The 115343-nt window shown below is 71.9% G+C and carries 99 protein-coding genes, 4 pseudogenes and 1 riboswitch (1 of these 104 running past the window's edge); of the genes and pseudogenes, 62 read left to right on the top strand and 41 right to left on the bottom strand.

All coding sequences use genetic code 11. The features are described 5' to 3' along the window. From OOK41_RS19990 to OOK41_RS19980, 3 genes are all read left to right on the top strand, one after another. Window positions 1-937 carry the 3' portion of a bifunctional 3-(3-hydroxy-phenyl)propionate/3-hydroxycinnamic acid hydroxylase gene (locus OOK41_RS19990; RefSeq protein WP_266266279.1) on the top strand. 602 nt of this gene lie to the left of the window's left edge, so only the last 937 of its 1539 coding nucleotides appear in the window; its start codon lies beyond the left edge, outside the window; its stop codon occupies window positions 935-937. 234 nt (window positions 938-1171) lie between these two features. Then, on the top strand, window positions 1172-2722 hold the full coding sequence (locus OOK41_RS19985) for a ricin-type beta-trefoil lectin domain protein (RefSeq protein WP_266266278.1): 1551 nt from the start codon (window positions 1172-1174) through the stop codon (window positions 2720-2722). A gap of 56 nt (window positions 2723-2778) precedes the next feature. Continuing rightward, window positions 2779-4035 carry a family 16 glycosylhydrolase gene (locus tag OOK41_RS19980; protein WP_266266277.1) on the top strand — a complete coding sequence of 419 codons (1257 nt, stop codon included), beginning with the start codon at window positions 2779-2781 and terminating at the stop codon, window positions 4033-4035. A gap of 738 nt (window positions 4036-4773) precedes the next feature. On the opposite strand, the gene OOK41_RS32095 is transcribed toward OOK41_RS19980, so the two are convergent. Further along, a complete protein-coding gene (locus OOK41_RS32095) occupies window positions 4774-5118 on the bottom strand; it encodes a lactate utilisation protein LutB domain-containing protein (RefSeq protein ID WP_353962207.1) in 345 nt (114 codons plus the stop codon). 290 nt (window positions 5119-5408) lie between these two features. Between OOK41_RS32095 and OOK41_RS19975 the strand changes: the two genes are divergently transcribed. From OOK41_RS19975 to OOK41_RS19945, 7 genes are all read left to right on the top strand, one after another. After that, entirely contained in the window at window positions 5409-6320 is a 912-nt protein-coding gene (locus OOK41_RS19975) for a ribokinase (RefSeq protein ID WP_117667181.1), read from the top strand. A 5-nt stretch (window positions 6321-6325) separates the two neighbouring features. Then, window positions 6326-7360 carry an ABC transporter permease gene (locus OOK41_RS19970; protein WP_207892653.1) on the top strand — a complete coding sequence of 345 codons (1035 nt, stop codon included), beginning with the start codon at window positions 6326-6328 and terminating at the stop codon, window positions 7358-7360. 59 nt (window positions 7361-7419) lie between these two features. Beyond that, the gene (locus tag OOK41_RS19965) at window positions 7420-8439 is read left to right on the top strand and encodes a substrate-binding domain-containing protein (RefSeq protein ID WP_266266275.1); all 1020 of its coding nucleotides are present in this window, start codon (window positions 7420-7422) and stop codon (window positions 8437-8439) included. 4 nt (window positions 8440-8443) lie between these two features. Next, entirely contained in the window at window positions 8444-9988 is a 1545-nt protein-coding gene (locus tag OOK41_RS19960) for a sugar ABC transporter ATP-binding protein (RefSeq protein ID WP_266266274.1), read from the top strand. Beyond that, window positions 9985-10440, top strand: coding sequence for a D-ribose pyranase (gene rbsD / locus OOK41_RS19955; RefSeq protein WP_117667175.1), 456 nt, complete (start codon window positions 9985-9987; stop codon window positions 10438-10440). Before OOK41_RS19960 ends, rbsD begins: the two co-directional genes overlap by 4 nt. A gap of 40 nt (window positions 10441-10480) precedes the next feature. Further along, window positions 10481-11185, top strand: coding sequence for a deoxyribose-phosphate aldolase (gene deoC, locus OOK41_RS19950; protein WP_243639309.1), 705 nt, complete (start codon window positions 10481-10483; stop codon window positions 11183-11185). Window positions 11186-11268: 83 nt separating this feature from the next. After that, window positions 11269-12036 carry a GntR family transcriptional regulator gene (locus OOK41_RS19945; RefSeq protein WP_117667173.1) on the top strand — a complete coding sequence of 256 codons (768 nt, stop codon included), beginning with the start codon at window positions 11269-11271 and terminating at the stop codon, window positions 12034-12036. On the opposite strand, the gene OOK41_RS19940 is transcribed toward OOK41_RS19945, so the two are convergent. Continuing rightward, window positions 12023-13225 (bottom strand): NB-ARC domain-containing protein, encoded by a 1203-nt coding sequence (locus tag OOK41_RS19940; protein ID WP_266266272.1) that lies wholly within the window; start codon window positions 13223-13225, stop codon window positions 12023-12025. The genes OOK41_RS19945 and OOK41_RS19940 overlap by 14 nt on opposite strands. 235 nt (window positions 13226-13460) lie before the next feature. On the opposite strand from OOK41_RS19940, the gene OOK41_RS19935 reads away from it, so the two are divergent. Together OOK41_RS19935 and OOK41_RS19930 are read left to right on the top strand one after the other, a co-directional pair. Beyond that, window positions 13461-14507 (top strand): serine protease, encoded by a 1047-nt coding sequence (locus OOK41_RS19935; protein WP_266266271.1) that lies wholly within the window; start codon window positions 13461-13463, stop codon window positions 14505-14507. 147 nt (window positions 14508-14654) lie between these two features. Next, entirely contained in the window at window positions 14655-14888 is a 234-nt protein-coding gene (locus OOK41_RS19930; RefSeq protein WP_266266270.1) for a hypothetical protein, read from the top strand. A gap of 28 nt (window positions 14889-14916) precedes the next feature. Here OOK41_RS19930 and OOK41_RS31940 read toward each other — a convergent pair whose 3' ends face one another. Together OOK41_RS31940 and OOK41_RS19915 are read right to left on the bottom strand one after the other, a co-directional pair. Next, complete coding sequence (locus OOK41_RS31940) at window positions 14917-16122, bottom strand: chitosanase (protein WP_323136189.1); 1206 nt, start codon at window positions 16120-16122, stop codon at window positions 14917-14919. Between the two features lie 287 nt (window positions 16123-16409). Continuing rightward, window positions 16410-17639 (bottom strand): CdaR family transcriptional regulator, encoded by a 1230-nt coding sequence (locus OOK41_RS19915; RefSeq protein WP_266266269.1) that lies wholly within the window; start codon window positions 17637-17639, stop codon window positions 16410-16412. Window positions 17640-17896: 257 nt separating this feature from the next. On the opposite strand from OOK41_RS19915, the gene OOK41_RS19910 reads away from it, so the two are divergent. The 8 genes from OOK41_RS19910 (at window position 17897) to OOK41_RS19875 (ending at window position 29196) form a co-directional block, all read left to right on the top strand. Then, window positions 17897-18814, top strand: a complete 918-nt coding sequence (locus OOK41_RS19910; protein WP_117667161.1) for a dihydrodipicolinate synthase family protein — start codon at window positions 17897-17899, stop codon at window positions 18812-18814. Between the two features lie 177 nt (window positions 18815-18991). Continuing rightward, the gene (locus tag OOK41_RS19905) at window positions 18992-21037 is read left to right on the top strand and encodes a M6 family metalloprotease domain-containing protein (RefSeq protein ID WP_266266268.1); all 2046 of its coding nucleotides are present in this window, start codon (window positions 18992-18994) and stop codon (window positions 21035-21037) included. A gap of 88 nt (window positions 21038-21125) precedes the next feature. Further along, a complete protein-coding gene (locus OOK41_RS19900; protein WP_266266267.1) occupies window positions 21126-21560 on the top strand; it encodes a hypothetical protein in 435 nt (144 codons plus the stop codon). Continuing rightward, complete coding sequence (locus OOK41_RS19895; RefSeq protein WP_266266266.1) at window positions 21557-22135, top strand: TlpA disulfide reductase family protein; 579 nt, start codon at window positions 21557-21559, stop codon at window positions 22133-22135. Before OOK41_RS19900 ends, OOK41_RS19895 begins: the two co-directional genes overlap by 4 nt. A 397-nt stretch (window positions 22136-22532) precedes the next feature. Further along, window positions 22533-23648, top strand: coding sequence for a sugar phosphate isomerase/epimerase (locus OOK41_RS19890; RefSeq protein WP_117667155.1), 1116 nt, complete (start codon window positions 22533-22535; stop codon window positions 23646-23648). 422 nt (window positions 23649-24070) lie between these two features. Continuing rightward, the gene (locus tag OOK41_RS19885; RefSeq protein ID WP_266266265.1) at window positions 24071-27289 is read left to right on the top strand and encodes a ThuA domain-containing protein; all 3219 of its coding nucleotides are present in this window, start codon (window positions 24071-24073) and stop codon (window positions 27287-27289) included. A 186-nt stretch (window positions 27290-27475) separates the two neighbouring features. Continuing rightward, window positions 27476-28723, top strand: coding sequence for a glycosyltransferase family 4 protein (locus OOK41_RS19880; RefSeq protein WP_128763538.1), 1248 nt, complete (start codon window positions 27476-27478; stop codon window positions 28721-28723). A gap of 38 nt (window positions 28724-28761) precedes the next feature. Continuing rightward, window positions 28762-29196 (top strand): VOC family protein, encoded by a 435-nt coding sequence (locus OOK41_RS19875; RefSeq protein ID WP_117667149.1) that lies wholly within the window; start codon window positions 28762-28764, stop codon window positions 29194-29196. Window positions 29197-29366: 170 nt separating this feature from the next. On the opposite strand, the gene OOK41_RS19870 is transcribed toward OOK41_RS19875, so the two are convergent. After that, the gene (locus OOK41_RS19870) at window positions 29367-29897 is read right to left on the bottom strand and encodes an SRPBCC family protein (RefSeq protein WP_266266264.1); all 531 of its coding nucleotides are present in this window, start codon (window positions 29895-29897) and stop codon (window positions 29367-29369) included. 445 nt (window positions 29898-30342) lie between these two features. Here OOK41_RS19870 and OOK41_RS19865 point away from each other — a divergent pair, with 445 nt between their 5' ends. From OOK41_RS19865 to OOK41_RS19850, 4 genes are read left to right on the top strand one after another with little or no spacing between them, the layout of a single operon-like run. After that, window positions 30343-31845: an O-antigen ligase gene (locus OOK41_RS19865; protein WP_128763537.1), complete on the top strand. Its 1503-nt coding sequence runs from the start codon at window positions 30343-30345 to the stop codon at window positions 31843-31845. Between the two features lie 26 nt (window positions 31846-31871). Next, a complete protein-coding gene (locus tag OOK41_RS19860; RefSeq protein WP_165878052.1) occupies window positions 31872-33002 on the top strand; it encodes a Wzz/FepE/Etk N-terminal domain-containing protein in 1131 nt (376 codons plus the stop codon). Between the two features lie 9 nt (window positions 33003-33011). After that, complete coding sequence (locus OOK41_RS19855; protein ID WP_117667141.1) at window positions 33012-34712, top strand: oligosaccharide flippase family protein; 1701 nt, start codon at window positions 33012-33014, stop codon at window positions 34710-34712. Next, window positions 34709-35554, top strand: coding sequence for a sulfotransferase (locus tag OOK41_RS19850; RefSeq protein ID WP_266266263.1), 846 nt, complete (start codon window positions 34709-34711; stop codon window positions 35552-35554). The genes OOK41_RS19855 and OOK41_RS19850 overlap by 4 nt, the downstream gene beginning before the upstream one ends. 54 nt (window positions 35555-35608) lie before the next feature. Here the strand turns inward: OOK41_RS19850 and OOK41_RS19845 are convergent, their stop codons facing one another. The 3 genes from OOK41_RS19845 to OOK41_RS19835 are packed head-to-tail and all read right to left on the bottom strand — an operon-like array spanning window position 35609 to window position 38902. Further along, window positions 35609-37093 (bottom strand): hypothetical protein, encoded by a 1485-nt coding sequence (locus tag OOK41_RS19845; RefSeq protein ID WP_266266262.1) that lies wholly within the window; start codon window positions 37091-37093, stop codon window positions 35609-35611. Then, the gene (locus OOK41_RS19840) at window positions 37090-37974 is read right to left on the bottom strand and encodes a sulfotransferase (RefSeq protein ID WP_266266261.1); all 885 of its coding nucleotides are present in this window, start codon (window positions 37972-37974) and stop codon (window positions 37090-37092) included. Before OOK41_RS19840 ends, OOK41_RS19845 begins: the two co-directional genes overlap by 4 nt. After that, window positions 37967-38902 carry a hypothetical protein gene (locus OOK41_RS19835; protein WP_266266260.1) on the bottom strand — a complete coding sequence of 312 codons (936 nt, stop codon included), beginning with the start codon at window positions 38900-38902 and terminating at the stop codon, window positions 37967-37969. Before OOK41_RS19835 ends, OOK41_RS19840 begins: the two co-directional genes overlap by 8 nt. 239 nt (window positions 38903-39141) lie before the next feature. Here OOK41_RS19835 and OOK41_RS19830 point away from each other — a divergent pair, with 239 nt between their 5' ends. The 6 genes from OOK41_RS19830 (at window position 39142) to OOK41_RS19805 (ending at window position 46105) form a co-directional block, all read left to right on the top strand. Continuing rightward, complete coding sequence (locus tag OOK41_RS19830; RefSeq protein ID WP_117667131.1) at window positions 39142-40386, top strand: glycosyltransferase; 1245 nt, start codon at window positions 39142-39144, stop codon at window positions 40384-40386. Beyond that, entirely contained in the window at window positions 40383-41357 is a 975-nt protein-coding gene (locus OOK41_RS19825) for a sulfotransferase (RefSeq protein WP_266266259.1), read from the top strand. Before OOK41_RS19830 ends, OOK41_RS19825 begins: the two co-directional genes overlap by 4 nt. Before the next feature lie 4 nt (window positions 41358-41361). Continuing rightward, on the top strand, window positions 41362-42273 hold the full coding sequence (locus tag OOK41_RS19820; protein ID WP_117667127.1) for a sulfotransferase: 912 nt from the start codon (window positions 41362-41364) through the stop codon (window positions 42271-42273). 123 nt (window positions 42274-42396) lie between these two features. Next, entirely contained in the window at window positions 42397-44292 is a 1896-nt protein-coding gene (locus OOK41_RS19815; RefSeq protein ID WP_117667125.1) for a CocE/NonD family hydrolase, read from the top strand. Window positions 44293-44615: 323 nt separating this feature from the next. After that, a complete protein-coding gene (locus OOK41_RS19810; RefSeq protein ID WP_266266258.1) occupies window positions 44616-45224 on the top strand; it encodes an ElyC/SanA/YdcF family protein in 609 nt (202 codons plus the stop codon). 161 nt (window positions 45225-45385) lie between these two features. Next, window positions 45386-46105 (top strand): glycosyltransferase family 2 protein, encoded by a 720-nt coding sequence (locus OOK41_RS19805; RefSeq protein ID WP_266266257.1) that lies wholly within the window; start codon window positions 45386-45388, stop codon window positions 46103-46105. 79 nt (window positions 46106-46184) lie between these two features. Here OOK41_RS19805 and OOK41_RS19800 read toward each other — a convergent pair whose 3' ends face one another. Then, a complete protein-coding gene (locus OOK41_RS19800) occupies window positions 46185-46793 on the bottom strand; it encodes a hypothetical protein (protein WP_266266256.1) in 609 nt (202 codons plus the stop codon). A gap of 477 nt (window positions 46794-47270) precedes the next feature. On the opposite strand from OOK41_RS19800, the gene OOK41_RS19795 reads away from it, so the two are divergent. Continuing rightward, on the top strand, window positions 47271-47405 hold the full coding sequence (locus tag OOK41_RS19795; RefSeq protein WP_266266255.1) for a hypothetical protein: 135 nt from the start codon (window positions 47271-47273) through the stop codon (window positions 47403-47405). Between the two features lie 165 nt (window positions 47406-47570). Here OOK41_RS19795 and OOK41_RS19790 read toward each other — a convergent pair whose 3' ends face one another. The 9 genes from OOK41_RS19790 to OOK41_RS19750 form a co-directional block, all read right to left on the bottom strand. Further along, a complete protein-coding gene (locus tag OOK41_RS19790; protein WP_266267905.1) occupies window positions 47571-50060 on the bottom strand; it encodes an excinuclease ABC subunit UvrA in 2490 nt (829 codons plus the stop codon). 197 nt (window positions 50061-50257) lie between these two features. Continuing rightward, a complete protein-coding gene (locus tag OOK41_RS19785) occupies window positions 50258-50788 on the bottom strand; it encodes a pyridoxamine 5'-phosphate oxidase family protein (RefSeq protein ID WP_266266254.1) in 531 nt (176 codons plus the stop codon). 266 nt (window positions 50789-51054) lie between these two features. After that, on the bottom strand, window positions 51055-52005 hold the full coding sequence (locus OOK41_RS19780) for a ribokinase (protein WP_266266253.1): 951 nt from the start codon (window positions 52003-52005) through the stop codon (window positions 51055-51057). Further along, window positions 51999-52940, bottom strand: a complete 942-nt coding sequence (locus OOK41_RS19775; protein ID WP_266266252.1) for a nucleoside hydrolase — start codon at window positions 52938-52940, stop codon at window positions 51999-52001. The genes OOK41_RS19780 and OOK41_RS19775 overlap by 7 nt, the downstream gene beginning before the upstream one ends. Beyond that, window positions 52933-53655: an ABC transporter permease gene (locus OOK41_RS19770; protein WP_128763535.1), complete on the bottom strand. Its 723-nt coding sequence runs from the start codon at window positions 53653-53655 to the stop codon at window positions 52933-52935. The genes OOK41_RS19775 and OOK41_RS19770 overlap by 8 nt, the downstream gene beginning before the upstream one ends. A gap of 53 nt (window positions 53656-53708) precedes the next feature. Next, window positions 53709-54740 (bottom strand): ABC transporter substrate-binding protein, encoded by a 1032-nt coding sequence (locus tag OOK41_RS19765; protein ID WP_266266251.1) that lies wholly within the window; start codon window positions 54738-54740, stop codon window positions 53709-53711. A 62-nt stretch (window positions 54741-54802) separates the two neighbouring features. Next, window positions 54803-55654 carry an ABC transporter permease gene (locus tag OOK41_RS19760; RefSeq protein WP_266266250.1) on the bottom strand — a complete coding sequence of 284 codons (852 nt, stop codon included), beginning with the start codon at window positions 55652-55654 and terminating at the stop codon, window positions 54803-54805. Further along, window positions 55651-56457: an ABC transporter ATP-binding protein gene (locus OOK41_RS19755; RefSeq protein WP_266266249.1), complete on the bottom strand. Its 807-nt coding sequence runs from the start codon at window positions 56455-56457 to the stop codon at window positions 55651-55653. Before OOK41_RS19755 ends, OOK41_RS19760 begins: the two co-directional genes overlap by 4 nt. Continuing rightward, on the bottom strand, window positions 56454-57461 hold the full coding sequence (locus tag OOK41_RS19750; protein WP_266266248.1) for a LacI family DNA-binding transcriptional regulator: 1008 nt from the start codon (window positions 57459-57461) through the stop codon (window positions 56454-56456). The genes OOK41_RS19755 and OOK41_RS19750 overlap by 4 nt, the downstream gene beginning before the upstream one ends. A gap of 442 nt (window positions 57462-57903) precedes the next feature. On the opposite strand from OOK41_RS19750, the gene OOK41_RS19745 reads away from it, so the two are divergent. The 9 genes from OOK41_RS19745 (at window position 57904) to OOK41_RS19705 (ending at window position 65505) form a co-directional block, all read left to right on the top strand. Then, window positions 57904-58905, top strand: coding sequence for a dihydroorotate dehydrogenase (locus OOK41_RS19745; RefSeq protein WP_266266247.1), 1002 nt, complete (start codon window positions 57904-57906; stop codon window positions 58903-58905). Window positions 58906-58939: 34 nt separating this feature from the next. Then, the gene (locus OOK41_RS19740; protein ID WP_266266246.1) at window positions 58940-59785 is read left to right on the top strand and encodes an IclR family transcriptional regulator; all 846 of its coding nucleotides are present in this window, start codon (window positions 58940-58942) and stop codon (window positions 59783-59785) included. After that, window positions 59772-60392 (top strand): orotate phosphoribosyltransferase, encoded by a 621-nt coding sequence (locus OOK41_RS19735; RefSeq protein WP_117667097.1) that lies wholly within the window; start codon window positions 59772-59774, stop codon window positions 60390-60392. The genes OOK41_RS19740 and OOK41_RS19735 overlap by 14 nt, the downstream gene beginning before the upstream one ends. 67 nt (window positions 60393-60459) lie before the next feature. After that, entirely contained in the window at window positions 60460-60933 is a 474-nt protein-coding gene (locus tag OOK41_RS19730; protein WP_266266245.1) for a hypothetical protein, read from the top strand. Further along, window positions 60930-62225: a Zn-dependent hydrolase gene (locus tag OOK41_RS19725; protein WP_266266244.1), complete on the top strand. Its 1296-nt coding sequence runs from the start codon at window positions 60930-60932 to the stop codon at window positions 62223-62225. Before OOK41_RS19730 ends, OOK41_RS19725 begins: the two co-directional genes overlap by 4 nt. A 167-nt stretch (window positions 62226-62392) precedes the next feature. Beyond that, window positions 62393-63067, top strand: a complete 675-nt coding sequence (locus OOK41_RS19720; RefSeq protein ID WP_266266243.1) for a hypothetical protein — start codon at window positions 62393-62395, stop codon at window positions 63065-63067. Window positions 63068-63125: 58 nt separating this feature from the next. After that, on the top strand, window positions 63126-64430 hold the full coding sequence (locus OOK41_RS19715; protein ID WP_266266242.1) for a dihydroorotase: 1305 nt from the start codon (window positions 63126-63128) through the stop codon (window positions 64428-64430). A 185-nt stretch (window positions 64431-64615) separates the two neighbouring features. Then, entirely contained in the window at window positions 64616-65230 is a 615-nt protein-coding gene (locus OOK41_RS19710) for a superoxide dismutase (RefSeq protein ID WP_266266241.1), read from the top strand. Window positions 65231-65235: 5 nt separating this feature from the next. Further along, window positions 65236-65505 (top strand): superoxide dismutase, encoded by a 270-nt coding sequence (locus tag OOK41_RS19705; protein WP_266266240.1) that lies wholly within the window; start codon window positions 65236-65238, stop codon window positions 65503-65505. Window positions 65506-65653: 148 nt separating this feature from the next. On the opposite strand, the gene OOK41_RS19700 is transcribed toward OOK41_RS19705, so the two are convergent. Then, window positions 65654-66151 carry an acyl-CoA thioesterase gene (locus tag OOK41_RS19700; RefSeq protein WP_266267904.1) on the bottom strand — a complete coding sequence of 166 codons (498 nt, stop codon included), beginning with the start codon at window positions 66149-66151 and terminating at the stop codon, window positions 65654-65656. 139 nt (window positions 66152-66290) lie between these two features. Then, a riboswitch (cobalamin riboswitch) is annotated at window positions 66291-66505 on the bottom strand. A gap of 374 nt (window positions 66506-66879) precedes the next feature. On the opposite strand from OOK41_RS19700, the gene OOK41_RS19695 reads away from it, so the two are divergent. Then, on the top strand, window positions 66880-67935 hold the full coding sequence (locus OOK41_RS19695) for a hypothetical protein (RefSeq protein WP_266266239.1): 1056 nt from the start codon (window positions 66880-66882) through the stop codon (window positions 67933-67935). Window positions 67936-68083: 148 nt separating this feature from the next. Here OOK41_RS19695 and OOK41_RS19690 read toward each other — a convergent pair whose 3' ends face one another. The 7 genes from OOK41_RS19690 to OOK41_RS19660 form a co-directional block, all read right to left on the bottom strand. Continuing rightward, window positions 68084-68824, bottom strand: a complete 741-nt coding sequence (locus OOK41_RS19690; RefSeq protein ID WP_266266238.1) for a hypothetical protein — start codon at window positions 68822-68824, stop codon at window positions 68084-68086. A gap of 90 nt (window positions 68825-68914) precedes the next feature. Then, complete coding sequence (locus OOK41_RS19685; RefSeq protein ID WP_266266237.1) at window positions 68915-70141, bottom strand: cytochrome P450; 1227 nt, start codon at window positions 70139-70141, stop codon at window positions 68915-68917. Next, window positions 70138-71148, bottom strand: coding sequence for an aspartyl/asparaginyl beta-hydroxylase domain-containing protein (locus tag OOK41_RS19680; protein WP_266266236.1), 1011 nt, complete (start codon window positions 71146-71148; stop codon window positions 70138-70140). Before OOK41_RS19680 ends, OOK41_RS19685 begins: the two co-directional genes overlap by 4 nt. Continuing rightward, window positions 71145-71897, bottom strand: a complete 753-nt coding sequence (locus tag OOK41_RS19675) for a class I SAM-dependent methyltransferase (RefSeq protein WP_165878049.1) — start codon at window positions 71895-71897, stop codon at window positions 71145-71147. The genes OOK41_RS19680 and OOK41_RS19675 overlap by 4 nt, the downstream gene beginning before the upstream one ends. Window positions 71898-72072: 175 nt before the next feature. Continuing rightward, a complete protein-coding gene (locus OOK41_RS19670) occupies window positions 72073-73245 on the bottom strand; it encodes a cytochrome P450 (protein WP_266266235.1) in 1173 nt (390 codons plus the stop codon). A 287-nt stretch (window positions 73246-73532) separates the two neighbouring features. Beyond that, window positions 73533-74114 carry a TetR/AcrR family transcriptional regulator gene (locus OOK41_RS19665; RefSeq protein WP_266266234.1) on the bottom strand — a complete coding sequence of 194 codons (582 nt, stop codon included), beginning with the start codon at window positions 74112-74114 and terminating at the stop codon, window positions 73533-73535. A 46-nt stretch (window positions 74115-74160) separates the two neighbouring features. Then, complete coding sequence (locus tag OOK41_RS19660; protein WP_243639301.1) at window positions 74161-75672, bottom strand: MFS transporter; 1512 nt, start codon at window positions 75670-75672, stop codon at window positions 74161-74163. A 248-nt stretch (window positions 75673-75920) separates the two neighbouring features. On the opposite strand from OOK41_RS19660, the gene OOK41_RS19655 reads away from it, so the two are divergent. The 4 genes from OOK41_RS19655 (at window position 75921) to OOK41_RS19640 (ending at window position 80541) form a co-directional block, all read left to right on the top strand. Next, window positions 75921-76493, top strand: a complete 573-nt coding sequence (locus OOK41_RS19655) for a copper chaperone PCu(A)C (protein WP_117667070.1) — start codon at window positions 75921-75923, stop codon at window positions 76491-76493. Further along, window positions 76490-77710 (top strand): Dyp-type peroxidase, encoded by a 1221-nt coding sequence (locus tag OOK41_RS19650; RefSeq protein WP_266266233.1) that lies wholly within the window; start codon window positions 76490-76492, stop codon window positions 77708-77710. The genes OOK41_RS19655 and OOK41_RS19650 overlap by 4 nt, the downstream gene beginning before the upstream one ends. Window positions 77711-77792: 82 nt before the next feature. Continuing rightward, entirely contained in the window at window positions 77793-78344 is a 552-nt protein-coding gene (locus OOK41_RS19645; RefSeq protein WP_266266232.1) for a copper resistance CopC family protein, read from the top strand. 223 nt (window positions 78345-78567) lie between these two features. Continuing rightward, window positions 78568-80541, top strand: a complete 1974-nt coding sequence (locus tag OOK41_RS19640) for a cytochrome c oxidase assembly protein (RefSeq protein ID WP_266266231.1) — start codon at window positions 78568-78570, stop codon at window positions 80539-80541. 161 nt (window positions 80542-80702) lie between these two features. Here the strand turns inward: OOK41_RS19640 and OOK41_RS19635 are convergent, their stop codons facing one another. After that, the gene (locus OOK41_RS19635) at window positions 80703-81311 is read right to left on the bottom strand and encodes a bifunctional 2-polyprenyl-6-hydroxyphenol methylase/3-demethylubiquinol 3-O-methyltransferase UbiG (RefSeq protein ID WP_266266230.1); all 609 of its coding nucleotides are present in this window, start codon (window positions 81309-81311) and stop codon (window positions 80703-80705) included. Between the two features lie 363 nt (window positions 81312-81674). Here OOK41_RS19635 and OOK41_RS19630 point away from each other — a divergent pair, with 363 nt between their 5' ends. The 4 genes from OOK41_RS19630 to OOK41_RS19615 all read left to right on the top strand — a co-directional run bounded on the left by OOK41_RS19630 (window position 81675) and on the right by OOK41_RS19615 (window position 89620). Next, on the top strand, window positions 81675-84665 hold the full coding sequence (locus OOK41_RS19630; protein WP_266266229.1) for a family 16 glycoside hydrolase: 2991 nt from the start codon (window positions 81675-81677) through the stop codon (window positions 84663-84665). Window positions 84666-85224: 559 nt separating this feature from the next. Then, window positions 85225-87822: a rifamycin-inactivating phosphotransferase gene (rph, locus tag OOK41_RS19625; protein WP_266266228.1), complete on the top strand. Its 2598-nt coding sequence runs from the start codon at window positions 85225-85227 to the stop codon at window positions 87820-87822. Between the two features lie 389 nt (window positions 87823-88211). Then, window positions 88212-88562, top strand: coding sequence for a PadR family transcriptional regulator (locus OOK41_RS19620; protein WP_243639298.1), 351 nt, complete (start codon window positions 88212-88214; stop codon window positions 88560-88562). Continuing rightward, window positions 88559-89620: a hypothetical protein gene (locus OOK41_RS19615; protein WP_266266227.1), complete on the top strand. Its 1062-nt coding sequence runs from the start codon at window positions 88559-88561 to the stop codon at window positions 89618-89620. Before OOK41_RS19620 ends, OOK41_RS19615 begins: the two co-directional genes overlap by 4 nt. A gap of 95 nt (window positions 89621-89715) precedes the next feature. Here the strand turns inward: OOK41_RS19615 and OOK41_RS19610 are convergent, their stop codons facing one another. From OOK41_RS19610 to OOK41_RS19590, 5 genes are all read right to left on the bottom strand, one after another. Beyond that, complete coding sequence (locus tag OOK41_RS19610; protein ID WP_117667052.1) at window positions 89716-90039, bottom strand: STAS domain-containing protein; 324 nt, start codon at window positions 90037-90039, stop codon at window positions 89716-89718. Further along, on the bottom strand, window positions 90036-90551 hold the full coding sequence (locus OOK41_RS19605; RefSeq protein ID WP_266266226.1) for an ATP-binding protein: 516 nt from the start codon (window positions 90549-90551) through the stop codon (window positions 90036-90038). Before OOK41_RS19605 ends, OOK41_RS19610 begins: the two co-directional genes overlap by 4 nt. A 137-nt stretch (window positions 90552-90688) precedes the next feature. Next, window positions 90689-91834 carry an RNA polymerase sigma factor gene (locus OOK41_RS19600; RefSeq protein ID WP_266267903.1) on the bottom strand — a complete coding sequence of 382 codons (1146 nt, stop codon included), beginning with the start codon at window positions 91832-91834 and terminating at the stop codon, window positions 90689-90691. Window positions 91835-91842: 8 nt separating this feature from the next. Further along, window positions 91843-92250 carry a YciI family protein gene (locus tag OOK41_RS19595; protein WP_117667046.1) on the bottom strand — a complete coding sequence of 136 codons (408 nt, stop codon included), beginning with the start codon at window positions 92248-92250 and terminating at the stop codon, window positions 91843-91845. Between the two features lie 502 nt (window positions 92251-92752). Then, the gene (locus OOK41_RS19590; RefSeq protein ID WP_117667042.1) at window positions 92753-93094 is read right to left on the bottom strand and encodes a helix-turn-helix transcriptional regulator; all 342 of its coding nucleotides are present in this window, start codon (window positions 93092-93094) and stop codon (window positions 92753-92755) included. 159 nt (window positions 93095-93253) lie between these two features. Between OOK41_RS19590 and OOK41_RS19585 the strand changes: the two genes are divergently transcribed. Beyond that, a complete protein-coding gene (locus tag OOK41_RS19585) occupies window positions 93254-93781 on the top strand; it encodes a hypothetical protein (protein ID WP_266266225.1) in 528 nt (175 codons plus the stop codon). 126 nt (window positions 93782-93907) lie between these two features. Here OOK41_RS19585 and OOK41_RS19580 read toward each other — a convergent pair whose 3' ends face one another. Continuing rightward, window positions 93908-95434 (bottom strand): MFS transporter, encoded by a 1527-nt coding sequence (locus OOK41_RS19580; RefSeq protein ID WP_266266224.1) that lies wholly within the window; start codon window positions 95432-95434, stop codon window positions 93908-93910. Between the two features lie 309 nt (window positions 95435-95743). Here OOK41_RS19580 and OOK41_RS19575 point away from each other — a divergent pair, with 309 nt between their 5' ends. After that, complete coding sequence (locus OOK41_RS19575) at window positions 95744-96577, top strand: TetR/AcrR family transcriptional regulator (protein WP_266266223.1); 834 nt, start codon at window positions 95744-95746, stop codon at window positions 96575-96577. Window positions 96578-97398: 821 nt separating this feature from the next. Here OOK41_RS19575 and OOK41_RS19570 read toward each other — a convergent pair. From OOK41_RS19570 to OOK41_RS19560, 3 pseudogenes are all read right to left on the bottom strand, one after another. After that, a pseudogene (locus tag OOK41_RS19570) lies at window positions 97399-97962 on the bottom strand (SPFH domain-containing protein); the annotation flags it as partial. Between the two features lie 175 nt (window positions 97963-98137). Next, window positions 98138-98323 (bottom strand): annotated as a pseudogene (locus OOK41_RS19565) (MFS transporter); the annotation flags it as partial. Further along, window positions 98322-98924, bottom strand: a pseudogene (locus tag OOK41_RS19560) (molybdopterin-dependent oxidoreductase); the annotation flags it as partial. The pseudogenes OOK41_RS19565 and OOK41_RS19560, both read right to left, overlap by 2 nt. Before the next feature lie 6 nt (window positions 98925-98930). Here OOK41_RS19560 and OOK41_RS31935 point away from each other — a divergent pair. Next, a pseudogene (locus tag OOK41_RS31935) lies at window positions 98931-99368 on the top strand (YwiC-like family protein); the annotation flags it as partial. 147 nt (window positions 99369-99515) lie between these two features. On the opposite strand, the gene OOK41_RS19555 reads toward OOK41_RS31935, so the two are convergent. Both OOK41_RS19555 and OOK41_RS19550 read right to left on the bottom strand, forming a co-directional pair. Beyond that, the gene (locus OOK41_RS19555) at window positions 99516-100553 is read right to left on the bottom strand and encodes a CU044_5270 family protein (protein WP_266266222.1); all 1038 of its coding nucleotides are present in this window, start codon (window positions 100551-100553) and stop codon (window positions 99516-99518) included. A 1-nt stretch (window position 100554) separates the two neighbouring features. Further along, window positions 100555-101103, bottom strand: a complete 549-nt coding sequence (locus OOK41_RS19550) for an RNA polymerase sigma factor (RefSeq protein WP_266266221.1) — start codon at window positions 101101-101103, stop codon at window positions 100555-100557. 583 nt (window positions 101104-101686) lie between these two features. Here OOK41_RS19550 and OOK41_RS19545 point away from each other — a divergent pair. Together OOK41_RS19545 and OOK41_RS19540 are read left to right on the top strand one after the other, a co-directional pair. Then, window positions 101687-102235, top strand: a complete 549-nt coding sequence (locus tag OOK41_RS19545; protein ID WP_266267902.1) for a carboxymuconolactone decarboxylase family protein — start codon at window positions 101687-101689, stop codon at window positions 102233-102235. Window positions 102236-102823: 588 nt separating this feature from the next. Further along, window positions 102824-103270 carry a hypothetical protein gene (locus OOK41_RS19540; RefSeq protein ID WP_266266220.1) on the top strand — a complete coding sequence of 149 codons (447 nt, stop codon included), beginning with the start codon at window positions 102824-102826 and terminating at the stop codon, window positions 103268-103270. A 125-nt stretch (window positions 103271-103395) separates the two neighbouring features. Here OOK41_RS19540 and OOK41_RS19535 read toward each other — a convergent pair whose 3' ends face one another. Both OOK41_RS19535 and OOK41_RS19530 read right to left on the bottom strand, forming a co-directional pair. Then, on the bottom strand, window positions 103396-103989 hold the full coding sequence (locus OOK41_RS19535; RefSeq protein ID WP_266267900.1) for a hypothetical protein: 594 nt from the start codon (window positions 103987-103989) through the stop codon (window positions 103396-103398). Then, on the bottom strand, window positions 103911-104288 hold the full coding sequence (locus OOK41_RS19530) for a hypothetical protein (RefSeq protein ID WP_266266219.1): 378 nt from the start codon (window positions 104286-104288) through the stop codon (window positions 103911-103913). Before OOK41_RS19530 ends, OOK41_RS19535 begins: the two co-directional genes overlap by 79 nt. Window positions 104289-104605: 317 nt before the next feature. On the opposite strand from OOK41_RS19530, the gene OOK41_RS19525 reads away from it, so the two are divergent. From OOK41_RS19525 to OOK41_RS19510, 4 genes are all read left to right on the top strand, one after another. Next, window positions 104606-105382 carry a hypothetical protein gene (locus OOK41_RS19525; protein WP_266266218.1) on the top strand — a complete coding sequence of 259 codons (777 nt, stop codon included), beginning with the start codon at window positions 104606-104608 and terminating at the stop codon, window positions 105380-105382. 147 nt (window positions 105383-105529) lie between these two features. After that, window positions 105530-106153: a TetR family transcriptional regulator gene (locus OOK41_RS19520; protein ID WP_266266217.1), complete on the top strand. Its 624-nt coding sequence runs from the start codon at window positions 105530-105532 to the stop codon at window positions 106151-106153. A 70-nt stretch (window positions 106154-106223) separates the two neighbouring features. After that, window positions 106224-107822, top strand: coding sequence for an MDR family MFS transporter (locus OOK41_RS19515; RefSeq protein WP_266266216.1), 1599 nt, complete (start codon window positions 106224-106226; stop codon window positions 107820-107822). Between the two features lie 259 nt (window positions 107823-108081). After that, window positions 108082-109659 (top strand): Na+/H+ antiporter, encoded by a 1578-nt coding sequence (locus OOK41_RS19510; protein ID WP_266266215.1) that lies wholly within the window; start codon window positions 108082-108084, stop codon window positions 109657-109659. 50 nt (window positions 109660-109709) lie between these two features. Here the strand turns inward: OOK41_RS19510 and OOK41_RS19505 are convergent, their stop codons facing one another. Continuing rightward, window positions 109710-111086, bottom strand: a complete 1377-nt coding sequence (locus OOK41_RS19505) for a lanthionine synthetase LanC family protein (RefSeq protein ID WP_207892645.1) — start codon at window positions 111084-111086, stop codon at window positions 109710-109712. Window positions 111087-111335: 249 nt separating this feature from the next. Between OOK41_RS19505 and OOK41_RS19500 the strand changes: the two genes are divergently transcribed. The 4 genes from OOK41_RS19500 (at window position 111336) to OOK41_RS19485 (ending at window position 115329) form a co-directional block, all read left to right on the top strand. Beyond that, window positions 111336-112628, top strand: coding sequence for a sensor histidine kinase (locus tag OOK41_RS19500; RefSeq protein WP_243639289.1), 1293 nt, complete (start codon window positions 111336-111338; stop codon window positions 112626-112628). Beyond that, window positions 112625-113290 (top strand): response regulator transcription factor, encoded by a 666-nt coding sequence (locus OOK41_RS19495; RefSeq protein ID WP_117667020.1) that lies wholly within the window; start codon window positions 112625-112627, stop codon window positions 113288-113290. The genes OOK41_RS19500 and OOK41_RS19495 overlap by 4 nt, the downstream gene beginning before the upstream one ends. 81 nt (window positions 113291-113371) lie before the next feature. Next, complete coding sequence (locus OOK41_RS19490; RefSeq protein WP_266266214.1) at window positions 113372-114265, top strand: ABC transporter ATP-binding protein; 894 nt, start codon at window positions 113372-113374, stop codon at window positions 114263-114265. Then, window positions 114262-115329 (top strand): ABC transporter permease, encoded by a 1068-nt coding sequence (locus OOK41_RS19485; RefSeq protein WP_266266213.1) that lies wholly within the window; start codon window positions 114262-114264, stop codon window positions 115327-115329. The genes OOK41_RS19490 and OOK41_RS19485 overlap by 4 nt, the downstream gene beginning before the upstream one ends. Window positions 115330-115343: the final 14 nt, after the last annotated feature.

Below are 115343 nucleotides of genomic sequence, written 5' to 3'. Positions count from 1 at the left end.
CGATGCCTGGGGGGGCGTGCACCAGGTGTGCGACCCCCGCCGGGCCGCGACCTACCTGCGCGTCGGGGCGCGCCGGCACCGCTGGGAGTTCCGCCTCCTGCCCGGCGAGACGGCGGCGGCGGTGTCCACCCCGGCGACCCTGCGCGAGCTGGTCCGGCCGTGGACGGGGGACGTGCCGTTCGAGGCGCTCGTGGTGCTCCGCTGCGCGGAGTACACCTTCCGTGCCCAGGTGGCCGACCGGTGGCGGGCCGGGGGCGTGTTCCTGCTCGGCGACGCCGCCCACCTCACCCCGCCGTTCATCGGCCAGGGCCTGGGCGCCGGGCTGCGCGACGCCGCCAACCTCACCTGGAAACTGGCCTCGGTGCTGGCCGGGGGCCTGCCCGACGCCGCGCTGGACAGCTACGAGGCTGAGCGCAGGCCCCACGTGACCGCGTCGATCCGGCTCGCCGTGGGCGTCGGCCGGGCGATGACCCGGGGTGGCGAGGTCGGCGACCTGCTGCGCCGGGCCGTCGCGCCCCGGCTGGTCCACGTCCCGGGCCTGCGGGCGCGGGTCCTGGACAGCACGACGCCGGCCCTGCGTCCCTCGGCCCTGCGCCGGCGGCGCTGGGTGCCGTGGAGCCGCGCCGGTCGGCTCTGCCCGAACCCGGTCCTAGGCGACGGCCGCCGCCTCGACGACGTGCTCGGGTCCCGCTTCGCGGTGCTCGTCGCCGGGCCGGTCCCCGGGGAGGTGGCCGCCGAGGCGCGGCGCCGACGGGTGGTGCTCGTGCCGGTGGAGCCGGGCTCGGCCCTCGGGCGGTGGCTGGGTCGCGGCGGGGCCCGGGCGGCGCTCGTGCGTCCCGACCGCACGGTGATGCGGACGGGCGCCGACGCGGCGGCGTTGCTCCGGGCAGCCCCGGCCCTGCCGCTCCGCCGGGTGCCGCACCGCGGCCCGGAGTAGGCCCCGGGCGTCGGGCCGGGCCGGCCCGGGCGCAAGCGCGCCCCGGGGACGACGGACCGCCCGCCGGCGGGTGGGCGGGCGGGCGTGGCGGGCGGGCGTGGCGGGCAACTGGTAACAGTCTTGACAGAAGCCGTTAACATCGACAGACTTCGTTAGAGAGCGCTCTCTCAGCCCTTCCCGCCCCCCCGCATCGCACCGCCGCGACCGCCCGTACGTCCCCTCGGGAGGATCTTCATGCCGCGACAGCTACGCGCGTTCGGCACCATCACCGCAGCCCTCCTGCTCGTCGTCGCGTCGCCACTGGCGGCCCGCGCCGCCGACACCCCCGGCGCCCCCGCGGCCCCCGCCGCGACGGGCGTCGCCGACCTATCCCCGGAACTGGTCACGGCGATGCGCCGCGACCTCGGGCTGACCGCCGAGCAGGTCGGCGCCCGGCTGCGCGTCGAGGCCGCCGCCCCGCCGGTCGAGAAGCGGCTGCGCGCCCAGCTCGGCGCGGCGTTCGCCGGCGCCTGGATCCCGGCGGGCGGGCAGCGGCTGACCGTGGCGGTCACCGACCCCGCGCTGGCCGCCGTCGTCCGCGCCGAGGGCGCCGACGCCACCGTCGCCGCCCGCAGCGAGCGCACGCTCGGCACCGTCAAGCGGGCCCTCGACCGGCGCGCCGACCGGGCGGACCCGCGACGGATCCGCGGCTGGCACGTCGACGTCACCGGCAACAACGTGGTGCTGACGGTGGCGCCGGGCGCCACCGCCGAGGCGACCGCGTTCGCGCGCACCAGCGGCGTCGCCGCCGACGCCGTCCGGATCGTCGAGTCCGCCGACACGCCCCGACCGCTGTACGACATCCGCGGCGGCGACCAGTACGTCATCAACGGCAACACGCTCTGCTCGGTCGGCTTCGCGGTCGCCGGCGGCTTCGTCACGGCCGGGCACTGCGGCGGCACCGGCAGCCCGACGCTCGGCTTCAACAACGTCGCGCAGGGCACCTTCGCCGGCTCGTCCTTCCCCGGCAACGACTACGGCTGGGTGCGGACCAACAGCAACTGGACCCCACGGCCCTGGGTGAACAACTACTCCGGCGGCAACGTCACGGTGGCCGGCTCGCAGGACGCCGCGATCGGCAGCTCCGTCTGCCGCTCCGGGCGCACCACCGGCTGGCGGTGCGGCACCATCCTGGGTCGCAACGAGACGGTGAACTACGCCCAGGGCGCGGTGTCCGGCCTGAGCCGCAGCAACGCCTGCGCCGAGGGCGGCGACTCCGGCGGGGCGTGGATCAGCGGCAACCAGGCGCAGGGGGTCACCTCCGGCGGCTCCGGCAACTGCTCCACCGGCGGCACCACCTGGTTCCAGCCGGTCAACGAGATCCTCGGCGCGTACGGGCTGTCGCTGGTCACGGCCGGCGGGGGCGGGGACCGGCTGATCAGCAACTGGAACAACAAGTGCATCGACGTGCCGAACTCGAACTTCTCCGACGGCGTGCCCCTGCAGATGTGGAACTGCAACGGCACCGGAGCCCAGGCGTGGACCCTCACCGGCGGTTCCCTGCACACCCAGAACAACAAGTGCATGGACGTGGCCTGGGGGTCCACCGCCAACGGTGCGGTGATCCAGATCGCCAACTGCAGCGGCAACCCCGCCCAGCAGTTCGTCCTGTCCGCCGCCGGTGACCTGGTCAACCCGCAGGCCAACAAGTGCGTCGACATCGTCGACTGGAACGGCGGCGACGGCGCCCGGCTCCAACTGTGGGACTGCGCCGGCACCGCCAACCAGAAGTGGCGGCGGGGCTGACCGCGCCCCACCGCCCAGCCCTACGACCGCCCGGACCGTCCCCCGAGGAGGCCCCCGTGACCAGATCCCGCTCCGCGCCCCGCGCGCTCGCCCGCGCCGCCGTCGCCCTCGTCGTCGTCGCGGCGTCCCTCGTCCTGCCCGGCCCCACCGCGCCCGCCCAGGCGGCGATCGGCGGCATCACCTGGGCCGACGAGTTCAACGCCCCCGCCGGCACGGCCGTCGACCAGAGCAAGTGGCGGTTCGACATCGGCGGCAGCGGCTGGGGCAACAACGAGATGCAGTACTACACGAACAGCACCAGCAACGCGGTGCACGACGGCAATGGCAACCTGGTCATCACCGCCCGCAGGGAGAACCCGGCCAACTACCAGTGCCACTACGGCCGGTGCGAGTACACCTCGGCCCGGCTGCTCACCGCCGCGACGTTCACCCAGGCGTACGGCCGGTTCGAGGCCCGAATCAAGATCCCCCGGGGCCAGGGCATCTGGCCGGCGTTCTGGATGCTCGGCAACGACATGGGCAGCGTCGGCTGGCCGAACGCCGGCGAGATCGACATCATGGAGAACATCGGCCGCGAGCCGAACACCGCCTACGGCACCGTGCACGGGCCGGGGTACTCCGGCAGCGGCGGCATCAGCGGCAGCCGCAGCGTCGGCGCGCCGCTGGCCGATGCCTTCCACACCTACCGGGTGGACTGGCAGCCCAACTCGATCGTCTGGTACCTCGACGGCGTCGAGTTCCACCGCGTCGACCCGAGCCGGCTGGGCGGCAACCGGTGGGTCTTCGACCACCCGTTCTTCATGATCCTGAACGTGGCCGTCGGCGGCTACTGGCCGGGCTACCCGGACGCCTCCACCCAGTTCCCGCAGCAGATGCTGGTCGACTACGTCCGGGTCAACGGCTACACCGACGGCGGCAACCCGCCCACCGGCACCACGCGGCTCAGGGGCGCGCAGAGCGGGCGGTGCATCGACATCCCGAGCGCCAACCCGGTCGACGGCGCGAAGCTGCAGATCTGGGACTGCAACACCACGGCCGCGCAGGCGTGGACCTTCGCCACCGACGGCACGGTGCGGGCGATGGGCAAGTGCATGGACCCCGCCTGGGCCGGCACCGCCAACGGAACCGAGGTCAACCTCGTCACCTGCAACGGCAACCCGGCCCAGCGGTTCACCCTGAACGCCTCCGGTGACCTGGTGAACCTCAGCGCCAACCGGTGCGTCGACGTGCGCGACCAGAACCCGGCCAACGGGGGCAAGCTCCAGCTCTGGGACTGCGCGGGCAGCGCCAACCAGAGGTGGTCGCGGTACTGACCGCCGACCGGGGGGCGCCGACGCGCCGCCCGCCGGCCGGGTGACGAAGGTGCCCGGCGCAGCGCGCGAGCCGCTGCGCCGGGCCCGCCGGCCAGCGGCTCCGGCGGGCGCGGTGGGCACCCCCTGCCGAGCCGTCGGGCCGCCGCGCGACCACGAAGAAGACACGCAGGACCGTCCCGCATGGACGACTGCGGTCGTCAGTCCGGGCGGGACCAGGACCACCACGGGGGTACGGGGGCCGGGCACCCCTCCACCCGGTGCAGCTCGATGTCGCTGGTCGCGGACGGGCCGCTGACCAGGGTGCGCGGCCGGCGCCCAGGCCGGCAGGCGGGGCGGGACGTCACCCGGCCGCCGCCCGGGACGACCGGGCCAGCTCGGCGGCCACCGCCTCGGCGAGCCGCCCCGGCGTGGCCGCGACGACCGTGGCGCGGTAGTCGGCGAGCGGGTCGAGCAGGGCCGGGTCGCCGGCCGGGTGCCCACCCCGGGTGCGGTGGTCCCGGGCACCGGCGGCACCGCCGGCTTGGGCCCCAGGGCGGCGGTGCCCACCCCGGGTGCGGTGCTTCCGGGCACCGGCAGCACCGCCGGCTCGGGCCCCAGGGCGGCGCGGATCCGCCCCAGCACGGTGTCCCGGGCGGCTCGGCGGCCCTCCTCGGCGATCGGACCGTCCGGAAGCGCGCGGGCTCATCGGTCCTCGCCCCGGGCCTGGCCGGCGGTCCCGGTCCCGTCGTCCGGCCGGGGTCAGACCCGGCCGGCGGTGCCGTGCCCGCCCCGGCTGTCGGCCCAGCCAGTAGAGCGCCACCACCGGCGGAAGGTACGCCGGGGCGGCCAGGGCACGTCCCGGCTGGCCGTCCACGCCGACAGCGGCGGCGGCAGGCGGGTGATCCACCCCCGCCGCCCGCCCAGCGACCGGGCGAGCCGCAGGGCGGACCCGGCGAGCCGGAACCGGCGCGGCGAGGCCATCACCCAGGCGGCCACGCCCATCGCGACGGCCTCCGCCGACGGCGGAGGCCGTCGGGCCCTGGCGGCGACGTGCTCGCCACGCAGGTCACCAGGATCGACGGGATGTCGATGCGCACCGGGCACCCGTCCAAGTAGGTGCCGCAGAGGCTGGACCCGTACGGCAGGGAGGCGCGGGTCGGCGCCGGGAGCGTGTCGTCCGGGCCGGAGTCGCGGCTGGGCCGGAGGCGCGGCGGGGCGAAACGCGCGGGGTCAGCTCCACAAAAGGGGCAAAATTGTGTGATGGGCGTCTCTGTGGCGTCCCTCGGATTGCGGAAACGTTTCGGCTCAATGTCGTCGAGGCCCTTGACATCGCCGGCTGGCGGTCCCTACGGTCCCCTCTGTTGTACATGGTTGTCCATGAACATGAGGCCAGGATGAAGATTGCAGTGATCGGCAGCTACGGCGCCGGGCTCACCATGCGGGTGTCCCGGGTGCCGGTCGCCGGGGAGACCCTGTCCGGTGGACGGTTCGCGTCCGGGCACGGGGGCAAGGGCTCGAACCAGGCGGTGGCCGCCGCCCGGCTCGGCGCGCGGGTCAGCCTCCTGACCGCCGTCGGCCCGGACCAGTTCGGCGCCGCCGCGCGCCAGCTCTGGGCGCAGGAGGGCGTCGACGCCGCCGGCGTACGCACCGCCGACGCCGCGACGATGGTCGGCGTCATCCTCGTCGACGAGCACGGCGAGAACCGGATCGCCATCGCCCCCGGAGCCCTGGACGAGCTGACACCCGCCGACGTGGAGGGTTTCGCCGACCGCATCGCCGAGGCGGACCTGGTCGTGGTCTCGCTGGAGATTCCGCTGCCGGTGGCCGTCGCGGCGCTGCGCACCGCCCACGAACGCGGAGTCCGGACGCTGCTCAACCCCGCGCCGGCCGTCGCCCTGCCGGACGAGGCGTGGGGCTGGATCGACGTGGTCACGCCCAACGCCAGCGAGGCCCGGGTGCTGACCGGCCGCGACCCTGAGGACCCGGCCACCGGCGACGAGCTGGTGGACCTGATCCGGGCCCGCTACGCCGGGACGATCGTGCTCACCCTCGGCGCCGACGGCGCACTCGTCGACCACGACGGGCGGCGGGTCCACGTCGACCCGGTCCCCGTGCCCCACGTCGTCGACACCACCGGCGCGGGCGACGCCTTCACCGGAGCCCTCGCTGTCGCCCTGGCCCGCGGCGACGCCCTCACCGACGCGGTCCGCTTCGCCGCCGCGGCCGGCGCGCACGCCGTCGGCGTCGCCGAGGTGATCCCCGCCCTGCCCCGCCCGGACGACGTCGCGGCCCTGTTGAGGAGATGAGACCGATGGCCCAGATGACCACCGCCCCCGCGGCGCCCCCCGTACCCGAGCGTGCCGCCGCCCCCGCCGCCCGTTCCCCGCTGCACCGTTTCCTGCACGCCCGGGAGGCCAGCACCTTCCTCGCCCTGGTCGTGCTGTTCGCCCTCGGCACCCTGATCGCCCCGGGCTTCGTCGGCACCGACAACTTCCTCACCGTCGGCCAGCAGATCGCGCAGATCGGCATCATGGCCGTCGGCGTCACCTTCGTGATCATCAACGCCGAGATCGACCTGTCCGTCGGCTCGATCTACGGCCTCGGCGCCGTCGTCTGTGGACTGCTGATGAGCTCCGACGTCGCCTGGCCGCTGGCCGCCCTCGGCGGGATCGCCGCCGGCGCGGTCGCCGGCCTGCTCAACGGCCTGATGACGGTGGGCTTCGGCATCCCGTCGTTCATCGTCACCCTCGGCACGCTGAGCGTCTACCGGGGCGTGACGCTGCTGCTCAGCGGCGGCTCGCCGATCTCGCTGTCCGCCAAGGACCCCGGCGTGGCCGAGTTCAACCTGCTCGGCCAGGGCAAGCTGTTCGGCCTGGTACCGATGCAGCTCGTCCTCTTCGCGCTCGTCGCCGTCGTCGGCATGATCGTGCTGTCCCGTTCCCGGTACGGCTTCAACACCTACGCCGTCGGCGGCAGCGCCGAGGCCGCCCGGCTGTGCGGGATCAACACCGGCCGGGTGAAGGTCGCCGCGTTCACCCTCTCCGGCACGCTCGCCGGCCTGGCCGGCGTGCTGGGCCTGTCCTTCCTCTCCTACGTGCAGGGCGTCACCGGCACCGGGATGGAGCTGACCGCCATCTCCGCCGTGATCATCGGCGGTGCGGCCCTGTTCGGCGGCTCCGGCACCATGCTCGGCACCGTCATCGGCGTCGCCTTCATCGGCGTGCTGCAGAACATCCTCAACCTGCGCGGCATCTCCTCGTTCTGGCAGACCGTGGCGACCGGCGCGGTGATCATCCTCGCCGTGGCCGCCGACACCTGGCTGCGCAGACGCTCCGGGCGTCGGTGACCTCCCCCGTCCCCCGCCCGCCACACCCCGTCCCCCCACACCGCAAGGAGCCCCCCGCAATGACGCTCTCCCTCCGGCGACGGATCGCCGTCGCCGCGACCCTCGGCCTCGCGTTGGTGACCAACGCCGCCTGCGGCGCGGTCACCCCGGCCAGCACCGCCGCCGCCGACGGCAGCGGGTTCACGCTCGCCGGCTACATCAAGGACGCGGTCGAGAAGGGCCAACCCCTCAAGATCAAGCTCAGCTACCACGACCCGTCGCTGGCCTTCGCCGTCCCGATCCGGCAGGGCATGGAGCGCGGCGCCAAGGAGTTCGGCGTCGACGCCCAGATGATCGGGCCGTCCGGTGGCAATCCCGCCGACCAGGTCGCCGAGCTGCAGACCCTGATCAACCAGAAGCAGATCCACGGTCTGGCCGTCTCCTCGGCCAGCAACGACGCCCTCAAGCCGGTCATCGCCCAGGCGTACGACGCCGGCATCCCGATCATCTCGTTCAACACCAACAACCCCGAGTCCAAGCAGATGGGCTTCGTCGGCCAGGACCTCGTCGCCTCCGGTAAGTCCCTCGCCAAGGAGCTGATCGGCGTCCTCAAGGGCAGGACGGGCAAGGTCGTGGTGGCCTCGGTCGACTCCGGCGCCGGCTGGTCCAACGACCGCTTCTCCGGATTCCAGGAGGGTGTCAAGGACGCCGGCCTGCAGATCGTCGGCCCGGTGAACACCGGCAACGAGCCCAGCGCCGCCTACAACACCATCGAGTCGACGATGGCCGCGCAGAAGGACGCCGTCGCCCTCGTCTCGCTCGACTGCTGCAGCTTCACCGCCGGAGCCAAGTGGCTCCAGCAGTCCGGCAACGCCGGAAAGATCCACTCGGTCGGCTTCGACATCCAGCCGCAGACCGTCGAGTACCTCAAGTCCGGCGTCGTCGACCTGACCATCAGCCAGGCTCCGGCCGAGCAGGGCTACCAGGCGGTCAAGCTGCTCGCCGACTACCTGAAGAACGGCACCGAGATCTCCAGCGTCGACACGGGCGTCCTCGTCGTCACCCGCGCCAACGTCGGCGACGTGCCGGTGGAGGGCTGAGCCGATGACCAGCCCGGCCACGATCGCCGCCCCGACGACGGCCGCCGTCGAGGTGACGGGTCTGTCGAGGCACTTCGGAGCCGTACGGGCCCTACAGGACGTGACCCTGAGCGTGCCCGCCGGCAGCCTCACCGCCGTGATGGGGGAGAACGGCGCCGGCAAGTCGACCCTCATGAAGATCCTGGCCGGGCTGGACACACCCACGGCCGGCGCGGTCCGGGTGGCCGGGGAACAGGTCCGCCGGTTCGACCCGGCCACCCTGCTCAGCCGGCACCGGGTCGCCCTGGTCCCGCAGGAACTCGCCCTGGCCCAGGACCGCACGGTCGCCGAGAACATCATGCTCGGCGCCGAACCCGGGTCCCGCCCGTTCCCCGACCGCCGCCGCGTCGACGAGCGCGCCGCGGAGCTGCTCGACCGGCTCGGCCTGCGGGTCGACCCGCGCGGCGCCGTCCGGCACCTCGACGCCGCCTCGCAGCAGCTCGTGGTCATCGCCCGGTCCCTGGCCCGGCAGGCGCGGCTGGTCATCCTGGACGAGCCGACGTCGATCCTGTCGCCGGCGGAGTCGGAGCGGCTGTTCGGGGTGATCCGGTCGTTGCAGGCCGACGGCGTGACCCTGCTCTACGTCTCGCACCGGATGCCCGAGGTCTTCGCCCTGTCCCAGCACATCCACGTGCTGCGCGACGGCCGGCACGTCGGGCACTGGCCGACCGCCGAGGTCAGCCCCGACCAGGTGGTCGCGGCGATGGTCGGCCGGGAACTCGCCGCCGAGTTCGCCCGGCACGACACGCCCGCGCCCGCCCCGACGGCCACCCCCCGGCTGCGGCTGCGGGGCGTCCGCGGCACCGGGTTCACCGGCGTCGATCTCGACGTCGCGCCCGGCGAGGTGCTCGGCGTGGCCGGCCTGCCCGACAGCGGCCGGATCGAGCTGCTGCGCGGCATCTTCGGCGCCGACCCGATCAGTGGCGGTGAGCTGTCGCTCGACGGCGAGACGTTCACCGCCCGATCACCGCGCGACGCGATCCGCGCCCGCGTTGCGTACCTGCCCGGAGAGCGGCGGCAGCAGGGGATCCTGCCGACGATGAGCGTCGCCGACAACGTCAACATCCTGACGCTGGGCCGCCGGCAGCCCTTCGGCCTGCTGCGGCGGGGCGCGCTGCGGCGCGACGCCGACACCCGTGCCCGCGACCTGCGGGTGAAGACCTCGACCACCGCCCAGGGCATCACCCAGCTCTCCGGCGGCAACCAGCAGAAGGCGCTGCTCGCCCGCTGGTTGTCCATCGAGCCCCGGCTGATGCTGCTCGACGAGCCCACCCGCGGCGTCGACGTCGGCGCCAAGGCGGAGATCTACCGGCTGTTCCGCAGCCTCACCGAGGCCGGCGTCGGGATCGTCGTCTCCTCCTCGGACCTGCCCGAACTGCTGACCGTCAGCGACCGGATCGCCGTCCTGGCCGCCGGCCGGCTCGTCGGCGTCATCGACGCGGCCGAGGCCACCGAGGAGAAGGTCATGGCCCTGGCCACCGGCGCACACACCATGAAGGAGAAGGCATGAAACGCAGCGGCCTGCTCAACGCCGAGCTGTCCGGGACGCTCGCCACCCTCGGTCACACCGACCTGCTGCTCGTGGTCGACGCCGGGTTCCCCATCCCGCGCGGCGCGCACCGCGTCGACCTGGCCATCGCCGAGGACCTGCCCCCGCTGACCACCGTGCTCGACCTCGTCGCCGACGAGATCATCGTCGAGGGCGTCGTGGTCGCCGAGGACGTGACCACCCACAACCGGCCGCTCGCCGACTGGCTGGGGCAGCGCTTCCCGGGCGTGCCGCTGACCACCCGCCAGCACGCCGAGATGCTCGGCGAGCTGGCCCACCAGGCCAAGGCGATCGTCCGGACCGGCGCGTTCAACCCCTGGGGCAACGTCGGGCTGGTCTGCGGCGTCGACGTGCCGCGCTGGTTCGACGAGCCCGGAGTCATCGTGCCCGACTACTACCGGGACCGGATGTAGTGGCGACACCCGCCACGTCGTACCGACATTGGAGAAGAACGTGAGCACTGCCATCCTGACCGACACCGAGATCACCTCCGCGGCGTTGGCGCCCTACATCCAACACACCCTGATCGACGTCGGCGTCACCCGCGACCAGATCGTCGCCCACGCCGAGGAGACCCTCCGGTACGGCTTCAACGCCGCCATGGTGCCCGGCTCCTGGGTCGCCGAGGTCGCCGAGGTACTGCGCGGCACCGACGCCGAGGTCGCCTCCGCGCTGGACTTCCCCACCGTGGGCGTGACCACCAGCGCCGGAAAGGCCGCCGAGGCCGAGAGCCTGGTCCGGGCCGGCGCCACGCAGATCGACATCGGCGTGCAGATCGGCTGGCTCAAGAGCGGCCGGTACGACGCGTTCCGCGCCGACATCGCCGGCGTGGTCGCCTCCGGCGTACCGGTCAAGGTGATGCTCGAACTGCCGCTGCTCACCCCGGCCGAGCGCGAGGCCGCCGTCGAGCTGTCCATCGAGGCCGGCGCCGCGTTCCTCAAGAACGCCAGCAGCGGCGCGGTCGAGGTGGCCAACCCCGACAGCGTCGCCTGGCTGGTGGCCCGCGCGCCGCAGGGCGTGCAGGTCAAGGCCTCCGGCGGGATCAAGTCCTTCGACCAGGCCGTGTCCCTGCTGCGCGCGGGGGCGGTGCTGCTGGGCACCAGCGCCGGGGTGGCTATCGTCACCGACGAAGTCAACGAGCACACCACGAGCTACTGACCGTCCGTCGCCCCTCGACACCGCACCGGTGGTCCGTACCACCACCGGGGTCGAGGGGCGACGGGCCGCCACGGGAAGGCGTCATGTCCGACCAGTCAAGCCCCGCCGGGGCGAGTGAGCAGCTCGACCGCGCCGCGCCCGCGCCGCTGCACGCGCAGGTGTCCGAGCAGATCAGGGCCCGGATCCTGTCCGGCGAATGGCCGCCGCACTACCGGCTGCGCAGCGAGCCGGAGCTGGCCGTCGACCTGGGCATCTCCCGGGGCACCCTGCGCCGGGCGCTGGCCACGCTGATCCGCGACGGCCTGCTCGTGCAGGTCCGCGGGCGCGGCACCTTCGTCACCTCCACCGCCATCGAGCCGTCCATCGCCCAGAAGCTCACCACGCTGTCGGAGGACTTCGCCCGGCAGGGCGTCACCGTCACCACCCAGGTGCTCTCCCACGAGGTGATGGCCGCCCCGTCGCCCGTGGCGGCCCTGCTCGACCTGCGCCCCGGCCAGTCGGTGCTCCGCCTGGAACGGCTCCGGTCGAGCACCGCCGGGCCGGTGGCCTGGCTGGTCAACTACGTACGCATCGACCTGGCCCCCGGCCTCGACCGGGACGACCTGGCCGACCGGTCGCTGTTCGGCCTGCTGGAGAACGACTACGGGCTGAAGATCAGCACCGGCCGGCGCACGTTCACCGCGACCGCCGCCTCCGGGCGGGTCGCCGAGGCCCTCGGGGTGCCCGAGGCATTCCCGCTGCTGTACCTGGAACAGATCACCTACCTCGACGACGGCCGGCCGATCGAATACTCCGACGTGTGGATCCACAGCGAGCGGATGCGGGTCACCTCCCTGCTCAGCCGGCGCTGAGCTGGGCCTGTTCCGGTCGTCGCGCCGGGGGACCGGCGCCGGGCGGGCGCACCCGGGACAACAGGGCCGGCGCCGTGGCCCCGGTCGACCGGGCCGGGTCGGTCGGCCCGCGCAGGCGCGGCGGCCGGCCCCGCTCCGCCCCGGCGCCACCCCACGCCGGTTCGGCGGCCGTCCTGTCCTCGGCGGCCAGCACGAGCGTGCCGCGGGCCGCCGCCCGCTCCGCGGCGGCGCGCAGGGCCAGCGGGCGAGCCGCGCAGCGCCGGACGAGGTCGTACACGGCCTCGGGCTCCGCGTCGACCCGGTCGCCCAGCAGTCCGCGCAACAGTTCGACGGCCGCCTCGGTGCTCAGCGGCCCCAGCTCCAGCCGCCGCGCGCCGTGCCGGACCACCAGCTCGGCCAGGTTCTCCCGGCTGGTCACCAGGACCAGGCAGCCCGGTGACCCGGGCAGCAGGGGACGGACCTGTTCGACCGAGGACGCGTTGTCGAGCAGCACCAGCGTCCGGCGGCCGGACATCCGGGTCCGGTAGCAGGCGGCCAGCGCGGCGGCGGTGCCGGGCAGTTCGGTGCTGGCGACGCCGAGGGCGTTGAGGAAGGCGGCGAGCACCTCCGTCGGCGACGGCGGCTGACCCGAGCCGTCGCCTCGCAGGTCCACGTAGAGCTGGCCGTCGGGGAAACACCCGGCCACCCGGTGCGCCCAGTGCACGGCCAGCGCCGTCTTGCCGATCCCGGCCGCCCCGGTGAGCAGCACGGTCATCATCGCCGCCCGGTTCGCCGCCTCGGCCAGCAGCGCGTCCAGGGCGCCGCGGAGCAGGCCGCGCCCGGTGAACGGCAGAACGTCCGGGGGTAGTTCCCGGGGCACGGGGACGTGCGCCGCCGGTGCCCACGCCCGGTCCTGCGGCGCCGGGTCCACCGGCCCGACGTCGTCGCGGGCCTGGCAGCGGTGGGCCCGGCACCACAGGCCGGTGAACTCGTCGACGTCGCCGCCGAGCGCCCGGACGATCTCGCGCACCACCTCCCAGCGGGCGAGGCGCGGGCGGACGAAGGCGGCGTGGATGGACGTGGGGTTGATTCCCGTGGGCCACCGCCCGGTGCGGGTCAGCCGCTGCAACCGGCGCACGCTCGGTTGCCCGGCCGCGACGTGCAGGTCGTGCAGCCGCTCGTAGAAATCGGCCAGGGGACCCGTTGGCACGAACGGACGGGTGAGCCGACCCATCGGCGTTCTCCCCACGTATTCGACGCTGGTTCGGAAGTGGATACCAATTTCTATCACCGCCAGCGTCGACGCTATTGCCCTGAGTCATGACGCCGACACACTGTCAGCGACACAATTAACGCCTCGATCCGCTTCCGTTCATGCTTCCCGGCTGGCCATGCTGTCGCCAGCGCTTCCACAAGCGCCAATTCCACCACCGGGAGGGAAACGAATGCACTATCCGGACATCCGGCGCGCGACCCGGGTCGCCGCGACCGTGGCGCTCGCTGCGGGAATGGCCCTGGTCGGCGCCGGCACCGCGCAGGCGGCCCCGGCGCCCGCCGCCACCGCCGGGGCGTCGGTCAGCACTGCGCCGGCGACCACCTCCACCACCGCCCACAGTGGCCTGACGGCCGCCGAGCAGGCCAGCAACTACTGGACCGCCGAGCGGATGCGCACCGCGATCTCGGCGGACACGCTGGTCAAGAAGGCCCCCGCCAGCTCCGGTGAGAGCCTGCGCCCGACCGGCGCGGCCCAGTCCACGCCGCCCGCCGCGCCGAGCGTCAAGGCCGCGACCAGTCGCGTCCCCGCCGCTGGCGGTTCCATGGCCGCCAACGTCGCCGCCTCCGCCACGGTCGGCAAGGTCTTCTTCTACAACCCGGCCGACGGGAAGAACTACGTCTGCTCGGCGGGCACCGTGAACAGCGGCTCCAAGCTGCTCGTCATGAGCGCCGGGCACTGCGTGCACGGCGGCCGCGGCGGCCAGTGGATGCAGAACTGGGTATTCGTCCCGCTGTACAACTACGGTGCCGAACCGTACGGCCGCTGGTCGGCCAAGTATCTGACGACGTTCAATGCGTGGATCAACGACAGCAACCTCGATCGTGACGTCTCCTACATCACAGTGTGGCCGAACGGCTCTGGCCAGCGGCCCGTCGATGTGCTCGGCGGAAACGGGCTCTCGGTCAATTACAGCTACGACCAGGCCGTGACCATTCTCGCCTACCCGGCGGCGCCCCCGTACGACGGCGGCTGGCAGCAGTACTGCCAGGGCACGACCTACCGGCCCGGCATCTGGCCGTTCCAGGAGAACAAGATCGCCCTCGGCTGCGGCTTCACCGGTGGCTCCAGCGGATCGGTCTGGCTGCGGCTGTACAACGACGCGTACGGCTACGTCAACGGCATCATGAGCACGTTGGACGGCAACGGGGTGAACCGGAGCTCGTACTTCGACACCGCGGTGATGGACGCCTTCAACTCGGTGGCGAACCGCACCTGAGTCACCCGACAGGGTGAACCGCCGACCCCGACCGTGATCCGTGGAATCCGGTCGGGGCCCGCGCGCGTCCCACCGGGGTGGTGCTCCAGCCGCCCGGCCGGCGACCGGGGCGGTCGAAGCGCCGGAGCCGGCGGAGAGGAGCGGAAGATGAGGAACGGCTGGGTGGTGGCCGTGGGGGCGGCGGTCGCGCTCGTGCTGGTCGCCGTCGTGGTGGCCGGGGTGGTGACGGCCCGCCGGTCCGGGCCGGCGGGGCAGCCCTCGGTTCTCACGCCCACCGGCGACGTCGGAACGGTCAGCACGCGCCTGCCGGCCCCGGACGACTCCTACTGGGACCCGGACCGGATGCGCAGCGCCCTGCCGGCGCCGATGCCGACCGACTGAGACCGTTCGCGCCCCCACGGCTGCCGGGCTACCCGATCCGGTACTGGTCGCCGTAGACGGCGAAGACCAGCGGCGTGTTCAGGTCGAAGTTGCCGTTGTTGAGGAACACCCGCTGGGCGGTGTCGACCCGGGACGTGTCGGAGTGGGCCTCCTCCTTCTTCATCTCGGCGACCCGCTCGTCGAGGAAGGCGTTGAGCCAGGTCCGCTCGTCGCCGCCCTGGGCCGGCGGCTTCGCCCGGGCTAGGGCGCGGCTGCGGATCGCCCGCATGCCCTCGTAGCCGTGCATCACCGCCGCGTCGTAGTAGGCGAACTGGCCGAGCGCCCGCACCCCGTCGGCCTTGCCGTCGCGCACCGACGGGTTGAAGTACACCCGGTCCCGCTCGGACTCCTGGGCGGCCTGGAACACACCGTCGACGGCGGCCGTCCGCCAGTCGCGGGGGTAGTTCGGGTCGAGGCCCGCGTGCGAGTCGGTGCCATTGACGCTGCGCAGGGCCGGGAGGTACGGGGCCAGCACGTTGCCCGGCTTGCTGGCCGTGTACGCCTCGACCAGCTCCAGCATGTCGCCGGTGCCGGAGCAGAAGCCGATGATGCCGGCGGTGTAGCCCCGCCCGTCGCCGATGTCCTCGATGTAGGAGAACTGGGCCCGCCAGTTCAGCGACGAGTTCTCCGCGGCGGACACGATCTGCATGGCCACGTCCTTCTTCGCCGGGTTGTCGAGGTTCACCCCGGCAGGGGCGGACGGGCTGGGGGTGGTGCCCCCGCCGGGCAGCGTCCACCGCTGGTTCGCGCTGCCGGCGCAGGTCCAGATCTGCAACCGGGTGCCGTCGGCCGTGCTCCGGTCCGTGACGTCCAGGCACTTGCCCGAGCCGGCGTTGACGAGGGCGCCGTCGGCCGCGCTCCACCGCTGGGCGCCGGTGCCGTTGCAGTCGTACAGCTGGATCTTGGCGCCGTCGGCGGTCGACGCCGCGGTGACGTCGAGGCACTTGCCGAGCGCGCGGATCGAGCCGTCGGCGTTGCCGACGGTCCAGACCTGGGCGGCGGTGTTGTTGCAGGTGTAGAGCTGGACGGCGGTGCCGTTGGCGGAGCTGGCGGCGGCGACGTCGACGCACTTGCCGCCCAGGCCGGTGATCGGCCCGGCGGTCGCGGCGCTGGCCGACGGCAGGCCGTAGCCGACCGCCGCGGTGGGGATCAACAGGGCCACGGCGAGGTAGGCGGCTGTCCTCTTGGCGGGCATGGCACTCCTAGGGTGGGGGACGGGCGGTGCCGGCGGCGCGTGTCGGGTCAGCCCCGCTCGGCCCCGATGATCCGGGGGTGCGGTCGTCGGCGGCCTGGGCCACGGTCAGGGCAGGAATGCGTGACCGCGGCGTCGGCCGGGCCTCCTTCGGGTGGTTGTCGAGAGCCCGCGACAATTAGGCAACTCTATTAACAGATAGCAGTACGTCTATCTCGTGTCAATCGGCGCGCCCGTGCTGCCACTGCGGACAGCCGCCGCGGTGGGTGGGCGCGGGCGGGCCGACGGCGTCACGCCGGGCGGTAGTGGCCGGTGAGCCGACCGAGCTTCATGGCCAGGTGCAGGCACAGCCGTTCGTTGCCGTCCTTGAGGTCGGTCCCGGCGAGCTGCTCCACCCGTTGCAGCCGGTAGTAGAGGGTGGTCCGGTGCAGCCGGAGCTTCTCGGCGGTCGCGTGCGCGTTGCCCGCCAGGTCGAGGTACGCCTCCAGGGTCTCCAGCAGCACCTGGTGGGCGTCGTCGCGCAGTAGCCGCTCAAGCCCGGGATGGACGCCCGCGACGTCGAGGTGCTGGCTGTCCAGTTGGGACAGCACCCGGTAGATGCCCAGGCCGGCCCAGCAGACCACCCGGCCCAGCGCGGGCAGTTGCGTGCCGACCCGGGCCGCCTGCGCGGCCTCCTGGTAGGACTCGACCGCGCTGGACAGCCCGGCGCGGGGCTGGCCGATCCCGGTCACGGTCCGGTCCACCGAGGCCAGGCCCCGGGTCGCGGTGCCCAGCGCCTCGTCCAGGTGGCCGGCGGACGCCTCCGGCGAGGGGCGGCCGGCGACCCGGTCGCCGCAGACCAGCAGCACCCCGTGGTCGTGCCAGACCAGGTGCAGCGTCTCCCGTACCCCGATCCACCGGCGGGTGGTGACCAGGGCCTGTTCCAGGGCGATCCGGGCCACCTCGTCGGGCTGCCGTCCGCCGGCCGGCACGAGTTGGGCGACGAGCGCGACGGTCGACCCGTCGGCGGCCACCACGCCCTCCTCCAGCAGCGCCCGCGCCGCGTGCTCGCGCGCCTGCCGGCTCTCCACCAGCAGGGTACGGGTGGCCTCGGTCTCCCGCTGCGAGGCCAGCTCACCGAGCAGGTTCTCCCGGTACAGGGCCAGCGACAGGTCGGTGAAGGCGCCGGTCGCGGTGGCGATGTCGGCGTCGGTCATCGAACCGTCCGCGTCGATGAACCAGACGAACCCGAGCAGCAGGTCGTCGTGCCGGATCGGCACGCAGACCCTCGCCAGCAGGTCCAGCTCGGCGCACGCGGGGGTGCGGACCGGCGCGCGTGCCGTGAGCACGCCCATGCCCCGGAACCAGGCGATCACCTCCGGCGTCGTCTGCCGGCGCAGGATCGACATCCGGCGGACGTCGTCCATCGGGCCGTCGTGCTCGCTGTAGGCGACCACCCGCTGCCGCCGGTCCTCGATGAGGGCGGGTCGCCCCACCCGGGCGGCGACGGCGTCGACGATTCGCTGGAGCTCACCGTGCATGTATCTCCCCTGGTTGCGCCGCGTGACAGGGGTCGCGCGACCGCCAGTCCTTACCCTCCGGTGCCGGTGGGTCATCGCGCAAGGTCCACTGTCGAAGTCGCGACAAAAGGACGGGCGGCAACGCGACTGTTCCGGCATCTGTCCGAAGACCGGTGGCGACGGACGTTCCTAAGGTTCCGGTACGGACCGCACCAGCGCCGCCGCGCACAGTGCGGGTGGATTGACGGGCGGTGCCGGCGCGGAGAGGGGATACCCGAGTGGGAGCTGGTAGGCCCTGGCGGGGCGTGCTGGTCGCCATCACCACGCCGTTGCGCGCCGACCTGTCGGTCGACTTCGACCAGCTCCAGGAACATGTCCGCTGGCTCGCCGCCGAGGGGTGCCACGGGGTCGCGCCGTGTGCATCGGTGGGGGAGTACCGGGCCCTCTCCGACGACGAGCGGGCCGCCGTGGTGCGGGCGACGGTGCAGGCCGCGCCGTCCGGCTGCGCGGTGGTGCCCGGCGTCGGCGGCTACGGCAGCCGGCAGGCCCGCCGCTGGGCGGAGCAGGCCGCCGAGGCCGGCGCCCACGGCGTGCTCGCGCCGCCACCCGACGGGCCCGCCGCCCGCGCCGCCGACGTGGTCGCCCACTACCGGGAGGTGGCGGCGGTCGGCCTGCCGGTGGTCGCCCACAACGAACCGTACGACTCCCGGCTGGACCTCACGCCGGACCTGCTGGCGACCGTCGCCGAGATCGACGGGATCGTCGCGGTCAAGGAGGTCACCGGCGACGTCCGCAGGCTGCACCGCCTGCGGGACCTCTGCCCGCACGTCGACGTGCTGGTCGGCGCCGACGACGTGGTGCTCGAACTGGTGCTGTGCGGCGCCACGGGATGGGTCGCCACCCTGCCCAACGCGCTGCCCCGCCAGGCCGTGCGGCTGTACGAGCTGTGCGTCGCCCGCGACCTGGGCCGGGCGCTGCCGCTCTACGCCGAGCTGCACCCGATCCTCGGCTGGGCCTCCCGGCCCGAGTCCGTGCAGGCCGTCAAGCTCGCCATGGAGTGCGCCGGGCGGTTCGGCGGCCGGTGCCGCCCACCGCGCGGACCCCTGTCCGGGCCCGCCGCCGACCGGGTGCGCCGGGACGTGCTTCGGGCCCTCGCGGCGACCGCCGAACCGGCTTCCGGGGCCCCCGCTGGCTGATCCGCCGGTGGGCGCCGGTCCTTCAGGTGTCGGAAGTCGCCGGCCCACCTGCCGACATCTGCACGGTGACCGGCACCGGCCCGCCCTCCTAGATTCGCTGCGCGGCCTGCTGACAGGTGTTCCGCGATACCCCCACCGGGACGTCGGCACCGCGTTCCTCCGACGAGAGGTGGTTCCGTGCACCGTGCTACCCCCAACCGAACCCGACTGAGGCGTTCCCTGCTGGCCGCAGCCGTGGTGACCACGCTCGTGGCGACCGGGGCGGCGCAGGCCGCCGCGGCCCCGGCCAACCCGGCCGGCGGCACCGCGCCGTTCCAGGTCCTCGATCCGCAGGCCTGGCAGAACCCGGACACGATGACCTGGAACGACTACAAGGCCGTGCCCGGCAGGAACTGGGCCGACCCGAGCGTGTCGGGCTCGGTCCGCAACTTCAAGATCGCCCTGGTGGCGCTCGACTATCCCGACCAGACGTTCGCGGTCTCCCAGCGGGCCCGCTCGACGGTCTTCGGCAACCCCCAGTCCGTCGCGACCAACATCCCCCGGGCGGACGTGCCGAAGTTCTACCAGGACTTCCTGAACACCCCGAACACCCTCAACAAGGGCCACACCCTGCACGAGTACTGGATGCAGGACTCCAACGGCCGTTACGGCGTCGACCTCGCCGGGTTCGGGCCGTACCAGATGCCGGCGAAGTCCCACCAGTACGGGCTGGACAACAGCTTCAACCCCGGCGCCTGCCCGAGCGGGGACGTGTGCGGCAAGAACATCCGCACCGACGGCCTGGGCGCCTGGCGGGCGGCCGTCGGCGATGAGGTCGCCAACCAGTACGAGCTGGTGTTCATCCTCAGCGCCGGCCAGGACGAGTCGTCGACCTGGCAGGAGTTCGGGCAGATGATTTTCCAGAACAAGGAGGACGTGCCGGACGCCTGGGGCCCGCCGGACCCCAACCTGCCGAACTGGGCGAAGACCCGCTACGTGGACTGGACCTCGTGGAAGGCGGCGGCGACATTGTGGCCGAACGCCGGCGGCGGCTCCTCGACGCAGGGGGAGAGTTCCGGCATGGGCGTCTACGCCCACGAGCTGACCCACTTGCTGGGCATCGGCGACAACTACAACAACCCGTACGGCGAGCCGCTGCGCAGGGCGTACACCGGGATCTGGAGCATGATGTCGCGCGGGTCGTTCAACGGCCCGGGCGGTCCGCACACCCGCTGGCAGATCCCGCCGACCAACGGCGGCTCGATGGGCTCGCTGCACACGGTGCGGGACAAGCTCAAGATCGGCCTGCTCGGCGAGGAGCACGTGCTGCGGCTGTCGCGGGAGTCGCTGGCCTCCTCGGGCCTGGTGGTCGCGCAGGTCACCGCCCGGGCGGTCGACGCCGGCCCGAAGGGTCTGACCGGCGTGAACATCGCGCTGAACAAGGACCTGTCGCCGACGTGCGGCGTCAGCACCGACCCGCTGTGCGACGGTGGCAACTTCAACAACTACACCGTCGAGGTCGTCGACCGGATGGGCGCGGACTCCTTCACCCCGGACAGCGGCGTGCTGCTGAGCAAGACGAAGAACGCCGACAGCGCGCCGTTCCAGTGGGTGGTGGACGCCAACCCGCAGGACATCGACATGATCGACTTCTACCGGCCCGACGGCACCCCGCAGAAGATCACCATGGGTGACTACCGGCAGCTCTCCGACGCGCTGTTCCACGCCGGCGCGGACACCGGCAGCCAGTACGAGTACATCGACGAGGCCAACCGGCTGCACTTCTACATCGTCGACCTCAAGCGGGACTCGGCCGGCTCGCTGTCCTACACCGTGGCGGTGCGCTCGCTGGACGGCACCGGCGGGCCGAGCAGCCGCGGCGTGATGCTGGGCAAGGGCGAGGTGACCAGCGGCGGCAAGCCGACCAACCGCGGGGTGACCTGCTCGTTCGAGCTGACCAACACCGGTTCGTACTCGGCCGGCGGGCAGCAGCACCCGGAGAACGTCAGCGCGTACCTGAAGTCGGACGTCTACCGCCTGTCGGCGGAGGTGGCCGGCCAGGGCTGGCGGACCTGGCTGCCCAACCAGCTCGCCACCGCGCAGTTCGGCAAGTCCACCACGGTCAAGGTGTCGGTGGGTGCCACCGCCGCCGCCGCGGACACCGGTTTCGTGAAGCTCACCGCGACCTCGGAGAGCGACCCGACGAAGACGGTGACCAGGCAGTGCCGGGTCGAGAAGTCCTGACCGGCGCCCGAGGTTGACCCCGTTCCTGCCGGGTCCGCGGCGGCTGGCCGCCGCGGACCCGGCAGGCGGGCGAGAGGAGGAGGACGACGTGCGGCGAAGCACCATGACGCTGCTGCCCCTGCTGCTGGCCGGCGCGACCGGCTGCGGCGCCGTCGGCGCCGCCCAGGAGGCGGTCTCCCCGACGACCGTCCGGGTCCTGGTCCGCGACATCAACATCCGGGCCGCGGGCGTGGACTGCGCCGGCACCGGTCCGTACCTGCACTTCCACAATCGGGCGCCGTTCCGCGTGCTCGACCCGGACGGCGCGGCGCTGGCCAGCGGGCGGCTGCCGGCGGGCACCGCGGTGGCCGCCTTCGCCGAGGACCTCGGGGTCGAGCGGGTGCCCACCTACTGCGAGTTCGCCGTCCCCGTGCGGGTGCCGCAGCGGGCCTCCTACCGGCTGGAGGTGGACGGCCGGCCGGCGCTCGACCTGACGCCGGACAGCAGCGAGGGCCCGGCGCTGGTGGCGGTGGTCCCGGCATGAGGCGGGCGCTCCTGCCGCTGCTGCTGGCGGCGGCGCTGCTGGGCGGGTGCGGCACGCCCCCGCCCGAGCCCCCGCCGGCGCCCGCCGGCGGGGCGGCGACGCTGCCCGGGCCGGTCCCCGCCGACCTGGCGTTGCGCCCGGCGCCCGGCTCCGCCCCGGCCGCTCCGGCGTTCACCGGCGCGCTGACCGACGGCACCCCGCTCGCCGCCGCCGAGCTGTGGGCACAGCGTCCGGTCGTGCTCGTCTTCTTCAGCTCCTGGTGCACCACCTGCGCCAGCCGCCAGGCCGCCCTCAGTGACCTCGCCCGCAGCTATCGGGACCGGGTGGTCTTCGTCGGCGTGGCCGGCGCGGACCAGGCCGACGAGGTCCAGGACTACCTGCGCGCCCACCGGGTGGAGTATCCGGTCGTCCTGGACGACCAGCAGACGATCTGGCGCTCGTACGCGGTGCGGGAGCCGCCGGCCGTCGTGCTGGTGGCCAAGGGCGGCGCGCTGCTGCGCGGCTGGCCGGGCGGCCTGGACGCCCCGGCACTCGACCAGCGGCTGCGGGAACTGGTGCTGGCCGGCCAGCCGTAGTCCCGTCGCAGGCACCTCGGTGCGGCGCCGACCCGGCACCGGTCGGCGTCGCACCGAGGCTTCCCTGTGCCCGGGGCACGGCTGCCCGCACGTCCGAATCTGCCCCCGGGCCCGTGGTCGCCGGGACGGGTGGCCTGCTCAGGGCACCCGTTCGGACGTTCCCCCCACCCGTTGGACAACTTTTGTTCGTACGAACGAAAGTTTCTCCGTTGGAGACCTATCTTTCCCTGTCGGTCAGCGTTAGTGTCCGATTCACGGACGTAACACGGCTGACATTCCCCCTTGACCGGCCAGTTATCGGCGGGCTGTGCGTATCGGCGGCGCAGGCCCCTCACCCTCCCAACAGGATTCGTTCGTCACCGTGGCCCCCCGGGCCGCCCTTGAAAGGTGGAAGATCGTGAACGAGGCATATCGCCGTACGGCTACCGATCCGCAGCAGCGCTCCCAGCTCACCCGTCGCCGGCTGCTCGCCGCCTCGGCCGGGGCCGCCGCCGCCCTCGGCGCGGCCGGCCTGCCCGTGCTCCAGACCGGCACCCCGGTCCGCGCGGACGGCAAGTGGCGGGTCGACCCGCTGATCCCGGAGCGCAACCGGGGCATCATCCTCTACAGCGTCCGGGACCGGATCTCGGCGGCCCCCGACGACAGCGGCGTGCCCTACGGCTTCGAGCGGGTGCTCGCCAGCCTGGCCGCGATGGGCTACAAGGAGATCGAGTTCGCCGGCTACAACCAGCACACCTCGATCCTGGGCGGCCGGCAGATCACCCCGACCGAGATCCGGAAGATCCTCGACGACAACGGCCTCGTGGCCAACGGGACCCACACGTCGATCAACGCGGCGACCTTCCAGCAGCAGCTCGACATCGCCGAGGAACTCGGCATGAAGAACATCGGCACCGGCAGCGACCCGACCAACAGCTCCTACCAGTCCGACTGGGACGCCGCGGCGGACACCTGGAACGAGCTCGGCCGGCAGGCCAAGGAACGCGGCATGCGGCTGTACACCCACAACCACGACGCGGCCTACTCGTTCCTGCTGGACAGCGGCCCGCTGGACGCCAACAACAAGCCGACCCGCTCCTCCGGTATCCGCCGGCTCGAGTACTTCTTCGCCAAGACCGACCCGAAGTACGTCTTCTTCGAGCTGGACATCTACTGGGCCTACGTGGCCCGCTACAAGCACACCAAGTACGTCAACTCGGCCGGCCGGGAGAAGACCGCCCTGTTCGACCCGATCCTGAACGTGGCCCGGCGCACCAAGCGGTTCCCGCTCTTCCACGCCAAGGACGGCAACCGCAACACCACGGTGCCCAACGGGTACGAGATGGTGCCGCTCGGCGAGGGAGACATCAACTTCCAGCAGTTCTTCCAGACCATCGGCGAGTCCGACTTCCACCACGCCAACTGGGAGCAGGACAGCGCCCCCGGCGGCGCCGCCGCCCCGGGCCAGTCGCTCGACTTCGCCCGGCTCAGCTACCAGAACATGTCCGAGCTGACCATCTACCGCAACGACTGACGGCACCGGGGCCGGCCCCCGGGCGGGCGCGGTCGCGTCCCGGTACGCGACCGCGCACCCGCCCCGCGCCGCGGGCGGCGCCGGACCACCCGCGTACGCGCACCCGCCGCCGCGGACACCGGCGGTGCCGGCCGGCCGCCATCCGTACCACGACCGGCCCGCACGGGCCGCAGAACCCGCAGGCGGGCCGCCGGCCCCCGCGGGCATCCTCCCCGCAATCCCGTACCCCGGGCGCCGCCGTCACGCCAGCGCCCGGGTGATCGGTCGTCGCAGCGTGCGGCCGACCAGCCGGACGGGCGGTCGGTCGACCCGGGACAGCGGCGTCCCGGCCCCCGCCCGTCGCAGCACCCACCACCACCCTGGCGGATGCGGCATCCCGCCAGGGGGCAGCGCACCTTCCGAGCCCCCCACGGAGGAATCACATGGCAAGACCGTTACACCGATGGCTCGCCCTGGCAGCGGGGCTGGGCCTCGTCCTGCCCCTCACGGCGGTGGCCCCGGCCGCGGCCCACGAGGGGCACGAGCACAACAGCGTCCTGGTGTTCACCAAGACCGCCGGCGAGCGGCGGGCGTCCATCGACAAGGGCGTCAACGCGATCCGGACCCTGGGCAAGGCCAACGACATCACGGTCGACGTCACCGCGAACTCGACCGCCTTCTCCGACGACAACCTCGCCAGCTACGGCGCCGTCATCTTCCTCAACACCACCGGTGACGTGCTCAACAGCGGCCAGGAAGCGGCCTTCGAGCGCTACATCCGCAGCGGTGGCGGGTACGTCGGCGTGCACGCCGCGGCCGAGACCGAGCCGGACTGGACGTTCTACCGCGACGTGGTCGGGACCAAGGTGTCGGGTGCGTCGTCGGTCGGCGCCGCCACCATCGACGTGGCCGACCGGGCCCACCCGGCGAGCAAGCCGCTGGCGCGCCAGTTCAGCCTCGACGAGGAGTGGTACAACTTCACCACCAACGTCCGGGGCAACGCGCACGTGCTGGCCACCGTCGACGAGAAGTCCTTCACCGGCGGCAGCATGGGCTACGACCACCCGATCTCCTGGTGCAAGGAGTACCAGGGCGGCCGGTCGTTCTACACCGGGCTCGGCCACTCGGAGAGCTCGTACGGCAACGGGGCGTTCCGCAAGCACCTGCTCGGCGCCATCCAGTGGGCGGCCGGCCTGGTGCAGGGCGACTGCGGCGCGACGATCAACGCCAACTACGAGAAGGTCATCCTCAACGACGAGCCTGGCGAGCCGATGACGCTGTCGGTGCTGCCCGACGGGCGGGTGCTGCACAACACCCGCAGCGGCGAGATCCGGCTGTACGACCCGGAGACCGGCGCCAGCCCGGTGATCACCACCATCCCGGTGTACCAGCACGACGAGGACGGCCTGCAGTCCGTCACCGTGGGCCCGGACTTCGCCACCGACAAGTGGGTCTACGTCTACTACGCGCCCAAACTGAACACCCCCACCACGGACGCCCCGGTGACCAGCACCGACCCCAGCGTGTGGGACACCTACAAGGGCTACAACCAGCTCTCCCGGTTCAAGTTCGTCGAGGAGCCGACCCCGCACCTGGACCTGGCCAGCGAGCAGCAGATCCTGCGGGTCGACGTGGACCGCGGCGTCTGCTGCCACGTCGCCGGTGAGGTCAAGTTCGACGGCAAGGGGCTGCTCTACCTGGTCACCGGCGACGACACCAACGCCGGTGGCTCGGACGGCTTCAGCCCGATCAACGAGTCGCCGACCCAAGGCCCCGGCTACGACGCCCAGCGCTCCGCCGGCAACACCAACGACCTGCGGGGCAAGGTGCTGCGGATCAAGGTGAAGGCCGACGGGTCGTACAGCATCCCGGCCGGCAACCTCTTCCCCGAGTCGGCGGACCGCGACGACAAGACCCGCCCGGAGATCTTCCTGATGGGCCTGCGCAACCCGTTCCGCTTCGACGTGGACTCCCGCGGCATGGTCTACCTCGGCGACTACTCGCCGGACTCGCGTACCCCGAGCCCGACCCGCGGCCCGGAGGGCACCGGCCGCTGGCTCGCCACCAACAAGGCCGGCAACTTCGGCTGGCCGTACTGCTACTCGCCGACCCTGCCCTACATCGACTACGACTTCGTCACCAAGCAGTCGAAGGGCGCGTTCAACTGCGCGGCGCCGGTCAACGACTCGCCCCGCAACACGGGCCAGCGGGTCCTTCCGCCGGTGCAGCAGCCCCAGTTCTGGTACACCTTCGACGGCCGCACCACCTGCGCCGAGGGCTACCTGTCCACCCCGCCCGGCACCTGCGACTTCAAGTGGCCGGTGGTCGGCACCGGCGGCGTCGGCCCGATGGGCGGACCGATCTACGACTACGACGCGGAGCTGGCGTCCGACGGCAAGTTCCCGGAGTACTACGACGACGCGGTCGTGTTCGGCGAGTTCAGCCGGGACAAGATCTTCATGATGCGCACCAACGGCAGCGGTGGCCTGCTCGGGGTGGAGCAGTTCCTGCCGGGCTTCGTCTTCGACAACCCGATGGACATGGAGTTCGGCCCGGACGGCAGCCTCTACCTGCTGGAGTACGGCGACGGCTTCTTCCGCGCCAACCCCGACGCCGCGCTGTCGGTGATCCGCTACGTCAAGGGCAAGCGGGCGCCGGTGGCGAAGCTGGAGGTCGGGCCCACCTCGGGCCAGGCGCCGCTGACCGTGCAGTTCTCCAGCGCGGGCTCGTACGACGCCGACCCGGGTGAGTCCATCGCCATCGCCTGGGACTTCGACGGCGACGGCACGACCGACTCGACCGCCCCGGACGCGTCGTACACGTACACCAGCAACGGGGTGTACACCGCCAAGCTGACCGTCACCGACTCCAGCGGCAAGACGGCGGTGCTCACCCGCGAGATCACGGTGGGCAACACCGCGCCCACGGTGAAGGTCACCGCGCCGCTGGCCGGGACGTTCTTCAACTGGGGCGACACCGTGCCCTGGACGGTCACCGTGACCGACCCCGAGGACGGGCCGATCGACTGTAGCCGGGTGACGGTGTCCTTCGTCCTCGGCCACGACAGCCACGGGCACGGCATGAGCGACGCCAACGGCTGCTCCGGCTCGTTCGAGAGCCCGGCAGACGGCGCCGACCACGCCGGTGGCTACCTGTACGGCGCGATCAGCGCCACCTACACCGACCTCGGCGCCAACGGCCAGCCGGCTCTGTCCGGCCTGGACCAGGTGGTCCTGCAGACCCGGCGGCAGCAGGCCGAGTTCGCCCAGGTGCAGCAGGGCGTGTCGGTGGCCACCACCAACGACGCCGGCGGCGGCTCGCACGTGGCCGGCATCGACGCCGGTGACCACATCGCGTTCGACCCGGTCAACCTCGGCGGGGTCGGCTCGGTGACGTTCCGCTACGCCGGTGGCTCGACGGCCACCGCGGGCACGCCGCGCGGCGTGGTCGAGTTGCGGCTCGACTCGCCGACCGGAGCGCTGGTGACCAGCGCGACGTTGAACGCGACCACCGGCACCAGCGTCTGGGCCAGCCAGACCGTCCCGGTCAGCCAGGCGGCCGGGTCGCACAAGCTCTACCTGGTCTTCAAGCCCGTCGCCGGCGGGCCGACGACCGGTCTGTTCAACCTCAACTGGGTGGAGTTCGGCGGCTCGACCGCCTGACCAGGCCCTCAGTCGCCGGGGGGACGGACACGTTCCGTCCTCCCGGCGACGCACCGGGTACGGGGTGGCCGGACGTGCTGCTCGGGTTGGCTGTCCGGCCCCTGTCCGACGGTCCGCCGATGATCTAGCGTCCCGTGCGTCTGGTGCCTGTTCGCCACCTCGGGCGCAGCGAACCTAGGGGGGACAGTGCCATTTCGTGAGGACGCCGTAGAGGCGACCGACCACTCCCGCCCCGACCGGTCGGAGTCGGGCACGACCCGGCCGCCGGGGTGGCGCCCCCTGCGGGTGGCGATGATCGGGCAGAAGGGCGTGCCCGCCACCTACGGGGGGATCGAGCGGCACGTGGAGGAGATGGCCAGCCGGCTCGCCGCGTTCGGCCACGAGGTGACCGTCTACTGTCGGGACAGCTATGGCGACGTGTCCGTCGAGCAGCACCGGGGCATCCGGCTGCGCCGGGCCCGCACCGTCGCCAGCAAGCACCTCGACGCGATCGTGCACTCGACCACCTCGACCCTGGCGGCCCTGGCCGAACGGCCCGACATCGTGCACTACCACGGGCTCGGCCCGATCCTGACCGCCCCGCTGGCCCGCTACGCCTCCCGGTCGAAGGTGGTGCTCACCGTGCACGGCCTGGACAACCAGCGGGACAAGTGGGGCCGGGCGGCGCGCGCCGTGCTCGGCGCCGCGTACCGGCTCAGCGGGTACGTCCCGGACGCCAGGGTGACCGTGTCGCGCGGCCTGTCGACGCACTACGCGACCAGGTTCGGGCGGCCCGCCCGGTACATCCCCAACGGGGTGGCCGCCCCACGGCACCTGCCGCCCCGGCAGCTCGACAGCCTCGGCCTGCGCCCCGGGGGGTACCTGCTGCTGGTCGGCCGGCTCGTGCCGGAGAAGGCCGCGGACCTGCTCGTCCGGGCGTTCCGGCGGCTGCCCACCGACCTGCGGCTGGTCGTCGTCGGCGGCTCCGCCTTCACCGACGAGTTCGTCGCCCGGCTCCGCCGCGAGGCCGGCGACGACCCGCGCATCGTGTTCACCGGCTTCGTCTACGGCGAGCAGCTCGCCGAGCTGTACTCGCACGCGGCGGCCTTCGTCCAGCCCTCCCGGCTGGAGGGGCTGCCGCTGACGCTGCTGGAGGCCGCCTCGTACGGGCTGCCGGTGGTGGCCAGCGACATCGAACCGCACGTCGAAGTGCTGGAACGCGACGCCCCCGGCCGACGGTTGTTCCGCGACGGCGACGGCGACGACCTGTTACGGGCGTTGGCCACCGTGACCGCCGACGTGCCGGCGGAGCGGGCCGGCGCCGCGCTGCTGCGCGACCGGGTGCTCGCCGAGTACAACTGGGACGCGGCGGCCCGCGACCTGGAGCGGCTGTACTTCGAGCTGGCCGTCCGGTCGCCCCGCCTGCGCCGCCACCCCGGCCCCCGCCGGGGCTGACGGGCCCGACTGTCGTAGGTGCGCGCTACGGTCCTGCCATGGCAGCCAGGATCGATCTGACGCTCGACTGCGCAGACGCGCAACTCCTCGCCGCGTTCTGGAAGACGGCACTGGGCTACGTCGACGAGCCACCGCCCGCCCCCTTCGCGACCCGCGCGCAGTGGCTCGCGCAGTTCGACCTTCCGGAGGACGACTCCGCCGACGACGGCGCCTGGCTCTGCGACCCCGACGGCATCGGTCCCCGCCTGTCGATCCTCCGCGTCCCCGAGCCCCGGACGGCGAAGAACCGGCTCCACATCGACGTTCGGGTGCCGGGGCACGGCGGCCCCGACGAGCGGTGGGCGCGGATCAGGGCGGAGTCCGAGCGCCTGGTCGAGGCGGGCGGGAGCGTCCTGGCGGAGTTCGACGGCCACCACGTGGTGCTGGCCGACCCGGAGGGCAACGAGTTCTGCGTCGCCGCAGCGGCGGCCTGAGGGGCGCGGCCGCCGGGCGTGCGGAAGTGGACAGCGCCTCTACTGCTGGATGTCGTTGTGACCGAGGCGACCCGCCCGCCGGCGTCCTGCGCCGCGAGTTCGCCAGCCGTACGTGGCGGGGCCGTCGTCCGCGGGTCTGGCCCGGACGGGCGGCGTGCCGACTCAGGACCCTAGCGGTCGCCCTCCGCGAGCCCCCGGATGCTGCGCAGCGCCGCGGTCATGTTGGTGCGCAGCTCGTCGAGCCGGAAGGCGACCAGATCCTCCTCGCGCTCGGGCATCTGGTCGATGAACAGGCTGATCCCGGAACGGCCGGGGCCGATCCGGGCCGTCTGCCGCAACCGGGTGCCGGTCGTCTCGGGCGCGAGTTCGAAGCACCAGGCCGCCGCCGGCTCGGTGCAGTTGCCGTCGGGGCCGGCGAACCTGCCGTCCACGTCCAGGACGGTCCACCCGAACCGGCGCTGCTCCTCCAGCTCCACGACCTGGCAGACGGTGCGCCACTCACCGATCTGCTGGTGGCGGTTGTAGCCGACGAAGCTCGCCCCGAGCCGGGGGCCGTCCGCGCCGTCGAGCCACTCCACCCGTTGCAGCTCGGGGCTCAGCCGAGCCGGCAGGTGGATGTCGGTCACGAGCTCCCAGACCTGCGGCGGAGCCGCCTCGACGTAGAGCTCACACGCCACGCTCGGGCCGTCGGTGTATCGCACGCTGCCGCCTTCGGTGTCGGGCTGGGCGCCCCGGTCGACCCGTGGTGGACGGGAGGGGGAACCGGGCGCCGCCGCAGGGACGCCGGTCACGCAGCTCGCGGGGGTCGGGGCGGCGGGCGGACCCGAGTCCATCGACGTGCGTGACCAGCTTTCCCACGTTATAGAGGGTTGCGGGACGTCCCGTCAATCCTCGTCGCCGCCACCCGGTGCCGGGCCGGGAACGCGGCCCGCGCGGCGGGCCGGTCGCCGGCCCGTGTCCCACGGTGGTCGATCACGACGCCGTCACGTCCCGTGCGACGATCATGGCCGTGTCGCCGCGGAGGGCCGGACGTTGCGTCGTCCACGGCCGCCGCAACGGCCCATGTCCCCGGTGCGGCGGCAACCGTTAGATTAGGCCGTTCTCCCGGTCCCTCGGCTGTGACCGGCAACGGCACCCTGGAAACGAGTGGTCGGCGAGCGAGTGGACGGACAGCGACACGGCACGGTGCGTGACGCCGGCCTACCCGACGGAGCCCGGCGTCGGCCGGCCGGCGACCCGACCGGGCGCCTGTTGACCGGTGGCGCGGCGCTGCTCTGCGCCGTGGTGGCGGTCGTCGCCGGCCTGGCGATGACCCGCGGCGACCGGGTCGGCGTGGTGCTGCCGCTCGCGGTGGTCGCCGGGCTGGTGGTCGGGGCGCTCGCGCTGACCCGCTTCGCGGCGTACGTGCTGCTGATGCTGGCCGTCCGCTCCTGCGTCGACCTGTTCAAGCTCAGCGGCCCGAGCGCCGGCCGGGCCGACGCCGGCGCCGCCACCCGGACGCTGGACCCGTCGACGATCCTGGCCGTGCTGTTCCTGCTGGCCGCCGGCCTGTGGCTGGCCGCGCAACTGCGCGAGAGGGGCCGGCTGCGCGGCTCCCCGCTCGGCGTGGCGCTGCTGCTGGTCGGCGCGACCTCGCTGGTCAGCGCGCTGGGCGCGGCGCAGCCCGTGCCCAGCGCGCTGGAGGCGCTGCGCATCGGCACCGTGGTGGTGATGTTCGTCGTCCTGGAGCAGTTGATGCCGGACCTGCCGGCGATCCGGCGGTTCCTGCTCGCGGCCTACGCCTCCCTGGCGCTGGCGCTCGGCTACACCGCCGTGCTGTCCCTGCTCGGCGACCCGCCGGCCGAGGTCAAGGGCGACTTCACCCGGATCAGCGGGCCGTTCAGCCAGTCGACCACGTTCGGCCGGTACCTGATGTTCATGGTGATCTTCGGCTTCGGCGTCCACCGGTACCTGGGCCGCCGGCTGCGGGTCGCCCTCGGCGTGCTGCTCGCGGGGTCGCTGCTGTTCCTGCTGCTCACCAACACCCGTAGCGCCATCCTCGGCGCGGCCCTGGGCCTGGTCGTCGTCGCGGTACTGCACCGCAGCCGGCGCCTGCTGGTGGCGCTGTGCCTGGTCGCGGTGGCGGGCGGGGCTTTGCTACCGACGGTCGCCCAGCGCTTCGGGCAGCTCGCCGACAGCACCGCCGTCGGCGGCGGCCCGACCGGCAACACCCTCGCCTGGCGGGTCGACTACTGGTCGGAGATCGTCGCCCTGGCCAACCGGAACCCGGTCACCGGGATCGGGCCCAACATGACCAAGTTCGAGGCCGACGAGGCGAAGAAGCCGCACAACGACTTCCTGCGCGCGTACGTCGAGACCGGTCTGCTGGGCCTGCTCGCCTACCTGGCGATGATGGTTCTCTGCCTGCACGCCGGGTGGGCGGCGCTGCGGCGGGCCCCGCCGGGCACGCTGGGCCGGGGGATCGCGGTAGGTTTCCTCGGCTGCGCGGTCGCCTTCGTGGCGGTCAGCGCGGCCTCCAACGTGATTTCGAACGTGGTCACGCTGTGGTATTTCGCGGCGTTCGCCGCCGCGGCCAACGCGATCGCCCGGGGCGCGGACCGGGCCGTGGCGCCCGACGCGCCGACGGCGCTCGGGCGGGACATCGGATGAGCTACCGGACAGTGGGGAGCGCAAGGGTGGAGATCGTCGACTATCTGCGGGTCGCGCGGCGTCGACTCTGGGTCCTGGTCGGTGTCCCGTTGGTCGCCACGGCGGTGGCCGCGCTGGTCGTCCTGCTCGGCCCCCAGCGCTACACGGCCACCTCGTACGTGGCGGCGCCGGCGCTGGTCGGCGGCGCCGCGGCCCAGCAGTACACCGGCACGCAGGCGGCCAACCAGTTCGCGGCGGCCTTCGCCGCGGCCGTGACCTCCCCGCAGGTGGTCGGCCAGGTGTCGGCGGACACCGGCGTCGCGGCGGGCGACCTGCGCGACGGGCTGAAGGTCGAGCAGGTCGGGGCGAGCAGCCAGCTCACCCTGACCTACACGGCGACCAGCCGGTCCACGGTGGTCCCGGTGCTCACGGCGACCGGGCAGCGCGCCCTGTCCTTCCTGTTCACCAGCCAGGTCAACATCGCCACCGGCGAGGTGCGGGCGGCCACCGACGAGCTGACCGCCGCCACCCGGGCGATCAACGACTGGGAGAAGACGAACAAGGTCAGCCAGCCGGACAAGCTCTACCAGGCGACCCTGCAGGAGATCGCCAGCATGCGGCAGCAGCAGTTGCAGATGCAGGCCGTCGGCAACGGCCGGGGCGCCGACGCCGCGGCCGAGGCGATCTCCGCCGGGCAGAAGCGGCTGGACGGGCTCGGCCCGAAGCTGCCCGACTACCAGGCGCTGCTCGCGCAGCGCGACGGCGCCAGCACCGCGTTGTCCTCCGCCCGCCAGGCCCTCCAGCAGGCCCGGGCCCAGGCCCAGGCCGCCGACCCCGCCCAGGTGACCAGCCTCGGCGAGGTCGAGCCGGTCTCCCGGGGTCGGGCGCTGGCCGGTCTCGTGCTGCCGGTGGCCGGCGCCGGCCTGCTGCTGGCCGTGCTGCTGGTGGCCGTCCTGGAGCAGGTCACCCGCAGCCGCGCGGCGACGACCGGCCGGGCCACGACCACGCGACGGGCCGCGCCGACCGGCCAGGCCGCGCCGGCGCACCGGGCCGAGGGGACGGGACCGGACGCGGTGAACGGACGGGCGGACGCCGTCGGCCCGGGCGGCGCGACCGGGCGGGCCGGCACGCCCGCGCCCCGGGACGTCAGTTCCGAGCCCGAGCTGCGGCACCGGTAGGCGGGCGGCGTGGCGGCCGAACCGGACCGGCGGACGGTGCGGGTTCCCCCAGCCGGCGCCCGGCGCCCGGCGCCCGGTCCCGCCCCGCAGGGCGAGCCGGAGCCGCAGGGTGCGCCAGCCCCGCAGCCCGGTCCCGCCCCGCGGGGCGAGCCGGAGCCGCAGGGCGACCGGCACGTCCGGGGAATGGCCCGGGGCGGCGGCCTCAACCTGGTCGGCGCCCTGCTCAGCCAGGCCGCGGTCTTCCTGATCATGCTGCTGCTGGCCCGGGTGCTGGGCATCCGCGAGGTCGGCCGGTACGCCCAGTGCTACGCCGTGCTGTCCCTGGCCGGGCTGCTCTCGCTCTCCGGCTTCCGGGCCGGGCTGACCCGGTTCGTGGCGGTGCACCTGGCGGACTCCGACGCGCCGGCGCTACGCGGCACCGTCCGGCTGGGGTTGGCCATCTCCGCCGCCTCATCGGTCGTCCTCGCCGTCGCGCTGGCGCTCGGGGCACCCTGGCTGGCCGCCCGGTTGCACGACCCCGGACTGGTCACCGGCCTGCGGCTGGTGGCGCTGACCCTGCCCGCCTCGACGATCTGCGAGGCCGCCCTCGCGGCGACCCGGGGCTGGCGGACCCAGCGCCCGTTCACCTTCATCGGCCAGCTCTACGAGCCGGGCACCCGGCTGCTGCTGACCGCGCTCGCCCTGGCCACCGGCGCGGGCCTGACCGGGGCCTACTGGGCGCTGGTCGGCGCCGGCTGGTCCGCCGCGCTGCTCGCCCTCGTCGCGTTGGGCCGCCTCGTCCGGCGGGTGCCCTCGGCCCGCCCGGTGTACCGCCCCCGCCAGCTCTTCGGCTTCTCCACCGTGAGCTGGGTGTCCTCGCTGTCCTCGACCGGGCTGATCTGGGTCGACACCCTGCTGCTCGGCTTCTTCGCCAACCCGGAGATCGGCGTCTACAACGTGGCCACCCGCCTGGTCACCGTCGCGATCTTCGTGCTCGCGCCGATCAACGCCGCGTTCGGCCCGTACATCGCGCACCTGCACCACCGGGGGGAGCTGGCCGACGTCCGCCGGGTGTACGCGGTGGCCACCGGCTGGGTGGTCCGGTTGTCCATGCCCGCCTTCGTCGCGTTGCTGGTCCTGCCCGGCGACCTGCTGCGGGTCTTCGGCGGCGAGGTCGCCGCCGGCGCGGCGGTGACCGTGGTCCTGGCCCTCGGCCAGCTCGTCAACGCGGCGACCGGCCCGTGCGGCACGGTGCTGAACATGTCCGGCCGGGTGGCGGTCAACATGGCCGACAACGTGGCCGCCCTGGTGCTCAACATGCTGCTCAACCTCTGGCTCATCCCGGCGTACGGCATCGTCGGCGCGGCGCTCGCGTGGAGCGTGTCGCTGATCGTGGTCAACGTCGCCCGGGTGCTCCAGGTCCGCGCGTTGGTGGGCGCGCTGCCGTTCACCGTGGGCATGGTCAAGGGGATCGCCGCCGGCGCGGCGGCGCTGCTCGCCGGGCTGCTGGTGCGCTGGCTGCTGCCGGGCTGGCCGTGGCGGCTCGGCGTCGGCCTGCTGACGATCGTGACGGTCTACCTGGCGGTCGTGCTGGCGCTGGGGCTCGGCCGGGAGGACCTGATGGTGCTGCGGGCCCTGGTGCGCCGGCGCGGCCGTGGCGTCCCGAAGCCACCCCCGCCCGGCACGCCCACCGGCGGCACGCCGACCGCCGGCACCGTGGTGGCCCGGTGAGCGCCGGGTCCCGCCGGGTCGCGGTGGACCGGCTGCGCCGGGCGGTACGCGGCACGCGGGCCTGGGCCCGCGCTGCCCGGCCCGGCCCGGTCGGCGCGCTGCCCGACTTCCTCGTCATCGGCGGGCAGCGCTGCGGCACCACGTCGCTGCACCACTACCTCGCCGCGCATCCCGAGGTGCGGGCCGCCACCGGCAAGGAGTTGCAGTTCTTCAGCCTGCACGCCGGACGCGGACAGCGCTGGTACCGGGCCCACTTCCCGCCGGCCGCCCCCGGCCGGCAGAGCTTCGAGGCCAGCCCCTACTACCTGTTCCACCCCGCGGTGCCGGCGCGGGTGGCCGCGCTGCTGCCCAAGGCCCGGTTCGTGGCACTGCTGCGCGACCCCGTCGAGCGGGCCTACTCGCACTACCTGCACACCCGCTCGCTCGGCCGGGAGCCGCTGGCCTTCGCCGACGCGCTCGCCGCCGAGCCGGGACGGCTGGCGGCGGCGCTGCGCCGGGGGCCGGACACCCCGGCGGCCCACCGGGCCCTGCGCGACCACTCGTACGCCGCCCGGGGCCGCTACGCCGAGCAGCTCGACCGGTGGTTCGCCCACGTGTCCCGGGAACGGCTGCACGTGGTGCGCAGCGAGGACCTGTACGCCGACCCGGCGGCGACGTACGCCGGCATCCTGCGCTTCCTCGGGCTGGCGCCGTTCACGCCGGACGCCTTCGCCCGGCACACCCGGCGGGCCGAGCGGGGGCCCACCCAGCTCACCGACGAGCTGCGGGCCGACCTGACGGCCCGGTTCGCCCCGCACAACGCCCGCCTCGCCGAGTTGCTCGGCTGGCCGCGCACCTGGTGACGCCGGCCCGCCGTGCCGTGCCCGCCGGTCAGCGGGCCGGGCCGCAAGGGCTGGTCAGCGGGCGGGGCCGAGGATCGCGGCGGGGTCGCCGGTGGACCGGATCAGCACCGGCTCCGCCCCGATGGTGACCGTCCCGGCCACCCGTCGCGGCTCCGCGCCGACCGGGCTGCTGTCCAGGCCCGGCGCGGCCGGCAGCGACACGGTCCGGCCGGAGCCCGACCAGAGCACCAGCACGGTCAGCTCGCCGCGCCGGAACGCCACCCCGGTCAGCCCCTTCGCGGTCACCGGCTCCGCCGTCGCGTCCTGGGCCGCCAGCGCCAGCCCGGCCAGCTTCACCCCGGCCGGCCGTACGGTGCCGTCGGGGTCGAGCAGGCCGTAGCGGACCTCGCTGCCCTGCCGGTTGCCCGGGTTGTACGCCAGCGGCAGCCAGAGCACCTGCTCGACTCCGCCGGCCACGAGTTGGACGACCGCCTTGACCATCTCGTCGGCCCGGCTGGCGGCGTCACCGTCGCCGTCGCGCCAGAACTGGCCGACCTCCCACGCCTGGACCGGCACCCCGGCCGGGGTCTGCTCCCGCAGGTAGTCCAGCAGCGCCGGCACCCCGGCGAAGTGTTCGTAGAAGTGCAACTGCCGCACGTCGACGACCCGCTCGTCGAGCAGTTCCTCGGTGACGGCGAGGAAGGCCAGGTTGCGGGCGTTCTGCTCGGTGGCCAGGGCGGCCCGGAGCTGCTCCGGGCGGTCCACGGCCGGGATCTGCCGGCCCCGGGTGCCGACCCGGCGCGGGAAGTACGCCCGGTACGCGGCGACGGCGTCGTCCGGCCGGCCGGCGCGCACCAGCCGGTCGGCGATGCCCATCCCGTACGCCACGCTGCTGATCCCGGAGTCGACCACCCTCGCCTGCGGGTCGGCCGACCGGACCGCCTCGGCGGCGGAGGTGACCAGCCGCCGGTAGTCCGCCGGGCTGCCGGCCCAGTACTGCGGCGCGTTGACCTCGTTCTCGATCGCGTACTCCCGCACCCCGTAGGGCGCGTAGCGGCGCACCACGTCCCGGACGAACCCCTGGTAGACGGCCAGGTCCCGGGGCATCGCCGACTCGGTCTTGTTCGCCTGGCCCCGGGTGTGCCGGGCGGTGCCGCCGGTGGCCCAGCAGACCCCGGTGCGGATCTTCAGGTGCAGGGTGATGCCGAGGTCGCGGCTCTCGCGGGCGATCCGGTCCACCGCCGAGAAGTCCGGGCTGCCCTGGGCCTTCTCGATGTCGCACCAGCTCAGCTCGTGGTAGGTCGCCGAGCCGGAGAGCTGCTTCAGGTACGGCACGAACGACTCGTGGCGCGACCAGTCCCAGTGCGCGCCGAACGGGTTCCGCACCCCCGGCGCCGCCGACGGTCCCGGCCCGGCCGTCGGCTCGGTCGCCGCCGCCGATGGCGTCGGCGTCGGCCGGGGCGTGGGGGAGGGGCTGTCCGAGCAGGCCGCCCCGGCGGCCAGGGCGAGCGCCAGCGCGCCGGCCAGCAGCGGGGCGCGCCGCCCCGGGCGGCGCGTCACCGGTACCCCAGCTCGCGCAGCGTCGCGCCGGAGAAGACGCGGACCAGCACCCGCAGGAACGGGTCCAGCTCCCGCCGGTACGTGCCGACCCGCGAGCCGTAGATGGCGGCGTCGGTGCGCGCGGCGGCGCGCCGGCGGTCCGCCTCGGCGGTGTACTTGCCCGCCACGTCGTGCTGCTTGCCGCCGTAGTCGAGCACTTCGGCCTCCCAGGGTTCGCCGAGGAACTCGAACAGCGCCCGCATGGCCTTCTCCGGGTCGCCGACGGTGTCCTCGTAGCGCAGTTCGTGGTACCGGTCGGCGGGCAGCCGGCGGCCGGCGGCGCGGGCGACGCGGATGTAGCGGGGCCACTTGACGACGCACTTGACCGCCGACCAGTAGCCGAACCGCTTGCGGTGGGAGACGACCACGTCCCGGCCGTCCCGGATGACGTGCACGAACTGCGCGTCCGGGAACACCTCGGCGAGGAAACCGATCGACAGCGCGTACAGGGGCGTCTTGTCCGCCCAGCGGGTCTTGCCCCGGGACCGGGCGTAGTCGCCGTGGATGCCGCCGAAGAAGTCGGCGATGCGGCCCAGCCAGTACTCCCGGGGGAACCCGAAGCGGGCCAGCCGCTCCCAGTCCCGGCCGACGATGCGTTGCATGTCGGCCAGGAACCGGGTCTCCGGGCCGCAGGACACCCGGGAGTGCGAGTCGAGCACCAGGCGCAGCATCGTCGTCCCGGACCGCTGGCAGCCGACCAGGAAGATCGGCCCCCGGGGCCCGGCGCCCGGGGCCGCCCGGTCCGGCTGCGGGCCGTCGGCGGCCGGCGGGACGTGCGGGGCCTCGCCGGCCGGCGGGACCTGCGGGCCGTCGGCGGTCGGCCGGGTGTCCGGGTCAGCCACGGCCCACCGCCCGGTCCGATCCGGCCCGCGCGTCCAGCCGCCCGGCCAGCTCGGCGCACAGTGCCCGCACCCGGCCGTCGAGCTCCAGCCGGGGCCGGCGCGGGGCGCGCGCTCCGATGTGGGCGTGCAGCGCCGGGTCGTACGGCAGGTCGAGGAACGCGCACAGCCGCCGCGTGTACGCGGCCGGGTCGGCCACCAGCGCGTCGTACGAGCAGAGCAGCGTGTCGTCGCGGTCGGCCAGGCCGAGGGTGAAGAACAGCGAGTTGCGCACGTACCAGAACAGGGCGGCGGCGGTGTGCGGGGTCATCCGGTCGTAGTCGAAGCCGGCGATCAGCTCGCGGGTCGGCCCGTCCAGGCGCTGCCCCTGCCACCGGTCGCCGATCGTGCCGTCGGCGATCGCCCGCAGCGCCCGCAGGTTGGCGTCGCCGAACTTCGCCACCTCGGAGCGGGCCCGGTCGTCGACGTCCCGGTACGCCCACAGCACCCGGCCGGGACGCAGGCCCGCCAGGCCGAGCAGCTCGTCCACCCGGTGCGTGTCGCACAGCGGCTTGACCAGCACGTACCGGTGCCGGCTGCGCCGCACGACGTCGGCGAGCACCGCGTCGGAGCGCAGCCGGAAGCGGTGGAACACCTGCCGGTCGTTCTCGTTGCGCACCTCGAACGACGGCGCCGCGTCCAGCCCCCGGGCCAGCATGTTGGTGCCGGAGCGTTGCAGGCCGACCAGGTACACCGGCAGCGCCCGGCCGGGCGGCTGCGGGTGGGACCGCCGCCAGCGCCACTTCGCCAGCGCGGTGCGGGCCCGCTGGACGGGGTCGAGCCGGTCCTCCTCGACGAGCCGCCGCACCCCCTCGGTGCGCGCCCAGCGCAGGTGCCGCACCACCCGCCGGGCGGTGTACGCCCACGTCGAGGGTTCGTCCTGGTGGGCCACCGGGTCCTCCTCGGGCCTGACGGGTCGGGGCGGGGGACACGCTACCGGCAGATCATCGTGGCCGGCCACGTGGCCGTGCGGCCAGCGCGGGATCGGCCGTGTGGTCAGTTGGGGATCATGATCTGGACTCGTCCGCCCGATTTGCATACCGTGGGGCCCTGGCCACCGCTGCTGCCCGGTGCCCGCCCTTGCCCCCACCCCTGAGCGGCCACTCAGCAGGCCACCCCTGGAGCAGGCCGATGCGTGTCCTCCACGTCAACAAGTTCCTCTACCGTCGCGGCGGCGCCGAGGGCTACCTCCTCGACGTCGCCGCGCTGCAACGGGGCGCGGGCGACGAGGTCGCGTACTACGGCATGACGCACCCCGACAACGACGCCCCGCTGCCGTACGCGCGGCACTTCCCGCCGCTGGTGGAGCTCGACCCGGCGCCGTCGGGGATCGGCCCGCGCGCGACGGCGGCGGCCCGGATGATCTGGTCCCCGGCCAGCCGGCGCGGCCTGTCCCGGGTGATCGACGACTTCCGGCCCGACGTGGTCCACCTGCACAACATCTACCACCAGCTCTCACCGTCGGTGCTGGCCGCGGCGCGGGCCGCCCGGGTGCCCTGCGTGATGACGCTGCACGACTACAAGCTGGCCTGCCCCAGCTACCAGATGCTGGACCGGGGCGCGGTGTGTGACGCCTGCGTCACCGGCGGCCCGCTGCGGGCGGCCCGGCGCCGGTGCAAGGACGGCTCGCTGCCGGCCAGCGGCCTGCTGGCCGTGGAGTCCTGGCTGCACCGCTGCACCCGGGCGTACGGGCCGGTGCAGGCGTTCGTCAGCCCCAGCCAATTCCTGGCGCGGGTGATGCGCCGCGCGGGCGTCTTCCCGGACCGGATGCACGTGGTGCCCCACTTCGTCGACGTCGCCGCGACACGGGTGAAGCCGGCCCCGGGCGGGTCGGTGGTCTTCGCCGGCCGGCTGTCGGCGGAGAAGGGCGTCGACGTGCTGGTCGAGGCGCTGGCCCTGCTGCCGCCCGAGGTGTCGCTCGACGTGGCCGGCGACGGCCCGGCCCGCGCCGGGCTGACCGAGCTGGCGCGGCGGCGCGCGCCGGGCCGGGTCCGGTTCCACGGCCGGCTGGACAAGGCCCGGCTGCACGAGCTGGTCCGGTCCGCGGCGGTGGCGGCCGTGCCGTCGCGATGGAACGAGAACCAGCCGATGGCCGTGCTGGAGGCGTTCGCCTGCGGCGTGCCCGTGGTCGCCACCGACCTCGGCGGGCTGCCCGAGCTGGTCACCCCCGGCGTGGACGGCGAGGTGGTCGCCGCCGACGACCCCGCCGCGCTGGCCGCCGCGCTGGGCCGCGTCCTCGCCGACCCAACCCGGGCGTACGGGATGGGGCTGGCCGGGCGCGCCCGGGTGGAACGGGACTTCTCGCCGCAGGCACACCTGGCCCGGCTGCGCGAGGTCTACGCGACGGCGGCGCTGGCGCTGCGAGAGCCTGCGTGACCCGCCCGGTGCGGGTGCTCTACCTGGCCGGCAGCGGACGCAGCGGCAGCACGCTGGTCACCACCGTCCTCGGCCAGTACGCCGGGTTCTTCGCGGCCGGCGAGCTGCGCTACCTGTGGCAGCGCGGCGAGGTGGAGAACCGGCCCTGCGGCTGCGGGCTGCCGTTCCGGGACTGTCCGCTGTGGCGTGCGGTGCGCCGGGACGTGCCGGTCGACCGGGCCGGCGGGATCGCCGGCCGGCTGCGCGGCCGGCTGCGCCTGCGCGGCGTGCCCGCGCTGCTGCGCCGCCACCGGCGCGGCCGGCGTGCCGTGCCCGCGCACCCCGACGACGCGGCGCTGGCCGGCCTGTACGCCGCCGTCGCCCGGCACGCCGGGGCACGGGTGGTGGTCGACTCGTCGAAGCTGCCGCCGTACGGGGCCCTGGTCGGCGCGCTGCCCGGCGTCGAGCTGCGGGTGCTGCACCTGGTCCGCGACCCGAGGGCCACGGCCTTCTCCTGGCGGCGTCGCCGGGGCCTCGACGGCGAGGCCGACCAGCGGCTGATGAGCCGGCCGCCGGTGTGGAAGGCGGCCCTGCTGTGGCTGGTCTGGAACACGCTGACGGCCCGGCTGTGGGCCGGCGAACCGGGCCGCTACCTGCGGGTGCGCTACGAGGACCTGACCGCCGACCCGGAGGCGACGCTGGGCCGGATCGTCGCGTTCGCCGGCGCCGGCCCGTTCACCGGGACCGGTGCCGAAGCCGGCCCGTTCACCGGTCCCGCGACGGTGCGGCTGGCGCCCACCCACTCGGTGGCCGGCAACCCGTCGCGGCACCGCACCGGCCCGGTGCCGATCACCGCCGACGTCGAGTGGCGGCGCGGGCTGTCCCGGTGGTCGTACGCCGTGGTGACCGCGCTGACCGCGCCGGGGCTGCGCCGCTTCGGCTACCCGTGGCGTCGGGGCGGCCCGGCGGCGGCCACCCCCGAGGAGGACTGAAGGCATGTTGGCCGTGGTGGTGGGCACCGGGCGGTGCGGCTCGACCCTCGTGCAGGAGCTGCTGTCCCGGCATCCCGACGTGGGGTTCGTCTCCGGCGTCGACGACAAGCTGTCCCGACTCAACCTCACCGGCCGGTTCAACGGGCCGCTGTACCGGCGGTCGGCGCCGCGCCCGGCCGGCATGACGTCGCTGCGGCACAGCCGCCGGCTGCTGGAACGTGGCCGGCTGCGGGTCGCCCCGTCGGAGGCGTACCACCTGCTGGACCGGCACGTGCTGGCCGGGTTCTCCCGCCCGTGCCGGGACCTGACCGCCGACGACCTCACCCCGCACGTGGCACGGCGGCTGCGCGCCTTCTTCGACGCCCGGATCGGGCGGCAGCGCTCCCGGCTGCTGGTGCACCACGTCACCGGCTGGCCGCGCACCGGGTTCCTCCGGGCGGCCTACCCCGGGCTGCGGGTGGTCAACGTGGTCCGCGACGGCCGGGCCGTCACCAACTCCTGGCTCCAGATGGGCTGGTGGGACGGCTGGCGCGGCCCCGACAACTGGTACCTCGGGCCGCTGCCGGCCGACCTGCGCCGGGAGTGGGAGGAGGCCGCCCGGTCCTTCCCGGTGCTCGCCGCGCTCGGCTGGAAGATGCTGATGGCGGCGTTCGCCGACGCCCGGGCCGCGCACCCGCCGGGCCAGTGGCTGGACGTCCGCTACGAGGACCTGCTCGCCGACCCCCGCGCCGAGGTGGCCCGGATGCTCGACTTCCTCGGGCTGGACTGGACGCCGGCGTTCGAGCGGGGCTTCGGGCGGTACGAGTTCCCCGCCGGGCGCCGGGCGGCGTACCACGACGAACTGGGCCCTGAGCAGCTCGCGGCCGTCGAGCGGGCCCTGGCCGAGTCGCTGCGGCAGTGGGGCTACCGGGACTGACCGCTTCCCGCCCGGCGCGGGTCGCACCCGTCGAACCACGCCCGGCGAAGTTCCTACACGTGCAGGTGGTGGCACCGGGCACCGGCTCGTAGCGTACGCAGCCTCGGACCTCAAGGAGACTGCATGGCTACAGTGGGAACGCGCTGGCGCACAGGCGTGGCCGTACTGTCCGCGACGGTGCTCGCCGCCCTCGGCGCGGCGCCGCAGGCGCTGGCGGCGGACGGGCCGCCGTCGATCGTCGTCCAGGACGGCGTCACCCAGCCGGTGTTCGGCTACGCCGACGCCATCCGGGAACGCCTCTTCATCGACTCCACCTTCGACAGCGACAACGACGGTCTGCGCGACATCATCGCGTTCGACCTGATGCGGCCGGCGGCCACCGCGCAGGGGCTCAAGGCCCCCGTGGTGATGGACGCCAGCCCCTACTACTCGACGGTCTGCCGGGGCAACGAGTCCGAGTGCAAGGCGGACCTCGACGGCGACGGGCTGCTGGACAAGTGGCCGCTGTTCTACGACAACTACTTCGTGCCGCGCGGCTACGCGGTCATCCTGCTGGACATGGTCGGCACCAACAACTCCACCGGCTGCCCGACCACCAACGCCAACCAGGACAACCTGAGCGCCAAGCAGGCCATCAACTGGCTCAACGGCCGGGCCACCGCCCGCAACGCCGCCGGTGAGATCGTCAAGGCCGACTGGCACAACGGCAAGACGGGGATGATCGGCAAGTCGTACGACGGCTCGCTGGCCATGGCCACGGCGGTGACCGGCGTGAAGGGCCTGACCACGGTCGTGCCCATCAGCGGCCCGACCGAGTACTACGACTACGTGCGCAGCAACGGCGTGGTCACCCGGGGCAACAGCTACGTGGCGTCGCTGGCCAACACGGTCACCAACCCCGAGCGCCGGGAGTACTGCAAGCCGGTGCGTGACGCGATGGCCGCCGCCGACGGCGACGAGCACGGCGACTACACGGCCTTCTGGAACGAGCGCAGCTACGTCAAGAAGGTCCCCAACGTCACCGCCAGCGTGCTGCTCTACCACGGCCTCAACGACGACAACGTCCGGCCGGACCACTTCAGCAAGTTCTGGTACGCCCTGGCGGAGAACAACGTGCCGCGCAAGCTGTGGCTGTCCCAGGAGGGCCACGTCGACCCGTTCGACTCGCGCCGCGCGGTGTGGGTGTCGACCCTGCACCGGTGGTTCGACTTCTGGCTGCAGGGCGTCGCCAACGGCATCATGGACGAGCCGCGGGTGGACCTGGAGCGGTCCGCCGACGTGTGGGAGACCCACGCCGACTGGCCGATCCCCGGCAAGGCCGACACCGAGGTGTTCCTCCAGCCCGGCACCACCGGCGCGGGCGGCCTCGGGCTGGTGCCGACGGCGAAGCCGGCGACCGGGGCGTTCCAGGACAGCCGCACGCAGAGCCAGAACACCATGATCCTCAACCCGGACGTGGTGCAGCCCAACCGGCTGGCCTTCCTCTCCGCGCCGCTCACCGCGCCGCTGCACATCTCCGGCACCCCGACCGTGCAACTGCGGGCCTCCGCCGACCAGACCGACACCAACCTCGGGGCGATCCTGGTCGACTACGGCACCGACGAGCGGGTCGCGCACCGGGCCTCCGGCGAGGGAATCATCACCCTGACCACGGAGGACTGCTGGGGCGAGAGCAGCCCGACGGATGACGGCTGCTACAAGCAGACGACGAAGCGGGTGGCCACGGCCGACTACGAGTTGGTCACCAAGGGCATCATGGACGCCCAGAACCGGCAGTCGATCCGCGTCGCCGTGCCGCTGGTGCAGGGGGAGTCGTACAACTTCAGCTTCCCGCTGCTGCCGGAGGACTACGTCTTCAAGCCCGGCCACCGGATCGGCGTGATCATCGTGGCCAGCTACCCGCAGTACTCCAGCCAGGCGGACACCACCGCCGCGAACCTCCAGGTCGCGCTGAAGAGCAGCAAGATCGTCCTGCCCGTGGTCGGCGGCACCGCCGCCGCGCACGCCGCCGGCCTCTGACCGGCTGACCGGCGGGCCGCCCGGCGCGGCTCGCCACCGGGGCGGCCCGGCGATCGACCCTCCGCGGAGGACCGTCGATCGCCGGGCCGCCCCGCTGCCCCGCACCTGGCTACCCTTGCCGCGGAAGAAGCCACCGAGGGGAGGGCACACGTCGCCGATCGCCACCGTGCTCGTGGTCTTCGGACGCGGCGTGCTGCGCGCCGGGGACACCTGGGCGCTCACCCCGGCCAGCATCGCCCGCGTGCGGGCAGCGGTTGACTACGTCGCCGCGAACGAGGCGTCCTTCGCCCGCGCAGCCGGGCAGGGCCGGACGCCCCCGGATCGTGTTCAGCGGCGGCTGGGCGGAGGCCGCCGAGGGCGCGCATCCCCCGCCCGAGGGATGGCGGGAGGGCGACCTGATGCTGCGCCAGGCGCTCGCCGCCGGCCTCGACCGGCACGCGGAGTTGCGCGCCGAGACCCGCTCGCGCAGCACGCTGGAGAACCTCCTGCACACCGTCGAGGACGGACTGCTCGACGGCCACGCCTTCGGCCCGGGGCACCCGCTGGGCATCGTCTCGCACACCTGGCACCTGCCCCGGATCAGGTATCTCGCCCGCCGGACCCTCGGACTGCGCGGCCCCGCGCTGCTCGATGTGCACGCCTGCGGCGGGGAGTCGCTGCCGAGGTGGTGGCGCGAGCCGGCCGCTCGGATCGCGGCCCGGCTGTGGTTCCTCGGGGCCCGCGACCCGGCGGGCCTGCTGCGCCGGGAACGCCGGCTGGTGACGTCGATGCGCCGCGTCGACCGGCTGGCGCGCCGCCGCCGGGGCGCGGCGGGCGGAGATCGCGCCGTCGTCCCGCCCCGGCCCGGTCCGGGTGCCTCCGGCTCGGCCGTGCCCGTGCCCGACCCTGGGCCGGCTGCCGGGCGGGCGAGACCGCCCCGGCGGAGCACGTGACGGACGGCCGCCGACGGGGTACAGGCTCCCACGCCACCGGATCGACCTCGATGAGGACGACGGTCGCGGCGACGTCGAGGAGGTCACGTGGACAGGATGGACGGTCCTTCGGGCGGGCGCCCGGGTGCGGGCCCGCCCGGGCGTGGCGTGGGTGGGCGGCGGTGATCGTCCTCGCCCCGGTGTACGAGCCGGGTTCCCGGCTGTCCGAGTTCGTCGCAGCGTTGCGCGACGCCGCACCCGGCGTCCACGTCGTGGTGGTGGACGACGGCAGCGGCCCGGCGTCGGCCCGGGTCCTCGACGCGGCGGGGGAGTTCGGCTGCACCGTCCTGCGGCACGCGACGAACCGGGGCAAGGGGGTGGCCCTGAAGACGGGGTTCCGGCACGTCACGCGCGCGTACCCCGGCCACGACGTGGTGTGCGCCGACGCCGACGGCCAGCACGGGGTCGCCGACGTCCTGCGCGTCGCCAAGCGCGTCGAGGAGGCCGGCGTGATGGTGCTGGGCGTACGGCGGTTCGACGGCGAGGTGCCGGTGCGCAGCAGGGCCGGCAACGACCTCACCCGGCTGCTGTTCCGCGTCGCGACGGGCTGCCCCGTGCGGGACACCCAGACCGGGCTGCGGGCGTACCCGCACGGCCTGCTTGACTGGCTGCTCACGGTCCCCGGCGAGCGGTACGAGTACGAGATGAACGTCCTGCTGTACGCCGCCCGGGCCGGCCGGCCCATCGAGCAGACGACCATCGCCACCACGTACGTCGGCGACAACGCCTCGTCGCACTTCGGGTCCCTCACCGACTCGGTGCGGATCTACCTGCCTCTGCTGCGGTTCTCCGCCTCGGCGCTGCTGGCCGCGACCGGGATCTCCCGCCGGCCCCGCCGCTGACGGCGCCCGGCGGCGGTGGACGCGCCGCTGGCCGGGTCCCCGTCGTCGGGGACCCGGCCAGTTGGCTGTTCGGTACGGGTCAGCTGTTCCAGTGTTCGGCGACCAGGTCGGCGGCCTGCTGTTCCCACTGGGCGTACGCGTCGGGGTACGCGGACACCTGCACCGTCTGGGCGGCCTGGGTCAGCGGCATGTCCTGCCACCCGTCGACCTGCTTGAGGCCCTTGAGGAACGCCAGGGTCGAGTGCTCGGGGTCGGTGATCTGCTCCGGCGAACCCCACCCGGAGGAGGGGCGCTGCTGGAACAGGCCCAGCGAGTCGTGGTCGTTACGGTCGCCCAGGTGGCCCAGGTTCTCCAGCTTCGACTCCTGCAACGCGGTACCGACCGAGATGACGGCGGCCCGCTCGTCCAGGCCGGCCTTCTTCGTCGCGGCGACGATCGCCTTGACGTTGGCGGTCTGCTCACCGTCAAGCGTGATACGCGACTGCTCGCCCCGCACACCGTGCGGGATCAGCTTGCCCTTGTCCACGCCCGGCTTGTCCACGCCCGGCTTGTCGGCCTGCACGGCGACCGCCTTCGGGGCCGACTCGACGGCCGGGGCGGCGTGGGCGGTGGCCGGACCGGCGAACACACCACCGGCGAACGCGAGACCAGCGATACCGAGAACGCTCTTACGCATGATCGTGTTCATGGGGGTGACTCCAATTCGGGGGTCGACACACCCCACCCCGGGGAGGGCAGGCGTGTAAGCACCACGTCAAGGCGCCCAAGAAGATCAAAAAGGGGGAGATCCATCCGGCACCGGCCTGCGAAGGCTCGTGGCGCCGGGTCCAGATGTAACGACCGACAGCCGGCCCGCATTCCATCCCGGGGGAGATGCCCTCGGGCAGCCCAGCGGCACATGCGCTACTCGATCGTCCGCCATGTGTAACCACCCCGGCCCGGCCGGTGTTCCGCCACCCGGATGCCGGCCGTCACACCCAGCAACGGGCCGGCAGCGCGAAACGGACATCCCGTGCGAGACGGGGTGGCTGGCCCTGGGGTGGGCGGGATGATCGACTTCAGGTCACTGACAACGGGGCTTCGAGGGCGGCGGAGGCCGCCATGTCACCGACACAAAGTCGATCAACGTTGTGAACGACGGGCGTCCCGGCCGATCGGGAGCCGAATGACCTGGGCCCCCGACGGCCTGCGGGCGCGGCTCGTCGCGGCGGCCGGGCAACGGCTGACCGTACGCAGCCCGCACGGCGATGCGGTCCTCGACCTGGCCGCCGCGGCGACGGTCGAGCTGGCCGTGCCCTGAGCGCATCCGGGCGGGCGCCGGCCGCGTACGCCGCGGTGGCTCCGGCGTAGTGAGCTCCGAAGCTCGCACCGCTCCAGCACCGATCTCAGGCGTGCCCGCTCCTCCTCGGACGGAGCGGGCACGGACGACAGTGCAGGACGTGACGCAAGACGCGCCCCGGGCCCCTCAGCAGCGCGTGCCTTCCCGCACCTCCAGGAGCGGCAGGCCCGCCGCGTACCGCCGGAAGAAACCGGCGGTCGGGGTGTCCGCCATCGCGACGGCGTCCGGGGTGCCCTCCGCGACCACCGCACCCCCGTCCGGACCGGCTCCCGGCCCCAGGTCGATCACCCAGTCCGCCGATGCGGCGACGGGGATGTCATGTTCGGCCACGACGACGGTGTTGCCCGAGTCGAGCAACACATCGAGCGCGTCCACCACACGCTGGATGTCAGACGGGTGCAGGCCCGAGACGGGCTCATCGAGAACGACGAGGCCGGCCTTGCGGCTCGCAGCGCCGCGCTGGATCGCGGACGCCAGCTTCAGCCGCTGGGCCTCGCCGCCGGACAACTCTGTGGCGCTCTGGCCAAGTTGGAGATAGCCGAGCCCGACCTGGTTCAAGGCTCCCAGGGTCTCCGCGAGCTGCCGGGGCTCGGAGAACTGCTCCACGGCCTCGGCGACGGTCAGCTCCAGCACCTGATCGATGGCCAACCCCTGATACCTGATTTCCAAGGCCTCCGGCTTGTAGCGCCGACCCTCGCACGCGTCGCAGACCACCCACACATCCGGCAGAAAGTGCATGTCGACCAGCTTGCGGCCGTAACCGGTGCAGGTCTCGCAGCGGCCGCCACCCGCGGTGTTGAAGCTGAACCAGGAGGCATTGACCCCGCGCCCGTGCGCCACGTCGGTCTCGGCGAACAGCTTGCGAACGATGTCGAACGCCTTGCTGTACGTAGCCGGGTTGGACCGCGGCGTTCGCCCGAGCGGTTCCTGATCGACGACGGCGACCCAGCTGAACCCCTCAAGGCCGGTCACCTCCCGCACCGTGTCGGCCGCCGTCCCGTTCAGGGCGGCCTCCACGCTCGCCCCGAGCGCGCCGAGTAGGCTGCTCTTGCCGCTGCCGCTCACCCCGGTCAGGCAGGTGAGCCGACCGGCGGGGAAACTCACCAGGTCCGCGGTCACGTTGTGCGCACGCAGGCCGTGCAGCTCCACCCAGCCGGTGTCGTCCCCGGTCGGGCGGCGGGTCCGGTGCAGCCGCGGCCCCACACCGGCCAGATAGCGCCCGGTCAGCGACTTCGGGTGGGCGGCCACGTCGGCGGGAGGCCCCGACACCAGGACCTCACCGCCGAAGCGGCCCGCGCCGGGCCCCATATCGATCACCCAGTCGGCCCGGGCGATCAGCTCAGGGTCGTGCTCGACGAGGAGCACCGTGTTGCCAGCCTCGCGCAGCTCCAGGGCGATGTCGAGCAGGTGCGCCTTGTCCGCCGGATGCAGCCCGGTCCCGGGCTCGTCCAGGACGAAGATGATGCCGCTCAGCTCGGTGCTGAGCTGCGCGGCGAGCCGGGTCCGCTGCAACTCACCCGCGGACAGCGTCGCCGCGCTCCGGGACAGCTGGAGATGGGCCAGGCCGAGCCGGTCGAGGATTCCGAGCCTGCGGCCCAGGTCCTGCAGCAGCGGCTCACCCACCTCGCGCTGCCGGGCGCCCAGGTCGTCCGCCACGCGCTCTGCCCAGCTGCGCACCTCCCGTACTTCCACCTCGAGCAGGTCGGGGTACGTCAGCCCGCCGAGCCGCACGGACCGGGCCAACTGGTCGTACCCGCTGCCGCCGCAGGTGCCGCAGGGCTGCTTGCGCATGTACGGCAGGTAGCGCTGCTTGGCACTGGACGTCTGGGCGTTCACGAACACCCGCTCCACCTCGGCGAGCGCGCCCCGCAGCGGCTGGCTCGAGGTGTAGGTCATCAGGGCCGTCTCATTCTTGTTCGGCATGTCGACGGTCGCCTCGATCTTCTCGTCACCCGTGCCGTACAGCACGCAATGACGGAACTCCTCAGGCAGCGACTGCCACGACCGGCCGAGGTCCACGTCCCGCTTCTCGGCAAGCGCCGGCACGAACGCGTGCTCCCCCGACCGCCACTTCGCGTACCAGGGCGAGGCCCCCTCGAAGAGCGGAAGCTCCGGGTGGGTGATGACCAGGTCCTCCTGCGCCTGCCAGCGCCCGCCCACCCCGTGGCAGTTCGCACAGCTCCCTTCCGGCGTATTGCGGTCGAAGTGAGCGGTCGTCAGATGCCCGTCCCCACTCTCCGCTGCCGGGTCTGCGCCGATCCCCGGAAGGCGCGAGTACAGCAGCCCCAGGTGCCCGTCGACGCCGGTGATCGTCGCGACGGTGGAGCGGGGGTTGCGGTTCAGACGGCGCTGGTCGACCGCGAGCGTCGCGCCGAGTCCCAGGATGCGGTCGACCTTCGGCCGATTGCGCTGGGTGATGTACTGCCGTACGAACGGCGAAAGCCCCTCCAGATACCGCAGCTGGGCTTCGTTGTGCAGGGTATCGATGGCCAGCGAGGTCTTGCCGCTGCCGCTCACTCCGGTGAAGGCGACGAGCTGCTGCTTGGGGATCCTCACGGACACGTCCCGCAGATTGTTGGTACGAGCCCCCACCACGTCGATGGTCTGGCGCCCCATGCTCGCGACATCCCATACGAATGCAGTCAACCTTCGTCCACCCTCTCGCAACGCAGCGGGACATGGGCGGAGGGGCCCCACCCATGCCGACCAGACCGATCACGCCACTACGCGGCAGGTCGTCACAATGGCGCTGAGCGGCCGCTTCACCAGATCTCTCATCACGTGGCCGGTCCCGATGCGGCCCGTGCTGCGGATCAGGACTGGGACGGCGCAGTGAGCCTTGCGATGTCGGGGGCGTAGACGGTCATCCAGTGCGGATGCAGCCGGTAGTAGACCACGTCGTTGTCCCAGTCGAAGAAGTCGTCGCCGTAGAAGTCCTTGAGGTACGCGAGCAGGTCCGGCCAGTCCGCGGCCGGCTCGCCGTCCCGGGGGTTGAGGATCTCCACCTTGCCGTGCGTGAACACGCCCAGGTCCTCACCGCGCATGTGCGCGGCGCTGACGGCGGACCGCGCCGCGAGGTGGCGCGCCTTGGCGGCGCCGCGCGCCGTGCCGAAGTGCCACTTTCCGTGCAGGAAGTGCCCATCCACACCGCTGATCCGCGGCTCGCCCTTCGCCGTCACGGTGGACAGGGCGAGGGTGCACATGCCGGTGAGGGCCTGGCTGAGCTGCTCCGCGGTCAGTGTGCTCTCGGTGTTGATGATCGAGCGGAGGTGTGAGGTGGAGCGGGAGAGGGAGGCGTCGAGGAGGTCCTGAAGCTCTCTGAGGTCTTCTGGAGTTTCGCGCATGGAGGTCCCTGTCTATCCGTATCTATCGTGGCGCCCGGTCCACGCACACCATCGACGCCGGCCGGTGAGACCATGCTCGACCCAAGACCTGACACCTTGTGTCATATTTCTTCATCCGTCTTGCGGACGCCACCGGGCCGCCTGGCCGGACGCCACGCAGCGACTGGCTCTGACGGCCTGGAGCCGAGGGTGGAGAATCCAGGAACAGCGGTTGGCGCTGAGAACGATCATGGTTTGGTGGTTCCGTCAGGGGATCGGTCACGGTGTCAACCGCCCGTACCGACCGGCAACTCACGCAGCCCGGCCATCGCGTCGGACACCTCGGCGCTGACCGGCAGGGCGCCCTGGGCGCCTCTTCCCCGGGTCGACAATGCCGCCGCCACGACCGCCCAGCGGGCTGCTTCGATGACGGTTTCACCGGGTCGTGCCACCAGTGCCGTGGCGAGGGCTCCGCAGAAACAGTCCCCCGCGCCGGTGGTGTCCATCGCCTGCACCGGAAGCGCCGGCACGTGTGTGGCCTGGCCGTCGGGCTCGACCACCAGGGCGCCCTGCGCCCCGAGGGTCACCACCACGGTGGCAGCGAGACCGAGACGTCCCACCGCGCCCGTAACATCGTCCAACCGTCTGGGGACGGGCGTCCCGGCCAGGAGCGCCAGCTCGGTGCGGTTCGGCACCAGGATGTCCACCCGACGCGCGAGCGCCTCGGGTAGCGGGCACGCGGGTGCGGGATTGACGACCAGCAACCCGCCGGCCAGTTCGGCGGCTCGTTCCAGGGCGGGCATTCCGACCTCACACTGCATCAGGGTGAGGGCCGCCGCCCCGATCACGCCGCGTTGGCGGTCGATGCAGACCGGGTCGAGGGCGGCGTTGGCCCCGGGGCTCACCACGATGACGTTCTCTCCCTGACCATCCACTGTGATCAAGGCCGTTCCGGTAGGGGTTCCACCGACGACGATCATCCCGGACACGTCCACGCCCCGTCCGGCAAGCCGCTGCCGGACCAGGTCACCGGCGGCGTCGTCGCCCACGCAGCCGACGAAGGCGACGGATGCCCCCAGCGTGGCCACCGTCATCGCCTGGTTCGTGCCCTTCCCGCCGACCCCTTCCCAGTACTCCCGCGCGGTCAGCGTCTCGCCGGGGCGGGGCAGCCTGTCGGTCACCACCAACCGGTCCAGGTTGGCGCTGCCGACCACAGCGATCATCGGCTCGTTCAGCATGCTGCCATCTCCCTGTTCGATGCCCATCCCCGCGCGACTGCCCGCCACCGGGCCTCGTGCAGACCGTGTACCACCCGCACCGCCGAGCCCGCTGCGGCGGTCATGCTTGATCTACCGTTCTCGTCGACGGTCACTGCGACCGCGACCTCGGCCGTCACCATGCCCGGGCAGACGGCGACAGCCGCAGCGACCAGGTCGTGGCAGTACCGGGCCGACCCCGCGGACCAGTAGTACGCCAGCAGTTGTGCCCGCAACCTGAGCCAACCCTCCCCGCCGGCGAGCGCGTACCGGACAGCGGTGTCCGGGCACCTCGCCTGGGTGGTCACGTCGGTCGGCACGATCCGAACGCCCTTGCCGGGCGGGTTGGTGAGCAGCAGCCGGGCCGCGTGGGGATCCCGCGCGAAGTTCGGTTCGGCCCCCTGCACCACGCCGGGCAGTGAGAACGCCCCGCCCATGACGGTCAGCCAGGCTTCCCCGGGCCGGTGTCCGCCTTGGCTGGCGATCCGCGCCGCCGTGGTGCACGGGCCGAGTACGAGGTAGTCGGTGTGTGGCGGTAACGCCTCGTCATCCACCCCGCCGCCGAATTCGGGTCCGCACGGCGGTACGAGCGTTCCGAGCCCGTACTCACCGTGCAGGTGCACTCCGGACGGCACCGAGGTCCGTCTCGCCGGCGTCACCTCGGCGCCCCGCAGCAGCAGCGGTCGACGGACCGGGGCAAGCGTCTTCAGGACGTGGGTGACCGCGGCTCCGACGACGTCGACAGTGCGGGCTCCGCCGGTCGCGATGACCGCGGGGACATCGACCTCCGGCAGGCCGAGTAGCCAGGCGAGCGCCACCAGATCATCCACGCCGCCGTCGGTGTCGACCACGATCCGTCGCCGCGTCCCGGCCACGGCAGCGCCGTGGCCGGGACGCGGCGGTACCTGATCAGGCACCCGCGACACCGAAACGGGAACGCAACCAGCTGGCGGCCGTACCGATGCCGGACCAGGCGAGCAGGCCCAGCAGGCTCAGCAACAGCAGCCCGACCATGGACTGCGGGACGTTGTCGGTTTCCTGGCCCTGAGCGACCATGAAGCCGAGTCCGGCCTGGGCACCGATCAGCTCACCGATGACCGCAGCCGTTACGCCGGCCAGCGCGCCCAGCCGCAGCCCGACGACGATGTGCGGAAGTGTCATCGGCAACTCGACCCGGAAGAACCGCTGCGTTCCCGACATGGCGAGCACCTGACACAGGTGCCGGTAGGCCGTGCCGATATCCCGCAGCCCGGCCAGCGTGTTGACCAGCACTGGGAAGAAGGTGACCAGGGCGACCAGTGTGATCTTGCTCGTCACGCCCAGGCCGAGCCACAGCACCAGCAGCGGCGCGATCGCGATCTTCGGCGTGATCTGGATCAGCACCAGCAGCGGCATTGCCAGCCGTTCCAGCCAACGCCAGCGGGCCGCCATCACTCCGGCGAGTACGCCCACCGTCAGCCCGATGGCAACGCCCTGCAACAGCTCGACAGCGGTCACCCTGATGTGTACGAGCAGTTGATCGCCAGCGAGCAACTGCCCGGCGTACCGCACGACCTCAACCGGCCCCGGCAGGGTGTACGCCGGAACGTCCGCGGCCTTGACGTAGCCCTGCCAGATCAGCAGGAACGCCACCACCGAGGTCGCACCGAGCAGGGTGCGGGGGAGCCGACCGAGTCGCCGTTCGGTCACGAGGATACCTTCTGCACGAAGTCCGTCGCGCGTACGTCGCCCTTGATCAGGCCGTACTGCTTCTGGGCGTCCACCGCCTTCTGCCAGGCCGCTGGGTCGCCGTAGCCGAGCCCGTTCGCCTTGGTCGCCTCGCTCTGCCACAGCTCCTTGGCGAACACTTCCTGCATCACCTCGGTCACTGTCTGCTCTTGACCGGCGAAGCTGGGGGCGTACTTCTGGACCGACATCGTGACGGCAGCCGGCAGCTTGCCGTCGATGAGATCCTGCAGTGCCGTGTTCAGTGCGCTGGTGAATCCCTTGACCACCTGCGGATTCTTCTGGGCGTACTGCTGACCGGCGATCACCACGTTGCCGAACGAGGGCAGGTACTCGTTGGACAGGATCTGGTTCACCTGAACCCCCGCCGCCTTGAGGGTGTAGTAGCGCAGCCGGGAGAAGACGATCGCGTCGACTTCCTTGTTCTGCAGGGCGGAGACGATCGCCCCGGTGCCGACCACCTTGACGGTCATGTCCTTCTTCACGTCCAGGCCCGCTGAAGCGGCCATCGCCGTCAACTGCACGTAGTTCGGCGAACCGAGACTGGTCACGGCGACGGTCTTGCCCTTCAGCTGTGCGGGGCTGGTGATACCGGAGTCGGCGATGGTGAGCAGGGCACCGATGCCCTGCTGGTATGTCGTGTGCACCACGACGTCGGGCACTCCGTTGGCCACGGCCTGGATGACGGTGTCCGCGTTCGGGAAGCCGAACTGCACGTTGCCCGCAGCGACGTTCTTGGTGATCGTCGCGGCATCGGCGTACAGGAACTCGACGTCAAGTTTCTGGTCGGCGAAGTAGCCCTGCTCCTTCGCCCAGTACAGGGGTGCGTAGTAGGGCGCGGCGGCGCCGTCGATCTGGATGCTGACCTTTGTTGTGCCGCCGTCCTTGCCGCCTGTCGCGGGGGGCTCGACGTCGCCGCAGCCAGCGGTGACCGTGACGACGGCGCCGGCGACGACACCGGCGAGGATGGATCTGCGGTTGATGCGACGCATTGCGCTACCTCGAATCAGGGTGGGGGAAATGGTGGAAAGAGCCCGATTGCGTTGGCGTGGAATCAGGCCGGGACAGGGTCGCGCCAGGACAGGGCGCGGGTCTCCACGAAGGTGACCAGTTGGTAGACGGCGACTCCGACGGCGATGATCACCACGATCGCGGCCATCAGGGTGGGCACCTGGTACGACGAGTTGGCCTCCACCAGGAGATAGCCGAGTCCCTGGCTTGACGAGATCCACTCGGCGACGACGGCGCCGGTCATGGCGTCGACCACGGCAACCCGCGCGGCGGCGAAGATCGACGGTGACGCCGCCGGGATGTCGATCCGGAACAGCTTGGCGACCGGTTTCATCCCGATGGTCGTGGCCAGGTCCTGGTACCCGGAGTTCACCTGCCGGAGCCCGGTCACGGTGCCGATCAGGATCGGGAAGAAGGACAGGCTCACGATGAGAATGAGTTGGCTGGTCAGACCGAGGCCGAACCAGAGGACGAACATGGGGGCGAGAGCGATCTTCGGCATCGCCTGGAAGACGACCAGGAACGGGTAGATCATCGCGTCCACGACCTGTGATCGGGACACGAGCACTCCCAGCAGCGCACCGACCACGGCCCCGATGGCGAAGCCGAGCCCGATGTTGCGAACGGTGTAGCCCAGATGGGTCCAGAGCGTTCCGTCCCGCGCCAGGTCCACCAGTTGCCCCCCGACCTCACCGGGGCTGGCCAACAGGAATCGCGGGACATCCGCCGCCTCCTGGTACCCGGCCCAGACGGCCACGATGACGAGGACGTAGAGCAGCGCGACGAAGGGCTTGAGCACGATCGGCAGGCGGCGGGACCGCCGTCGCCCCGTACCCGCCGTCTCGGCCCGCGACGCGGCGACCATCGATTCGGGCGCCGAGGTGGGGGCCGTCACAGCTCCCCCCGTAGCATGGCCTGGAACTCCGCGAACCGTGGGTCGAGCTTGGTCTCCGCGTTCCGTGGCCGGGGCAGGGGTACGTCGTGGACCGCGCGGACCCGGCCGGGATGCGGTGACAGCACGACCACCCGGTCGGCGAGGTACGCCGCCTCGTCGACGCTGTGCGTGACGAAGACGATGGTCTTGCCGGTTGCGGTCCAGATTCTGAGCAGGTCATCGTGCAGCTTCTCCCGCGTGATCTGGTCGAGCGCGCCGAAGGGCTCGTCCATCAGCAGCAGCGCCGGATCGTGCGCGAGGGCCCGGACGATCGAGGTCCGCTGGCGCATGCCGCCGGACAGTTCTCTCGGCAGCGCATCGGCGAAGTCCGTCAGGCCGACCAGGCTCAACAGTTCGCGCACCCGCGGCTCGTACTGCTGGCGCGGGATCTTCAACGTCTCGGGGGCGATGGCGGCGTTGCGGAAGACGGTGCGCCACGGCAGCAGCACCGACTCCTGGAAGACGTAGCCGATGTCCCGTCCCGGCGTCGGCTGGCGCGACCAGATCGTTTTGCCGGAGGTGACGGTGTCCAGGCCCGCCATGATCCGGAGCAGGGTGGACTTGCCGCACCCCGAGGCGCCGATGATCGCCAGGATTTCACCCTGTCGCACGTCGAGCGACACATCGTGCAGCGCGTGCACCACCTTGCCGCGCTCGGATCGATATTCCTTGTTGATGCCCGATATCCGTAGCAGCGTCCCGGTCGGTACGGCTGCCGCCGTGCCTGTCTGATTGTCGACGGAACTTCCGGTTGGCGCACTCATTTCTGTTCACATCCACAACTCGATCGGAAGATTGGCTCGGCGGGCAGGCTGACGTGCCTCGCCGGTCGGTACGGATCGCGTATGCGCTTCTCCATGAGGGTCAGCGCCTCGGCGGCGAGCAGGGACAGGGGCTGCCGCATGGTGGACAGCGGCGGTGTGGTGTAGGCGCTGACGTCGGTCCCGTCGAAGGAGACGATGGCGACGTCGCGGGGCACGTCGAGCCCTCGGTCGCGCACGGCGCGCAGCAGGCCCAGTGCCTGCCGGTCCGAGGCGACGAAGACGGCGGCGGGCAGTGTCAACCGGTCGAGCAGTTGGGCACCGGCCAACCGTCCGCCGTCCGGCGTGAAGTCCGACGACACCTCCCACGCTTCGGCGGTGATGTCGTGGTCCCGTAGTGCCTGCCGCCAGCCGGCGGCCCGTTCCCGTCCCACGACGGTTTCGCTGGGGCCGGACAGGCACGACACCTGCCGGAAGCCATGCCCGAGCAGATGGCTGGTGGCCAGACGGGCGCCCTCGTGGTGATCCACCGCGACCGAGTCGTGTCCGCTGGTGGCATCCGGCGGCACGCGGTCGAGTACGACCACCGGGCACGGGGCGTCGGCCAACGCGAGTGCGTTCGAAGGGCTCTCGTGACGGGGCACCCACAGCACCCCCTCAGCCCGCACGTCGCCCATGGCGGCGAGCCGTTCCGCCTCCTCCCGTCCGTTGGAGTGCAACAGGAAGAGCAGCTTGCCGCGCCGCGCGGCTTCGGTCTCGATCGCATGCGCCAGTTCGGCGAAGAACGGGTTGCCGCCGTCCGGCATCAGCAGGCCGAGAAACCCGCTGCGGGTACGACGCAGCGCCTGGGCGACCCGGTTCGGGCGGTAGCCGAGTTCCCGGATGGCCGCCTCGACCCGGGCCCGGGTCGCTGGGGCCACGGGTTTTGGTCCGCCGTTCAGCACATAGCTGACCACTGCGGCGGATGTCTGTGCCCGCTTGGCCACGTCGGCTCGGGTCACCTTCATCAGCACCTCCGGGGGAAGGAGGAACCGAAGATATGTCCATCACAACGTGTAGTCAACACGTGTAGATGATTTGGTGTCGCCGCGGCAACGTCTCAGGCGGCCCGGCGCGCCTCGCTGCTGCCTCATCGAGCCGAAGGTCTGCTTCGCCTCTGCGGAAATCCGGGGAGTCCTTGGATCTGAGGTCGACGATGCGACGAGCCCGTCCGGGGGTGCACCCCACCCGGCGGGTGCCCCGGCCGCGCAGGCCATCAGGTCCCGTCCGGAGCTGCCAAGCGGGGTCCCTGCGGAGCCGCCTCAGCCACTCAAGCTGGATAAATGCTCGACATAACCCATCGCACCCCGCGCCGGCAGCAAGCGACGGCAGCCCCCTTGACGAACGTCGAGCCATGGCGCATAGTCGGCTCTTCCCAAGTGGAAGGCGTTCATCCGCGTGGAGGAAACAATGCTGTGCGCCTCATCCGGCACCATGGGCGAGGCTGCCGTCGCTCCGACGGCGGAGGCGGACTCAAGAGACCACTTCTGGGCCACCAGCGACCCCGTGGCGGTCGACCTGTCCGTCACGATGGGTGACATCAGGCTGAACAATCCCGTCATGCCGGCGTCCGGTTGCTTCGGCCCCGAACTCGGCGCCCTGCTGCCGGTGCACGAGTTGGGCGCCCTGGTGACCAAGACCGTCTTCGCCACGGTCCGGTCGGGCAACCCCGCACACCGGATCACGGAGGCTGCCGACGGGATGCTCAACAGCGTCGGTATCCCGAGTCCCGGCATCGCCGAGTTCCGGGCACAGGTGCTTCCGCGGTACCTGGCGACGAGCGTGCCCACCATCATCAGCATCGGCGGGCTCACCGTGGCGGAGTACTGGGCAGCGGCAGATCAACTGGCCGGACACGGCGCCACCGCGGTCGAGGTCAACGTCTCGTGCCCCAATCTGGAGCATGGCGGCCTGGCCATCGGCACCGATCCGAGCACGGTGGAGCGGGTCGTGTCCGGAGTGGTCGCCCGTTCGGACGTACCGGTGTTCGTCAAGCTCACCCCGAACGTGACCTCGATCGCAGAGATCGCCCGCGCCGCGGAGCACGCCGGAGCCACCGCCATCACCGTGGCCAACACCTTCCCGGCGATGAGCGTGGACGTCACCCACCGCTCGGCCGTACTCGGCAACGGTGTCGGTGGGCTCTCCGGGCCGGCGGTGAAACCGATCGCGCTACGCCTGGTCTGGCAGGCCGCCCAGGCGGTCAACATCCCGGTCATCGGCTGTGGCGGCATCACCACCGCCCGGGACGCGCTGGAGTTCCTGCTCGCCGGGGCAACCGCCATCCAGGTCGGCACCGCCAACTTCACCCGGCCGTACGCCATGGCGCAGATCGTCCGGGGCCTCGGACCCCTGCTCGCCGCATCGGGCACGATGACCGTCTCGGACGTCATCGGCTCGTTACGAGTCTGAGCTTCGCGCCCGAGCGCCTGTCGAAGGAGAGACCGTGCAGCCGGTTGTCAGAGCCCTGGAAATACTTCGCGCCATCGCCCACCACGGCGACGGGATGACCATCGGGGATATTCACTCGACGCTCGGCATCCCGCTGGGCAGTGCCCACCGGTTGCTGGCCGTCCTGACCGAGCAGGAATTCGTCACCCGGTCACCGATCAACCGCCGTTACTTCCTCGGACCTGCCGCCCGGCAGCTGACCGAACAAAACAACCGGCTCACCTCGACCCTGACCGCACCACACCCCGCAGTCGTCGCAGCCGCGGCCGAGTCCGGCGAGACGGTCTTCCTCTCCGAACTGGTCGGCAGCCAGGTGGTCTGCATCTCGCTCATCGAGAGCAAGCACCCGCTACGCCTGTTCGTGCGGATCGGCCAGGAAATGCCCCTTCACGCCGCCGCCTCCGCGCGGGCGCTCCTCGCCGACCTGGACACCGGTACAGCCCGCGCGCTGCTCGCCGACCGCCCGCTCACTTCCTTCACCTCGGACACCCCGGCCACCCCCGATGCCGTGATCGAACACCTGGCGGTCGTCCGGGCACGCGGGTACGACGTGTGCGACGACGAGCTGGACCGCGGAGTGTGGGCCGTAGCAGCGCCGATCCGGACGTCCATCGGTACAACCTGCGCGAGCCTCACCCTGGCCGCAGCCGCCGACCGGATGCGCGACCCCGTGGCCCGGGCAGGAGCGATCCACCTCGTGCTCACCACCGCAGCTCGGCTCAGCGCTGAACTCGGCTACATCAGCCGGTTCCCGTCGTCACCGTCGGTCCCGCAGATGGATCAGCCGGACAAGCCACGCCCGAACCGACCAGCCTCGGAGGAAGACCATGATCCGCGCTGACAGCGCTGTGGACACCGGTACCAACCGGCGGAACATATTCCAGAGCCGCCACCAACGTTGGACGGAGCTGGCGCGGGACCTCCGCGCCGCAGCGTGCCTACCAGGCGAGTTCATACTCGACGCGAGTGAGCCTGTCGACACGTACATCGACGTTGTTCTGTTCGAAACCCGGCCGACGATCCTCCGCCGGATGGCTGCCCTGTTGGCGGATCTGGTGGACGCGACCGCCGACAGACTGGCCGCCCGGACACAGGTGATGCCGCTCGTCACCGCGCTGTCCCTGGAGACCGGGCTGCCCTTCGCCATGATCCGCAGCCTCGATGAGGGGGGCGGGTCACGGGTCGAGGGCGAGCTGCACGCCGGCGAGCGGGTCGTCCTCGTCGAGGACGTGATCGTGTCTGGTGCGCATACCGCGGGCGCGGTGCGCGCACTGCGTGACCTCGGCGCGGTGGTGCCGGGCGTACTGGCCGCCGTCGACCGCAGCCGGGGCCGGAGCCATACCGCCGCCGACTGCCCCGTCCAGGCCCTGTACACCCCGCTCGACCTGCAGATACCCGACCAGGCGCGGCCCTGCGCCCGAACGGACGCCAGCCAGGCGACAGCCTGACAGACCGGGGCGCCCCGCGTCGCGAACCCGCGCGTACACCACCTACCCGAATGGAGCTGAGACCGCGATGACGACCCACCCACCATCTCCGGACCGACTAGCCGCCGCCGTCGACGAACTGCGACGGGCGGCGGCAGACGGCGGTGTCGCAGACGCCGCCGCAGTCGAAATCGTCGGCCGGATGCTCGCCGAGCGGCTGCGGCCGCAGCACCCCGATGTCATCGTCGGGCGGGACAACATCGACGACTGCGTGCTGACCCATGTGGTATGCCGGGAACTGGACATCCCGGCGGTACGGGTCTACGAAGGATCAGGACTGCTCTCGCTGAGTCGGCATCCCACCGCCGGATCGCGAGCCGCGCTTCTCGCCGTGGCGTGGTCCGACCTGTCACCGCTTCGGACACTGCAACGCCTCCTCGCCAACGATCAGGTGACCGTGGTGGCCGTCGCGGCAGCCCTGCCCATCCCCGAACCGGCACTGCCCGGTCCGGCCGGGAACCCGGTCGCCACCGTCACCACGACGACGGACGCACCACGATGAGCCCGACCCTGGTGGAAACCAGCCTGCCACCGGTTGACACCGGCCGGCTGACCCACCTGCTGACGGAGTTCGCCGGATACAGCGAGACCACGCACGGGGTGACCCGGCTCGCGTACACCCCGCTGGAACGCGGGGCGCACCGCATGTTCACCGACGAGCTCAGTGCGCTCGGCCTACATACCTGGACCGACGCGGCAGGCAACAGCTACGCCGAGATCGCCGGCGGCGGGCCAGCCCGCGCCATCGGTACGGGCTCCCACCTGGACACCGTGCCGAACGCCGGCCGGTTCGACGGCATCGCCGGCGTGGTAGCGGCGATGGAGGTAGCCCGGATCCTGGTGGAGAGCGACGCGCGACACACGCATCCGATCAGGTTCGTGGCGTTCGCCGGCGAAGAGGGCGCCCGGTTCGGCCAGGCCTGTACCGGCAGCCGGATCGCGGCAGGCCTACTCGACTCGCCGGACCTGGCCGACCTGCGGGACACGCGTGGTGTGTCCGTTGCTGACGCCATGCGGTCGGTGGGGCTCGACCCGGATCGTGTCTCGGAGGCGCGCTGGAGCACGGACGACTGGGCGGCATTCGTGGAACTCCACATCGAGCAGGGCAACGTGCTCGAAGCGCAGGCCATTCCGGTGGGCATTGTCGAACTCATCTCCGGCAGTACCCGTCTTCGGCTCGACCTGCATGGACGCGCCTCGCACACCGGGGGCACCCCGATGCACCAACGTGCGGACGCCATGACCGCCGCAGCCGAGATAACGCTGCTCGCCGAGGAGATCGCCACCGACGCTCGACACCACGGTACGCGGGCGACGGTCGGCCGGCTGGAGCTCGAACCAGGATCGATCACCACCATCCCTGGCACGGCCCGGCTGTACGTCGACATCCGCGACGTGGACAGCGATCGACAGCGATTGACCGCGGTCGAGTTGATAAACGGTGCCCGGAGCATCTGCGAGCGGCGCGGACTGACCCTCGACATCGAGACGTTGGGCGACACCTCACCGGTCGTGCTGCCGGTCTGGTTACGTCGCAAGATCGCCGACGTCTGCACCACCACAGGCACCAGGTACCGGGTACTTCCCAGCGGCGCCAGCCACGACAGCCAGATGATCAACAAGGTCGTACCGGCTGGAATGATCTTCGTCCCCAGCCGGAACGGTCTGAGCCACGTCCCGGACGAGTGGACCAGCGTGGAGGATCTCGCCGTCGGTACCGACCTGCTCGCCCGCAGCCTCCTCGCCCTGGACCGCGAGCTGGACTCCGGAACCACGGCGGAGGCGACGTGCTGAACACCGCGGGCCACCTCGTGCCGCTGGATCTGCCACCGACACACCGCCCCCGACCCACCTGGCACCACGCACCGGTGCTCCGCCATGAACCGGTCGGCGACCGGTACCGCCTTCTGCGCCTGCACGCCCCGACCATCGCCACCCGGGCCCAGGCCGGCCAGTTCGTCATGCTCACCGCAGCGCGCACCGACGAGGTCGGCCCCGTCCTGCCCCGTCCGATGGCAATCTACGACGTGGTACCGGAAACGGGCACGCTCGACGTGGTGTACGGGGTTCTCGGAGGGGGCACCCGAAAGCTCTCGACCTTCGCCGTTGGCGAGACCATGCTCGTGACCGGGCCGCTGGGCCAGGGATTCCACCTCACTGCCGGCAGCAACCACGTGCTGTTGCTCGGCAGGGGAATCGGCACCTGCTCGCTGACCATGGTCGCCGCAGCCAATACCGCCCGGGGCGGCGTGACGACGGCTGTCGTCAGTGCCCGCCACCCGGGGGCCCTGGTCGGCGTCGATGTGCTTCGCCGGGGCGGAACCGGGCAGCTCCACCAGGTCACGGACCAGGACGCCACCAGTGAGCCCGACTTCCTGGCCACACTGCTCACCGCGACGCTGGACAACAACCCCCCGGAACTCATCCTTACCTGCGGTTCACAGCGACTGGTCGACCTGGCCGCCGAACTCGGCCGGCGTTGGGGCGCCGAGGTGCAGGTCTCGGTCGAAGCCCACATGGCGTGTGGCCTGGGGTACTGCCACGGATGTTCGTCCGGGCAACGGGGAGAGGGCAGGGAAGCTCCCCTGGTCTGTCTCGACGGGCCGGTCTTCTGGTGGAACGTCGGCCATGGCTGAGCCGAGCTGGGACGTTTCGGTAGGGCCACTGTCCCGGCAGCCGCTTCTGCCATGCACGGTGCTCCGTGGCGTACGCCCCTACGGCGACCGCCCGATAGATCTGCTGATCGAAAATGGCAAGATCGCCGCACGCGGCGACATCGGCACCGGACCGGATGTCCTCGACATCGCCTGCCACGGTCTCATCGTCCTGCCCGCCCTCACGGATCTGCACACCCACCTACGGGAGCCGGGCACCGAGGACGCCGAGACGATCGCCACCGGCACGCTGGCGGCGGTCAAAGGTGGGTACGCCACCGTGTTCGCGATGGCGAACACCAATCCGGTGGCCGACGGCCCGGAACAGGTGGAACACGTCGCCGTCATCGCCGAGCACACCGGCCACTGCCGGGTACAACCCGTGGGCGCGGTGACCCTCGGTCTCGCCGGTGTCACCATCGCCCCGATCGAGGCGATGGCTGCCTCGCACGCCAAGACCCGAATGTTCTCCGACGACGGCCGGTGCGTGGAGGATCCCGCACTGATGAGGCAGGCGCTTCGCCGGGCGGCCGACGCGGGTGGATTCATCGCCCAGCACGCGCAGTCGTCACCGCTGACACCGGGCGCTCAGGCCAACGACGGGGCACCGGCCCGCGAGTTGGCACTGGCCGGCTGGCCGAATGTGGCCGAAGAGGTGATCATCGCTCGGGACTGCGTTCTCGCTGGCGCGGACAACACACCCCTGCACATCTGCCACGTCTCGACCCGTGGCAGCGTGGAGATCATCCGCTGGGCCAAGTCCCGGGGCTGGCCGGTCACCGCAGAGGTCACCCCACACCATCTCCTGCTCACCGACGAACTGATCCGTACCGGGGACACCCGTTACAAGGTCAACCCGCCGCTACGGGACATCCAGGACGTACTGGCCCTGCGCGACGCCCTCGCCGAGGGCATCATCGACGTGGTCGCCACCGATCACGCGCCACACACCCCGACAGCCAAGAACCGCCCATGGTCCGACGCCCCACCCGGCATGCTCGGCCTGGAAACCGCGCTGCCGGTCGTCGCGGAGACCATGGTGCGTACGGGACTCATGTCCTGGCGCGGGCTGGCCGAGGCGATGGCCATCCGGCCGGCGGCCATCGGGGGGACCGGCGTCGGCTCCGACCCGCTCCAACCAGGGATGCCGGCCAGCCTGTGTCTCGTTGACGCCGGAGCCGACTGGACGGTCGATCCCGCCCGACTGGCCAGTCCCGCGCGCAACACGCCCTTCTCCGGTCACCGATTCGGATGCCGGGTGGTCGCCACCATGATCGACGGCAGGCTCGCCTGGTCCACCGGCGATGTAGTGCTCAGCAAGGACTGTGTGGATTTCCGTCCTTGACCACGTCAACCGGCGCTGTTGCGTTGGCGGATCGGTGGACGAACTGAGCCGCGTGGCCGTGCCATCGCCGCGGTCACCCGATCGGCTTTCCGATGTGATCAATGCCCGCTCCCCATGACACGACCGCTCTTGTTGCAAGATACTGGCAACAGCCAAATGGCGGCAACATCATCGGAGGACACCTGATGGCGGTCTACACCCTGCCCGACATGCCCTACGACTACGGCGCCCTGGAGCCGGCCATGTCCGGACAGATCCTGGAGCTGCACCACGACAAGCACCACGCCGCGTACGTCAAGGGCGCCAACGACGGCCTCGAGCAGCTCGCCGAGGCCCGCGCCAAGGGCGACTTCGGCACGCTCGTCGGCCTGGAGAAGACGTTCGCGTTCAACCTGTCCGGACACGTCCTGCACTCGATCTTCTGGAACAACCTGTCTCCGGACGGCGGCGACCGACCCGACGGCGAGCTCGCCGCGGCGATCGACGAGCACTTCGGCTCCTTCGACGCCTTCGCCGGACAGCTGTCGGCGGCGACGAAGGGCGTGCAGGGCTCCGGCTGGGGTGTCCTGGCCTGGGAACCGCTCGGTCAGCGGCTGATCGTGGAGCAGGTGTATGACCACCACGGCAACGTCGGTCAGGGCTCCACCCCGCTGCTGGTCTTCGACGCCTGGGAACACGCCTACTACCTGCAGTACAAGAACGTGCGGCCGGACTACGTGGACCGGCTGTGGAACCTGGTCAACTGGCCAGACGTGATCGCCCGGTTCGACGCCGCCCGCGCCGCGAGCCCGAAGATCTGACCCGGGTGAGCGCACCCACCCCCGCCGCGGCGGAGCTGGTCCAACGCGCCGCCGGGGTCATCGCGGCCACCCACCGCGGTGACCTCGCCGGTGCCGAGGAACTCCTCGCCGCGTTCCCCGGCGAGCAGGCCAAGACCCTTGGCTTCTACCTGCTCGCTGACCTTGCGCTCGGCCTGGTCCGGGCCGGCAGCGGGCAGTCCATGGACGACCTGGTCCGGGAGCTGTCCCTGCTCGTCGCGGTCACCGCAGGTCAACCACCACCCGCCGGGAGCTGACCGCGGGGTCCTCGTCGCCGCTCGCCGACCACGAGGACCCCGCCCGCGGTCATGCACGGGGGTGACGGCGCGGACCACGCCGTGCCGGCGGGACGACGATCGCGGCGACATGGCCGGCCAGCGCGGCCACGGACAGTCCAACCACGCCTTAGCCCCCCTCGACGCCGTCGAGCAGCGCCCGCCGCAGGGCAAGCCGGTGCTCCCGGCGGATCTGCGCCTCGCGGTAGCGGCACCGGTCGCCATCGGTCTCGGGTAGCAGCGGGGGCACGGTGCGCGGCTGACCGTCGTCGTCGACGGCGACCATGACCAGGTGGGCGGTGGCCACGTCGGTGGGTGGTACCGCCCGGTCCCAGCGGTCGGCGGTGACCTTGACCGCCACCTCCATCGAGCTGCGACCGGCCCAGGTGATCCGGGCATCGACGTGAACGACGTCGCCGACCCGGACCGCACGGAGGAAGGCGGTCTCGTCGATGGCGGCGGTGACCGCCGGCCCGTCGGAGTGCCGGGCGGCAACCACTCCGGCGACGGAGTCGATGAGGTTGAGTATCCGGCCTCCGTGCACGGTGCCCATCAGGTTGGTGTGGTGCTGGTCCATGATCTGCGACAGGATCAGGTGCGACGCCGACGGCGGTCGGCCGGCGGTCATGGTGGTGTCGTGCACAGCGGTAGTCCGTCCCTCGAACCCACGCCGCCGAGACACGGACACGCTGTCGAGGGCCCGCCCGCGTCGGGGCGCGGCGGGTCACCCGCCCAGCCCTCCCGCGAGGCCGACGGCAGCGCACACGGGTTGTGTACGCGGCACGGGCAGGTCTTCGGACTCGTGGGCACGACCGGGGTCACCGGTCTCCTACTGGCCGTCGCTTCCCGGGCCGGTGGCCCAGTGCTGATGACGGCGGTCGTTCCCACTCACCGCTGCGGGGCAGTCCCGGACTTCCACCGGGTTCCCTCTTACGACGCTCGGCCGAGTCCGGCCGGGCGAACCAGCGCCGTCCCGCAGCGTATCCCGCCGCCGGTCACGTCTCGGGCGGCGGCGGGGCCGGCTGTGAGGTAGCTCCCTCGCCCCATCTCCTGCACTTCTCGCCCGTCGGTGCCGCTGCCGGCTGGGTCGTAACTGGCCCCACCTCTTGGGTGTTGGGGTGGTCGTGACGGTCTAGAGTGGCCCTGCCTGAGCGGTGTCCTCGTCGTTGAGGATCCTCCGTTGACGTTGATGGGAGGGCCCGGGATGGGGTCCAGGGCGGGTTTGTTCGCGAACACCCGTGCAGGCGGGGCGGCAGGTCACCGTGCAGATGCCGTTGATCGAAGGAGGGTCACGGCAGCCGGAACGCTGACGCAGCTCGACGGATCTTGCCGTGGACCCGTGGCGGAGGTGGTCTGATGACGTCGCGCTTCGATGACGTCGCGCTTCGCGCCCCCGTCGATCCTGCGCTCGCCCGTGCGGAGGGCCGCGAACTGGTACGTCACGAGGGCGGACGTTCCGGCGAGGCCGCGGCCGGAGGTTGGATCGTGTTCCAGAGCGCCGTACTTGTGGTCGGTGCGGGGGCGTTGGCCGCCCTGTGCGTGCTGATGGTGCAGCTTATGTTCGGTGCGCCCGGCGCCGATGCCACGACGGTGGTGATCGCGGGTCTCATGGTGGTTCCGCTCGCCGTGATGCGGATCCGGGGTGTCGTCCGGGGTCGTCGGGCCTCGGAGGTCGGCTGGTACCGGCTGAGGCGTTTCACCGAGGCGAATGGGATGTCCTACACAGCCGTCGAGAAGGATCCGGTTCGACCGGCGGCTTTGTTCCGCGTCGGATCGTTGCGGGTCGCGGGTGATCTGGTGACCGGGACTGCGCATCGTCCGTTCGAGGTCGCGAACTACGCCTATTCCACCTGGACGGGGTCGACGCGCATGCCGCACACGGCCTGCTACGTCATGTTCACCGTGCGGACAGCGTTGCCGCCGATGACGCTGGTGACCGCCGCGCGAGATGTCCCGTCGTGCGCATGGGGGGTACCGCCATCGCACCGGCCGCTGGTGATGGGCGGCTCGTTCGACGTGCATTTCCAGGTACTTTGCGCACCGCAGGATGACGACGCCGTCCGGAGGCTGCTCACCCCCGCGGTGCAGGAGACGCTCGTCGAGCTCGCGGGGAACTGCGACGTCGAGATCGTCGACGGCCGCGTCTTCTTCATCGCGCGTTGGGCGCTGCCGAACACGGCTCCCGCATTCTGGGAGTGGATCGAGGACCTCGCCGCGCTGGTGGACGAGCAACTGGACCGACAGGGCGGTTCTGCCGTGCCGGGCAGGCGAGTCGCGGACGAAGCACGTCGATCGCGCAGAGCAACGCTGTTCGCGAGGACGAGGCTGCGCGGAATTGCGGTCGTCGGCTGTCTGATCCCGTTGCTGTTCGGAGTCGTCGCGGCGGTATTGACCAGCGCGATAATGCGGTAGGCCGCGATCAACACTATGACCCGCCGCCTCGTTCACACCCGCAACCAACTCGCCGCCACCACCTGAGAACCGTCGCTACAGTAAAGCTGGCTCCCCGACCAGCGGCCGTCGGTTGTGCTCGGCGCAAGCGCAGGCGCGGCGCGAAACCTCAGTACCAGTAGTAGCTCCAGTTTCCTTGGCAGTCGGACTCGAATGCTTCCCGGCTCTCGAGAGCGATGTTGACCGGGATGATCCTGGTTGACCCGAACTCGTCCTCTTCGGCGATGAGGGCGCGGAGTTGTCGTTCCCACTCATACCATCGCGGTGTCCGCTGCAGTTGCACAACCTGAGCCGCAGTGTGGACGAACACGGAGACGCTGTGAAGATCCGCGTTCACGGCGACGGTCCAGACGCTGGCTCCCCAGTCATCGCGGGACTGGTCCCACCGCTCCTGCGGTATCGCCGCCATGACGCGTGTCGTGGCCTCCTCATCGAAGCACCCCAGCCCGCCCAGAATCGGATCAGTTATGTACTCGATGCAGCCAAGTGCTGCGATGCGCCGGGCCCGCGAACCTGGAAGGTTCCCCACCCGCAACGCCCGTGCCGTGAACTGCCGCCACCGCCACGGACCAAACTCGGCAACGATCTGATCGAAGACCGCGTCCGCCCGCAGGCGGCGTTCATGGTCGAGTGCCGCGCCACGTACCCAGGCGGTTATGGTCGGAACCTCCACGCCCGGGACTCCGTGGCCGGCCACGGAGTTCATGGACCCGCAGGTAAGGGCAACAACGGGCTGACCGAGCCGAGCCTCGAGCGCCTCGAGCGCCGGGCGAAGTTCCGCGTCACCGGCCGTCTGTCCTCGGAGGACATTCGCAACCTCCTCGAACTCGTCGTCTTCCTCCGCGCTCACACCAGCATTCTGCCGCACCAGACATCGCTGTGTGACTGCCTTACCCGGTCGTTGGGTACCGCGCCACGTCGCTTGACCTACCGGCGTGGCTCAGGACGCGACGACGGGCGTGAAGCTGACCGGCAGTTCGTCCAGGCCCCGGAGCATGCCAGGCCAGCGCCGCACCTCCTCCAGCGGCTTGGCCAGCGCGAGATCGGGCAGCCGGCGCAGCACCGTACCGAGCGCGATGGTGGCCTGCTGGCGGGCCAGCGCCTGGCCCAGGCAGTGGTGCATGCCGTGCCCGAAGCTCAGGTGCGGGTTCCGGTTGCGGGCCAGGTCCACCACCTCCGGCCGCGGGAACTGCGCCGGGTCGCGGTTGGCGGCGGCCAGCGACACCACGACCATCTCGCCCGCGGGGATCCGGACCCCGCCGAACTCCACCTCCTCCTTGGTGAACCGGGCCACGCCGCGGGTCACCGGACCGTTGAGCCGCAGTAGTTCCTCGATGGCGGGCGGCAGCAGCGCGGAGTCCCGGCGCACCGCGTCGGCGAGACCGGGGTCGCGCAGCATGGCCACGATCGCCGAGCCGATGAAGCAAACCGTGGTCTCGTGACCGGAGAGCAGCAACATGATCGCCATGGCGACGACCTCGGTGTCGGTCAGCCGCTCCGCGGCGTGCGCCTGGGTGAGCGCCGACAGCAGGTCGTCGCCCGGCTCGGCCCGCTTGGCGGGCACCAACTCCTCGAAGTAGCGGGTCATCTCGGCGCGGGCCGCGTCCGCCCGGCGCAGCGTGTCCGGGTCGGCGGGTGGCATGGCCAGGCCGACGCTCCAGCCGCGGAACAGCCGGTGGTCCTGGTACGGGACCCCGAGCAGCCGGCAGATCACCGCGATGGGCAGCGGGAAGGCGAGGTCGTTGACCAGGTCGGCCCGTCCGGTGGGCGCCACGGCGTCGAGCAGCCCGTCGGTGAGCTCCTGGATCTGTGGTTTGAGCTGCTCCACCAGCCGGGCGGTGAAGCCCCGCGCGACGACGCCCCGCAACCGGGTGTGGTCGGGCGGGTCCACCGACAGCATGCTCCAGGCCAGTACGTTCGCCCGCCGCCGCTGCTCGGCGGGGCCGGGCAGGACGGAGGCCCCGTATTCGAGGCTGTTGCTCAACCGGGGGTCGTTCAGCGCGGCGACGGCCTCGGCGTACCCGGTGACCAGCCAGACGGGCACGGCGCCGCGCAACCGGACCCGCTGGACCCGTCCGCTCGCGCGGATCGCCTCCAGCAGGGCGTACGGATCCTCCTGCTGGGAGAAGTCCTTCGGGATGTCGAACCTGGCGGGGGCGACGGTCACGGGAGCGCTCCTTCGCTGACGGCGTGGCGGATGGTCGCCGGTCGAACCCATTCGGTGAGCAGGCGGCCGTCCCGGACCCGGAACCGGACGCTGGGGCGGGGCGAGGCGGTGTCGACGACGAGCGTCCGCTCCTCCGTCCAGCCTTCCAACCGGAACTCCGACCGGCCGATGTGCACCAGCGCGAACGTCGGATCGCCCGCCAGCACCAGGACCGGCCGTCCCTGGTCGACCTCGATGCGGCCCGGCACGTCGGGCCGGGCCTCGTCCAGCGGGTCCTCCTCGGACCACCGCGAAAAGTCGGCGGGCACCGGGAACTCGCAGCCCAGCCCGGCCAGGTCGGCGGCCCGCAGCGGCACCGGGTCGGTGGCCAGCAGGACGTCCGGCCAGGGCAGCCGGTCCAGGTACGCCTCCGGGAACAGGTCCAGCAGCGACCGGGTCACCAGGCAGTCGATCACCAGGTGGACGCGCGGTTCGGGTCCGGTGTTGCGCACGTAGTGCGGCCGGTCGAAGTCGCCGAACCACAGGCGGCCCACGTCCCAGTGGTACGGCGTCGACTCGATGACCAACTCCGCGCCGGGATTGGTGATCACCGGTACGTGCAGCCGCAGCACGCCCCACGGGTATCCGCACTTGCCGTCGCGGTGTTCGTGCACCTGCGCCCCGGGGCCGAGGGACATCAGCCGGACCGCGCGCAGCGGCGCCGGGATGGTGGAGAGCACCTCGGCCAGGTACGGCGAGCGGGCCAGCAGCGGGGTGTCCCGGTACGGATCGAGGCCCGCGCCGCCGGGATCGGTACGCCCCGGGTCGCCGGTCGGGCTGCGCAGCGGCAGGATTCGCCAGTCGATCTCGACCGGGGCGGCGAGTCCGGCTTGGCTGTAGGCGCGCTGCGCCCGCCAGCGGTGGTCCCGCAACGCGTGTACCTCGTCGGCCAGGCGTGCCGGGTCGTACCGCCGGTCCAGCGGCACCACGGCGGGGAGAGCCGACTTCGCCGCCCGGACGCGGTTCACGCCGACGCCTCCTTGCGCACGACGACCCCACCGGGGTCCTCGGCGGAGACTCCGGCGAACACCAGCCCCGGGGCAGGCGCCAGCCCGGCAGCGGCCAGGTCGGCCAGCACCGGCTCCGGCCGGTGCATGTTGTGTCGGCGCTCGACCTTCTCCGTGGCGAGCAGCCGGTCTTCGTGGAACGTGCGGTAGATGTAGGTGAGCTGCGACTCGTCCGGGCCGAGCGCGGTGGCGGCGGCGGCGAGCTCGTACCGGCACTCGCCGACGGTGACCTCGTCGACGACCCGCTCCGGGAAGTCCGGTGCCGGTTGCCTGAGCACCATGTCCATGGCCAGCAGGCCACCGTCGGCGAGGTGGTCGGCGACGGCGCGGAACAGGTGCGGCCGGTCGGCCGGCCGGATGTGCTCCAGCACGCCGCCGAAGTACGCGTAGTCGAACCGACGGTCGAGCCGGAACGGCGGCACAGCGACATCGAGCACGGTGACCCGCGCCTGCAGGTGCGGCCGTTCGGCCAGCTTCGCCAGCAGCACCGCGCGCATCGTCGCGGACCGTTCGAGGCAGACCAAGCCGGCCACTTTCGCCGCCACGGCCAGCGTCGCGCGCCCGGTGCCGGGTCCAATCTCCAGCGCATATCCGTCGGACGGGGCGAACTCCGTGAAGAACGACACCGAGGGGAGCGCCTCGTCGCCGAGCTTCGCCCGGAATAGATCGTAGTAACCGGCTGCGAACGCGTACGGATCCGGGCCTCGCATGTTCGTGTCCTCCTGGTCGAGTACATTCTTTCCGGCCAGGACAGTGCCCGTCGGGCACCTTCGGAACATCGTCCGGGTGCCCGACGAACACTGCCTCTCACTTCAATTTGACTCAGTGCCAGTAACGCATGTCGTCCCTCCCTTCGTCATCGATCGGGAATGCGACCGCGACCGGCTATCGCAGGGCGATTTCCAGACGGTCGAGGCCACGCAGGGTGAGGTTGCGCCGGTACGCCGGCTCGGCGAGCAACCGGGCATGTGGGTACTCCGTCGTGAGGACGGTGCTGAGGATCCGGGCCTGCAGTGTGGCGAACGGCGACCCGAGGCAGGAGTGCGCGCCCCGGCCGAACCCCAGGTGCGGGTTGGGTCTGCGGTCCGGCCGCCAGGCGTTCGGGTCGGGAAAGCGCTCGGGGTCCCGATTGGCGGCGCCCAGCAGCAGGGTCACCGCCTCGCCGGCCCGGATCCGCACCTCGCCGAACCGGCTGTCGGTCACACAGGCGCGTGCCGTGGCCTGCACCGGTGAGCTGAGCCGGACGAGTTCGTCGACGGCGGCATCCGGTTCGGCGTGGCGGAACGACTCCGCCCGGCCGGGCTCGGCGAGCAGGACCGCGACAGCGAGGCCGAGCAGCCGGCTGGCCGACTCGAAGCCGGCGTGCAGCAGGACCCGCAGGCTGTTGGCCACCACGGTGCGGTCGACGCCGGCGTCGTCGGCGTGCCGGGCGACATGGGCGATCACCCCGGCTTCGGGCGGATCGGTCAGCCAGGTCCCGGTGTACGCCGCCAGCTCCGCCCGGGCGCCCATCGCCGGCGGGCCCAGCTCGGGCCAGAGGCCGGCGTCCATGCCGTCGGCGATCCGGTTGGCGACCGGCACGAACCAGGCGAGGTCCAGCTCGGGCACGCCGAGCAGGTCCGTGATCGTACCGGCGGCGAGGGGCTCGGCCACCTCGCCGACGAAGTCGAAGCGATCACGCTCGGCGAGCCGGCCGAGCAGGGCCCGGGTGCGCCCGGCCACCAGCCGCGCCGCGGCCGGGGTGTCGACCAGCCGGGTCGCCTCCATGAGCAGCCGGCGGATCGCCGTGTGCTCCGGCGGATCGAGGGTCTGCACGCTGACCGCCTGTGGCGGAACCTGTTCGCCCACCCGTCGCCAGTCGGCGCCGAACCGGGCGCTGTCCCGCAGGACGGCGGTGCAGTCGGCGTGGCGGGTGAGCATCCAGGATTGCAGCGGCTCGTAGTAGAAAATCGGTTCCCGTGCGCGCAGCCGGGCGTAGACCGAATATGGGTCGCGCAGATCCATCTGCCGTAACAGGGGACCGAGCGGATCGTCCATGTCAATTTCAGGCAGCGTCATATCCGCGCACCCCTCAGGCGTAGGCATGCGCCTTGTGGGCGCGTACCGCCGATGGTCTTTCTGCCGGTATCGGCATTCAATCACATGACGTCTGTCGATGGAAGGTCCGGAAACCGGCGCTTGTGGACAGCTACGGTGGCATCGTGGCGTACCGACGGCGGGGCCGGCTACCCGTAGGCCCGCCGCAACGCCGAGGTGCTGCGCGGATACGACGGGGCGTTGCCGGGGTCACCTACGACGTGCCACTCCAGGCGCGCGTCTGGGTCACCGCGACCGCGTGGTCGGTCTCAGCCGCCGGACGATGGCGGGGCGCAGTCCGAGAGGGTGAGTCGGATGAGCTGGTCTTCGAGACGCCGCAGGTTCGCGGTTCGGGTCAGGGTTCCCCACAGGGGCGCGTTGACGGCACCATCGGCGGCGGAGACGACCAGCGCGAGAACCTCCTCCGGCAGACCGTCGGCCCGCAGTTCCCGGTCCCAGCATTCGGCATCGGCGCGGGCCAGCTCCGCGACGGCGGGTATCGTGATCAACTGAGCGAGCAGGGCGATGGTCTCCAGCAGCACCCGCTCGTCCTGCGAGGTGTCCAGACAGGCGCGCACATAGGCCCGGGTGAGTCGCCCCGGCGCGGTGTCGGCCGGATCCAACGCGGACTCGACCGCGTTCCGGAAGGTCTGCAGTAGATCATCGGCCAGGGCGCGGATCAGATCTTCCTTGCTGGCGAAGTGGTAGACAAGCCCGCCCTTGGAGACGCCGGCCTGCTGGGCGATGTCGTCCAGCGTCGCCGAGACACCCCGGGTACGGATTATCGCCCCGGCCGCGTCGAGCAGGAGCCGGCGCGTCTCGCCGGGTGAGCGTCCGGCCTTACGGCCCACCGTCGTCCCTCCCTCTCCCCGCCCGCGTGCCCTCAGGAAATCCGGGTCAGTCTCGCGTTGACGGGATGGTACGCCAAGCGGCGATGGCGGCGATGGCGGCAAGGATCGCGGCGGCCACCGAGGTGATCTGCATGGCGTGGACGAACGCCTCCCGTGCCGCGTGCGCCAGGTCCGAACCCGGTTCGACCACGCTCAGCGCCGAGGCGAGGGAGTCCCTGATCCGGTCCTGCACCGTGCCGGGCAGTTCCTCGGGGATGGCGACGAACGCCCGGTAGGCGAGCGTCACCACCGATCCGAGAATGGCGATACCGAGCGCCACACCAAGCTCGTAGGCGGTCTCGGAGATCGCCGACGCCGCGCCGGCCTTGCGGGGCGGTACCGCGGAGACCACCACGTCGGTGGTGAGCGTCATCGCCAGCCCGACACCGAGCCCGACCGGCACGAGCGCGAGACCGAGCCAGAGATAGTGTTCGGCCCCTTCGGCGGCCGCGACCAGTAGCAGCCCGACGGCGGTCAGCCCCAGCCCGGCGGCGATCGCTCGACCACGGCCGAGCCGGGTGATCGCCACCCCGACGAGACCGACGACGAGGATGGAGGCGATCGTCGCGGGCATCTCGGCCAGCCCGGCCCGCAGTGGGCTGAAACCGCGGGCGAGTTGCAGGTACTGGGAGAAGAAGAAGAGCAGGCCGGTCAACGCGAAAATCGCGATGAAGTTCGCCAACACGGCACCGCTGAACGCCGGATTGCGGAACAGGCCCACGTCGATCAACGGCGCGGTCAGGTGTCGCTGCCGGCGCACGAAGAGCACGCCCAGCACCAGGCCGGCCAGGAGACAGCCGAGGGTGATCGCGTCGAGTCCGTCGCTGACCGCGTGCTTGACCGCGTAGACCAGGGGCACGATCGTGGCCATCGACAACCCCGCGGAGAGCAGGTCGAAGCGTCCGGGGTTGGGGTCGCGGGACTCCGGCAGCAGGATGATGCCGGTGACCAGGAGCGCAACCATGATTGGTACGTTGATCAGGAACACCGAGCCCCACCAGAACCGTTCCAGCAGCGCGCCGCCGACCAGCGGCCCGAGCGCGATCCCGCCGCCGCCAGCCGCCGACCAGACCGCGATGGCCCGGGTGCGCTGGCGCGGATCGGCGAACATGTTCCGGATGATCGACAACGTCGACGGCATGATGGTCGCCCCGGCCACGCCCAGCAGTAGCCGAGCGGCGATCAACAGCTCCGCGCTGGTCGAGAAGGCCGCCAGCAGTGAGGCCAGGCCGAACGCCGTCGTACCGATCAGCAGCAGCCGCTTGCGGCCGACCCGGTCCGCGAGCGTGCCCATCGTGACGAGCAACCCCGCCAGGGCCAGCGAGTAGATGTCCCCGATCCACAGGATCTGCGTCGCGGTCGGGGCCAGATCGCGGGTCAGTGACGGCACCGCCAGGTAGAGCACCGTGCCGTCGATCGCCAGCAGCAGCACTGCGGCGACCAGTACCCCCAACGCCGCCCACCGACGCCCCTCCGACATGACCTGGGCATCCATGACCGGCCGCTTACCCGCACTCATGGCGAGTGACTATACCGACCAGTCCGTACAGTTTCCCAGTCCGCGCCGCGAAACCCGGCGGAAGCTACCTGCCGGCAGCTACCTCCCGGACTGGTTACTGACGCACCGCCGGCGGGCCGGTCGCCGACGTTCGACGGATCGTGTCTGCCATCGGCCTGCGCCTGGGAATTACTACGAGGCGTAGGAACTAACTGCGTCCTGGGTGCGACCAACCCGACAGCAGCACAACATCCTCGGAGGCAACTTCAATGCGTACAGCCGCCACACCGGGACCGCGACGGCGCCCGGCGGCCTTGACGACCCTCATGGCCACCGTCGCCGCGGTGGTCCTCGGTTCGGCCGGGTGCGGGTCGTCGGACCCCGCGCCGGGCGCCGGTCCCAGTTCGGCAGCGACCACCCCGGCCGGTCCGATCACGGTGCGAGACCCGTGGGTGAAGGCGGCCGACAGGGGGATGACGGCTGCCTTCGGCACTCTGGTCAACAACAGCGACACCGACATCACCGTGGTGAGCGCGAGTACGCCGGTGTCACCGATGGAGCTGCACGAGATGACCATGAAAGACGGCAGAATGGTCATGCAGCCCAAGGTTGGCGGGATCGTCGTCAAGGCCAAGGGCAGTCACGTTCTGGAGCCCGGCGGCGACCACCTGATGTTGCTGAACGTAACCGCCCCGGTCAAAGCCGGTGACGAGCTGACGTTCACCCTGACCTTTGCCGATGGGAAGACCCTCCAGTTCTCGGCGGTCGCCAAGCCATTCACCGGCGCGGGAGAGAGCTACGATCCCGGCCACCCGAGCATGAGCATGAGCCCGGCGACGTGACCGGCCGTGGCACCGGCCGGCCGGTGAGCAGACGAGGCCTGCTCACCGGTGGTGCCCTGACAGCCTCCGGGGCCCTGGCCGGCGCGGTGGCCGCGACGGTGGCAACCCGGGACCACTCAGCCGCCGCCACAGCCACCACCGTCGGGACGCTCGTCGAGCCGTTTCACGGCACCCGGCAGGCCGGAGTCGCCACCGCCGCGCAGGCACACGCGTGCTTCGTCGCGTTCACCCTCCGGCCGGACCCGGACCGGGCGGTGCTGGGCCGGATGCTGCGCCTGCTCAGCGACGACGCCGCCCGGCTCACCCAGGGGCAGCCGGCGCTGGCCGACACCGAGGCCGAACTCGCCGTCCTACCGGCCCGGCTGACCGTGACATTCGGGTTCGGGCCCGGCCTGTACCGGGCGGCCGGGCTGGCCGACCGCCGGCCTCCGTCGGTGGCCGAGCTACCGCCGTTCGCCGTCGACCGGCTCCAGCCGGCCTGGTCCGGCGGGGACCTGCTGCTGCAGATCTGCGCCGACGATCCGGTCACCGTCGCCCACGCCCAACGAATGCTGATCAAGGACAGCCGCCCGTTCGCCACCGTCCGATGGGTGCAGCGGGGCTTCCGTCGCAGCCACGGTACCCAGCAGGGGAACCCGACCCAGCGGAACCTCTTCGGCCAGCTCGACGGCACCGCCAACCCGCGACCCGGCACGCCCGCCCTCGACACCGCCGTCTGGAGCACGGATGAAGCGCCCTGGCTACGCAACGGCAGCACCCTGGTACTACGCCGGATCCGCATGGACCTGGAGAAGTGGGACCTGCTCGGCCGCACCGACCGAGAACTGGCCGTCGGCCGACGGCTGGACACCGGAGCACCGCTGACCGGACAGGCCGAGCACGACCCGCCGGACTTCGCCGCAGTCAACGGGGCGGGCCTGACGGTGATCCCCGACTTCTCCCACCTGAGCCGGGCGCACGTGACCGAGGACCGGCAGCGAATCCTGCGCCGGCCCTACAACTACGACGAGGCCCCGGCAGCCGACGGCACCGCCGACAGCGGGCTGATCTTCGCCTCCTATCAGGCCGACATCACCGAACAGTTCCTACCCATTCAACGGCGGCTCGCCGAGCGGGACCTGCTCAACGAGTGGACCACGCCGATCGGTTCCGCCGTCTTCGCCATCCCGCCCGGCTGCCCGCCCGGAGGGTGGATCGGCCAACAACTCCTCGGTTAGATCACGCACGCACAGCTCCCGACCTACTCCCGCCGACCTGGAGACACCTGCCATGTCCGTACCGTCGCGCCGAGCCTCCGCCATGGCCCGGCTGAGCCTCGCGGCCCTGGCTGCCGTCCTGGTCGTCCTCGGCGTGCCCACACCGGCCCAGGCCCACAACAGCCTCCGCTCCGCCGACCCTGCCCGCGACGCCACCCTGAACGTCGCGCCGACGGAGATCGCACTGGAATTCACCGAACGGCTGAATCCCACCTTCACCACCATCGTGGTCACCGACGCCGGCAACCAACGCGTCGGTACGGGAGCACCCGTGGTGGCCGAAACTCGTGGCACGGTCACCCTCACCGCGCCACTGGGCAATGGCACCTACACCGTCGCCTACCGGGTCGTCTCCGCCGATGGTCACCCTGTTCAGGGCTCCTACGCCTTCGCGGTGGCTGATCCTCGGTCCAGCACGAACCCAACCGCCGTACCCGTACCGTCCGGCGCCGCCACAACCAGTCCAGAGCCCACCGCCGCCGCTGCGGCGAAGGAGAACGGCTCGGGGGCCGGCGTGTTCATCGGCGCGGCGGTATTGGTCGGGCTCGTCACGACAGCCGGTGCGATGTGGTGGCATCGCCGGATCCGCCGATAAGAAGATCCCGCCAGGGCCGCTGGGCGCACCGATCCGACCGGCAGCCGACGCGCTGGTCCAGCCCGAGATCAAGGTCAAACGAATGTCCGAAACCGATGCCCGACACCGGCGCCCGATCGAGGGCGAGACCGGACAGGGCACCCCGCCTCCGGTAGCCGTCGCGGAAGCTCCTCCCCGTGGCCGAGCTGACGTCCGTCGGTCGATGGCCCCTTTCCCTTGGTGGTTGACCGTCGTCGTCGGCGTTGTCGCGGTCGTCGTGCTGCTGGCCGCACTGCGCGCTGGTGGCGCCCTGGCCACGGCCATCCCCGGCCTGCCCGACCCCGGCCCGGGCGTCATGTGGGCGTTGCCGGTGTTTCGGCTCCTGCTCAACACCTTGGCCACGCTGACGGTCGGCATGACGATGACCGCCGCGTTCCTGCTTCCCGGAGACGGGCCGACGGTCTGCGCCCGTGGTTACCAACTGCTGCGCCGGAGCACCGTGACCGCGGCCGGCTGGGCGCTGACCGCCACTGTCCTGATCGTCCTCACGGTGTCAGACCTGCTCGGACAACCGCTGAACAACCTGGGTAGCGCCACCGTCGTCAGCTTCGCGGCCTCCATCCCCCAAGGTCAGGCACTGCTACTGCAAGCCGGGCTCGCCCTGGCGGCGGCGGTGCTGTCGCGGGCCGGGGTGTCCCGCTGGCTGGCCGCCACGGTCGCGCTGCTCGCGATGGCCGCACTGCTACCACCGGCATTCACCGGACACGCCGCCGGATCCGGCAACCACCAGATTGCGGTAACCAGCCTCGCCCTGCACATCCTCGCCGCCGGCATCTGGGTCGGTGGACTCGCCGCCCTATTGATGATGCGCCGCAGCCGCCTGCTCGCGGACACCGCCACCCGGTACAGCCGCCTCGCCCTGGGCTGCTGCACCGCCGTCGCGATCAGCGGCCTGGCCAGCGCCGCCGTACGCCTCGGCACAGTCGACCAGCTATGGCAGTCCCGCTACGGTTGGCTGCTCTGCGGCAAACTCGCCGCACTGCTCGCCCTCGGCGCGCTCGGCGCGAGACACCGGCGGCACACGCTCCCCGCCCTGCGAGCAGGCCAGCGCGGGGTATTCACCCGGTTCGCCGCCGCGGAACTGGTCGTCTTCGCCGCCGCCGTCGGACTCGCGGTCGCCCTCTCCCGCAGCCCCACCCCGATCCCGGACGACCCGCTCGACGCCGACCCGCTCACCGAACTGCTCGGCTTCGCGATGCCCGCCGCGCCAGCCGCCACCCGAGTGATCGGCCAACCGCTACCGGACATGTTCTTCCTGACCCTCGTCACCCTCGGCGTCCTCGCTTACCTCACTGGCGTGGCACGCATGCGGCGGGCCGGGCACCACTGGCCGGCGACCCGGACCGCGAGCTGGCTGGCCGGCATGCTGCTGCTCGCCGCGATCACCAACCTCGGGATCGCCCGCTACGCCTACGTGCTGTTCAGCGCACACATGGTGCAGCACATGGTGCTGTCGATGCTGGTACCGATCCTGCTCGTCGGTGGCGCCCCGATCACCCTCGCGCTACGGACCCTGCGCCGACCGGCCGACCCGCAGATGCGCGGTGCCCGGGAATGGCTGCTGCTCGCCCTGCACAGCCGACCGGCCAGGATCCTGACCCACCCGCTGGTCGCCCTCGCCATCTACACCGGCAGCCTCTTCGGGCTCTACTTCAGCGACCTGCTCGGCACCCTGATGCGCTCCCACCTCGGGCACCTGGCCATGCTCACCCACTTCGTCCTCGCCGGCTACCTGCTGTTCTGGGTCCTCATCGGCGTCGACCCCGGACGGCCCAGACTCGCCCCACCCCTGCTGGTGATCATCCACCTGGCGTCGATGATGGCGCACGGCTTCTTCGGCCTGATCCTCATGCAGAGCACCACCGTCATCGCTCCCGACTGGTACCTCGCCGTGCATCCTGACTGGGCCGCACCGCTACTCGACGACCAGCACCTCGGCGCCGGCATCGCCTGGGCCTTCGGCGAGCTGCCCGCCGCCGTCGTCATGATCGTCCTTGTCCGGCAATGGATCCGCGCCGACGAACGCGAACAGGCCCGCCTCGACCGGGCCGCCGACCGCGCCGACGCCACCGGGACGCCCGACGACCTCGCCCGTTACAACACCTTCCTTCGCGACGCCGCCCGCGAAAGCGACCGCCGCCCGGACCGCCCACGATGAGGTCAGGCCGACCGTGCCGTCGACGGTGTCCACCGCAGGCGCGCCGACGACGGCATCGACAGCGCCGGTCACAGGACCCCGAGTGACCCTGGCGACGCCGACCACACCGTCAGGTCGTCCACACCGGCGGCCGACGAGCCCACGCAGCTCGCCGGCTGAGCTCACCCTTCGGTTGCGATTGCCGCGATGGCGGCGTGCGGCCGATGAGCGCCTTCGCTGGGCCGCTGCAGGCGCTCAACCTCCGTGAAGCCGGCTCGCGTCAGTCGCTCGGAGAACTCGTCGACGGGCCAGCGATAGGCGGTCACGACCTTGTGGTCGAAGGCGGCGACCTCGTCACCTACGAAGAGACCAAGCACTAACGTTCCGGCCGGGGCCATTGCCCGCCGGAACTCAGCGAGCACGCCGTCGAGATTCTGCGGCGAGAGATGGATCAACGAGTACCAGGCCAGGATGCCGGCGACGGAGTGGTTGGCAACGGCGAGGTTGTCTATCGACCCGAGTTGGTACCTGCCGCCCGGGTGGGCCGCCTGCGCATGGGCGATGAACTCGGGGACCATGTCGATTCCCGTTGCGTCCACGCCCAGCGAGCGAAGGTAACCGGTGATATGGCCGGGCCCGCAGCCCAGATCGAGCACCGGGCCAGGTCGGTCCGCCAGATGTCGCCCGATGAAGGCGAGGTCGTCGGCGTGTACCTGCTGGCTTGTACCGAACAGGCCGATGTAGAGCTCTGCGACGGACGCATATGCCTGCCGGACCTGTTCCAGGTTCACCGCATGACCTTATCGGCCCTCGGATCGGGCAGACCCGCGGTCCTCAGGGAATGACCTCGCAGCCAGCGAGCGAGGCGGGCCTGCTGGGAGAGACCTGGGGGGACTCGCTCCTCGGCCGCGATCCTGGCACACCATCCACTGCTGGGTCGCCCCGGCGAGGGGTGGCCGATCGTCACCGCCGCACCCGAACTTTCGCAGGTATCGACAAAAGTTGCGTTTGGTTGGTCGGAAGATCTGGTTATCGCGACGAATGTGGTCGATGATGTCTCCTGACCCATGATCGAAGTTCAGCGCTACGCCGGGCAGGCACCCTCGGCGCGTGTCGATCGTGGGAACGTCCCGACCCCCGTCCCTGGAGGATCGATGCCCCGTCCCCCCTCGCGCGCGAGACGTCTCGTCGCACTCCTCAGTGCCGTCCTCGTCGCGCCCCCGGTCGCCGTCGGGCTGGCGCCCGGCGCCGTCCACGCGGCGGACCTGCCGCCCCAGGAGCCCGGTGTCACGCTGCGCACGTACGACGTGCGGGTGCCGCTGAGCACGATCTGCACGCTCAAGCCCGGCCAGACCCCGAACGTCGACAAGCTGATGCCGGTCATCGACTGGCGCACCGCGGCCGACTTCGGCTTCGAGGACAACTTCGTCACCCACGCCCTCGGCAACATCAACATCCCGGCCGCGGGTGCGTACACCTTTCGGTTGACCAGCGACGACGGCTCCCGGCTCTACATCGACGACGCGCTGGTGGTCGACCACGACGGGCCGCACGGCGCCACCTCGAAGGACGGCGCGGTCACGCTGACCAAGGGCTACCACGCGCTGCGCGTGGAGTACTTCGAAGCCGGCGGCGGCCAGCAGCTCACCCTCTCGTGGCAGCCGCCGGGCGAGACGAGCTTCACCGTGGTGCCCAACTCGATGCTGAGCACGGACGCCGGCGTCGTCCGGGTCACCGCGCCCGGATTCAAGGCCTGCCAGGGGGTGTCCGACGCTCCGGGAGACGGGCTCCCGCTGGACTCGGTCAACCCCAACTACACCCTCACCGACCTGCGGCCCGCCGGCTTCGAGCCACAGGTGTCCGGGATGGCGTGGACCGCCGACGGCCGGCTGGTCATCTCCACCTGGGGTGAAACCGACCAGCTACAGGGTGAGGTGTACATCCTGGACAACGTGACCGGGGCGACGAGTCCCGACCAGGTCACGTACAAGAGGGTCGCCAGTGGGCTCAAGGAGCCGATGGGCGTCGCGGTCGTCGACGGCACCATCTACGTCTCACAGAAGCACGAGCTGACCGAGCTGCGCGACACCGACGGTGACGAGGTCGCCGACGAGTACCGCAACGTGGCCAGCTGGCCGTTCGGCGGCAACTTCCACGAGTTCGCGTTCGGCCTGCTCTACAAGGGCGGCAACTTCTACCTCAACCTTTCGGTGGCGATCGACTTCGGCGGCGCCACCACCAACCCGCAGCCGGCGCCGAACCGGGGCACCAGCATCGTGGTGAACAAGCGCACCGGCAAGGTCAGCTACGTCGCCGGCGGCCTGCGCACGCCCAACGGCATCGGCTGGGGTCCGGACGATGCCCTCTACGTGACCGACAACCAGGGCGGCTGGCTGCCCGCGTCCAAGCTGGTCCGCATCGAGCAGGACAAGTTCTTCAACCACTACACCAACCCCGCCGGCCCGTTCGACGACAACCCGGTGGCCAAGCCGGTGCTCTGGCTGCCGCAGAACGAGATCGCCAACTCGCCGAGCACGCCGGTGCTGCTCAAGAAGGGGCCGTTCCGCGGGCAGTTGCTGATCGGTGACGTCACCTACGGCGGCCTACAGCGGGCGTACCTCGAGGAGGTGGACGGCGTGCAGCAGGGCGCGGTGTTCCGCCACACCCAGGGGCTCGAGGCCGGCGTCAACGAGGTCTCCATCGGGCCCGACGGCGCCGTCTACGTCGGCGGCCTGGGCGCCGGCGGCAACTGGGGCCAGGCCGGCAAGCTCAATCACGGCCTGCAGAAGCTGACCCCGAACGGCGCCAACACGTTCGACATGAGGTCGATGACCGTCACCAAGCAGGGCTTCACGATCGAGTACACCCGGCCGCTCTCCACCGCGACGATCCAGAACATCGCGCAGAGCTACCGCCTGGAACAGTGGCGGTACGCGCCGACCCCGGCGTACGGCGGCCCCAAGGTGGACGAGGAGCAGTTGACCGTCACCGGGGTGAAGGTCTCCGCCGACCGCAAGAAGGTGACGCTGACGGTCCCCGGCCTCAAGCGCGACCGGGTCGTGCACCTGCGCTCGCCGCGCCCGTTCACGGCGGCCAACGGCGAGGAACTGTGGAACACCGAGGCGTGGTACACGCTCAACGAGATTCCCGGTGCCCAGCCGGACCGGATCTTCTACGAGGCCGAGGAGGGGCACCGGAAGGGCTCTGCGACCATCGACACCGAGCACGCCGGCTTCTCCGGCGTGGGCTTTGTCGACGGTTTCGGCTCGCTGAACACTTCCACCACCGTCCACGTCGAGGTGACCAAGGCCGGTGAGTACGAGGTCGGGCTCCGCTACAGCAACGGCCCCAACCCGTTCCAGGGCGACAAGACGATCAGCATCTACGTCAACGGCCGCAAGGTGAAGCAGACCGTTCTGCCCTCGACGATCACCTGGAAGCAGTGGGCCACCAAGACGGAGCTGCTCACGCTGCGCCGCGGCGTCAACGCGATCGAGTACCGGGTCGACGCGCCCGACACCGGGCACGTCAACCTGGACCTCATCACGGTGCGCAAGACCGGTGAGCGAATCGTCCTGTTCGACGGGGTCGACCTCTCCGAGTGGCAGCACACCGACGGCCGCACGGCGAGCTGGGCGAAGGTCGAGGGCGGGGCGATGGAGGTCCGCAACGGCGACCTGCGCACCAAGCAGGCGTTCGGTGACTTCCGGCTGCACGTCGAGTTCAAGGTGCCGCTGCTGCCGCCGGAGGTCACCGGCCAGGCCCGCGGCAACAGCGGGGTCTACCTCCAGGAGCGGTACGAGATCCAGGTGCTGGACTCGTACGGCGACCCAACGCTGGACACCAACGAGGCCGGCGCCATCTACCTGCAGAAGGCGCCCGACGTCAACGCCGCGACACCACCCGAGACGTGGCAGACCTACGACATCGAGTACCGCGCTGCCCGCTACGACAGCACCGGCACCAAGATCGAAAATGCCCGGGTGACGGTGGTCTGGAACGGTGTGCTCGTCCAGGACGACGTCGCCATCACCGGCCCGACCGGCGGAAACATCCCCGAAGGCCCCGCGACGGGGTCGATCCGCCTCCAGGACCACCAGAACACCGTGCAGTACCGCAACATCTGGATTGAGCCGCTCGCCTGAGCGGCGCACCGGACGGTGCCGGGTCGGGTCACCCCCGATCCGGCACCGGTCGCCGCCGCCTCGGCGGCCCGGCGCTTCCGGACCGGTCGCCTGCTCCGGTGGGGGAGTGTCCTGATCTCGGCTCTGTCTCACATTCGGTGGTGACGGAGGGTGCGGGGGCACCGACACTCCACCAGCCACGGCTGGAGTACAGAACGCGAGGTCTGGGCCCGCGAGGTCTGGGCCGGCCGTTGGCGCCTTCGCTTCGCCGAAGAGGTCACCAGGCAGGATCCCCTGGTCTGTGCGCTGTTGGAACGGGCCGCCGATGTCGACCTCACCTCAGACGACCGATGTCGACTTCACCTCAGACGAGGTGGCGGCCTACGGCGCGGCACGGTTCAACAACATATGCATCGGTCCCACTTTAACTTATATCGCACTGGGGGGCTTGCGGCAAGACCCGGGTCTTGCCGCAGAATCGTCGGCCGGATCCAAGAATGGACGAAGAATTGGGGCACGGCGTGGTGATCCACCCGGTCAGCGAAGTGCAGTGGACGACGGCCGCCTCGGAGGTATCGCAGTGATCGAGCAGTACGTGTTAGGTCTCCAAGAGGTCGACGAGACGCAGGGCGCGACGGTTGGCGGCAAGGGCGCGCACCTGGGGGCGTTGTCGCGGATCGACGGCATCCGGGTGCCGGCTGGCTTCTGCGTGACGACGGACGCCTTCCGGCGGATCATGGCCGAGGCGCCGTGGATCGACGATCAGCTCGATCAGCTGTCGCGCCTGCACCCGGACGACCGGGAGGCGATCGGCACGCTCAGCGCGGAGATCCGCCGGACCATCGAAGGGATCGTCCTCCCCGACGATGTGGCTGCGGCGATCACCCGGGCTCTCACCGGGCTCGGTGCGCGAGCTGCCTACGCCGTCCGATCCAGCGCGACGGCCGAGGACCTGCCGACGGCCTCCTTCGCAGGCCAGCAGGACACGTACCTGAACGTCATGGGACTGGCGGCGATCCTCCAGCACGTCAGCCGGTGCTGGGCCTCGCTCTTCACCGAGCGCGCCGTGACCTACCGTCAGCGGAACGGCATCGACCACCGCACCGTCTACCTGGCCGTCGTCGTGCAGAAGATGGTCTTCCCGCAGGTGGCCGGCGTCCTGTTCACGGCCGATCCCGTCACGTCCAACCGAAAGGTCGCCTCCGTGGAGGCCAGCTTCGGCCTCGGCGAGGCTCTGGTCTCCGGGCGGGTGAACGCGGACGCCTACAAGGTGCGGGACGGTGAGATCATCGACAAGGCGGTCGCCACCAAGCGGCTTGCCGTCCACGCCCTGCCGGGTGGCGGGACGAGGGAACAGGCGCTCGACTCGGAGCAGCAGGAGCAGCCGGCGCTGACGGATGCACAGGTCGTGCGGCTGGTGCGGCTGGGCCGGCGGATCGAAGCCCACTTCGGCCACCCCCAGGACATCGAATGGTGCCTGGTCGACGATGACTTCCAGATCGTCCAGAGTCGGCCGATCACCACGCTGTTCCCCGTCCCCGAGACCGGCGACGGAGAGAACCATGTCTACGTCTCCGTCGGTCATCAGCAGATGATGACCGACCCCATGAAGCCGCTGGGGCTCTCCGTGTGGCAGCTGACGGCCCTCGCGCCGATGTACGACGCCGGTGGAAGGCTGTTCGTCGACGTCACCCGGCGCCTGGCATCGCCTGCGAGCCGCGCCGGCCTGCTCGCTGTCATGGGAAGAGGCGATCCGCTGGTCAGGGACGCGCTGGAGACCGTCATCGACCGCGGCGACTTCATTCCGTCGCTTCCCGATGAGGGTCCAGCAGGGCCGCCCGCTGGCGGCGCGCCCGCCCCGATCGAGACCGATCCGGCCATCGTCACCGACCTGATCGAACGCAGCCAGGCGTCCATCGCCACCTTGCAGCGCGACATCCAGACGACATCGGGGCCGGCGCGGTTCGACTTCCTCTTGGCGGCCTTCCAGGAGCACAAGCGGGCCGTGGGGGAGCCGCGGAGCATGCAGGTGATCATGGCGGGGATGGAGGCCTCGTGGTGGCTCAACGAGCAACTGCAGGCGTGGCTGGGCGAGAAGAACGCGGCCGACACCCTCACGTTGTCCGCGCCCCACAACGTCACGTCGGAGATGGGGCTGGCGCTCCTCGACGTCGCCGACGTCATCCGCCCGCATCCCGAGGTGGTGGCCTTCCTGCAGAAGGTCGAGGACGAGGGCTTCCTGGACGAGCTGGCCAAGCTCCCGGGCGGCCGGGAAGCGCGGGACGCCATCCGGGCCTACCTCGACAGGTACGGCATGCGCTGCGTCGGCGAGATCGACATCACGAGGCCGCGCTGGAGCGAACGCCCCACCGCGCTCGTGCCCGTCATCCTCGACAACATCAGGAACTTCGAGCCGGGCGCCGGCAAGCGGCGCTTCGAGCAGGGGCGCCAGAAGGCGGACAGGAAGGAGCAGGACGTCCTGGAACGCCTGCGAGCCCTGCCGGACGGGGAGCGGAAAGCCGAAGAGACCAAGCGGATGATCGATCGAGTCCGCACCTTCATCGGGTACCGGGAGTACCCGAAGTACGCCATTGTCAGCCGCTACTTCGTCTACAAGCAGGCCCTGCTGGAAGAGGCCGAGCGCCTCGTGCGCGACAACGTGCTTCGGGAGAGGGAAGACATCTTCTACCTCACGTTTCAGGAGCTTCACGACGTCGTGCGCACGCACCAGGCGGATGATCAGCTCATCCGCCGGCGGAAGGAGGCGTTCAGGTCGTATCAGGCGCTCACACCGCCCCGGGTGCTCACCTCGGAAGGTGAGGGCATCGCCGGGGCGTACCGACGCGACGATGTGCCGACCGGCGCGCTGGTCGGCCTCCCGGTTTCCGGCGGGACCGTCGAGGGGCGAGCCCGCGTCATCCTGGACCTGGCCGAGACCGATCTCGAACCGGGCGACATCCTGGTCACAGCCTACACCGACCCGAGCTGGTCACCCCTGTTCGTCGCGGTCGAGGGGTTGGTGACGGAGGTCGGCGGCCTCATGACCCACGGGGCGGTGGTCGCCCGGGAGTACGGCTTGCCCGCCGTCGTCGGTGTGGAGCATGCGACCAAGCTGATTCGGGATGGGCAGCGGATTCGCGTGCACGGAACCGACGGGTACGTCGAGATCCTGTCTTGACTGACCACGACCGGGAAGGCTGTTCGTAGCTTCGGTCGAACCAGTTGCGCCGGGCATGGTCAAAGGGACGGCCACGGCTGCGGTTGGCGCTGGGTAACCCTGCCTGGACGGACGCGGACCGCTTCGGCTCCGCCCAAGGACGACGTGGCCGCTGTATCCGGGACCGAGGACGATGGTCCGGCTGGGGGGTGGGGCGCCGACGATGCTGCTCTCCGCCGCGGGTATCGCGGGAGCGAAGTCCGGCCCGCCCAGGTCTGCGGCGTCCGCCGCGTCACCGTCGCCCATGATGACTCCTTCTCGTCGACTCGGCGGGTGCGACGCCTGGTGAACTCTGTCTACGATCCAGATCCTGACACACAGGATATCCTGGCGTCCATTATATTGGGTGGATGAGTTCTCGGGTGATGACGGAACCAGCCTTCTTCATCCTCACCGCGCTGGTCGACGCTCCGCGCCACGGCTACGGGATCGTGGCGGACGTGGCGGAGCTGTCGCGGGGGCGGGTGCGGCTGAAGATCGGCTCCCTGTACGGGACTTTGGACCGGCTCGTCGGCGACGGCTTGGTCGAGCTGGACCGCGAGGAGGTATGGCAAGGGCGGTTACGCCGGTACTACCGATTGACCGAGCGGGGCCGCGAGGCCCTCGCCGTGGAGGCTGAACGGCTGGCCGCGAACGCGCGTCTCGCCTCGACCCGGCTGCGTGATCAGCGGAACCCGATCACGGGGCCGGTGCCATCATGAGCCGGCTCGAAGAGCGCTACCGCCTCGTGTTGCGGCTGCTGCCCGCTGGCTATCGACAGGAATGGGAAGACGACATGGTCGCCGCCTTCCTGGAGAGCATGGACGACGACGACCCGGAAACCGCCGAGTACGCCGCAGACTACGGCCGGCCAGGCCTGGCGGAGGTCGCCAGCATCGTGTCCCTGGCCGTCCGGTTGCGTCTCGGCGGCTCCCAGGCGCCAGCCCGCTCCTACGCCTGGGGACAGGCCGTGCGACTGGCGACCCTGATGGCGATGCTGACCCACGCCGTCATGGTCACCGCCAGCATCGCCGTCACACTCTGGCTGTCCGGGAGGATCGCCTGGTTGCCGGCACCCGCACCCGCATGGGCGCTCACGCCGCCGTCGGGTATCTGGCACACCGCGTGGAACCTGGCCGGCTACGCCTGGCTCCCTGCCTACCTCGCGCTCGTTCTCGGACACCGCCGCGTGGCCCAGGCGGTCGCCCTGCTCGCCATCGTGCCACCCGCCGTCACCACCGCCGTGGAGCAGGCCACCAATGACGTACCACTGTCAGTGACGCCCTGGGCCGTGCGGCTCATCGACATTCTCCTGGTACTCGCCATGGCGGCGTTTCACCGCGACGCCCCACCCGTGCCGCGCCGCCCGTGGCTCCTCGCGATACCGATCGGCATCCTGCTTGTCCCCCTGCCGCTGTTCGCCATCCAGGCCACGAGTCAGGCACCGAGGCTGCTGGACTGGCCCGGCCTGTCCTGCGTCATGGTCACCGCCGCCATCGCGGTCCGCCTAGCCGGGCGAGCATCCCGGCAGTCAGCTTCCACGCTGCCGTGGTCGCTGGCGCTCACCCTGCTCGCCGCGACCACCCTCGCCCTACGACTCGTGACTCTGCCCGACTACATCGGCCAGGCACAACGCACCGCACTCGGCACAATCGCGGTGACGGAAGCCATCGCCGTCCTGGCCGTGGCCCTACCGCTCGCCGGACGAGCCATCCGAGCGCTGCGCCGGCTTCCACCGATCCCTGCCGACGCACAAGCGCCCACCACACCGACCGGGTAGGACCCACCCCCGTCACGATGCCACCGGCCCGCACCGATCCACCTGTCATGCCGCTGTCACGGGCTTGGCGCGGCGGGAGGTGCGGGCCCCTGGTTTCAGCTACTGCCGGGCAATAGACTGTCGAGCACGCCGGTGATCTGGAGAATACGGCGGACCCGGCCCGTGGCGTTGACCAGAACGAGTCGGCGGCCCACCGCCGTCGCCGTGTTCCGGGCGGTGATCAGGGCGCTGATGACGGTCGAGTCGATGAACTCCACCGCGTGGACGTCGACCTCGACCAGCTCGGCGGTGTTGATCGTCGCTGTGAGGAGATCCAGCAGTCGTGCGGCGGCGTTCACGTCGATCTCCCCGGACAGCGTGAGGACACTGCGGTCGTGCTCGACGCGGACGTGGTGCTGCCAGGTGGGGATGGGAATCACTTCTCGTCGTCCTCCGCCTGTTCGGTGAGGTGTGCCTCGCTCGCGTCCACGCGTTCTGCCCGGGGCATGGCGCGGCGCGACAGGTAGGCGGTGACCGAGGCGGTCATGCCGTCGGGCCGGCGGTTCAGCGTCAGGCCGCCGGTCAGCTCGTCGGCCAGCCACAGCCCTCGCCCCCCGGCCACATCTGCCGCCGGTAGCCGCACCTGCATGCTGCCAGCGGCGGCACCCTGGTCGCTGACCTCGCAGACCAGAACGTCGTCCCGGCGGCGCAGCTCGACGTGCCCGTGGCCGCCGCCGTGGCGCACCGCGTTGGCGACCAGCTCGTGCACGGCGAGAACGAAATTGTAGCCGGCGCCCTCGGGCATCCCCGCCGCGGACACCAGCGCCTCGACCGCGTGCCGCACCTCGGTGACCGTGGCGGCGGTGAAATCCTGCGACATCAGCGCCAGCTCGAAGGTGGCAGGCCCGCGCGCGCCGCCATCCCGTTCATGGAGCTGCCTGTCGTCGCCCATGCGGGGAGGCTACCCGGCCCCGACCGATCCGCGACCCTTGCACACCGGCAAGTGCCCCGCCCCCGCCCACCGCCGCGCGATACCGCTCTGCTCATGGGGCCGCGCCAGGTTCTGCGGGTAGGTCTGAGCGCGACCCGTCAGCGATACCTGCGGGCGTTGAGCCGGGCGGCCTGGCGGGTCAGGTGGTCGCGTTCGGCGAGGTTGGGTGCCTTCTGGGCCGCCTCGGCGTACAGCCGTGTCGCTGTCGCCAGGTCGCCGGCGCGTTCGTGGAGGTGTGCCGCCACCGCGGTGTGGCGGGGCAGTGAGTCGTTCAGCGCCGCGAGCGCTGCCAGGCCGGCGCGCGGTCCGTCGGCCTCGCCGATGGCCACCGCGCGGTTGAGCCGGACGATCGGGCTGTCGGTCAGGCGTGCGAGTTCGTCGTACCACTCGACGATCTGGATCCAGTCGGTCTCCTCGGCGGTGGGCGCGTCTGCGTGGAGTGCCGCGATGGCGGCCTGGGCCTGGAACTCGCCCAGCCGGTCGCGGGCGAGGGCCGCCTGTAGGATCTCGACACCTTCGGCGATCGACGTGGTGTCCCATCGGCTGCGGTCCTGCTCGGCGAGCGGCACCAGGCTGCCGTCGGGCGCGGTCCGGGTGGCGCGCCGGGCGTGGTGGAGCAGCATGAGGGCGAGCAGCCCGGCCACCTCGGGGTGGTCGATCGTGGCCGCGAGCTGCCGGGTGAGCCGGATGGCCTCGGCGGCGAGGTCGACGTCGCCGGAGTAGCCCTCGTTGAAGACCAGGTAGAGGACGCGCAGCACGGTGGCGACGTCGCCGGGCTGGTCGAACCGCACGCCGGAGACGGTGCGCTTGGCCCGGCTGATGCGCTGCGCCATGGTCGCCTCGGGCACCAGGTATGCCTGGGCGATCTGGCGGGTGGTCAGCCCGCCGACGGCGCGCAACGTGAGCGCGACCGCGGACGACGGCGTCAGCGACGGGTGGGCGCACAGGAAGTAGAGCTGGAGCGTGTCGTCCACCGCGGGCGCGGGCCCGGGCGCCGGCTCCTCGTCGACGAGGTCCTCACGCCGGCGGCGGGCGGCGTCGGACCGGGTCGCGTCGAGGAACCGGCGCCAGGCCACGCTGACCAGCCAACCCTTCGCATCCCGCGGCGGGTCGGCCGGCCAGACGCGGACCGCCTCGACCAGCGCGTCCTGCACGGCGTCCTCGGCCGCCGCGAAGTCGGCTCCGCGGCGGACGAGGATCCCGAGCACGCTCGGCGTGAGGCTCCGGAGCAGGGCCTCGTCCACCTGAGCAGTCACTGCGTGATGGTGGGCGGCGCGGCCAGGAACGGGCGCACCTCGAGCCACTCGTGGATCGGCTTCCCGCCCGCGCCAGGGGCGGCCGACAGCTCCCCGGCGAGCTCGATGGCGCGCTCGTAGCTGTCGACGTCGATCACCATCCAGCCGGCGATGAGGTCCTTGGTCTCGGCGAACGGGCCGTCGGTGACCGGCGGGCGACCCTCGCCGTCGTACCGGACGAACATCCCCTCGGCGGCGAGCGCCTGACCGTCGACGAACTCGCCGGTCCCCTCGAGCCGGGCCGCGAAGTCGTTCATGTACTGCACGTGCGCCGAGATCTCCTCCGGCGTCCACTGGTCCATGGGCACGTCGTTGACCGGAGCCGGAGCGCCGCGGTAGTGCTTGAGCAGCAAATACTTGGCCATCGTGGTTCTCCTCGATGCTGGTGCGACCCATCATGGTCGCGTTCACCACGGGGACGGAGCCAGTCACCAGTTCTCGACATCACCGTCCGAGATTTTTTGGGTCTCGTAGCTGAACCTGGGTGAGCCGCCTCGCGGTGTTCACGGCGTGGCGGGAGAGTGCACCCGGGTAGGGCCCGACGGCAGCCCGGCTGGCGGGGCCTCGCGTCGCAGGGTGCGGCTGCTACCGGGTCACTGGACTCGACGATCGTACGTTTGTGCTGGTCGGGAGGGTGTCGCGCGTCCCGTGGAGCCCGGTGAGCGTGGGGTGGATCTTCCGTCCGGAGCGTGCCGGCAACGTCGAGGAGCACGCGGGCAAGCAGGTACCCGCCGCTCACCTCCGCGTCGAGCAGCTCGCCGCCGTACTCGATCCACAGCCGGCTCCGATCGAGCGTCGCAGGGTACGGCCCCTTTATCAGCCGGTCCGCGCTACTCGACGGGCTGACGACGGTGAGATTGTCACGCGTCAGCGGGTTCGCCGTGCTGATCGCTTGCGTGGCGGGGTCAGCAGATCTGCGACCGTCGCGATCGCACTGGGCACCAGCCGGTAGTACGCCCACACCCCGCGCTTCTCCCGCTCCAGCAAGCCGGCCTCGGTGAGGATACGCAGGTGGTGACTGACCGTGGGCTGCGAGAGGCCGAGCGGCGCAGTCAGGTCAGAGACGGAAGCCTCGCCCTCCGGGGCCGACTGGATCAGGCTGAGCAGCCGCAGCCGGGCGGGGTCCGCGAACGCCTTCAGGACTCCCGCGAGCCGCTCGGCATCGGCACGTTTGATCGGCTCACCGGCGAGTGGCGAGATTTGGGGCATAGCCGTTCCAGTCGATTTGTTTCCCACAACTGCCATCGTGCCATCCGCAGCACCCATCCATGCACATATCGGGTGTTCCGGGCGATCGCCGGACCGCTCGCATGGATCCTCAGGGCTCCACAGGTGGCCGACGGGCGTGCGCGCCTTACTGTGTTGGCCATGATCGAGACCGCTGCCCGGAAGACCCGCAAACGGCGCAGGAACAGCGTGTTCGCACTTGCGTGCATCAGCTTGGTGCTGTCGCTGATCGCGTGCGGTGTGGCCGGGCTGGTCTTCGACATTGACGAACTAGATGCCCTCCCGGTGCAGTCAGGTCCGCAGGTCGCCAGCGCGGCTCAGGTGGAAGCTGTCGCTCACGTGACCCTGCCTCCCGGAGCCGTGTTGCTGTCCGCCGCTTACAGCAACGGCCTGGAAACCCTGCTTTCGGCGAAGATCCGCATACCCCGTACTGCGCTTGACGCCTTCATCGCTGAGGCAGAGTTCACGGCGGCTCCCGCACCGGGGGTTCGGGCGGTCGACGCGAAACACAACGTCGGCGGCGGCAGCCTGTGGGACCCCGAAACCGCCAGGACCGTCTCCGGCATCGTCGAGGAGCAACCCACCGCCGACGGCACGCGCCGATCGGTCCTGTTCGACCTAGACGCACCCGACGTGGTCACCGTGTACCTGTACGCCAGTCGCGGCTGAAGCTCGCGGCCGGCCCTACGGCATTCGGGGTGCGTACCGCACATGCCGGGACGTGGAGCCGCCGGCGGTGTAGCCGCAGCCCGGGAGAGGGCGCGGCTACACCGGTACGGCCCACGGGACCGGGGTTCACGACGTGGGCGTCGGGGCGGCCAGTTCGTCGGCCCGGTCGCGGCTGCCGTGCTGTGCCGTCTGCCCGGGGACCGGTGAGGCGGCGGGTCCGGGCCGGTCGCGTGCGGCGCGGAGCGCGGTGGCGATCAGGATGGCCCCGCCCGCCGTCAGGACGGCGCTGACCACCGCGGCGATCCGCATCTCGTGGGTGAAGGCGTCGAAGGCCACGCTCCGCAGCGCCTGTGCGGTCTGGCCCGGTAGGGCCGCAGCGGTGTCGACGGCGCCACCGAGGGTCTCCTCCGCCGCCGCCAACTCCTTGCCGGTGAGGCCCGCGGGGGCCTGGGACTCCATCTGCGAGCGGTAGACAGCGGTGCCGATGCTGCCGAGGACCGCGATGCCCAGCGCGCCGCCGAACTCGGCGGAGGTCTCCGCCAGGGCGGAGGCCGCCCCGGCTCGCTCCGGCGGCGCGGCGGACAGGATCACCTCGGTGACGACGGCGGCTACGCCGCCGATGCCGATGGAGACCACGGCCAGGGCGCTCACCAGGTAGACGATGCCCGAGTCGGTCCGGATCAGGGACAGCGCGACGTATCCGGCGGCTGCCACGAGAAGCCCGGCGGTCATCACGTTGGGCTTGCCGATACGCGGTGCCATCGCGGTGGCCAGGGCGATACCCACGGGCATCACGAGGAACGTGGGCAGCGACCACAGGGCCGACTCGAACGGGCTCATGCCCAGGACGAGCTGCATGAACTGCCAGTTGAACAGCGAGAAGCCGACCATCGCGAAGGTCGCCAGTGCGTCGATGAGCAGCGGCACGTTGAACCGGCGGGTGCGGAACAGCGCGAGGTCGATCATCGGGTTCACGGCCGTGCGTTGGCGGCGGATGAACAGTGCTCCCACGGCGAGTCCGGCGGCGATGCAGGCAGCCGGGGTCCATCCGAAGCCGTGCTCCGCCGTCAGCTTGATGCCGTAGATCACGGCGAGGACGGCCACCAGGGACAGCAGGGCGCCGAGCAGGTCGAAGCGGCCCGGCTTGGGGTCGCGGTACTCGGGCAGCAGCAGTGGCCCGAGGACCAGCAGCAGGATCATCACGGGGACGTTGATCAGGAAGACCGAGCCCCACCAGAAGTGCTCCAGCAGCAGGCCGCCGATGATGGGGCCGACGATGGCGCCGCCCGCGAAGCCGGCCGTCCAGACCCCGACGGCGGTGGCCCGCTGCCGGTCGTCGTGGAACATGTTCCGGATCAGGGAGAGGGTGGAGGGGGCCAGCGAGGCTCCGGCGATGCCCATAAGCATGCGGGTCGCGATCAGCATCTCGGGGCTGGACGCGTAGGCGGTCAGGACCGAGGCGAGACCGAAGGCCGTGGCCCCGGTCAGCAGCACCCGCCGCCGTCCGATCTGGTCACCGAGGGTGCCCATCGTGATCAGCAGCCCGGCCAGCAGGAAGCCGTAGGCGTCCATGATCCACAGCAGTTGGGAGCTGCTCGGCTGAAGGTCCGCCGTCAGGGACGGGAGCGTGACGAACATGACGGACATGTCCATGGACGCCAGTACGCACGGCACCACCAGAACGGCGAGCCCGACCCATTGTCTGGTTCCGGCTCTCTTGCTCGCTTCGGTCACGTCCTTCGCTCCTGCTCTTTCGGCTGGCTGTGGCATGTCGGCCGGGACGGATTCCGTCACTCGGTGCGTACTTAGTACGCGGGCCGCTGCGTACAGGATAAGCACACGTGGGCGAGTGGCTGCAAACGCATTTCTGACCTGCGGCTTTCCCTGCTTGATGCGTTCGCTCCGATGGCGGGATAGAATTTCGACACACCTTCGGTAGGTGTGACGAAAAGGAGTGTGGTGATGTCGGAGCAGTCGGCCTGCGCGTCCTGCGGAAAGACGCTGGAGCCCGCGGAACGGGGGCGGCCGCGGCGCTACTGCTCCCGCGCCTGCCAAGCGCGGGCCTACCGGGCGCGTAGGACGGAGGCGCCGGTCGACGTCCCGAAGGACGGCGACAGCGCACCCCACCTCACCGTCGAGCGCATCGTGCGGGCCGGCATCGACATCGCGGACGCGGAGGGGCTCGACGCGCTGTCGATGCGCCGGGTCGCCACGGACCTCGGCGCGAGCACCATGGCCCTGTACCGGCACGTGGCGTCCAAGGACGATCTGGTGACCCTGATGGTGGAGGCCGCGATAGCCGACGTCCCTCTGCCCGACGCGCCGCCGCGGAACTGGCGGCACGGCCTCGAACGAGCCGCCTACCGCGACTGGGAGCTGTACCACCGCCACCCGTGGATCCTGTCGAGGGTTCTGGTGACGACCCGCGCGCACTTCAGCCCGGCACTCGCGGCGGACAGCGAGAGCGCCCTCTCCTCCTTCGACGGACTCGGCCTCGAACCTGCCGACGCCCTCCGGTACATGTTCATGTTCGCCACCTACGTGCAGGGTGTGGCGCTGACCTACGTCAGCGACGTGGAGGCGGAACGGCAGGCGGGAAGCACCGCGCAGCGGACGGCGCACGCCTCGGCCCACGAACGCAGCCCGCTCTTCGAGCCCGGCGCGTACCCGCGGCTCGCCTCCGCGATGCGCGCGGGCGGCGTCTCCTGGGACCTCGACGCCCTGTTCGCCTCGGGCCTCGCCCATGTCCTGGACGGCATCGCGGCCGATCTCGCGCGGCGGGGCATCGAGGCCTGAGCCGCGGCGGGCGGGCCCGTCACGCGGGTCGGATCGTCCCCCGGGGTCAGCCTGCCGGGATGAATTGGGCCTACTCGCCGCGGCGGCGCACGACGTTCTCCCCGGTCACGACACGACTGGGTACGTCATCGCGTTCGCGGGCGTCATGTTTCTGCGATTCCCCGGGCATCGGAGCGGGGCAAGCAGCAGGTCTGCTGCCGGCGCGTCACCCGGTGGCGGGTCAGGACGGTCGCGATCGCCTCGGTGAGGTCTTCGCTGGTGTCGACGTCGAGGGCGCCGGCCGGGCCTGCTTCACCGCGAACGGATGGCGCAGTCGCCGCATGGCTTCCTCGCTGCCGTCGAATGTCACACCCGGACCGTCGGGCCCATCAGCGCTCGCCACGGCGAGAAACAACCCCGGTAGATCAACAACTTTCAATGCCATGCGGTAGTCCTGTCCTTCGGAAGAGGAGCCCATCAAGCCGTCGGCGTCTCGTGCCGGCAACCTCGTCGCAGACCCGGCGCTCAGGGCGGCGCCCGATCAGTGTCTCGATCACGGGCAAGCGCCCGGCGACACCGACACATCCCACCATACCCAGCTTCGCCGTCCGTCATGCGCCGCCGCCTCGGGCCGCCGCCCTCGTGCACACCCCTACCCAACACCACGTGCACGTCCCACCGGTGCCCTGCTCCAGGGCCGCGTGGCCGTCGTTGGGTGGTCAGCTGAGGCGGACGTCACCGATCTGGCGGACCGTTTTCGGGTCGCGGTGCTCGAAGGCGACGCTCGCCCCGTCGGCAGCCTCCGGCGACGGCGCGTCGCCGGCCAGCTGGCTCAGCCCGCCCAGCGCGCCACGGTGGTCCCGCTCGGCGCGCGTCTGCTTCTCCATCGAGTCGCGGATGCTGGCCGGCGGCTCGATCGCCTTGATCTCCACGCGGGTGACCTTGATGCCCCACCGGCCGGTGGTCTCGTCCAACACGCCCGAGAGGTGCCGGTTGATCTCCTCCCGGCTGGTCAGCGCCCGCTCCAGGTCCAGCGAGCCGATCACGTTACGCAGGGTGGTGACGGTGAGCTGCTCGATGGCCTGGAGGAAGTTCGAGATCTCGTACGTGGCCCGGACCGAGTCGACGACCTTGAAGTAGAGCACCGTGTCGATCGACACCACCAGGTTGTCCGAGGTGATCACCGGCTGCGGCGGGAAGCTGACCACCTGCTCCCGCATGTCGACCTTGGTGCGGACCGCGTCGATGAACGGAACCAGCAGGTTCAGACCCGGGTTCAGGGTGCGCTTGTACCTGCCCAGCCGTTCCACCACGTCCTGGCGCTGCTGCGGCACGATCCGCACCGCCTTGACCAGGATCATCACGACGACCAACGCCACGGCGACCAACAGGCCGCGGGGCGACATGGGGCTGCCCGAATAGCTGGCCGCCTGGAACCCACCCGCGCTGACCATCACAAATTCCATACCCCTCACCCTCTCGCTTCGGGCAGCTCGCCTGAGGTGGGAAACGTGCGTCCCGACGCTACCCGAGGTGCGGGCCTGCACCCCGCCCTGAAGGGCGGAGCACTCTGTCGGACGGTCAGGTGACGCGCCTGGCAAGGCCGCCCATTTTCACCGCAGTGAATACCGCGGCGGCCAGCGCGACATCGGAGAGCAGCATCAGGCCGATGGCGTACGAGCTCTGCGACCCGTACACCCAGCCCATCACCAGCGGTGGGACGAAGCCGCCGAGGCCGCCGGCGGCGCCCACCAGGCCGGTGACCGTCCGGGTCGGCGCAGGCGAACTTCACGTCGCCCTGACCGAGCCGTTCCGCCACCCAGCCCGCCGGGTCGTCCGGCCGGGCCCCGAGGGCCTCGTCGGCCAGGTCGAGGGGGCTGCGGTCGAAGGTCGGCATCGAGGGCATCCAACCGGCGCGCGCCGACTGCGCCCGCAGGTCCATGGTGTGCTTGCCGGCGAACGTGCCGGTGCCGGTGGGGGAGGAGACCATGTCGGCGGAGTACGTGTGGTAGCGCCACTGGTCGGTGTGCACGTACCAGAGGGCGGTGCCGATCATCTGCCGTGGCGGGCGTACCCAGTCCAGACCGAAGGCGAGCTGCGCCCACCCGGTCGCCGGGCGGCACTTCTCCTGCCCGACGTAGTGCGCCCAGCCGCCGCCGTTGACGCCCTGGCAGCCGGTGAGGGTAACCAGCGCCAGGAGCGCCCGGTAGGTGGCGTCGGAGTGGAACCAGTGGTTGGTGCCGGCGCCCAGCAGGATCATCGACCGGCCGCCGGAGCGTTCCGCGTTGTCGGCGAACTCCCGCGCCACCCGGGCCACCTGTGCGGCCGGCACCCCGGTGATCGGCTCCTGCCACGCCGACGTGTACGGCACCTCTACGCCCCCGTCTACGCCGTGCTGCTGACGGTCAACGCCGGGTACGCCTGGCGACGGCGGGAGCGCGCCCTGCTCAACGACCTTGCCTCCGTGGCGCAGAGCTGTCTGTTGGTCTTCGTGTTGGCCACCCTGTCCGGCGTGCCTCTCGCCGGGGTCGTCCCCGCGTTCCTGGCCGTGATGCTGTACCTGGTCGGCACCGTCCTGTACGTCAAGACCATGATCCGGGAACGTGGGGACGCCGGCTACCTCCGCCTCTCCGTCGGCTTCCACGTGGTCGCTCTGATCGCGGCGGCATCGCTCGACATGCTGCTCGTACCGGTCTTTGTGCTGCTCCTGGCCCGGGCCGGGATCCTGCCGGCGCGGCGGCTGTCGCCGGTGCAGGTAGGGGTGATCGAGACCGTCTGCTGCCTGCTTGTCCTTGCCGTGGTGCTGGTCGCACTCCAGGAACTCCCCGCAGGATCAGCCCTCTGGATTGCGCCCGCCTCGCAGCCGGGTTCGACATCGGCGTCGGCTAAGCGTGGATGCCACTCAGTGCCGCTTCGCTCCCAAGGATCGGGAGCCGCCCGGCCCCGCCTCCGCACCCGCTCAGCGGGGCCTGGCGGTGTACTCGGCGAGCAAGTATGACCGGTAGGTGATCACTGCGGGGATCGTCACGTTCAGCTTGCCCGCGGTCGTGGTCAGCACCGCCTCGTATCCCAGCAGCCTGCCGGAGTCTGGATCGACGATGACCGTGTACTGGGCGGGCAGGCCGTGGGCGTCGGAGGTGATGGAGAATGCCTCCCCGGTGCGTCCGGCCCGGTCGGTGACGGTTCCGGTGGCAGTGATGCCCGGCAGGCTGGCCAGTAGCCTGAGCGCCGCCGCGCGCTGGGCTGGGTTCAGCAGCCGCACGCCGGCCAGCTCGGCGACGTCTTCCAGATACTGCACGGGCGCCCGTTGCCTGGAGGCACCGGTGGTCAGCCACCCGCGTAGTGCGGCGGCATCCGTCGGTACGGCACCCTGCCAGCGGCTGTAGAACTCGCCGGCCGCGTAGTCGTCCACCTCCTCCGTCGAGTCGATCCGGCCGCCCCTGCTCTGCCACTCTCGACGGTCGGCATCGGTGCGGAACGTCGGGGGCAGTGCCTTCTTGACTATCCGGACGGCGCCGTCGTCGGCCCGCCAGGACCGCCACTGCTCCGGCACGACAGCGGATATCGTCCGATCGGCAGAGATGGAGGAGTCCAGGAACCAGTTCGCCGATTCCAGGTGCTCTACCGTGCCGGCCGGCCGCTGTGGTGCCGGCTGCCTCGCCGCAATCTGCGCCAGGAGTTGCAGCCGGGCGCCGGCTGGCTCCGCACTCACTGGCGGCCCGTAGGTGAGGACCGGGGGGGTGGCCGCGTAGGCCGGCTGCGGCTCCCGCATCGTCTCGACCGCCACCCCGCCAGCAGCCACCGCCAGGACCGCCGCGCCGGCTGCCAGCAGGATGAGACGGCGTCGCGGAACCGGCCGCTTGGCGGCACCCACGACGCGGTCGGAGGCGAGAATACGGGCCAGGTCCCGCACCCGGCGCTCCTCATCCGCCGCCTGGTCGTCCCGTGCGGGATCCAGGTCGCCCAGAAGCTGACGCACCTCATCGACGGCGCTCATCTCACCCACCCCAGTTCGACATCGACGGCGCCGATTGTGGCGTCCGTACCGCTCCACCAAGGACCACATCCAGCTGCGTCCGGAGCCGGCGGCGGGCACGCATCAGCCGCATCGCGCACGCCGCCCGAGATTGCTCCAGCGCTACCGCAGCCTCGGAAACTGTCAAGCGCTCCCAGGCCACCAGCCGCAGAATCTCCTGATCAGCACCAGACAACCGGCCAAAAGCCACCGCGATGTCACGCTGGCTGACCACCTCATCCGCGTGATCCGCCAGCACCGCCTGGTCCGGCTCCGCGGCAACCCGCAGCGTCAACTCCTGCCACCTTCGGCGGCCCCTGGCCTCGTTGGCCAGCACCAGCCGAGCCACCCCGTACAACCACGGCAACGCCGACCCGGACGGCACATCGCCCAGACGCCGCCACGCGACCAGGAAGACCTCGGCAACAACATCGCCGATGTCGGACCCGGCGATCCGTCGAGCCACATACCGCCACACGTCACCGTGATGACGCGTGTACAGCTCGGTGAACTGGCTCTCCGCGACGTCCATGGCACCTCCTACTGTGCTTATGTCCAGGACCAGGCAAAACATCACACCCAGCGACGAACGATTTCCTGAAGAGCGCCGCCGGTTCTCGTCAAACCCGCTCTGCGACTGGCCCCTCTGGGTGGCCTGGCGGGCCGCGACGTCGAGGTTGCTTCGCGTCGCGGTTAGCCAGTCGGGGTGTTCGGTGCCGGCGGCCCGGGCTGCGCGTCAGGGTCGGGCCGCCTGCTGCCGTCGGGCCGCTTGGTGAAGAGCTGGTCAGCGCGCCAGCGGCCTGGGCGATCCGCAGAGCGGCGGTGACGTTCGGCGAGCGTCCGCTGGTGGTGAAGCCCACTACCACGTCCCCGGGCCGGGTGAGCGCGGTGACCTGCGAGGTGGGGGAACGCCGACGCCGCCGCGCCGACCACGCCGACCACCACCGCTTGCGCCAGCCGTACACCGCCAAGATCTGTATGAGACCCGGCGACGGTCCCCGTTGGACGCCCAGCGGACAGCACACCGCACACCCTTGAGATGCCGCGGTGGACTCACTAGATTCGATCCTCAGCCACGATCAGGGACCGGCTTCGAGATGCAGGAGAGTGACCTCATCGCATACATCGATCTCGGGGTGGATGAGACCGAGTTCCCGGGCGTCCGTGGGCCGCTGCGTTTCCGGCCGGAGACCGGCCAACCGTTGCTTGAGCTGGTCGAGGTGCTGCTGCGCGGACCGCACCCGCTCACCCCCGGGGAACGGGAACTGATCGCCGCGTACGTCTCCGGCCGTAACGAGTGCACCTACTGCTGCTCGGCGCACTCGGCGTACGCGGCGGCGCAGCTCGACGATGGCATGACCCTGGTCGACCAGGTACGCGCCGACCTGGACAACGCCCCGATCTCCGCGAAGCTGCGCGCCCTGCTGCACATCGCCGCCGCCGTCCAGGTCAGCGGACGCGAGGTCACCCCCGAACTGGTCGCGACCGCCCGTGCCGAGGGCGCCACCGACCTGGAGATCCACGACACGGTGCTGATCGCGGCGGCCTTCTGTATGTTCAACCGGTACGTCGACGGCCTCGGCACCCAACGGGCGGCCGACCCTGGGTGGTACGCGCAAGCGTCCGAGCGCATCGTCGCCACCGGCTACCGGCAGGTCGTCTGACGACGATTCGGCCGGCGCCACTGGGCCGAACCCCGCCCGCCCCACGAGCAGGCCCGGAGCATCAGGTCATGGCACATATCGACCTCCGCCAGGACGAGCCACGTCTACCTGGGCATCTACGGACTGATCCGGTACCGGCCGGAGACCGGTCCTGGTCGACCAGGGTCACGCCGACCTGGACAACGCTCCGATCTCCGCGAAACTGCGCGCCCTGCTGCACATCGCCGGCGACCAGGAGTGGTGTCTGGGACCGGCCGGACACGTGTGGCTGCTCGTCCGATGGGCGTCCCCCGCGTCCCGCGTTGACTGAGATTCCCTCGACGCATTTCGCTTGACCGTCCTGACAGGATTTGTGAGAGTCGGCTGATGATCGTGGTCCAGCGGGTGCTGACGGCATGGACTAAGCGGTCGCGAGGCGCACCCGGGGCGGTACGACGTAACGCCCTGGCGGAGGTGTTCAGGCTGCCTCCCGGTGCCCCGGCCGCCCCTGAGGAATGGGTGAAGCGGTCGCGAGGTGTGCGAAGGGTGGCGCGACGCAATGCAGCCGCCAAGGCACTCCCGCTGCCACCACCCGGGGGCCGAGCCGAGGTGCTTGTCCACCAGGTCGTTGCCCGTGAGGAGAACGACTTCGCGGTGCAACAGACGGCGACCAGGCTCACTTTGCCGGAAGCCGGGCCGTTCAGCTCGGCTGGCGTGCAGTTGGAGATGGTGGCTGGGCAGCTTGTGGTAACCGGCGACACCCATGTTTGGTGTCAGTGCTTCACTGTCTTCCCGCCGCGCCCGAATGACACGGTGCTCCGTCTGCTGGTCGGCCAATGGGGGCGCTGGCGCCTCAACTTCCGGCTCTGGGAGTACTGGGGCAACTGCGAGTGGCAGTACCAGAAATGGGTGATCAACGTCGCCTATCTGGCTGGTCCGCCGCCGGTCGACCTGTTCCAGGTGACGGAGCCGGCCGACGTTGTCGACGACATGGTTCAGCTCTCGCGCCCGACACGATCGGAGGACCGACGGATCTTTCGGTCCGGGCGCTGTTGAAGGTATCCGACCAGCGACACCAAGAGGCGTCGGGGGACGGACGGCATCCGGATCTGCCGCGAAGCGCGCTCATGCCGATATGTATGCGGTCGGCGCGGCGCTGGAGCGTGCCAAATCCTCGCGAACTACGGTTCGAGAGCCGGCCACGCCAGGTACTCCGCCCAGAACTCTGCGCTTGCCGACATCTCCCAGCCCTCGTATGAGTACCTTCTGCCGACACCGCCCTCGCCAAACTCCTGCAGTACATAGTCGACCAGGGCCGGCGCCCAGCAGATGACGTCGGCCCCGTACACGGACAACACCGGATGCCCGTAGGTCCCACGACCGGCGGGCAGGTACCGACGGCCAAAGATCGGAACCAACCAGGGCGTCGCGGCGAGGTGGTCCGCCGCAGCGGCTTCGGCATCGGTCACGCCGTCCGGGCGAACGCCCCAACTCGAAGCCCAGTAGCCCTTGGACCTGACCGCCTCCAACACGCCCTTCCCCGGCAGCGCGAGCCATTGCCGCAAGCCGTCCGGATCGCCGTAGCGCCAGTCCGGCCAGCCGCCGCCCGCCGGCAGCCCCGCCGCAAGGAACGAGCGGTGATCATCAGCGAACTCGAACCCGAACTGCTCCTCGACCCGGGCCAACTCCTCGCCGGTCAGGCCCGGGCCGATCCGGACCGAGCCCAGCCTCGCCAACCGCCGCGCGGCCTTCCCACCCCACCGCACTCCCGGCATCTCGACCACGAACACAGACTATCGACGACGTAGCAGCCCTGGGCCTTGAACCAGTTGACCACGTCGAGGCAGGGGGCGGGCGCGAAAGGGCGGCCGTCGTCGTTGAAGCCGAAGCCCCAGACGCAGACCACGGGCCGGCCGTTCTGCCGGGCGTACGCCGGGGAGGCGGTGTGCGCGGACATCCGGTTGGTCCAGTCGTCCTTGATCTGGGTCTGCATCGACGTCCGGCCGGTGACGTCGTACATGAGGTGGAACCTGCGGCCGAAGCGCTCGGCCGCGCCGCGGACCTTGACCGTCATGGCGTCGCGCGTGGGCCCCTCGTCGCCGACCGGGTCGAACCGTTGCAGGGCGGCGGTGTCGCAGCCGCATCCAGCGGAAGCTGGGTGTCGACCGTCTGCTGGTCGTAGGAGGAGAAGAGCTGTGCCGGCTGGCCGTTGCCCAGGGCCGGGTACGCGGTGGCGTAGCCACGGGCGTACTCCCGCGTCCGGCCAGGAGACGATGGTGGTGTTGGCGCGGGCGGGCGGCTGGAACCGGTCGCGGCTCCAGAGCCACCAGCCCGACGGAGCGTACGGCGAGTCGGCCGGGCCGGCGGGCGGCACCGGTCGACAATGCGGCGGTGACAACATGGCACGCGGAGCAGAGCCGGCCCGGCGGCGCGCCGGCGCGCCGGCCCGGCCCCGCCGCCCGGGTCCCGCAGCCGGCGCTCGACTACTACCTCGTCCAACCCGACGGGCCGGGCGCGGGCTCGGCCGCCCCGGAGGGGCTCGTCGTCGAGGAGTTCGTGCTCGGCGAGGACTGCGCGGCGGTGCGCCTCGACTCCGCCGCGTGGACACCGGCGGACGGCCACTGGTGGGACTGCGCGGCCTTCAGCCGAAGCATCCGGGTGGACGCCGACCTGCGCCGCCGGGTGGTCGGGGTGCCACGGCACGAGGCAGCAGCCGCCTACCGCCGGCTCGGCGGCGGCGAGCTGCCCGGCGAGGAGGCGCTGCGCGGCCACTTCCAGGACGGGCAGCCGCTGTCCACGGCGGCCCCGCTGCGGCTGAGCCCCCGTCCGGCCGGCGTCGGGCAGCGCGACAGCCGCGTGTACCGGGTCCTGTTCGCCGCCGACCTGCGCCCGGACGGGCTGGCGAACCTGCGTGGCGCCTGGCGGATGGCGAGCACGGGCGACCCCGCCGACCCGGGGGCGCGGATCATCGGGGTGGCCGCCCGCCGGATCGGGACCGACTCCTTCACCTGGCACCTGCGCCGGATCGGCGCCGGCGGCCCCTGGTGTCTCGACCTGAACGCCGACCTCGCCGGCGGCGCCGACCCGCTCGGGCCGCTGCTGCGCGAGCTGACCACGGCGCTGCGGATGCAGGGGCTCATCCCGGTCACGATCGAGCGCTTCTCCTGACCGCCCGAACCGGGTGCGAATCGGCCGGAGCGCCCGGTCGGGCACCGGCGGCGCGGCCCGTCGTCCGCACGGCCCGCCGTCGCGGCACCAAAACTTCACAAACTAAAAACTTGCACTCTCTGCAAGGTGATTTGTAGTGTCGCCGGCGTGACGACCCCCGGCGCCCCGCCCGCCCCCGGCCTGCGGGACCGCAAGAAACGGCAGACCCGGGCGGCCCTGGCGGAGGCGGCGCTGCGTCTGGTCGCCGAGCGGGGCCTCGACCAGGTGACGGTGGAGGAGATCAGCGCGGCGGCCGACGTCTCCGCGCGCACCTTCTTCAACTACTTCGCCTCGAAGGACGAGGCCCTGGTCGGCGACCCCGCGGGCGGCGGCGTGCGGCTCGTGGCCCGGGTCGCGGCAGCCCCGCCCGGCCAGCCGGTGCTGACCACCCTGCGGCACGCGCTCGACGAGGTGATCGACGAGATCCGCGCCGACCGTGAGCTGTGGTCCCTGCGGATGGAGGTGGTGACGCGCAACCCCGCGTTGCTGCCGCGACTGATCGCCGGAAACGCCGCGACCGAGCAGGCGATCGTCGACGTCCTCGCGGCGCGGCTCGGCGTCGGTCCCGACCACCCCTACCCGAGGCTGGTCACCGCCGTCGCGGGCGCGGCCCTGCGTGCGGCGATGACCCGGTGGGCCACCCACCGCGACGACCGGGACCTCGCTGACCTGGTCGACGAGGCGTTCGCCGCGCTCGCCGCCGGCCTGCCGGAGCCCGGCCCGGCCCGGTGACCGTTTCGCATCTCCTCCGGGCGACCCGCCCGGAGGCCCATGGAACCCGTAACCCTGTGAGGAAGCGTCGATGACCGCCCCTGCCGTGCCCGAGACCGCCGAGCCCGCCGAGGCCGGCACGGGCCGCATGTCCCGCCGAGAGGTGCTCCAGGCACTCTCCGGCCTGATGGTCGGCATGTTCGTGTCGATCCTGGCGTCCACCGTCGTGGCGAACGCGCTGCCGCGGATCATCGCCGACCTGAACGGCACCCAGACCGTCTACACCTGGATCGTCACCACCGAGCTGCTGGCGATGACGGCGACCGTCCCGCTGTGGGGCAAGATGGCCGACCTCTACAGCAAGAAGCTGCTCATCCAGTTCTCCCTCGGCCTGTTCGTGGTCGGCTCGCTGATCGCCGGGTTCACCCCGAACGTCGAGGTGCTGCTCGTCAGCCGGATCGTGCAGGGGGTCGGCGCCGGCGGCATGACCGCGCTGGCCACCATCGTCATGGCGGCGATGATCCCGCCCCGCGAGCTGGGCCGATACGCGGGCATCTTCGGCGCCGTGTTCGGCGTCGGCACCGTCGCCGGCCCGCTGATCGGCGGCGTGCTGGTGGACACCTCCTGGCTCGGCTGGCGCTGGTGCTTCCTGATCGGGGTGCCGTTCACGCTGCTGTCCATCGTCCTGCTCCAGCGCACCCTGCACCTGCCGACCTCGCGCCGCACCGTCCGCATCGACTGGCTCGGCGCCCTGTTCATCACCTCCGGCGTCTCGACGCTGCTGATCTGGTCGTCGCTGGCCGGCAACCAGTTCGCCTGGGCCTCCGGCTGGACCGCGCTGATGGTCGGGGGCGGGCTGGCCCTGCTGGCGCTCGCCGTCTGGGTGGAGTCCCGGGCGGCCGAGCCGATCGTGCCGCTGGCCATCTTCCGCAACCGGACGGTGACGCTGACCACCGTCGCCAGCACGCTGGTCGGCGTGGCGATGTTCGGCGGCACCGTCTTCCTCAGCCAGTACTTCCAGATCGCGCTGGGCAAGTCGCCTACGGTGGCCGGCCTGATGAGCCTGCCGATGATCTTCGGCCTGCTGGTCTCGTCGACCATCGCCGGTCAGTTGATCACCAAGTACGGCCGCTGGAAGCGTTACCTGGTGGCGGGCGGCGTGGTGATGACCCTCGGCATGCTGCTGCTGGCCACCATCGATGCCGGCACCAACGAGGTGCTGCTCGGCGCGTACATGGTGGTGCTCGGCGCCGGCGTCGGCATGCTGATGCAGAACCTGGTGCTGGCCGCGCAGAACGACGTGCCCGCGCAGGAGCTCGGCGCGGCCACCTCCGTGCTGACCTTCTTCCGCAGCATGGGCGGGGCGATCGGCGTCAGCGCCCTCGGCGCCGTCCTGGCCAACCGGGTGGCGGCGCTGAGCGCCGAGAAGCTGGGGCCGCTCGGCGCCGGCGCCCCCGAGGGCGGCTCCACCGAGGTGCCCGACCTGTCCGCGCTGCCCGCGCCGGTGCTGCGGGTGGTGCAGGAGGTGTACGGGACCGCCACCGCCGAGCTGTTCCTGATCGGCGCCCCGTTCGCCCTGCTCGCCCTGGTGACGGTGCTGTTCATCCGGGAGGAGCCGCTGCACACCCTCAGCGGCAGCGAGCGGCTCGCCCGTGAGGAGGCCGCCGCCGCGGCGCCGCCGGCGCACTGAACGACGCGGTACGACCCGATCGACGGTCCGGTGCATCCGGGCCGCCGGTCGACGTCCGCCGCCCCGACCGACGTCCGCCCACCGGCCCACGGCTTCCTCGCTCCGGCCCGGCCCCTCGACCCGCCCCCGCCGTCGCGCCAATAGGCCAGTTCCAGCCTCCGGTGTCCGGCCGCCGTAGAACCATGGTGGGGCGGACGCCCGAGACCCCCCTCGACCCGGCCGGCCGCACGCCGGCCGTACGGGGCGACGAGGGGACGACGTGACCGGGCTCGTGCTGATCGTGGTGCTGGCGGCCACCGTGCTGGTCGGCACCACCCTCGGCGGGCGCTACCGCGTCGCGCCGCCCGTCCTGCTGATCGGGATGGGCGGGCTGCTGGCGCTCGCCCCGCCGCTGTCCGACGTGGTGCTCGAACCGGACGTGGTGCTGCTGCTGTTCCTGCCGGCGATCCTCTACCGGGAGAGCCTCACCATCAGCCTGCGGGAGATCCGCGCCAACCTGGTGGTCATCATGCTGCTCGCGGTGGCGCTGGTGGCGGTCACCATGGTCGCGGTGGCGGTGGTCGCCCAGGCGGTCGGGGTGGCCGGGCCGGCGGCCTGGGTGCTCGGCGCCGTGCTCGCCCCGACCGACGCCGCCGCCGTCGCCGGCCTGGCCAAGCGGCTGCCCCGCCGGTTCCTCAACATCCTGCGGGCGGAGAGCCTGATCAACGACGGCACCGCGCTGGTCCTGTTCGCCGTCGCGGTCGGCCTGATCACCGGCGGCGCCCCGCCGGGGCCGCTGCCGCTGCTGGAGCGGGTCACCGGATCGTTTCTCGGTGGCGTCGCGGCCGGGCTGGCGGTCGGGGGCCTGGTCGTCCTGGTACGCCGTCGCCTCGACGACCCGCTGCGGGAGGGCACGCTCAGCGTGCTCACCCCGTTCGTCGCGTTCCTGATCGCCGAGGAGCTGCACTCCAGCGGCGTGCTCGCCGTGGTCGTCGCGGGCCTGGTGCTCGCCTACGCCGCACCCCGGGTGATCCGCGCGCCCTCCCGGGTGATGGCCTTCGCCTTCTGGGACCTCAGCACCTTCCTGATCAACGGTGGCCTGTTCGTGCTGCTCGGGATGCAGATCCCCCGCGCGCTGCGCGGGGTCCCCAGCACGTCCCTGGCGCGGGCGCTGGTCATCGCCGTGGCGGTCGCCGCCACGGTGCTGGCGACCCGGATGGCCTGGCTGCACCTGTCGGCGAACCTGCTGAGGCTGATCGACCGCCGCAAGTCGCAGCGGGAGCTGCGGGTCGGCTGGCGGATCCGCACGGCCGCCGGCTGGGCCGGCTTCCGGGGCGCGGTGTCCCTGGCCGCGGCGCTCGCGGTGCCGCTGACCACCCCCACCGGGCAGCCGGTCCACGAACGCGATCTGATCATCTTCTGCACGGCGGTGGTGATCGTGCTGATCATGCTGGTCCAGGGCACCACCCTGCCGCTCGTGGTCCGGTGGGCGGGCCTCGTCGGGGACCAGCAGCGCGTCGACGAGGTGCGCCGGGCCCGGTTGCGGTCCATCGAGGTCGCGCTGGCGGCGCTGCCGGAGGTGGCGGGCGGGCTGGACGTGGCACCGGAGGTCGTCGACCGGGTGCGCGTCGACTACCAGGCCCACCTCGAAGGCGTCCGCGCCGCCGACGTGGGGGAGACGTCCGAGCAGGCCCGTGACCTCGAGCGCCGGCTGCGGCTGGGCGTGCTGGAACGCAAGCGCCGCGAGATCACTCGGCTGCGGAACACGAACGAGATCGACGACACGGTGCTGCGGGAACTCCAGGCCGCGCTCGACATCGAGGAGATCCGGCTGCTGGGCCCGGCCACCCCCGAGTGACGACCACCGGCCCGTCCGATCCACCCCGGCCCGAGCCGTCGCCGGACCGACTACGCGGGCAGCCCCCGGGGCCGCGGTGCCGGCCGTCCGCCCGCCGCCGCACCGGCGGACGCGACGCGCAGCCGCTGCGGGACCGCCCACCACTGCTCGGGCCGGTCGACGACGACGGCGCTGGCCGGCGCCTCGCACACCCGGGCCAGGCGGAACAGGAACGCGGCGATCCCCGCGGCGCCCTGCATCCACGCCGTTCCGGGCGGAAGCAGGGGCGGATCCCGCCGGTGCTCCACGAACCGCCACCGGGCGCCGGCGTCGTCGCGGACCGCCCGCTCGACCAGGGCGTCACCCATGGTCCGGGCGGACCGCAGCAGCAGCGTCGCCGCAGCCGGGTCGGGGCAGTCCTGGGCGGCGTCGAGCAGCATGTCGCCGACCCCCGCGGTACCGCAGCAGCGGCCGTCGTTGTCCCAGAACCCCGGGCGCAGCCGGTGCGGCAGCCCCGCGGCGAGCACCGAACGCAGGCAGCGTCGCCGCAGCTCACCGACCGGGAACCCGGCGACCTGTTCCACCCCGGCGAAGGCCAGCGCGGCGAACAGGTACGACGTCCCCGTCGGCCCGTGGCACCAGCCGTACGTCACCGGCTCCACCTCCCGCCGCGAAGCGGGGATCGTGTGCGGCACGACGAAACCGTCGTCGTCCAGGCAGCCGACGGCGAGCAGGTGCCGGGCGCCCGCACAGGCAGCGTCGAGGAACTCGTCCCGGCCCAGCGCGTGCCCGGCGACCGCCAGCGCCGTGGCCACCCCCGCCGTGCCGTGCGAGTAGTTCGGCGTGCTCGACGGGTGCCCCGGCCGCAGGCGCCAGTCCAGCCCGGCGGCGGTCGGCTCGGCCACCCGCAGCAGCGCCTCCCCACCAGCCGACATGATCCCGGGGGCGTCGTCCCCACCCGCCCAGGCGGCGGCCAGCACCACGCCGGCCGTACCCATGATCAGATCGGTGAGCGGTCCCCGGTGCCCCGGCCCGACGTCGAGGGTGGTGTCCCACCCCGCCGGGGTGCGCAGCTCGGCCAGCCGGCGCAGCGCGACCCCCTCCTGGCCGGGGGCGAGCAACCGCAGCGCGACCACGTCCCCGGCCAGCCCGTCGCTCAGGGACGGCTCGGCGCGTACCGCCGCCCCGGCCGACAGCCGGGCCACGATCCCCGTCGCCAGGGACCGCTCGGCGGCGGTCAGCGCCCGGTGCCGCTCGACCTCGGCCAGCACCGGGGCCAGGCCGGCGATCCCGGCGTACAACGAGTCGCGGTCCCCGGCCGGGCCGCCCGGCGGCGCGTCGTCGGCGACCGACTCCGGCAGCCACGGCCCCTCGTCCTCGCGGACCTGGCCGAGCACCCACGCCCACCCCGCCTCGCCCAGCTCGCGATACCCGGCTGCGTCCGTCACCCGGCCACCGTACCGGCGCCGACCGGGACCGGGGGGCCGCCCGGCACGCCGTGGATCCCGGCGGGCCGGGCTGGGGTTCAGCTCGACGAGGTCCGCCCGGTCCACCGCCTCGGGAAACGCCGCGGCGACCCCGGCGCGGGAGTCGAACCGCGGGTGATGTCCGTCACGGCCGGCGCACCACCCGCCCCAGCAGAAGCAGGGGGAGGCCCCGCCCCACCGCCGTCCCCGGCACGTGAAAGGGTCCGGTGGGTGAGCACCGCACCGACGCCCGGCGACAGCGGGTGGCGCCGTCCCGGCCCCACCCCCGAGCAGCAACGCCACGACCTGTACATCGGGCTGGCCGTCGCGGTCGTCGCGCTGTTCAACCTCACCCTGACCAGCAGCGCGGGCCTGTTCGTGCTCGGCGACCCGCCGTCGTGGCCCGAGCGGCTCCTCTGGTCGGTCGCGGTCACCCTTCCCCTGGCCTGGCGACGCCGCCGGCCCGAGGTGGTCGCCGTGGCCGTCGCGGTCGCGTTCATCGCCGGCCAGGTCCGCTCCGCCCCCGAGGCTCAGCTCTCCTCCGGCGCCCTGTTCGCCGCGATCTACACCCTCGGCGCGTGGGGGCCCGACCGGCGCCGCTCCCGCGCCATCCGGATCGCCGTCATCGCCGCCATGTTCGCCTGGCTCGCCCTCGCGTACGCGGTCGGCGTCTCCAACCTGCCGCCCGGCGCGTTCGCCGACGCCGCCGGCCCGGTGCCACCCGTGCTCGCCGCCATCGTCAACGGCGTCCTGCTCAACGTCCTCATCTTCGGCTTCGCGTACTTCTTCGGCGAGACCGCGTGGACCGCCGCCCGCCGCGAACACCAGCTCGCCGCCCAGGCGGAGCAGCTACGCCGCTCCCAGGCCGAGGCCCACGAACGCGCGATCCTCACCGAGCGGGTCCGCATCGCCCGCGAGCTGCACGACTCCGTGGCCCACCACGTCTCCGTCATGGGCGTGCAGGCCGCCGCGGGCCGGCGCGTCCTGGACCGCGACCCCGCCAAGGCCCGCACCGCCCTCGGCGCGATCGAGCAGAGCGCCCGCAGCGCCGTCGACGAGCTGCGCCGGATGCTCGGCCTGCTGCGCCAGCCCGGCGGCCCGCAACCGGACGAACCGCCCGCGACGACCGGCGTCGACCGGATCCCCACGCTGCTGGACACCGCCCGCGCCGCCGGCCTGCGTACCCACGTCGGCGTCTACGGCGACCCCGTCCCGCTGCCCGGCCCCGTCTCGCACACCGCCTACCGGGTCGTGCAGGAGGCCGTCACCAACACCGTCAAGCACGCCGGGGCGAGCATGATCGACGTACGCATCCGCTACCTCGCCAGCCAACTGGAGGTCGACGTCAGCGACGACGGCCGGGGCACCGCCCCGACCAACCCGGACGGCATGGGGCTGGTCGGCATGCGCGAACGGATCGCCGCCCACGACGGGGAACTGGAGACCGGTCCCCGCACCGGCAACGGCTTTCGCGTCCGGGCCCGCCTGCCGCTGACCCGGCAGGCCGCGGGGAGGGCGGCGTGAGCGCGATCCGGGTTCTGCTCGCCGACGACCAGCGCCTCGTCCGCACCGGCTTCCGGGTCATCCTCGAGGTGGAGGACGACATCGAGGTGGTCGGCGAGGCCGCCGACGGCGCGCGGGCCGCCGAGCTGGCCGCCACGCTGCGCCCCGACGTCGTGCTGATGGACGTGGAGATGCCGGGCGTGGACGGCCTGGAGGGCACCCGCCGGATCACCGCCGCACCCGGGGCACCGGCCGTGCTCATCCTCACCACCTTCGACCGCGACGACTACCTCTTCGCCGCCCTCCAGGCCGGGGCCAGCGGGTTCCTGCTCAAGAACGGCACCCCCGAGGACCTCGTCGACGCCGTACGCATCCTGTACCGTGGCGACGCCCTGCTCGCCCCGGAGATCACCCGACGGGTCATCGCCACCTTCGCCGCCCCGCCCGGGCGCGCCCCCCGGACCGACCCGGCCCTGCTCGACGGGCTGACCCCGCGCGAGCGCGAGGTGCTGGAGCTGCTGGGCCGCGGCGTCACCAACGCCGAGATCGCCGCCGCCCTGTATCTCGGCGAGGCCACGGTGAAGACCCACGTCAGCCGGGTGCTGGCCAAGCTCGGGCTGCGCGACCGCACACAGGCGGTGGTCTTCGCGTACGAGCACGGGGTGGTGCGCCCCGGCGGGTGAGCCGGTCCACCCCGCGGCGGACGCCCAAATCCGTCCGCGGCCGGACGGCAGGAGACCCCGGCGACGGCTAGCGTCGCACGCATGATCAACCTGCTCCGCGTCGAGGGCGTCAGTCGCAGCTTCGGCGACCGACGCGCCCTCACCGACGTCTCCTTCGACGTCCCGGCCGGCCGGATGACCGGCTTCGTCGGCGCCAACGGCGCCGGCAAGACCACCACCATGCGGATCATCCTCGGCGTGCTCGCGCCCGACTCCGGCACCGTCACCTGGCGCGGAGCCCCGCTGACCCGGCAGGCCCGTCGCCGCTTCGGCTACCTGCCCGAGGAGCGCGGCCTCTACCCGAAGATGAGCGTCCGCGACCAGCTCGTCTACCTCGGCCGGCTGCACGGCCTGACCGCCGAGCAGGCCCGCGCCAACACCACGGACCTGGTCGACCGGGTCGGGCTCACCGAACGGGCCGGCGACCTCGTGGAGACGCTGTCCCTGGGCAACCAGCAGCGGGCCCAGATCGCCGCCGCCCTCGTCCACGACCCCGACGTGCTGGTGCTCGACGAGCCGTTCTCCGGGCTCGACCCGGCAGCCGTCGACACCCTCGTGACCGTGCTGCGCGAGCGGGCCGCCGCGGGCGTTCCGGTGCTGTTCTCCAGCCACCAGCTCGACGTCGTGGAGCGCCTCTGCGACGACCTGGTGGTCATCGCCGGTGGCGCCGTCCGCGCCGCCGGCCCGCGCGACGAGCTGCGCGCCGCGTACACCCAGCCCCGCTACGAGCTGGTGGTGGACGGCGACCTCGGATGGCTGCGGGACCAGCCCGGGACCACCCTGGTCGACCTCGACGGCGCCCGCGCCGTGTTCGACCTCGCGCCAGGCCACGACGACCAGCGCGTCCTGCACGCCGCGCTGCACCGCGGCCCGGTGCGCGCCTTCCGCCCCGTCGCCCCCTCCCTCGCCGAGATCTTCCGGGAGCTGACCCAGTGACCACCTTCGCCGCCGTCCGCCTGGTCGCCGCCCGCGAGATCCGCGTCAAGCTGCGCGACAAGACCTTCCTGATCAGTACGCTGTTCTTCCTGCTCTTCGCCGCCGGCTCGGCCATCCTCCCGGCCCTGCTCGCCGGCGGGCCCACCACCGTGGCGGTGTCCACCGCGGCTGACGCCGACGCGTTGCGCCAGGCCGGCCTCGACGTCCGCCCGGTCGCCGACGACGCCACCGCCGAGCGGCTGGTCCGTGACGGCGACGTCGACGCGGCGGTGGTCGCCGGCCCGCGGGTCCTCGCCCTCGACGAGCGTCCCGACGACGTGGTCCGCGCGCTGAGCACCGAGCCGCCGGTGCGGCTGCTGGACCCCGACGCCCTCGACCCGCTGGCCGCGTTCCTCGTCCCGTTCGCCTTCGCCATGACGTTCTTCTTCACCTCCCAGCTCTTCGGCGTGCAGATCGCGCAGAGCGTGACCGAGGAGAAGCAGACCCGGATCGTGGAGATCCTCGTCGCCGCCGTGCCGGTGCGGGCACTGCTGGCTGGCAAGGTGATCGCCGGTGGGGTGCTCGCCCTCGGGCAGATCGCGCTGATCGTCGCGGTGGCGGTCACCGGCATGCGGATCGCCGCCGGCGGGGGCGGCATCCTGCCGCTGCTCGGCCCGGCGCTGGGCTGGTTCGTGCCGTTCTTCGTGATCGGTTTCGTGATGCTCGCCGCGCTGTGGGCCGTCGCAGGTGCGCTGGCCAGCCGGCAGGAGGACATCGCGGGCGTGTCGATGCCGGTCCAGCTCGCGGTGATGCTGCCGTTCTTCGCGGTGCTGTTCCTCAACGACAACCCGCTCGCCATGCGGATCCTGTCCTACGTCCCGTTCTCCGCGCCGACGGCGATGCCGCTGCGGCTGTTCACCGGCGACGCCGCCGGCTGGGAGCCGGTGCTGTCGCTGCTGGTGCTGCTGGCCGCAACCGCCGGCTGCCTGGCCGTGGGGGCCCGGCTGTACGAGGGCGCCCTGCTGCGGACCAACGGGCGGGTGACGCTGCGCCGCGCCTGGCGCGACCGCGAGCCGATCGGCTGAGCGGCCCCGCCCCG

The organism is Micromonospora sp. NBC_01655 (assembly GCF_026339755.1).
GTDB lineage: Bacteria > Actinomycetota > Actinomycetes > Mycobacteriales > Micromonosporaceae > Micromonospora.
This window is presented reverse-complemented; position numbering and strand designations above follow the sequence as displayed.

Coding starts and splice junctions, on each gene's coding strand:
- OOK41_RS19985 (WP_266266278.1), top strand. CDS start 1,172: ATGCCGCGACAGCTACGCGCGTTCGGCACCATCACCGCAGCCCTCCTG.
- OOK41_RS19975 (WP_117667181.1), top strand. CDS start 5,409: ATGAAGATTGCAGTGATCGGCAGCTACGGCGCCGGGCTCACCATGCGG.
- OOK41_RS19970 (WP_207892653.1), top strand. CDS start 6,326: ATGGCCCAGATGACCACCGCCCCCGCGGCGCCCCCCGTACCCGAGCGT.
- OOK41_RS19965 (WP_266266275.1), top strand. CDS start 7,420: ATGACGCTCTCCCTCCGGCGACGGATCGCCGTCGCCGCGACCCTCGGC.
- OOK41_RS19960 (WP_266266274.1), top strand. CDS start 8,444: ATGACCAGCCCGGCCACGATCGCCGCCCCGACGACGGCCGCCGTCGAG.
- rbsD (WP_117667175.1), top strand. CDS start 9,985: ATGAAACGCAGCGGCCTGCTCAACGCCGAGCTGTCCGGGACGCTCGCC.
- OOK41_RS19945 (WP_117667173.1), top strand. CDS start 11,269: ATGTCCGACCAGTCAAGCCCCGCCGGGGCGAGTGAGCAGCTCGACCGC.
- OOK41_RS19935 (WP_266266271.1), top strand. CDS start 13,461: ATGCACTATCCGGACATCCGGCGCGCGACCCGGGTCGCCGCGACCGTG.
- OOK41_RS19930 (WP_266266270.1), top strand. CDS start 14,655: ATGAGGAACGGCTGGGTGGTGGCCGTGGGGGCGGCGGTCGCGCTCGTG.
- OOK41_RS31940 (WP_323136189.1), bottom strand. CDS start 16,122: ATGCCCGCCAAGAGGACAGCCGCCTACCTCGCCGTGGCCCTGTTGATC.
- OOK41_RS19915 (WP_266266269.1), bottom strand. CDS start 17,639: ATGCACGGTGAGCTCCAGCGAATCGTCGACGCCGTCGCCGCCCGGGTG.
- OOK41_RS19895 (WP_266266266.1), top strand. CDS start 21,557: ATGAGGCGGGCGCTCCTGCCGCTGCTGCTGGCGGCGGCGCTGCTGGGC.
- OOK41_RS19885 (WP_266266265.1), top strand. CDS start 24,071: ATGGCAAGACCGTTACACCGATGGCTCGCCCTGGCAGCGGGGCTGGGC.
- OOK41_RS19875 (WP_117667149.1), top strand. CDS start 28,762: ATGGCAGCCAGGATCGATCTGACGCTCGACTGCGCAGACGCGCAACTC.
- OOK41_RS19830 (WP_117667131.1), top strand. CDS start 39,142: ATGCGTGTCCTCCACGTCAACAAGTTCCTCTACCGTCGCGGCGGCGCC.
- OOK41_RS19820 (WP_117667127.1), top strand. CDS start 41,362: ATGTTGGCCGTGGTGGTGGGCACCGGGCGGTGCGGCTCGACCCTCGTG.
- OOK41_RS19815 (WP_117667125.1), top strand. CDS start 42,397: ATGGCTACAGTGGGAACGCGCTGGCGCACAGGCGTGGCCGTACTGTCC.
- OOK41_RS19800 (WP_266266256.1), bottom strand. CDS start 46,793: ATGAACACGATCATGCGTAAGAGCGTTCTCGGTATCGCTGGTCTCGCG.
- OOK41_RS19795 (WP_266266255.1), top strand. CDS start 47,271: ATGACCTGGGCCCCCGACGGCCTGCGGGCGCGGCTCGTCGCGGCGGCC.
- OOK41_RS19790 (WP_266267905.1), bottom strand. CDS start 50,060: ATGGGGCGCCAGACCATCGACGTGGTGGGGGCTCGTACCAACAATCTG.
- OOK41_RS19785 (WP_266266254.1), bottom strand. CDS start 50,788: ATGCGCGAAACTCCAGAAGACCTCAGAGAGCTTCAGGACCTCCTCGAC.
- OOK41_RS19780 (WP_266266253.1), bottom strand. CDS start 52,005: ATGCTGAACGAGCCGATGATCGCTGTGGTCGGCAGCGCCAACCTGGAC.
- OOK41_RS19765 (WP_266266251.1), bottom strand. CDS start 54,740: ATGCGTCGCATCAACCGCAGATCCATCCTCGCCGGTGTCGTCGCCGGC.
- OOK41_RS19755 (WP_266266249.1), bottom strand. CDS start 56,457: ATGAGTGCGCCAACCGGAAGTTCCGTCGACAATCAGACAGGCACGGCG.
- OOK41_RS19750 (WP_266266248.1), bottom strand. CDS start 57,461: ATGAAGGTGACCCGAGCCGACGTGGCCAAGCGGGCACAGACATCCGCC.
- OOK41_RS19745 (WP_266266247.1), top strand. CDS start 57,904: ATGCTGTGCGCCTCATCCGGCACCATGGGCGAGGCTGCCGTCGCTCCG.
- OOK41_RS19735 (WP_117667097.1), top strand. CDS start 59,772: ATGATCCGCGCTGACAGCGCTGTGGACACCGGTACCAACCGGCGGAAC.
- OOK41_RS19730 (WP_266266245.1), top strand. CDS start 60,460: ATGACGACCCACCCACCATCTCCGGACCGACTAGCCGCCGCCGTCGAC.
- OOK41_RS19725 (WP_266266244.1), top strand. CDS start 60,930: ATGAGCCCGACCCTGGTGGAAACCAGCCTGCCACCGGTTGACACCGGC.
- OOK41_RS19720 (WP_266266243.1), top strand. CDS start 62,393: ATGCTCACCGCAGCGCGCACCGACGAGGTCGGCCCCGTCCTGCCCCGT.
- OOK41_RS19710 (WP_266266241.1), top strand. CDS start 64,616: ATGGCGGTCTACACCCTGCCCGACATGCCCTACGACTACGGCGCCCTG.
- OOK41_RS19700 (WP_266267904.1), bottom strand. CDS start 66,151: ATGACCGCCGGCCGACCGCCGTCGGCGTCGCACCTGATCCTGTCGCAG.
- OOK41_RS19695 (WP_266266239.1), top strand. CDS start 66,880: ATGACGTCGCGCTTCGATGACGTCGCGCTTCGCGCCCCCGTCGATCCT.
- OOK41_RS19675 (WP_165878049.1), bottom strand. CDS start 71,897: ATGCGAGGCCCGGATCCGTACGCGTTCGCAGCCGGTTACTACGATCTA.
- OOK41_RS19670 (WP_266266235.1), bottom strand. CDS start 73,245: ATGACGCTGCCTGAAATTGACATGGACGATCCGCTCGGTCCCCTGTTA.
- OOK41_RS19660 (WP_243639301.1), bottom strand. CDS start 75,672: ATGAGTGCGGGTAAGCGGCCGGTCATGGATGCCCAGGTCATGTCGGAG.
- OOK41_RS19655 (WP_117667070.1), top strand. CDS start 75,921: ATGCGTACAGCCGCCACACCGGGACCGCGACGGCGCCCGGCGGCCTTG.
- OOK41_RS19645 (WP_266266232.1), top strand. CDS start 77,793: ATGGCCCGGCTGAGCCTCGCGGCCCTGGCTGCCGTCCTGGTCGTCCTC.
- OOK41_RS19630 (WP_266266229.1), top strand. CDS start 81,675: ATGCCCCGTCCCCCCTCGCGCGCGAGACGTCTCGTCGCACTCCTCAGT.
- OOK41_RS19620 (WP_243639298.1), top strand. CDS start 88,212: ATGAGTTCTCGGGTGATGACGGAACCAGCCTTCTTCATCCTCACCGCG.
- OOK41_RS19615 (WP_266266227.1), top strand. CDS start 88,559: ATGAGCCGGCTCGAAGAGCGCTACCGCCTCGTGTTGCGGCTGCTGCCC.
- OOK41_RS19605 (WP_266266226.1), bottom strand. CDS start 90,551: ATGGGCGACGACAGGCAGCTCCATGAACGGGATGGCGGCGCGCGCGGG.
- OOK41_RS19595 (WP_117667046.1), bottom strand. CDS start 92,250: ATGGCCAAGTATTTGCTGCTCAAGCACTACCGCGGCGCTCCGGCTCCG.
- OOK41_RS19590 (WP_117667042.1), bottom strand. CDS start 93,094: ATGCCCCAAATCTCGCCACTCGCCGGTGAGCCGATCAAACGTGCCGAT.
- OOK41_RS19585 (WP_266266225.1), top strand. CDS start 93,254: ATGATCGAGACCGCTGCCCGGAAGACCCGCAAACGGCGCAGGAACAGC.
- OOK41_RS19580 (WP_266266224.1), bottom strand. CDS start 95,434: ATGGACATGTCCGTCATGTTCGTCACGCTCCCGTCCCTGACGGCGGAC.
- OOK41_RS19575 (WP_266266223.1), top strand. CDS start 95,744: ATGTCGGAGCAGTCGGCCTGCGCGTCCTGCGGAAAGACGCTGGAGCCC.
- OOK41_RS19555 (WP_266266222.1), bottom strand. CDS start 100,553: ATGAGCGCCGTCGATGAGGTGCGTCAGCTTCTGGGCGACCTGGATCCC.
- OOK41_RS19550 (WP_266266221.1), bottom strand. CDS start 101,103: ATGGACGTCGCGGAGAGCCAGTTCACCGAGCTGTACACGCGTCATCAC.
- OOK41_RS19535 (WP_266267900.1), bottom strand. CDS start 103,989: ATGCCGGGAGTGCGGTGGGGTGGGAAGGCCGCGCGGCGGTTGGCGAGG.
- OOK41_RS19530 (WP_266266219.1), bottom strand. CDS start 104,288: ATGACGGTCAAGGTCCGCGGCGCGGCCGAGCGCTTCGGCCGCAGGTTC.
- OOK41_RS19515 (WP_266266216.1), top strand. CDS start 106,224: ATGACCGCCCCTGCCGTGCCCGAGACCGCCGAGCCCGCCGAGGCCGGC.
- OOK41_RS19490 (WP_266266214.1), top strand. CDS start 113,372: ATGATCAACCTGCTCCGCGTCGAGGGCGTCAGTCGCAGCTTCGGCGAC.